The sequence below is a fragment of the Micromonospora sp. WMMB235 genome (assembly GCF_001855515.1).
Classification (GTDB): domain Bacteria; phylum Actinomycetota; class Actinomycetes; order Mycobacteriales; family Micromonosporaceae; genus Micromonospora; species Micromonospora aurantiaca.
In genome coordinates, this window is the sequence record NZ_MDRX01000001.1 from 2,661,504 (window position 1) to 2,776,495 (window position 114,992).

The window sequence follows — 114,992 nt, forward strand, 5'->3', positions numbered from 1 at the left end:
GCGCTGGTGCTGCTCTACGACGAGGACGAGGCGCAGTTCACCGTCGAGGTGGTCGACGGCGCCGACCCGGTCACCCGGGAACTGGTCGGCGCGGTGCTGCCGGCCGCCGAGACCAGCTTCGCCGCGTCCGTCACGCAGAGCCGCCACGACCAGGTCGAGGACCTCGCCGCCGCGGCGCCCTGGCCCCGGCCGGTGGTCGCCGGGCCCGCCGTGGTGTCCCCGCTCGCCGCCGCGGACACGCTGCACGGTGTCCTGGTGATCGGCTACCGGCCCGACCACGGGCCCGCCGCCGACGACGACCTCGCGCTGCTCGCCAGCTTCGCCGGGCAGGCCGCGCTCGCCATGGAACGCGCCCGCGGCCAGGAGGAGCGGGAACTGCTGGTGGTCCTGGAGGACCGCGAGCGCATCGCGCGTGACCTGCACGACGTGGTGATCCAGCGGCTGTTCGCCACCGGCCTGCAACTGCAGAGCGGCGCGATGAACGCCCGCCCCGAGGCCGCCAAGCGGATCAACCAGGCCGTCGACGACCTCGACGCCACCATCCGCGACATCCGCCGCACCATCTTCGAGCTGCGCACCCCGATGAGCGCGGCGCTGCGCACCGAGATCCGCGAGGCGATCGAGGTGGCCGCCGAGTCGCTCGGCTACCGCCCCGAGCTGGAACTGATCGGCCCGATCGACAGCGCCGTCCCGGACGACCTGCGCCCCGAACTCACCGCCGTGCTGCGCGAGGCGCTCTCCAACGCGGTACGCCACGCGCAGGCCGACCGGGTGTCGGTGCGCGTACGCGTCGACTCCGGCCGCGTCGAGATCACCGTCACCGACGACGGCGTCGGCTGCGACCCGGGGGCGGCCCGCAGCGGCCTGGTCAACCTGCGGGAACGGGCCGAGCGGCTGGGCGGCGAGTTCTCACTGCGCCGGGCCGAGCCGCGCGGCACCGAGGTGCGCTGGAGCGTCCCGCTCGACTGACAGCCGTCAGGTGTTCTTGCCGAGCAGGCGGGTGGCCAGCACCGCCGCCTGGGTACGCCGCTCCAGCCCGAGCTTGGCGAGCACGCTGGAGACGTAGTTCTTCACCGTCTTCTCGGCGAGGAACATCTTCCCGGCGATCTCCCGGTTGGTGAGCCCCTCCGCCACGTACTCCAGGATCCGCCGTTCCTGCTCGGTGAGCGACTTCAGCTCCCGCGGCTGCTCCACGCCGCTGCGGATGCGCTCCAGCACACGGGTGGTGATCGCCGGGTCGAGCAGCGACTGCCCGGCCGCGACCCGGCGGACCGCGTCCACCAGGTCGGTGCCGCGGATCTGCTTGAGCACGTACCCGGCGGCGCCCGCCATGATCGCCGCGAACAGCGCCTCGTCGTCCTCGTACGAGGTGAGGATCAGCCCCTTGATCGAGGAGTCCACCGCGCGGACGTCCCGGCACACGTCGATGCCGTTGCCGTCGGGCAGCCGGGCGTCGAGGATCGCCACGTCGGGGCGCAGCGCCGGGATGCGGCGCGCCGCCTCCTGGGCCAGGCCGGACTCGCCGACCACCTCGATGTCGCCGCTGCTCTGGAGCAGGTCGGCAAGGCCACGACGGACGACCTCGTGGTCGTCGAGCAGGAACACCCGGATCATCAGTCCTTTCTACCCGCTTTCCCGCCCTCGTAGCACGGGTCGAAAGTCCCGTCCTGCCCGCGCCGGCCGGGACCGACGGCCGGGCCCAGGTGGGGACCTCCGGCCCTGCTCACCGCGCCGCCCGCTGACGCACCGTAGTGGTGTACCCGGCCGGGGAAGCCGGCGCCGCACGAGAGGGAGCACCACCATGACGACCGAATACACCGGCGAGCAGCTGCGGGCCGCGGTCGCCGACGCGGTCCGGGCGCCGTCGCTGCACAACACCCAGCCGTGGCGGTTCCGGCTCGTCGACGGCGGCATCGAGGTGTCCGTCGACCCGCTGCGCGGCCTGCCCGCCACCGACCCGTCCGGCTGGGGCGCACGGATCGCCGCCGGGGCGGCCCTGTTCAACCTGCGGCTGGCGCTCGCCGTGGCGGGCACCCCGGCCACTGTGCGGCTGCGCCCGTACCCCGCCGACCCGGACGTCGTGGCCCGGCTGGTGCCGGACGTGCCGCGCCGTCCCACCCCGGTCGAGCAGAGCCTGTACGGGGCGATCGGCCACCGGTTCAGCAACCGCGCGCCGTTCTGGCCCGACCCGGTGCCGGCCGAGGCCCGCTGGCGGCTCGGCGAGGCGGCCCGCGCCGAACAGTGCTGGCTGGAACTCGTGATCGGTACCAGCGCCGTCAACGCGGTCGCCGAGGTCGCCCGCAGCGCCCACCGCGTGCTGGAACGCGACCCCGCGTACGTGGCCGAACGGGCCGAGTGGATCCGCTCCGAGCCGGCCCCGGACGGCGTGCCCTCCGGCGCCGGCGGACCGCAGAGCGAACCGCAGGACCTGCTGCCCCAGCGCGGCTTCGGCGGACGCAACCGCGCCCCCGGCCGCGACTTCGAGCCGGAGCCGCTGGTCGCGGTGCTCGGCTCGGCCGGCAACACCTCGGCCGACCAGATCCTGGCCGGGCAGGCGCTGCAACGCGTACTGCTCACCGCCACCGACGCCGGGCTGAGCGTGTCGATGCTGTCCCAGCCGATCGAGGTGCCCGCCGCACGCGAGGCGCTGCGGATGTCGCTGGGCCGGTTCGGCACCCCGCAGATGGTGATGCGGATCGGGTACGGCCAGCCGGGCCGCGCCACCCCGCGTCGCCCGGTCGAGGAGGTCCTCGACCTGCCGGTCGTGCCGGCCTGACCCGTACCCTCCGCAGGTCAGGCCGGGAGCGCGGCCCTGCCTCTCGGGGTCAGGCCGGGAGCGCGGCCAGCAGGGCGGCCTCCCGCTCCGGCGCCAGGCCGACCGGTGCGCGCGCCGGCCGCCCCGCCCGGTCCGGCACGCGCCCCACCTCGCGCAGCCACCGCCAGGTGTCGGCGACCGTCTCGGTCACCGGCCGGCAGACCAGCCCCGCCGCGTACGCGCGTTCCACGTCCCGCTCCTGCAACCACCGGTACTCGTGCCCGCGCGGAATCCACACCGGCAGGTCGTTCCACGGCTCCACCCCGGCGGCCAGGATCGGCTCCGGCGCCGTCCACCGCAGCGTCGCGTCCGACCCGGTCACCGCCACCGCCGCGTCGAGCAGGTCACCCATCGTCGCGTGCCCGGTGCGACCCACCACGTTGTACGCCCCGCCGACGCCCTCGGCGCCCCGGTCCAGCACCCAGGTCGCCAGGTCCCGGACGTCCACGTACTGGATGGGCAGGTCACGCGGCCCCGGCGCCAGCACGTCCCCGCCCCGGGCGACCCGGTTCAGCCACCACGGCAGCCGCCCGATGTCCTCCCCCGGCCCCAGGATCAGCCCGGCGCGCGCCAGCAGCGCCCGGTCGCCGAACACCCGCGTCGCGGCGAGTTCCCCGCCGGCCTTGTTCGCCGGGTAGTCACCGTCGTCTCCGTCCGCGTCGGCCGGCACTGTGGGCGCCTCCTCGCCGCTGCCGGGCGCGACGGGTGGCGCGTACACCGATCCGCTGGACACGTAGACGTAGTGCGGCACCGCGTCGGCGAGCGCCAGCGCGGCGTCCCGTACCGCGCGGGGCGCGCCGTCCCAGGTGTCCACCACCAGATCCCACTCGCCGCCGGTGAGCGCGGCCAGCCCGTCCGGCGCGGTCCGGTCGCCCCGCAACCGGTGTACGCCGTCCGGCACCCGCCCGTGCACACCCCGGTTGAACACGGTCACCTGCCAGTCGCGGCGTACCGCCTCGGCCACGACCGCACCGCCGACAAAGCCCGTACCACCGAGCATCAGGAGTCGCATGCGTCCCAGCCTGCCGCCGGGCGGCCGGTATGACGTGCCCTGTTCACGGTCAGCGGATCTGCCAACGGCAGAACCCGGCTCCCCCGTCGCTCGCCCACCGCCGTCCCCCGTGTCGCCCACCCTGCCCCGCTCCCCGACCGCGCCCCACCGCCGCGAGTCCTCGCGCCCCCGCCCACTGCCGTCGATCTTGGAGTTGTGGCACCCCGAATTGCCCTTTTGGTGCAGGTTCGCGAGGTGCCACAACTCCAAGATCGACGAACTCACCCCAGACCGCAGCGGATCCTCGCCGCGTCGTTGGCCGGGATCGTCACCGTCGCCCGGCCGCCGGAGACGGCCCCGCGCCGAACCCGCTACCACCCCCGGATCACTCGCGATCTTGCACTTGGGTACCCCGCATAGCGCGCGAACGGGACACGCGAAGGGCTCAAACTGCAAGATCGCCGGATGGCCCGGCAGTGCGCCGACTCCCCGCCCGCGATCCGCCCCGCCCCGCCCCGAGGGCGTCGATCATGAAGTTGACGGTGTTCGGCGCCCGTTTTGTCGCCGCCAACCTCATGGTCAACCCGGTCTGGGTCGGTGCGTGGGGAGGGCTTGCGGGGGTGATCAAGGAGTTTGTGTCGTCGTTGGCGCAGAAGGCTGCCGCAAAGTCCTTGATCACGGGTGGCGGGGCGCGGTGCTGGGGGCCGGGCTTGGGGTTTGGGGTGGGTGTCTGGTTCGGGGGTGGTGGGCGGCACTCTGGGGGTGGAATCGACGGCGGGTCGGTGGCGTTGTAACCGGGTGAACGACCGAGTAAGGGCTCGCCTTTTGAGTGAGGCGGTATCCGTGAAGGTCCGGGAATCATCCCGGGCTGCCGGTCGTTGGACATGGTTCCGGCGCCGCGACGTGGCACCCCTGCCCCGCGAGCAGCCGGATCCCCCCCGAGACTTTTTGAGCGCCTGACGGTGCCACGTGCCTTCCCCCGGGTGCGTCGACCCCCGAATGGAGCCCCCATCATGAACACGATCCTGCGCAAGAGCATTCTGGGTGTTGCTGGTCTGGCTTTCACCGGTGGCGTGTTCGCCGGTCCGGTGGCTGCGCACGCGGCGGACACCACCCACACCAAGCCGGTTGCGGTGACGGTGCAGGGTGACAAGCTGATCCCGCATGGTGTGCAGGGTGAGCAGTCGCGTATCGACCTGAACGACGAGCAGACTGCCAATGTGAAGGCGATCATTGCGGCGACGAAGAAGGCCGGTATGGACGAGCGTGCCGCTGTTGTGTCGATCGCGCCGGCGTTGCAGGAGTCGAAGCTGGAGAACCTCGGCCACCTGGGTGACCGTAACGATCATGACTCGCAGGGCCTGTTCCAGCAGCGCCCGTCCAGTGGTTGGGGCACGGTGGAGCAGATCACCGACCCGGAGTACTCCACGACGGCGTTCCTAAAGGGTCTGAAGCAGGTCGACGGCTGGCAGGACATGCCGCTGACCAAGGCCGCCCAGACCGTCCAGGTGTCGGCCTACCCGGACCACTACGCCCAGTGGGAGCAGCAGGCCGCCGACCTCGTCGCCCAGCACTGGAACAGCTAAGACGAACAAGTACGACCAAGCTGAAGGCCGGCACCCCGAACCAACGGGGTGCCGGCCTTTTCGCGTACCCGATGGGTCAGGCCGGGGGCAGGACGAACGTCCACGTGGTGGTGGTCGTGCTGGCCGCGGCGCCCGTGGCGGTGAGTCCGCCGTAGCTGCCGGTCGGCACGCTGCTCGCCGAGTCGGCGAGCAGGCCGGTCACCCGGCCGCCGCCGGTCTGCGAGGTGTTGCTGCGCACCGCCACGCCGGACGGCGGGGTGAGCGCGGTGGAGGTGCTGTCGCCGTGCAGCCAGTACGACACGGCCCAGCTCTGCGCGGCGGTCACCGGCGCGTAGGGGGTGATCCGGGTGGCGGTGCTCGCCGGGTCGGTGGCCCTGGCGAAGACCGGCCCTCCCGGTGCCACCCCCCGGTACGCGGCCAGCACCAGGTTGCCCTTAGCCTGGCTGTCCAGTGTCACCCGGACCGCAGTGCCGGCGTCACCCGCGCTCGCGGTCTTCCACCAGGCGGTGGTGGTGGCGAAGCCACCGTCGAGGCGGTCGAGCCTGGTCCAGCCGGTCACCCCGGTCGGCTCACCGGTGCCGGTGTGCGTGTTCTGGCTGAGCACGAGCAGCAGCATGTCACCGGCCTGCACGCCCGCCGGGACGGTGACCGTGTGACTGGTCCAGTTGGCGTTCGCGGTGGCCTGGCCGACGAACGAGATCCGCTCCGGTACGGGCGCCACCGTCACGTCGACTGTCGCGGTGCCGGTGGCGCCCCGGTCGTCGGTGACGGTGAGCGTGACCGGGTAGGTGCCGGCAGCCGCGTACGTGTGCGACGTGGTCGGTACGGAGGCGGTGCCCGTGGTGTCACCGTCACCGAAGGCCCAGCTGTGGTCCTGGATCGCGCCGTCGGCGTCGGTGGAGGCCGCGCCGGAGAACGTGCACACCAGCCCGGAGCAGGTGGGTGTCAGCGCTGCCACCGGCGCCTGGTTGGCCGGGCCGCCCGATCCCTTCAGGATCTTCACGTAGTCGATGTCGCCGGCGAAGTAGTCGCAGGTGACCTTCGTACCGTCGCACTGGCTCTTGCCACCCACGGACAGCGGCCAGGTGTTGGCGATGGTGCCGGTCGGCCCGTTGAGGCGGCTGGTCCGCACGCCGTCGACGTACATCTCCACGTACGCGGAGGTGCGGTTGCAGGTGACCGTGTGCCACTGGCCGTCGGAGATCGGCACGTCCGTGTAGCCGGTACGGGAGGCGCCGTCCGCGCCCCGGAACAGGCACTTCGGCTTACCGTTCGGGGCCTCGAACTTCCAGTAGCCGCCGGCCGTGTTGCCCTGTCCCTTCTGGAGGATGTTCCCGAAGGAGTACGTGGTCCGGTAGCGGATGGTCACCGAGAAGTCCCCGGCGTCCGGGTTGAAGTCGGTGCTGTGCGGCACCAGGTCGACGTGGCCCGGGACGTACTCCTTGTCGGTGGGCAGGTGGGTGGCGAAGCGGTGGCCGGTCGCCCCGGCGTAGAGCGCGCCGGTGACCACCTCGCCGCCGATCGTGCCGTGGCGGCCGTTGCCGCTGTAGTCGGTCAGCACCGTCGACGATGTCGGCTCGTCCATGCTGAAGAACGCCACCGTCCGTGTCGCGGTGGCCTGCGCGGGCGCGGCCGAGACCGTCACCCCGGCAGCCGCGACGACAGTCGCCACCCCAAACCGGGCGGCCGTCCGCCGCCACCGTCCCCGCTCGATCATGTGCATGTGACCGCCTCCCTGCGTATCGGGCATCACAGTGACACGCGTGGTGGCAACGGCTGAATAACCCGCACGGTGGAGCCGGGTGACCGATGTGGCCGGTACGAACCGTCCGAGGGGATACGTCCGCCGATCGACCGGCGGCACCGGCGGGCGGGGAGGGTGACTCTCGGTGGGCGATACTGGGTTTGAACCAGTGACCTCTTCCGTGTCAAGGAAGCGCGCTCCCACTGCGCCAATCGCCCGGGCAATCGCGAGCGGACGACGGGATTCGAACCCGCGACCCTCACCTTGGCAAGGTGATGCGCTACCAGCTGCGCTACGTCCGCGTGCCGCCGGTTCGCGCCGGCGACGGGGTGAACTCTACCCGATGCCAAGATCGCCGTGCGGCAGACCCCCGCCGCGCCCGGTGGCCGTGTGGTTGCGCTGCTCGCCGCCGGGGTACTGAGGCCGGTGACAGCACAACCATCCCCCGAAGGAGGCTGTCGTGGGTATCGGTACGAGCATTTTCCTGATCGCGGTCGGCGCGATCCTCACGTTCGCGCTCAACGCCAGCGTCGGCGGGGTCGACCTCGACGTCGTCGGCTGGATCCTGATGGCGGCCGGCGTCCTCGGCCTCATCATGACCACGCTGGTCTGGGGCCGCCGTCGCCAGGTGGTCACGACCACCGCCGAGCAGCCGGTGGAGTACCGCCGGGTCGAGGAGCGCCGGGACGTCGCCCCGCCGATGTGACAGTGACCGGGGCCGACGGAGCTGATCGGTCCCGGATCGGGCCGGCCGGATCACTCGATCCGGCCGGCCCGCTCTGCCAGGGCCGCCCGCGGTCGGTGGCGGCGCGCGGAGTGCCGTCCGGGTCAGCTCCGCATCAGCTCGTTCAACGCGTCGAAGTCGAGCCCGCCGGCGAGCGCGTCGTACGTCCCGGCGCCGAGCACCTCCGCCGCCGCCCGCTGGGCCACCGCGTACGCGGCCTCGGCCACCGCCGGTCCGATGCTCACCCGGGCCACGCCGAGCCGCGCCAGTTCGGCGACCGGCGGCGCGCCCGGCCCGGCCAGCACGTTCAGCGGCGCCGGGATCGCCGCCGCCAGCGCGGCCACCGTCTCCGGTTCCACGGTTCCGGGTACGAAGATCCCGTCCGCGCCGGCCGCCAGGTACGCCTCGGCGCGCGCGACAGTCTCGGGTACGCCACCGGCCCGGCGCAGACAGGTGTCCACCCGCGCGTTGACGTACAGCGGGATGCCGGCGCGGTCGGCGGCGGCCCGGATCGCGGCGAGCCGGGCGACCTGCTCGTCGACCGGGCGCAGCGGTCCCCCGCCGTCGTGCCGGGAGTCCTCCACGTTGACACCGACGGCCCCGGCGGCGAGCACCGCGGTGACCGTCTCGGCGACCTCGGCGGGGCTGTCGCCGTACCCGGATTCGATGTCGGCGGTGACCGGCACGCGGACCGCGTCTGCCACCCGGCGGATCACGTCGACGGCGGTGTCCCGGGCGAGCGCGTCGCCGTCCGGGGCGCCGCGGCTCCACGCGACCCCGGCGCTCGTGGTCGCGACCGCGCGGGCGCCGGCTGCGGCGACGATCCGGGCGCTCAGCGCGTCCCAGGCGTTGACCAGGATCAGTGGCTCACCGGGCAGGTGCAGGGCACGGAACTGCCGGGCTCGGGTCTGCTGATCGTCCACCGGGCCAGTCTGGGTGGGGCGATCCGGCCGCGGCAATGGCCAGCGGCGCGGCACTGGACTGATCGATGACAACGAGAAAGGCCGTGCCGAGTGATCGGCACGGCCTTTCCGCTGGTGGGCGATACTGGGTTTGAACCAGTGACCTCTTCCGTGTCAAGGAAGCGCGCTCCCACTGCGCCAATCGCCCTCGTCTACTGCGAGGTGGAGACGGGATTTGAACCCGTGTACACGGCTTTGCAGGCCGTTGCCTCGCCTCTCGGCCACTCCACCGAGGTTGCCCCCGAACTGCGTGGCGGCATCTCCGAGCGGACGACGGGATTCGAACCCGCGACCCTCACCTTGGCAAGGTGATGCGCTACCAGCTGCGCTACGTCCGCACGCCCCCGGTGTTATCCGGTGACGGATGAGAACTTTAGCCGAGCCCGGGAACGGTTGCCAACTCGGGGGCCCTTCCGGCGCGTCCGGATGTTGCCGGCGCCTCGTGGCGCGGGCTTCCTAGGAGCCTGGGTGGCTGCCGTCGAAGGCCCGTGGGCAGGGCCGCGACCTGCGGAATCCGCTCGGCGAGTCGAGTGTCCGGCATCCGACTGTCCCGCCGCCGACCGGCCGCTTCGGTAACTCCCTGTGGTCAGACGGATGGGTTACCGTAACGCCGTGACGAGACGAGCCGCCGAGATCCGCCTGGACGCGCTGCTGCGTACGGCCTGCGAGGTGATCGCGGAACGAGGGCTCGCCAACACCCGCACCGCGGACGTGGCCGAGGCCGCCGGGGTCAGCCAGGCGCTCGTCTTCTACCACTTCGCGACCAAGGACCGGCTGCTCGCGCAGGCCTTCGCGTACGCGGTCGAGCAGGACCTGGCCCGTCTCGACGCGGTGCTGCGCTCCTCCGCCCCGCCGCTGGCGAAGCTGCGCCGGATGCTGCGCCTCTACGCGCCGACCGGCCGGGCCACCTCCTGGTCCATGTGGATCGACGGCTGGGCGGAGTCGCTGCGTACGCCGGAGCTGGAGAAGCTCTCCCGCCGCCTCGACCTGCGGTGGCGGCAGGACCTGGCCGCGGTGATCAGCGACGGGGTCGCCGAAGGCACGTTCGACTGCCCCGACCCGGCCGGCGCGGCCTGGCGGATCAGTGCGGTGATGGACGGGCTGGCGGTCCAGCTCGCGGTGCACGAGCGGGTGATCACCCGCCGGCAGATCGCCGAGTGGATCCGCCTGGTGGCCGCCCGGGAGCTGGGCCTGGAGCCCAGCCAGCTCGACTGACCCCTCCCGCCGGCGGGTCAGTGCCAGCGGGGGCGGGGGCGTTCGAAGGGGGGCGGGAGCGTCTCCGGTTCGGTCTGCGCGGACGGGCGCAGCAGGCGGCGCATCCGCAGCAGCAGCCCGGCGCCGAGGAACAGCAGCAACCCGCCGAGCAGGAACGCGGCCTGCACCAGGCCGAATCCGCCGCTGTCCGCCACCGGCCGCCCGGCCACGCCACCGGGCGCCGGCGGTTCCACCACCGCGGCGTCGGTCGGCTCGTCAGTCGGCTCCTCGTCGGGCGCCTCGGAGGACGGCTCGTCGCTCGGTGTGGGCTCCGCGCTGGTCGGCGAGGGCGTCGGCTCGGCCGCCTCCTCCCCCACCACCTCACGGGAGGCGGTCCGCCGGGCCAGCAGCCGCAACTGCGGGTCGTACGCCTCGGCGGCGAAACTCACCCGGCCACGCCCGACGTCCTCGGCGAACGCCACCCGGTAGCGGGCGGTCACGGTACGGCCGGGACAGAGCACACCCGGGTCCAGCTGCCGGTCGGTGAGCCGGGCGGTGTCTCCCTCGGTGCGGATCTCCAGCGGGAACGATCCGCTGTCCTCCACCCGGTCCACCTTGAGCTGGTCCAGCCGCAGGCCCTGCACCCGCACCAGCATCGACCAGCGCACCTTGACACAGCCGCCCCCGTCGGAGCGGGACACCACGGCGGACAACGTCTCCACCCGGTTCCCGGCGGTGAACTCGTCCGGCAGGCCGCTCAACTCCGTGGAGAAGGCCGCCGCCGCCCGCGCCGGCAGGGCTCCGCCGTACCCGGTCCCGGCCACGAAGGTCAGTACCAGTCCGATCCGCAGCGCGTGCCGCCAGCCGCTCACCACGCCTCCTCACCCTCGGTCGTGTCCACAGGCAACGCTAGGAGCGCGCCGGGCACGCCGGTAGACGGGCGTGTTCGCATCCAACGCCACAACACGGGGGTCATTTCACCGAGCGTGGTGAACCGGTCACGACCTCGCCGCGACACGCCCGGGATCGGTTCCGGAACCCGGGTGGGACACAATTCTCCGATGTCCGAGCTGTCCGCCGCGTTCGTCCGGCTGCACGCCCGCCTCGCCCCCGTGGCGTTCGTACCCGAGGTGCTGCTGCACCAGGCCGACGAGCCGATCGGCCTGTGGGAGCTGACCGAGGGCGAGTTCCGCAGCTCCCAGCCGCCGCCGTTCTGGGCGTTCGCCTGGGCCGGCGGGCAGGGCCTGGCCCGTTACGTCACCGACCACCCCGACGTGGTCGCCGGCCGCCGGGTGCTCGACCTGGCCTCCGGCTCCGGCCTGGTCGCCGTCGCCGCCGCCCGCGCCGGCGCCGCCGCCGTCCGGGCGGTCGAGGTGGACGAGCGGGCCGTGGCCGCCGTCGCGCTCAATGCCGAGGCCAACGGGGTACGCGTCGACGCCGAACTCGGCGACATCCTCGACTCCGACGCGGGCGACGCCGAGGTGGTGCTGGCCGGGGACGTCTTCTACAGCGAGGCGATGGCCCGCCGGATGCTGCGCTTCCTGCTCCGGGCCGCCCGTTCCGGCGCCCGGGTGCTGGTGGGCGATCCGGGCCGGGCGTTCCTGCCCCGCGAGCGCTTCCACGAGCTGGCCGCGTACGACGTGCCGGTGTCGGAGGCGCTGGAGAGCGTACGGGTGAAGCACACCACCGTCTGGGAGCTGGACCCGAACCCGCCCGGCGCCCGCCGCTAGCGTTACCGCGTGCTGTTCCAGGGCTGGGGGGAGTCCGTCGACGGGCCGTGGCCCGACGCGGCCACCGTTGTCGACCACGTCGGCGTGCCGCACCTGGTGGTGACCCGGCACGCGCTCGTACGCAGGCTGCTCACCGACCCGGTGACGTTCCGGCCGGACAACGCGCTCGACGCGGTCACCCCGATCCCGGTGGCCGCGCTGCGGGTACTCGCCGGGCACCGGTTCCGGCTGCCGCCGACGCTGGCGAACAACGGCGGCGCGAGCCACCCGGAGATCCGCGGCATCGTGGCCGACGCGCTGCACCCGCACCGGGTGGACGCCCAGCGCCGGTGGCTGACCGGGCTGGTCCGGGAGCGGGTGGCGGGCCTGGCGGCGGCGCTGGACGCGGGCCGCCCGGTCGACCTGTACGCGGGTCTCGCCGCCGACCTGCCGCTGCTGGTGCTGGCCCGGCTGGTCGAGCTGCCGGACGCCCCGGTCGGCGCGGTGAAGGACTTCGCCCGGGCCGCGCTGGAGCTGTTCTGGGCGCCGCTTGACGAGTCCCGGCAGCTGGCGCTCGCCGCCGAGGTGGGCCGGTTCCACACCGTGCTGCGGGAGTTCGCCGCCACCGGGGGCGGGCTCGCCGCGCGGCTCCGCGAGGCGGGGCACTCCCCCGACGTGGTCGTCGGGGCGCTGTTCTTCCTGCTGGTCGCCGGCCAGGAGACCACCTCGCAGTTCCTCACCCTGCTGCTGCACCGGCTGTCCGGCGAACCGGCGGTACGGGCCGGGCTGCGCGCCGGTGAGATCGGCGCGGACGACGTGGTCGAGGAGGGGCTGCGGCTGGAGCCGCCGATCGTCACCTGGCGGCGGGTGGCGGCAGTCGACACCACGCTCGGCGAGGTGCCCGTACCGGCGGGCACCAGCATCGTGGCGTGGCTGGCCCGCGCCGGCCGCGACCCGGCCGTGGTGGACGCGCCGGGCGAGTTCCGCCCCGGGCAGCCCGGCTCGCGGCGGCACCTGGCGTTCGGCGCCGGGCCGCACCGCTGCGTCGGCGCTCAGCTGGCCCGGATGGAGGCCGCGGTGGTGGTCGCCGAGGCCGCCACGCTGCTCGACGACGTGACGGTCGTCCGTCCACCGTGGTGCCCGGACAACCTCACCTTCCGGATGCCGGACGCGTTCGTGGTCCGCCGCGCCTGAGCCCTGCGGGTGTTAACAGGGGGCCCTTCCTCTACCGGAGGCGTTAAGAAGGGGCCCTTCCTTACTCCTCGGCCCAGGCCCGCCAGTCGTCGAGCACGCCGTACAGGGCGGGGGTGAGCCAGCCGGGCGCGGACCGGCGGAACACGCCCGGGTCCATCCCGCCCGCGCCGGCCGGTACCGCGCCGAGCAGGTTCGGCAGCAACTCGGACAGGTTGAGCCAGTGCACCAGTTCCGGTTCGGTCGGCCAGGCCCCGATCACCACGCCGGCCGGGACGGCCCGCCGCTCCAGCGCCTCCAGCGTCAGCGCGGTGTGGTTGAGCGTGCCGAGCCCGGCCCGCGCCACCACCACCGCGGGCGCGCCGAGCGACACCGCCAGATCGGCCACCGTCCACGGCTCGCCGGACGGGCGCAACCCCATCGGTACGAGCAGCCCGCCCGCGCCCTCGACGAGCACCAGATCGTGCTTGTCCGCCTCCTCGCGGATCGCGTCGACCGCGTTGTACAGCTCCAGCGGCGGCAGCTCCGCCACCCGGGCCGCGGCCAGCGGGGCCAGCGGATCGGGGTAGCTCGCCAGCGTCCGGCCGGTCAGCGGGGCGGCCAGCCGGGTCACCGAGTCGACGTCGCCGGGCTCTCCCGTCGCCGTACCCGTCTGGCCGGGCTTGACCACCGCGACCCGCAGGCCGGCCGCCTGCGCGGCGGCGGCGACGGCGGCGGTCACCACTGTCTTGCCGACCTCGGTGTCGGTGCCGGTCACCAGCACCGGCCCGGTCCAGGCGTCGCCGAGGCTCATGGCGCACACTCCACGATCACGTCCAGGGCCCGGTCGAAGCCGGCCCGGTCCACCCCGGCGCTGACGGTGAGCCGCAGCCGGGAGCGGCTGTCCGGCGTGGACGGGGGACGGAAGCAGCCGACCGCCACACCGTGTTCCCGGCAGGCGGCGGCCCAGGCGGTCGCCTCCTGCGGGCCGGGCGCGGTCACCGAGATCACGGCGCCGTCCGGGGCGGACACGGCCAGCCCGGCCGCGCCGAGCCGGCGCACCGCCGCGGCGACCCGGTCGGCCAGCTCGGCGCGCAGCGCGTCGCCGTCGCGGGCCAGGCGCACCGCGGCGCGGACCCCGGCCACCACCGCGGGCGGCGGCGCGGTGTCGAAGATGAACGTGCGGCCGGTCTCCACCAGGTGGCGGACGAACTCGGCCGGCCCGGCGACCACGCCGCCGGCCCCGCCGAGCGCCTTGGACAGCGTCGCGGTGACCACCACGTCGGGCGCGCCGGCGAGCCCGGCGGCGGCGACCCCGCCGGCTCCGGCCGGGCCGGTGACGCCGAGCGCGTGCGCGTCGTCGACGAGCAGCAGCGCGCCGTGGCGGCGGGCCACCGCGTGCAGCTCCGCGAGCGGGGCGAGGTCGCCGTCGACGGAGAAGACCGACTCGGTCACCACCACCGCCGGGCGGCCCGGCGCGGCGGCGAGCGCCGCGGCCACCGCTGCGACGTCGGCGTGCGGCGTCACGAGCGTCTCGGCGCCGGAGATCCGGCAGCCGTCGATCAGCGAGGCGTGGTTGTGGGCGTCGGAGACGAGCAGCGTCCGCGGCTGGGTCAGTCCCCGGACGGCGGCGAGGTTGGCCAGGTATCCGGAGGAGAACACCAGCGCCCGGTCGACGCCGAGCCAGCCGGCCAGGTCGTCCTCCAGCGCGTGGTGCGCGTCGGTGGACCCGCGCACCAGACGCGACCCGGTGGCGCCCAGCCCGTACGCGGACAGGGCCTCTGCTGCGGCGGCGGTGACCTCCGGGTGGGTGGCCAGGCCGAGGTAGTCGTTTCCGGCCAGGTCGACCACGGCGTCGTCGGCGGCGCGGGGGCGCAGCGTGCGGGTCAGCCCCGCCCGGGCCCGCAGCTCGGCGCGGCGGTCCAGGGCCGCCAGCCAGTCCGCCACCGTGCCGTCCCCTCCCGCCGACTTCACGCCCCACGCCGGGCGCTTCCGCGGGGCGAAGTTACCACCCGCCCCGGCGGCCCCGGCGTGGCGCGGTCCCGGCTCGCCGGAGGGCCGGCGGCGGTGTTTCCCGCGTTCACGGTGGCCTGTTAGGTTACGAGCCATGCCAGAGATCCTCGACCAGGCCCGGGAGCGGGTGCTGGGCAACGGCGTCGGCCTCGACGAGGCCGGTGTCCTCGCGGTGCTGAACCTTCCCGACGAGCACCTGCCCGCCGCGCTCCAGCTCGCCCACGAGGTCCGGATGCGCTGGTGCGGTCCGGAGGTCGAGGTCGAGGGCATCGTCTCGCTGAAGACCGGCGGCTGCCCGGAGGACTGCCACTTCTGCTCGCAGTCCGGTCTGTTCACCTCGCCGGTGCGCTCGGTCTGGCTGGACATCCCGGCGCTGGTCGAGGCCGCGAAGCAGACCGCCGCGACCGGGGCGACCGAGTTCTGCATCGTGGCCGCCGTGCGCGGCCCGGACGCCCGGCTGATGAAGCAGATGCGCGAGGGCGTCGCCGCCATCCGCGCCGCTGTCGACATCCAGGTCGCCGCCTCGCTCGGCATGCTCACCAAGGAGCAGGTCGACGAGCTGGTCGAGATGGGCGTGCACCGCTACAACCACAACCTGGAGACCTGCCGCTCCTACTTCCCGAACGTGGTCACCACGCACTCGTGGGAGGAGCGCTGGGAGACGCTGCGGATGGTCCGCGAGTCCGGCATGGAGGTCTGCTGCGGCGGCATCCTCGGCCTCGGCGAGACGGTCGAGCAGCGGGCCGAGTTCGCCGCGCAGCTCGCCGAGCTGGACCCGCACGAGGTGCCGCTGAACTTCCTCAACCCGCGCCCCGGCACGCCGCTGGGTGACCGCCCGGTGGTGGAGGGCAAGGACGCGCTGCGCGCCATCGCCGCGTTCCGGCTGGCCATGCCGCGCACCATCCTGCGGTACGCGGGCGGCCGCGAGCTGACCCTCGGTGACCTCGGCACCCGCGACGGTCTGCTGGGCGGCATCAACGCGGTGATCGTCGGCAACTACCTGACCACGCTGGGGCGGCCCGCCACGGCCGACCTGAAGCTGCTGGAAGACCTGAAGATGCCGGTGAAGGCGCTCTCGGCGACCCTGTGAGGCAGCGGTGACCGAATCCTCCCCCGCCACGGCGGCTCCCGCCGCGCTCTGGTGCGACAGGTGCGGCGAGTCGGTGGCGGCCGGGCCGCACCCGGCGTGCGAGGCGGCCCGCGCGTGGGAGCCGCCGCGCTGGTGCGCGTCCTGCCGGCGGCGGATGAAGGTGCAGGTCGTACCGTCCGGCTGGTCGGCGGTCTGCGTCGAGCACGGCGAGCGGCGGGGCTGAGGCGTGCTGCGCGGGCGGGCGGTGACGCTGCGGCCGGTGACCGACGCCGACGTGCCCGCCCTGGCCGCGATCCGGGCCACCCCCGAGGTGCGCCGCTGGTGGCGCGGCGGTGACGACCTGGCCGCGTCGGTCCGGGCGGACCTGGCCGACGACTCGGTGACGATCTACGCCGTCGAGCACGACGGCAAGCTGGTCGGCGCGATCCAGTGGTACGCCGAGACCGACCCGGACTACCGCCACGCCAGCCTGGACGTCTTCCTCGACCCGGCGGTACGCGGCTCGGGGCTGGGCGGCGACGCGATCCGCACGCTGGTCCGGCACCTGATCGACGAGTACGGCCACCACCGGTTCACCATCGACCCGGCGGCGGCGAACACGGCGGCGATCCGGGCGTACGCGAAGGTGGGGTTCCGTCCGGTGGGCATCATGCGCCGCTACGAGCGCGGCGCGGACGGGCGCTGGCACGACGCGCTGCTGATGGACCTGCTCGCCGAGGACCTGGCCGGCTGAGTCAGCCGGCCCAGAGCAGGTGCCCGTCGGGCAGCCGGCGGGCGCCCTCGGCGGGCCGGTGCGGGCTGAGCCGGCCGTCCGGCATGAGGTGCGACACCGGCACTCCGCGGCCGAGCACGGCGACGTCGGCGATCAGCCGCCGGTGGCAGCGCCACCAGACGCTCTCGCTGCACATCACGGCTGTGGTCTCCCGGGCGGCGTCGGCCAGCACCTCGTCGAGTGCCGCGTCGAAGTCGGGCGTGCGGGTGTACGCGGCGTACGCCCGGAAGGCCGCGACCGTCCACCACGTGTCCGGTTCCGGCTCGCCGGCGCGGACGTGCCGGCGGCCGCCGAGGCGCGGTTCCCAGCGGTAGCCGATGCCCCGTTCGGGCAGCCAGTGCTCCAGGGCCTCGCGGCGGACGTCCGGGTTGGTCCGGCTGGCCGGGTAGCGGCGCACGTCCACGATCAGGGTGACAGCCGCGCCGGCCAGCAGGTCCCCGAGCTGGTCCCGGTGGGCGGCCCCGTGCCCGACGGTCAGCAGCATGCGCTCCACCGACTCAGCTTGCCCCGGGTCGGCGCCGTCCGCCCGCCGGCCGGGCCGGCCCACCGGAAAGGGCGTGCCCGGCACCGCACGGGTGCCGGGCACGCCTTCCTCGTACGGTGTGGCGCCTAGCGCTGGAGGGTCAGCACACCCGGCCGCCACGGCAGCAGGTTGTAGTCGCCTCCCGCACTGGGGTTCTTGCCCTGGTACAGGAACTGGAGGTTGCAGGCGTCGACGGTCTTGGTCTGGTCGGGGTTGGTGCGGACCAGGTCACCGTGGCTGATGTCGTTGGTCCACGTCGCGCCGCTGTTGGCCTTGCCGGCGAAGGGGTTGCTCTCGCTGGCGGCCTGCGGGGTCCACGAGCCGCTCAGGCTGTTGGACGTGAACGACCGGAAGTAGCGTCCCTGGCTCCCGATCGCCTCGACGATCATGAGGTACTGGTTCTGGCCCGCCACCTTGTAGACCTCGACGCCCTCGAACAGGTTGTTCGTCGAGTCGGTCATGATCGTCGTGTAGTTCGAGCCGAAGCTGCCCGGGAAGTTCCCCAGCGGCATGCTCGACCGGTAGATCTTGCCGTTGTCACCGGCGAAGAACAGGTACATGTTCTGGTCGTCGCCGATGAGCGTCTGGTCGATGACGCCGTACGGGGCGTCGGGCAGGGTGGCGGTGGAGAGCGTCTGCGCCGAGGACCAGCCGTTGGCGTTCGTCGGGTCGCTCGACGTCTTGTAGCTGAACGAGGTCGGTCCCCACTGGTACGCCAGCACCCAGATGTTCTTCGGGGCGAAGTACAGCAGGGTGGGCGCCACGGTGCCCTGGCTCATTCCGTTCTGGCCGGCCGAGGCCATGTCGGACCAGTTCGTGAACGGGGTGAAGTTCATCGAGCTGTACTGGCCGCTGCTGTTGACGTACGACCCGTAGACCAGGTGCTTGCCGTTGTAGACGACGTTCGTGAAGTCCTTGAGCGAGACCCAGCCGTTCTGCGGGTTGGCCAGCGCGCCGGTCGACGACCACCGGTACGTCGACGGGAGCGCGCAGCCGCCCGGCGGCGGCGTCGTGGTCGGCGGCGGCGTGGTCGGGGGCGGCGTGGTGCCACCGAAGTCGGTCCGCCACTGCTGGTTGGTCTGCCCGTGGCAGTCGTACAGCTGGATCTGCTGGCCGTTGCCGGTGCCCCAGACGTCCAGGCAGCGCCCGGACTGCACGCCGCTGATGGTGCCGTTGGAGTTGATGTTCCACTGCTGGTTCGACTGGCCGTTGCAGTCCCAGATGATGATCCCGGTGCCGTTGCCGGTGGCCGCGCCGTTCGCGTCGAGGCACTTGGTGCCGTAGACCATCAGCTGCTTGTTCGACGTGTACGTCCACTGCTGGTTCGACTGACCGTTGCAGTCCCAGAGCTGGACCCGGGTGCCGTTGGTCTGGGTGGCGTTCGGTACGTCGACGCACCGGCCCGACTGCGCTCCGACGATCCGGCCGGCGCCACCGCTGGGCGGCGGTGCCGTGGTCGGGGTCGTGGTCGGCCCGGAGCTCGGGGCGGCCGCGTTGAGGGCGTTGAGGACCGAGGTGTACGCGGCCTTCTTGTTGCCTCCGCCGTCGAACAGCAGCGGGTTCTCGCCTGAGCGCCACGAGTCGCTGTCGCGGACGCCCCAGACGGTGATGCCGATGCAGCGCGGCACGTTCATGCACGCCTGGGTCAGACCCGCGTACTGGCTGGTCGACGAGTTGGTGACGTCGACCTCGGTCAGCGCCACGTCGACGCCGAGGGCGGCGAAGCTGGACAGCGTGGTCTGGAAGTTGCCCGGCAGCGAGCTGCCGCCGGTGAAGTGGGTCTGCAACCCGACGCAGTCGATCGGCACACCGCGGGACTTGAAGTCCCGGATCATGTTGTAGACGCCCTGCGTCTTGCCGTACGACCAGTTCTCGATGTTGTAGTCGTTGTAGCAGAGCTTCACCGACGGATCCGCCGCCCGAGCGGTACGGAACGCCACCTCGATCCAGTCGTTGCCGGTGCCCTGCAGGTTCGACTGACGGCGGCTGCCGTCCTCGTTGAACGCCTCGTTCACCACGTCCCACGCGGCGAGCTTGCCCCGGTAGTGGCCCATCACGCCGTTGATGTGGTCGATCATCGCCTGACGCAGGTTGCTGCCGCTCAGGCTCTGCATCCAGCCCGGCTGCTGCGCGTGCCACGCCAGGGTGTGGCCACGGACCTTCAAGCCGCGCTGGGTCGCCCAGTTGTAGATCTGGTCACCGGAGTTGAAGTTGAACTGGCCCCGCTGGGGCTGGGTCGCGTCCGGCTTCATCTCGTTCTCGGCCGTGATCATGTTGAATTCGCGTCCGGCGATCGTGCTGTACGTCGAGTCGCCGAGCCGGCCCGCCGCGATGGCGGTGCCGAAGTACCGGCCCGACTGCGCGGCGGCGGCGCCCAGCGTGGACGCGGCGGCGTTCGCCGACGGCATCATCACCGCGACGGCTGCCACCGTCACGGCGCTGACCGCGCCGGCGAGCAGCGCCCGGACGGCCGGTGATCGCCGTCGCCGACTCCCGCCGCGATGAACGGATGGGCTCATTGCCATCTTGGCCTCCTTACTGGCCAACACCCAGGCCGTCGGGGCGGAACGACTGGACGTCTCGATTGGGGTATCTAGCTCCGTCGATGCTTTCATCGCGCATCGGCGGGGACAATGGTGTTTCGGAAAAGTTTCGGAACGTTTTTGGTGGCGCGAGGCGCGACGTGGCGTGGCCGGTCACCCGGGGTGCGGTACCGGCCACGCCACGCCGCCTCGGCGGTCAGGAGACGGTGCAGGCGGAGCCGTTCAGCGTGAACGCGGTGGGCCTCGGGTTGGCGCCGGTGTGGGTGCCGTTGAAGCCGAAGCTCGTCGACGCGCCCGGCGCCAGCGTCCCGTTGTAGGACAGGTTCGACGCGGTCACCGCCGTGCCGGTCTGCGTCACGTTCGCCGACCAGGCCTGCCCGACCTTCTGGCCGCTGTTGCCGAACGTGAACGCCAGCGTCCAGCCGTTGATCGCCGTGGTGCCGGTGTTGGCGACAGTGATGTTCGCGGTGAACCCGGTGTCCCAGGTGTTCGCCGTCCAGGTCACCGCGCAGGAGCCGCCGGCGGGCGGGGCCGTGGTGGTCACCGTGACGCCGGGCGACGCGGGCGAGACGTTGCCGGCCGCGTCCACCGCCACCACTGTGAACGTGTACGTGGTGGAGGCGGTCAGCCCGGTCACCGCCAGGGTGGTGCCGGTGGCGGAGCCGACCAGGACGTTCCCGCCGCGGTAGACGCGGTACCCGGTGACGCCCACCGCGTCGGTGGACGGGCCCCAGGTCAGCGTCAGGCCGGTCGGGCCGACCGCGGAGGCGGTGGGCGTGCCCGGCGCGGTCGGTGGTGTGGTGTCCGGCGCCGGGCCGGCCGGCGTGGTGACGCTGACGGCAGCCGACGACGCGGACCGGTTGCCGGCGCCGTCGAGCGCCCGCACTGTGAACTGGTACGTCCGCTCCGGCGCCAGCCCGGTCACCGCGAGCGTGTTGGTGGTGGCGGTCCGCAGCACCAGCGCGTCGCTTCCGGTCTGCGACTGGGTGATCTCGTACCCGGCCAGGCCGCTGCCGCCGGTGTCGGTGGACGCGGCCCAGGTCAGCGTGAGCCCGCTCGACGTGACGGCGGACGCCACAGGCGTGCCGGGCACTGTGGGCGCGGTGGTGTCAGGGGTGACCGGGCCGGGCTCCTCGCCCCAGACGCGGACGCCGCCGGAGTAGAGCGGCACCTTCCGGTTCGGCCCCGCGGTGGCCTGGTAGGACGGGTCGTTCGCCGGATCCCAGGTGCCGCCCTCCGGCACCCCGATCTTGAACTGGACCTCCATCCGGTGCTGCGACTGCCCGGCCGGCGCGATGGTGTAGCCGGTGCAGTCGACCTCGACGTACCAGATGTCACCGGAGAACTGCTTCGCCGTCGACGGCGACGGGCAGCCCTGGGTGTAGCCGGGCGTGACGGTGACCGGTCCGGTGCCGTCGGGCCGGAAGAAGTACCGGAACTTTCCGGTCGTCAGCGCCCGGGCCGGGAACGCCGACTTGTTGTAGATGATCGCCTTGAGCCCGGTGGCGCGCGGCTCGGCCTGCATCACTGTGGTCTCCACTGTCATCTCGTCCATGTCGGGCGTCTCGGCGGACGGGAAACCGGCGCGCGGGCTGCCGCCGTACTCGTTCGTGAGCCGGGCAAGCGCGGAGGTGAAGCCGGCGTTGTAGTCGGTGGCGACCTCGTTCATCACGTAGTCCGACCGACTGTCGGTGTACGCGTCGTTGGCCGAGGACGGGCCGCCGACCAGCGCGCCGTAGAGCACGTGCCGGGTCTCGGTGGGCACGGTCTGGCTGTCCCACCAGGAGCCGTGCGCGGTGCGGTGGTGCGGGTTGCGCGGCGAGTTGGTGCCGAAGCCGATCTGGTAGCTGGAGTTGCGCGGGTTGTCGCCGAGCGCGTAGTTGATCTGCCGGACCGCGAAGTCGTGGTAGCGCGCCTTACGGGTGGCGTCCGTGGTCCTGTCGCTGTAGACGAGCGCGGCGAACGCGGTGTTGGAGGCATACCGCAGCGCGCCCCACGAGTCGAGCACCGCCATCCCGCCGGGCGAGTACGGCACCCGCTGACCGTTGACGCCCACCGTCCAGTAGTCCAGCCACCGGTTGGCGTCGTCGACGTACTTCTGCTTGCCGGTGAGGTTCGCCAGCAGCACGTACGCGCCGAACTGCTTGTTGTCCCAGGCGATGGTCCACTTGTAGGAGCGGGTGGTGGACTGCGGCTCGGTGCCGAGCTTGTCGTACTCGCTCTCGGCCTTGGTCAGGTAGGCGGCGTCGCCGGTGGCCCGGTACAGCCAGATCGCGCCCCACACCAGTTCGTCCTGGTAGCCGCTCCACGACTTGTAGAAGCTCGTCGCGTCGGTGATGCACTCGTGGTAGTTCTTCCGCACGGTGTCGGCGAACGTGTAGAGCTGCTTGGCGTGGCCGAGCAGCTTGTCCGCGTAGGCCGCGTCGGTGGACCGGAACACCATGGACGAGGCGGCCATCGCGGCCGCCGTCTCCCCCGCCAGGTCCGCGCCGCCACAGCTCGCGTCGATCTTGTACGCGGGCCGCGCCATCGGCATCACCTCGGCCGGACCCCACCACTTGTGGTCGTCGTCGCCCTTGCCGACCTGTCCGTAGAGGACGTTCGCGGCGGGGTGCGCCTTGACGAAGTAGTCGTTGACGAAGCGCAGGTTGTTCAGCAGGTGGGTGAGCTGGCCGGAGGCGGCGTACCCGTCGCGGTACTCGACCGCGCCCCACGCCAGCATGGTGGCGCTGAACGCCATCGGGAAGCCGAACTTCACGTGGTCGCCGGCGTCGTACCAGCCGCCGGTGAGGTCGACGCCGACGTCGGCGCCGTCGGTGAGCGCCGAGTCGCCGCGCCAGGACACCCGGTTCCAGGAGGGCTTGCGGCCCGACTGCTGCGCCTCGTAGAAGAACAGCGACTTCTGCAACGCCTCGGCGTAGTTGAACGCGGGCGCGGCCTGTGCGGCGGAGGCGGACGCGGGTGGCGGGGCGGCGACGGCCGTGGCCAGGCCGACGGCCAGCGCGGCGCCGGCGGCGAACAGCCGGCGGAGCCGGGACCGGCCTCCCGGCGGCGGAATCGGACGGGGCATGGCGAGCTCCTGTGGCTGGCGCCGGGCGGCAGCCGGAGCGGGGACGGTATCGCAGGGCTCCGGCTGCCGCGTGGCGGTGGTGGTGGGGTGTCCCTGAGAGGTTCGGGAGCGCTCCCATGGACAATCGACAATGTAATGCGCCGTTCATCACAGGGGAAGAGCGCGCTGATCCGGGCCGCTCGGGCGTACTCACGGGTAACCATCGGGAGCTGGATCACACCATCGATGCTTGTCGATATATAGCGTGTTCGGATCCAGCTCAGCGGCATCGTCACGGTGGTGAATGCAGCCGCCGGGGCGTCGTCGGCGGCGCGGCCGTCCTGGCATACGAGCGTACGGTTGCCCGGCCGCTCCGGCCCGCGGGACAGTACGCCTCACCTGCGGTGCCATCGACGCCGCCGCTCCCCGGACGACACTGAGGAGATCGCGATGGCTCTACGACTCGCCGAGGGCACCTCCTGGTCCGACACCCTCGCCCGGGCGGTGGCCGCCACGCCCGAGGCGTTCGGCACCGGCCCCGACGGCACCACGACGCTGCACAACCTCGTCCAGGGCGACTGGCGCGCGCTCGGCACGCCCACCGCCGTACGGACCCCGGTGGACAACACGGTGCTGGTGAACCTCGCCCGGCTCGACGCCGAGACGGCCCGCGCCGCCGTCGCCCACGCCGCCGACGCGCACCGGGAGTGGGCACAGACCCCGCTGGCCGAGCGCGTCGCCCGGGTCACCGACGCCCTCGACGCGCTCACCGCACACCGCGACCTGCTCGCCCTGCTGCTGGTCTGGGAGATCGGCAAGCCGTGGCGCCTGGCCTGCGCCGACGTGGACCGCGCGCTGGACGGCGTGCGCTGGTACGCGCAGGAGATCGAGCGGATGCTCGCCGACGGGCGGGAGCCGCTGCCCGGCCCGGTCAGCAACATCGCCTCCTGGAACTACCCGATGAGCGTGCTCGTGCACGCCGAGCTGGTGCAGCTGCTCGCCGGCAACGCGGTGATCGCCAAGACCCCGTCGCAGGGCGGCGCGGTCTGCCTCACCGTCGCGCACGCGCTGATGCGCCGCGCCGGGCTGCCCGCCACGCTGCTGTCCGGCAGCGGCGAGGAACTGTCCGAGGTGCTCGTCCGCGCACCGGAGATCGGCGCGGTGGCGTTCGTCGGCGGGCGCTCCAACGGCGGCAAGGTCGCCGCCGCGCTGCTCGACTGCGACAAGCGGCACTTCATCGAGCAGGAGGGCCTCAACGCCTGGGGCATCTGGGACTTCTCCCAGTGGGACTCGCTCGCCGCCCACCTGCGCAAGGGCTTCGAGTACGGCAAGCAGCGCTGCACCGCGTACCCCCGGTTCGTGGTCCAGCGCGACCTGGTCGACGAGTTCCTCGACATGTACCTGCCTGTGGTCCGCTCGATCCGGTTCGGGCACCCGCTCGCCGTCGGCGACGACTGGTCGGCCGGCGACCCGCTGCCCGAGCTGGACTTCGGGCCGCTGATCAGCGGGGCGAAGGCCGACGAGCTGCGGCGCAAGGTCGACGAGGCGGTACGCGGCGGCGCCGTGCCGCTGCACCGCGGCAAGCTGGACGGCGCGCCGTTCCTGGACGGGCAGGACACGTCCGCGTACGTCGCACCGGCCGTGCTGCTGGCCCCGCCCGGCCGGTCCCGCCTCATGCACGCCGAGCCGTTCGGCCCGGTCGACACCATCGTCGTGGTGGACACCACCGACGAGCTGCTGGCCCAGATGAACGCCTCCAACGGCGCGCTCGTCGCGTCTCTCGCCTGCGACGACGAGGAACTCGCCGGCAAGCTAACGGTGGACCTCCAGGCGTTCAAGGTGGGCATCAACAAGCCGCGGTCCCGGGGCGACCGGGACGAGCCGTTCGGCGGCCGGGGCGCGTCCTGGAAGGGCGCGTTCGTCGGCGGCGACCTGCTCGTGCAGGCGGTCACAGTCGGTGGTGACGGCCGGCTCTACGGCAACTTCCCCGACTACAACAGCTACCCGGCCACCTGATCGCACACAGACGGGCGGGGCCCCCGCATCGGGAGCCCCGCCGTGTCACCGTCCCCCGTATCGGAGGCCGGCCCGGGTGGCGCGTGACCGCGCCGGTTCCGGCCGTCGGGCCGTACCCCTCGGGTGTGCCGCGCCGTTGCGGCGCACCTCCGGGATCCGGCCGGCGGCCGTCAGCTCAACTCGACCGCTGTGCCGGCACCGTCACCCCGGCCCGCGCGGCCGGCTCGGCCGGCGGCCGTGCGGCCAGCGGCAGCGTCGCGGTCAGCACGCCGCCGTCGCGTTCCATCGCCACCGGCCGGTCCAGCCGGCGCAGCGTCCGCAGCATCGGCGTGTTCTCGGACTGCACGTGCAGCAGCACGGCGGCGTATCCGGCCCGGTCGGCGTGGCCCACCAGGCGGCGCAGCAGCGCCGAGCCGAGGCCCCGGCGCTGCCAGTCGTCGCGGACCAGCAGCGCCGCCTCGGCCTCGTCGCCCTCGCCGAGCAGGTTCGCCATCGCCACGACCGGCTCCGCCGCCCCGCCGGAGCCCGCCGTGGCGAGCAGTGTCACGCCCCGCGCCGGTTCCAGCAGCCGGCGCAGCCGGGCCGGCGACGGGTCCGCCGCCCCGCTCAGGTAGCGCCGCTGCCGGCTGCGGGCCGAGCAGGCGGCGTGCAGGTCGCGTACGCCGGGGACGTCCTCGGCGGTCGCGGCCCGCACCGACACCTCGCCGCCGTCCGGCAGCACCAGCGTGATCCGGTCGGCGTCCCGCCGGGCCAGCGTCGCCGCCAGCTCGACCAGGGCCTGCGCGCGGGCGTACTCGGCCGGGGTGAAGCTGGGCTCCCGGCGGTGCAGTTCGTGGGCGCCGCCGGCCGGGTCGGCGAGCACCATCGTGGTGCCGCCCACCCCGCCCGGCGCGGTGGCAGGCGTCGGACGCCAGGTCACCGAGTCGGCGCCGAGCAGCGTGCGCAGCACCTCGCCGGTCGCCTCCGGGTCTCGCACCAGCCGCCCGGCGAGCCCGAGCAGCCGGGTCGGCTCGTCGGCCAGCCCGCGCGCCCCGCTGCGCGCGATCCAGCAGTCCCGGCCCCGGCCCCGCTCCACGGCGGCCCGCAGCTCCGCCTCGGTCACCTGCTCGGGCGCGTCGACCAGGAAGTCGTCGACCGCGCCGGCCTCGGTGGTGTGCACCTGCACGCTGAGGATGTTGACCCCGCGCAACGCGAGGCTCGCCGTGAGCACCGACAGGTAACCCGGCCGGTCGTCCACCGTGGCTCGGATCCGCCAGAGCGCCATGGTTGTCTCCCTTCCTCGGCACCGACCATGCCGTGCGCCTGTTGCGGGCCCGTTGCCCCCGGGTGACGCGGGTCGTCCGGTCAGGTGACGGTGGTCACGGGTGGCGGGCCGACCAGGTCCAGCCGGTCGCCGAGGATCACCGCGCCGGCGCGGACGAGCTGGGCGAGCCGGTCCACCTCGGTGGAGTGGAACCCGGCGGCGGCGAGCGGTTCGCTGTGGTCACGGGCGACCACGAGCACCAGCCCGGCCCGGCCGAACGGCGCCACCGCGTAGTGGTGCCCGTCCGGGTTGGTCATGGCGCGCGCCCGCAGCGGGGTCACCTCCGGCAGCCGCGGCGGCACCGGCGCCCGCCAGCTCGCGTGCCCGATCGCGGCGACGCCGGCCTCGCCGCTGCGCGAGGCCCAGTCCAGGGGTACGACGGCGACCACCGCCCAGTCCGCGGCGAGCAGCCCCGGCACCGCGTCGACGAGCGTGGCCACCCCGTCGACCGGGTTCGCCGCCACCTGGGCGAGCAGTTCGGCGTCCTGCCCGGTGGTGGTGGGCGCGCCGATTGCCCGCCACACGCCGTCCACCCGGACGCCGGGGATCGCGGCCAGCCCGGCGAGCATCCGCTCCACCCGCGCCGCACCCGGCCAGACCACCGTGAAGTCGTCCACCGCCCGGCCGCCGAGCCGTTCCAGCACCACCACCTGCACGATGTCCGCGCCGGAGACGCCGAGTGTCCGGGCCACCTGGCCGAGCGTGCCCGGACGGTCCGGCAGGGTCACCCGAACTCTCAGCAGCATGTCTGATCCCCTCCGCTCGGCGGGCCGGCCGAGCGGCCGGCAGGCTGGGGCCCAGCCTGCCGGTTGACCATTTCGCCCCTGTTGCAAGGGCATGTCCCGCCGGGAAAACCCGACCTTGACAACAAAGCTGAGCTGCCATCAACTAATCGGATGACCGATCCGGCCGCCGATGTCGCCGCGCCCTCGACCGGTCCGGCCCCACGCGGGCTCGACCTCGACCGGCTCGCCGCCCACCTGGCCGTCCACCGGCCGGACCTGAGCGGGCCGCTGTCGGCGCGGCTGATCGCCGGCGGCAAGTCCAACCTCACCTACCTGCTGCGCGCCGGCGACCGCGAGGTGGTGCTGCGCCGGCCGCCCCTGGGGCACGTGCTGGCCACCGCGCACGACATGGCCCGGGAGCACCGGGTGATCTCGGCGCTCGCGCCGACCGGCGTACCGGTGCCGGAGGCGCTGCTGCTGTGCGCCGACGAGAGCGTCATCGGCGCGCCGTTCTACCTGATGGCGAAGGTCGACGGCGAGGTCTACCGGCGGCGCGAGCAGACCGACGCGCTCACCGCCGCCCAGCGGCGTGACCTCGCCATGGCGATGATGGACACGCTCGCCACGCTGCACCGGGTCGAGCCGGCCGAGGTGGGGCTGGCCGACTTCGGCCGCCCGGAGGGTTACCTGGCCCGGCAGGTGCGCCGCTGGGCCGGCCAGCTCGACCGGTCCCGCAGCCGGCCGCTGCCCGGCATCGACGAGCTGCGCGACGCGCTGGCCGCCAGCGTGCCCGAGGGCGCGAACGCGGGCCGGATCGTGCACGGCGACTACCGGCTGGACAACCTGCTCGCCACCGTCGACCCGGTGGCGGTGCGGGCGGTGCTCGACTGGGAGATGGCCACGCTCGGCGACCCGCTGGCCGACCTCGGGCTGCTGCTGACGTACTGGGACGTGCTCGGCGACAGCGACCACGGCGAGGGCAACCCGGTGGCCGACGGCATCGGGCCGCGCGCCGGCTTCCCGACCGGCGCCGAGCTGATCGAGCGGTACGCCGGGCGCAGCGACGTCGACGTCGGCCCGCTGCACTGGCACGTGGCACTCGGCTGTTTCAAGCTCGCGGTGATCTGCGAGGGCATCCACTACCGGCACACGCTCGGCCAGACGCTGGGCGAGGGCTTCGACCGGATCGGCGACATGGTGGCGCCGCTCGTGGCACACGGACTGCACGCGGTGAGGGAGAGCTAGATGGAGTTCGCGTACGACGACCGGACGGTCGAGCTGCGGCAGCGGCTGGAGGCGTTCCTCACCGAGTGCGTGTACCCGGCCGAGCCGGTGCACCACGAGCAGGTGGCCGCCGCCGGCGACCCGTGGGCCCGCCCGCCGGTGATGGAGGAACTCAAAGCCGAGGCGCGGGCGCGCGGGCTGTGGAACCTGTTCCTGCCCGACGCCCGCTACGGCGCCGGGCTGACCAACCTCCAGTACGCGCCGCTGGCCGAGCTGACCGGCCGCAGCCCGCACCTGGCCCCGGAGGCGCTCAACTGCGCCGCGCCGGACACCGGCAACATGGAACTGCTGGCCGAGTTCGGCTCCGAGGAGCAGCGCAAGCAGTGGCTCATGCCGCTGCTCGCCGGTGAGATCCGGTCCGCGTTCTGCATGACCGAGCCGGAGGTGGCGTCCTCCGACGCGACGAACATCGCCACCCGGATCACCCGCGACGGCGACCACTACGTGATCAACGGCCGCAAGTGGTGGTCGTCCGGGGCGATGGACCCGCGCTGCGAGATCTTCATCGTGATGGGCAAGACCGACCCGGACGCCGACCGGCACCGCCAGCAGAGCATGATCCTGGTCCCCCGGGACACCCCCGGCGTGACCGTTCGGCGCGGGATGCGGGTCTTCGGCTACAGCGACGCCCCGCACGGCGGGCACGCCGAGATCGACTTCACCGACGTCCGGGTGCCGGTGGACAACCTGGTCGGCGAGGAGGGCACCGGGTTCGCCATCGCCCAGGCCCGGCTCGGCCCCGGCCGGATCCACCACTGCATGCGCCTGATCGGCATGGCCGAGCGGGCCCTGGAGCTGCTCTGCCGGCGCGTGCTCGACCGGATCGCGTTCGGCCGCCCGCTCGCCGAGCAGGGCGTGGTCCGCGAGTGGATCGCCGAGTCGCGGGTCCGGATCGAGCAGGCCCGCCTGCTGGTGCTCAAGACCGCGTGGCTGATGGACACCGTCGGCAACAAGGGCGCGCACAGCGAGATCCAGGCCATCAAGATCGCCACGCCGCTGATGGCCGAGTGGGTGATCGACAAGGCCATCCAGGCGTACGGCGGGGCCGGGGTCAGCCAGGACACCCCGCTGGCCGAGCTGTGGGCGCAGGCCCGCACGTTGCGCCTGGCCGACGGCCCGGACGAGGTCCACCGCGCGTCGCTGGCCCGCCGCGAACTGCGCCGCTGGTCCTGACCGCTCCCCCGTCGCCGGGGTGGGTCAGCCGGAGGCCCGGTGGATCAGCTCGGTGTCCAGCAGCACGTGCGGGGAGGGGACCTCCTCGCCCCGGATGCGGGACACCAGCAGCCGGGCCATCTGCCGGCCCATCTCCTCCACCGGCTGGAACACGGTGGTCAGCGGCGGCTCGGCCTGACGCGCGATCGGGGCGTCGTCGAAGCCGATCACCGCCACGTCCTCGGGCACCCGGCGGCCGGCCTCGCGCAACGCGCGCAGCGCGCCGAACGCCATCAGGTCGGAGGCCACGAACACGGCGTCCAGCTCCGGGCAGACGTCGAGCAGCCGGCGCATGGCCGCGGTGCCGCTGCCCTCGCTGAAGTCCCCGTACGCGATCAGGCCCGGGTCGACCCGGCCGCCGGCCGCGCGCACGGCCTCCTGGTAGCCGGAGAGCCGGGCCAGGCCGGCGCCCATGTCCTGCGGGCCCGCGATGGTCGCGACCCGCCGGCGGCCCTGGCGGAACAGGTGCTCCACCGCCTGCCGCGCGCCGCCGACGTTGTCCATGTCGACGAACCACGCCGGCTGCGCGTTCGGGTGCAGCATCCGCGCCGGACGGCCGCCGAGCACCGTCGGCAGGCCGCGCTCCTCCAGCAGCGTGGGCAGCGGGTCGGCGTCGTGCAGCGACAGCAGGAGTACGCCGTCCACGTGCTGGTTGGTCAGGTGGTGCTCGACCCGTTCCCGCTCGATCGGCGACTGCACCATGGCCAGCCAGAGCTGCATCGGCGTCTCCACCAGCCCGGAGCTGACGCCCCGGACGATGGCCGCGAAGAACGGCTCGGTGAAGACCCGCTCCCCCGACTCGGACACGACCAGTGCGACCGAGTCGGTCCGCTGGGTGACCAGCGCACGGGCGGCACGGTTCGGCACGTACCCCAGTTCGGCGATGGCCTGCTGGACGGCGGCCCGGGCCTCCGGACTGACCTGCGGCGAGCCGTTGACCACGCGGGAGACCGTGCCGCGCCCGACGCCGGCGCGGGCCGCGACCGCGTCGAGGGTCGGACGCCCGAGCGAGCGGGTGCGCTGCGTTGTCATCGTTGTGCTCCTCCGACGGTCGGGCGGACCCGGCACCGATTGAGGCGTCGGCGCCGGGCCGCCCGTTACTGGCTGGCCCAGCTTATTGTGCGGGCAGTCCGTTGCGTCGGATCACGTCGGCGTACCACCTGGCGCTGGACTTCGCGATCCGGGCCTGGCTGTCGTAGTCGACATAGACCATGCCGAACCGCTTCGTGTAACCCCAGGCCCACTCGAAGTTGTCCAGGAGCGACCAGGCGAAGTAGCCCTTGAGCGGCACGCCGGCCTCGATCGCGGCGTGCGCCGCGCGCAGGTGCGCGGCGAAGTAGGCCAGCCGGTCCGGGTCGTCCACCCGGCCGTCGACCAGCTCGTCGACGAACGCCGAGCCGTTCTCGGTGACGTAGAGCGGCAGGTCGGTGTACTCCCGGTGGACCCGCTCCAGCGTCTCCACCAGGCCCGGGGCGTCGATCTCCCAGTCCATGTCCGTCACCGGGACACCCCGGGTGACGAACCGGACGTCCTCGCTGCCCGGCCAGCAGGACGGCGCCCGCCAGTAGGGCTCCGGCTCCGCGCCCTCGACCGGCGCGGCCACCACGTGCCGGCTGTAGTAGTTGACCCCGACCATGTCCAGCGGCGTGGAGATGGTCGCCAGGTCACCGTCGCGCACGTGCCCCATGTCGGTGACCTGACGCAGGTCCGCGACGAGGTCCGCCGGGTACGACCCGCGCAGCACCGGGTCCAGGAAGAACCGGTTCGCCAGCGCGTCGATCCGGCGGGCCGCGTCGGCGTCCGCCGCCGACCCGCTCGCCGGGGTCACCGGGTACAGGTTGACGGTGATGCCGAGCTGCGCGTCCGGGCGGACCGCGCGTACCGCCTGCACGGCCAGGCCGTGACCGAGCATCAGGTGGTGCCCGGCCCGGACCGCGTCCGCGCCGTCCCTGCGGCCCGGCGCGTGCACGCCGGAGCCGTAGCCGAGGAACGCCGAGCACCACGGCTCGTTCAGCGTGGTGAAGTACTTCACCCGGTCACCGAGCGCCTCGGCGACCAGGTGGGCGTACTCGGCGAAGCGGGCCGCGGTGTCCCGGGCCGGCCAGCCGCCCGCGTCCTCCAGCGGCTGCGGCATGTCCCAGTGGTAGAGCGTCAGCCACGGCTCGATGCCGTGGCCGAGCAGCTCATCGACCAGCCGGCGGTAGAAGTCCATGCCCTCCTGGTTGACCCCGCCGGTGCCGCCCGGCTGCACCCGCGGCCAGCTCACCGAGAAGCGGTACGACCGCAGGCCCAGGTCGGCCATCAGCCGCACGTCGTCAGGCATCCGGTGGTAGTGGTCACACGCCACGTCGCCGGTGTGCCCGGCCACCGTCCGGCCCTCGGTGTGGCTGAAGGTGTCCCAGATCGACGGGGTACGGCCGCCCTCCGTCGCCCCGCCCTCGATCTGGTACGCGGCGGTCGCCGCGCCCCAGAGGAAGTCGGACGGGAAGGTGAGGGCCGGACCGGCGTCGAGGACGCCGACGGCGGGCGGGCTTGCTGGGTTGCTCACGACTTGACGGCGCCTTCCATGATGCCGCCGATGATCTGGCGGCCGAACAGAACGAACACGACGAACAGGGGCAGGGTCGCGATCAACGTACCGGCGAAGATCTGCGAGTTGTCGGCGAAGTAGGCGGTGTTGAGGCTGCGCAGCGAGATCTGGACGGTCGGGTTGGACGGGTCCGCCAGCACCACGAACGGCCAGAAGAACTGGTTCCACTGCTCCATGAAGGTCAGCAGGCCCAGCACCGCGGCGGCCGGACGCAGCGCGGGTGCCACCACGTGCCAGTACACCCGCCAGGTCGAGCAGCCGTCCACCCGGGCGGCCTCGATCAACTCGTTCGGTACCGCCTGCTCGGCGTACTGGCGCATCATGAAGATGCCGAAACCGCCGATCAGGAACGGGACGGTCACCGACGGCATGGTGTTCAGCCAGTCGAGCTTGGCCATCAGGATGTAGAGCGGCAGCACGCCGAGCTGGATCGGCACCATCATCGAGGTGAGGATGATCAGCAGCAGCGCGTTCTTGCCCCGGAAGCGGAGCTTGGCGAACGCGAAGCCGGCCAGCGAGCCGAAGAACACGGTCGCGACGGTGATCGTCCCGGAGACCAGGAACGAGTTCATCAGGCCCTTGACGATGTTGGCGTCGCTGTTGGCGAGCACCCGCTCGATGTTCTCGCCGAGCTTGCCGCCGGGCAGGAACGGCGGCGGCCAGGAGTTGGCCGCGTCGTTCGTCCGGCTGGCGATCACGATCATCCAGTAGAACGGGAACAGGGACAGCAGCACGCCGAAGATCAGGCCGATCATGGTGAGCGGGCTGGCCTTCCAGAGCCGCTCGGCCCGGTGGGCGGTCTTGACCGGCGGACTCTGCCGGGTGGGCGGGCGGACGGCGGTGGTCGTCATCTCGTCACCTCACTTGTCGGAGCTGATGCGGCGGGCGAGCAGGTAGTTGATCGCCGACATCAACGCGATGAGCACGAAGAGCACGAGCGCGACCGCCCCGGCGTAGCCCCACCGGAAGCGCTGGTTCATCACGTCGAGCAGGTACATCGTGATGGTCTGGAACTGGCCCTCCGAACCACCGGAGAGACCGCCCGAGCCGCTGGTGAACAGCAAGGGCTCGGTGAACAACTGGAGGCCGCCGATGGTGGAGATGATCAGCGTGAAGATGATCGTGGGGCGCAGCTGCGGGACCGTGATGGACCAGAACTGGCGCCGCCGGGAGGCGCCGTCCAGCGCCGCGGCCTCGTACATGTCCTTGCTGATCGACTGCATGGCGGCCAGGTAGATCAGCGCGTTGTAGCCGACCCAGCGCCAGTCGACCATGGTGGAGATGGCGAACCAGGAGGCGAAGCGGTTCGCCCGCCAGTCGATCGGGTCCAGGCCGACGCTGTCGAGCAGCCAGTTGACCAGACCGAAGTCCTTGGCGTAGATCATCGAGAAGATCAGCGCGACCACAGCGGTCGAGGTGATGATCGGCATCGCGATGGCCATCCGGAAGAACGTCTGCGCGCGCAGCTTCCGGTTCAGCGCGTTGGCGAGCATCAGTGCCAGCAGCAGCTGGGGCACTGTGGAGAGCAGGAACATGCCGAACGTGTTGACCACCGCGTTCCAGAACTGCGGATCCTCGGTGATCAGTTCGACGAAGTTGTCCATCCCGACGAAGGAGATCGTCGAGTTCAGCGGCGACCGGTCGGTCAGCGCGATCCAGACCGTGTACGCGATCGGGTACACGCCGAACACGGCGAAGATCACGAAGAACGGCAGGACGTACAGGTACGGCGAGTACTTCAGGTCCAGCCGGGTCATCGAGGCGGCGCGGCGGCGTGTGTGCCGTGCGGCGCGGGGCGCGCCGGGCTCGGGCGGCGCCGCGGCGTGCAGGTCGAGGCTCATGGGGAGTCCTTCTCCTCGGCCGGCGTCACCCGCCACACGGGCGACGCCGGACTCTGCGGGCACCGCGGGTGGCGCCGGCAGCCAGGGCTGCCGACGCCACCCGCGGGCGGCTCAACCGGTCACTTACCGGCGGCCGCACCGTTCTTCAGGGCCGCCTGCCACTGCTCGTCGGCCGACTTGCCCTGCTCCACGGCGCGCAGCGTGTTCTCCACGGCGGTGCGGACCGCGTTGTTCTTCGGGCCGAGGTAGACCGGCTTCAGGTCGGTGGCGCCGGCGGCGAAGATCTTGCCGACCGGGGCCTTGCTGAAGTAGTCGTTGGTCGAGTCGGCCACGGCCGGGTCGGTGAGCGCCTGCGGGTTCGAGGGCAGGTTGCCGACCGCCTTGTACGCGCCGATCTGGCCCTTGGCGCTGGTCAGGAACTTGGCCAGCTCCGCGGCCTCCTTCTGGTGCTTGCTCGACTTCGGCACGCCGAGGAAGGAGCCGCCCCAGTTGCCACCGGCGCCCGGCGCCTTGGCGATGTCCCACTTGCCGGCCGCCGCGTCACCGGCCTGGCCCTTGATGACACCGGTCATCCAGGCGGGGCAGGCGATGGTGGCGAAGGTGCCGTTCTTGAAGCCGGCGTTCCACTCGTTGGAGAACGACTGGAGGTTGTTGGACAGGCCGGCGGCGATCATCTTGGTGGTGAGCTGGTACGCGGCCTGCACGTCCGGGTTCTGGTCGATGACCAGCTTGTTGCTCTTGTCGTAGTAGGTGTAGCCGGTGCCCTGGCCCGCGATCTGCATCAGCACGACGTTGTAGAAGTTGGTCGCCGAGTCGACGAACTTGTGCTTCTTGTCGGCGGCGGCGAACTTCTGGCCGGTGGCGATGAACTCGTCCCAGGTCGGCCAGAGCGCGCCGACCTGCTCGCGGTCGGTGGGCAGCCCGGCGGCCTTGAACAGGTCGCTGCGGTAGCACAGCGCCATCGAGCCGACGTCGGTGCCGAGGCCCAGCACCTTGCCGTCGGGGGTGGTGCCCTGCTCCCACTTCCACGGCAGGAAGTTGCCCTTGAGGTCGTTCGCGCCGTGGTCGGCGAGGTTCACGAACTTGTCGGCCTGGGCGTAGAACTGGACGATCGTGCCCTCTTCCAGGGCCACCACGTCGCCGGCACCCGAGCCCGCGGTGATCTGCTGCGTCAGACGGGTGTTGTAGTCACCGAGGCCGAGGCCCTTGCCCCGCTCCTGGATCTTGACGTTCGGGTGCTCCGCTTCGTACTGCTTGTACAGCTCTTCGTAGCCGAAGCCCTGGTCGCCGAAGACGTCGACGACCAGGGTGACCGGGCCGCCGCCGCTGCCGCTGTCGCCGCTGTCCGAGTCATCGCCGCAGGCGGCGGTGGTGCCGAGCACGACGACGGACGCGAGCGCGATGGCCGCGAACCGCCGACGACGGATTGGGACGCTCATCCGAGACCCCTCTTTCGGTGGTGAGGCGATATCTGCTGTGTGGTGGGGGGTGCGTTTCGCGCGGGCCGGAGCGGGCAGGAGGGAGATCCGCACCACTCTCGGGAGCGCTCCCATGAGGTTGCCGGGAGGTGACAGGGGTGTCAATAGACCGTTGGGAGCGTTCCCATTTCGTTACCGCGTCGGCGCGCGGCCCCTGCGCGGGGGCCGCGCGGTCAGCGGTGCGGCGGTGGTGCCGCGGGTCGCGCGACCGGTGACGCGGCAGGTGCGCGCGGTCGGTGGCCCGGCTGGTCGCGCGGTCGGTGACGCGGCAGGTGCGCGCGGTCGGCGGCCCGGCTGGTCGCGCGGTCGGTGACGCGGCAGGTGCGCGCGGTCGGCGGTGCAGTTGGCCGCGCGGTCGGCGGCGCGAGGGATCGGGTCAGCAGCAGCGGCGCAGCAGGACGGTGGCGCGGTCCGGGTCGAACACGGCCGGATCGAACGCCGGGCCGGCCCACTCCCGCATGGTCGGATGCTCCGGATGCGCGGGATCGGCGAGCGCGGCCAGCAGGACCGCGTACCCGCCCGGACCGCCCACGTCCTCCGGTGGGCAGGCCCGCTCCCCGTCCAGGCACAGCGGGTAGCGCTCGTCCGGGTCGGCGGCGCAGCAGTCCTCCACCACCAGGTCGTGCTCCCACCAGTCACCGAAGTCGTACGTGTAGCGGAACCGGTCGCCCTTGCCCACGAGCGCGTCCAGCCGGACGTCCAACTCGTCGCGCAGCGCCAGTTCGCCGTCCGGGTCGGGCTCGCCGTACTGCCGGCCGTCCACGTCGAACGAGTGCAGGTGGCAGTCGCGCCAGCCCATCGCGTGCTGGATCACCCGGTGCAGCCGGTCCAGCGTGTAGCCGCCGGGCACCAGCACCCGCCGCCACACCGGCGGCCGGACGCCGGCCAGCGACACCATGAGCTGGAAGATCTGACGCGACACGACGTCCCATCCTTCCTGGGCATAGGCTGCCTGCATGATCTGCCGAGCCTGCCGGGAACGGCGGCACGACGACTGTCCTGGCCGGAAGTGGTGCGACTGCCAGCACCGTACCCCCGAACCCACCCCTCCGGTCACCGGTCCGGCCGGCGAATGACCGTCGGAACCCCGATCGAACGGATCTGGCCCGCACCCGTCACCGGTGCGCTCACCGATCCGCAGCTCACCGCGCTCTACGGCCGGACGGCCGGCCCGCACCTGCGGGTCAACTTCGTCGCCAGCGCCGACGGCGCGGTCACTCTGGACGGATACTCGGCCGGGCTCTCCGGCGAGCCGGACAAGCGGGTCTTCGGCCTGCTGCGGATGCTCTGCGACGGTCTCGTGGTGGCCGCCGGCACACTGCGGCACGAGGGCTACCGGGCGGTCCGGCTGAGCCCGGAACGCCGGGCCTGGCGCCGCGAGCAGGGGCTGGCCGAGTACCCCACGCTGGTGGTCGTCTCCGGTTCGCTCGACCTCGACCCGGCGCAGGCCGCGTTCGCAGACGCCCCGGTCCGGCCGATCGTGCTCACCCACGCCGACGCCGTACCGCCGCCCGGGCTGGCCGACGTCGCCGACGTGATCCGCTGCGGCACCGACACGGCCGACGACGCTGAGCAGGCCGACGGCACCGGGCAGCCTGGTGGCGCCGGTCAGCCCGACGACGGTGCCGGACGGGTCGACAGCAGCGGCCCGACCGACGGGGCCGGGCGGATCGGCGGCGCCGGTCAGTCCGACGGCAGCGGCCCGACCGACGGCTCCGGGCGGACCGGTGGCACCGGTCAGTCCGACGGCAGCGGCCCGACCGACGGCTCCGGGCGGACCGGTGGCACCGGTCAGTCCGACGGCAGCGGCCCGACCGACGGCTCCGGGCGGACCGGTGGCACCGGTCAGTCCGACGGCAGCGGCCCGACCGACGGCTCCGGGCGGACCGGTGGCACCGGGCGGATTCGCGGCGCCGGGCAGGTCGATCTCGTCGCCGGCCTGGCCGAGTTGCGTCGGCGCGGGCTCGGCCAACTGCTCTGCGAGGGCGGCCCGCACCTGTTCGGCGCGCTCACCGCCGCCGACCTGGTCGACGAACTGTGCCTGACCGTGGCGCCGCTGCTCGCCGGCGCCGGGCCGGGCCGGATCACCGCCGGGGACGCCAGCGTCCCGCGTCACCTGCCGCTGCGGCACGTGCTGGCCGCCGCCGACGGCGTGCTGATGCTGCGCTACGCCCGCGACCCCGCCGAGACCCCGCCCGCCGGCGCCGCCCCCGCCGCCTGACCCACTGCGGCTCGCGGCACGCCCCACAACCCCCGACGCGCACCACGCGCTGGCGCCGCCCTCGCCGCCTGACCCGCACGCGGCACGCGGCACGCGGCACGCGGCACGCGGCACGCGGCACGCGGCACGCGGCACGCGGCACGCGGCACGCGGCACGCGGCACGCGGCACGCGGCACGCGGCACGCGGCACGCGGCACGCGGCACGCGGCACGCGGCACGCGGCACGCGGCACGCGGCACGCGGCACGCGGCACGCGGCACGCGAGATCTTGGTATCAAACGGCCCCTAGAGGGGCCCTTTCGTACCAAGATCTCCGCGTCGTCCTGACACGTGGGACACGACTCCCGCGGCTCGGGACGCGCAAACCGGAAACGGCGAGTTCGGGGTGGGCAGGCGACGGGTGGAACGCCATGGGTGTCATCGGCCTGCGGAGGCACCCGTGGTGTTCCACCGAGCGGCCGGGCCGGGCCGGACAGCACCGCGCCGCACCGCACCGCGCCGGGCCGCGCCGCACCGGGCCAGGCCGCGCCGCACCGGGCCAGGCCGCACCGGGCCGGGCCGCATCTCGGCCACCCGACGGCACCGCTGGCGGTCATCGAGCGGGCCGCCCGGGAGCCTGCGGCGCCGGCGCGGCAGACGGCCCCGCAGCGGCGGGCGGCGCGGCAGGCTGCGGGCGGGGCGGCCCGACGGGCGGCGGAGGGGCGGCCTGACGGGCGGCGGAGGGGCGGCCTGACGGGCGGCGGGGCGGCGCGGCGGGCGGCGGAGGGGTGAACGTGGAGGAAACGCACGCATCGTGATCGGGCGGATTCGGGTGGCTACCGTTCGGCGCACCGGTGACGTGGCGTCCGCCGCGTCGCGTGGCAACCTGTCGCATCCCTCGGGCAGGATGCACGACGTGCACCGCCAACGGTACGACCAGCCGACCGGAGACCGCCGATGACCGACGATCAGCTCGACGGGCCCGGCGAGGGTGTCGGCCGGGTGCTCGGCACCGCCGACGCCACCCCGCTCACCTTCTGGACCGCCGTCGCGCCGGGCAGCTACCTGCAACTCGACGACGTGGTGGTGACCCGTCGCGACCTGCCCGACCGTGAGCCGGTGACGATCGCCGGGGTGGTGACCCAGGTGCGCGCCCGGCACGAGGGGGCGCAGTTCGACTCCGACGTCTTCGCCATCGCCGACGGCACGCTGCCGGCGCAGGTGCAGGAGGCGGCCGAGGTGACCACCACGCGGGTCGACCCGGAGTTCTACGTGCCGCCCACGCCGGGCGCGGTGGTGCACCGGGCCGAGGGTGACGCGCGGGCGCGGGCGCTGCACTTCGACCGGATGGAACGGCGGATCCCGATGGGGATGGGCCGCGACGGCGTGCCGGTCTACCTCAACGCCGACTTCCTCGACGGCACCCGGGGCGCGCACGTGTCGATCTCCGGCATCTCCGGTGTCGCCACCAAGACGAGCTTCGCCACGTTCCTGCTCTACTCGGTGTTCCGCTCCGGCGTGCTGGGCGGCGACGCCGTGAACGCCAAGGCGCTGATCTTCAACGTGAAGGGCGAGGACCTGCTCTTCCTCGACCACCCGAACAGCCGGCTCGACGACCCGACCCGGGCGGCGTACGCGAAGCTGGGCCTGGACGCCGGCGCGTTCCCGGACGTGCGGGTGTACGCCCCGCCGCGGGTCGGGGACTCCTCCGGCACGCCGGATGTGAGCAGCCGGCTCACCGGGGTGGACAGCTTCTACTGGACGCTGACCGAGTTCTGCGCCGACCGGCTCCTGCCGTACGTGTTCGCCGACGCGGACGACGAGCGCCAGCAGTACACGATGGTGGTCCACTCGGTCGCCGCGCACCTGGCCCGCTACGCCCAGCCGGCCGACGGCGGAGTGAGCATCGACGGGGTGCGGCTCGGCTCGTACGCGGATCTGGTCGACCACGTGGTCGAGCAGCTCAACGACGACGAGACGCGCGGCGAGTGGGCGGGCAGCGCGGTCGGGCTGGGCACCGTCAACGCGTTCGCCCGCCGGCTCATCGGCAGCAAGAAGGACCTGGGCCGGCTGATCCGGGGCGACCTGGCGACCCGTCGCCCGCACTCGATCAACACGGCGGAGAGCGCCCAGGTCACTGTGGTCGACCTGCACAACCTGCCGGATCGCGCGCAGCGGTTCGTGGTCGGCGTGACGCTCAAGAGCGAGTTCGAGCGCAAGGAGAAGGCCGGCACCGCCAAGCCGCTGCTGTTCGTCGTGCTCGACGAGCTGAACAAGTACGCGCCACGGGAGGGCTCGTCGCCGATCAAGGAGGTGCTGCTCGACATCGCCGAGCGGGGCCGCTCACTGGGCGTGATCCTGGTCGGCGCGCAGCAGACCGCCAGCGAGGTGGAACGGCGGATCGTCACCAACTCGGCGATCCGGGTGGTGGGCCGGCTCGACCCGGCCGAGGCGTCCCGCCCGGAGTACGGCTTCCTGCCGCCCGCCCAGCGGCAGCGGGCGCTGCTGGCCAAGCCGGGCACGATGTTCGTCAACCAGCCGGACATCCCGGTGCCGCTCTGCCTGGAGTTCCCGTTCCCGGCGTGGGCCACCCGGGTCTCGGAGGCGGGCCGCGCGCCCTCGGAGACGCTACGGTCGATCACGCAGGCCGCCGATCCGTTCGCGGTGGTCGGCTCCGGCTCCTCCGACGACGACATCCCGTTCTAGGCGGCACCCAGATGAAGATCCTGCACACCTCGGACTGGCACGTCGGCAAGGTCCTCAAGGGGCAGTCCCGGGCCGAGGAGCACAAGCAGGTCCTCGCCCAGGTCATCGACATCGCCCAGCGTGAGCGGCCCGACCTGGTGATCGTCGCCGGTGACCTGTACGACACCGCCGCGCCGACCCCGGAGGCGACCCGGCTGGTGACGCGGGCGCTGACCGCGCTGCGGCGAACCGGGGCCGACGTGGTGGCGATCGGCGGCAACCACGACAACGGCGCGGCGCTGGACGCGCTGCGGCCGTGGGCCGAGGCCGCCGGGATCACGCTGCGCGGCAGCGTCCGGGAGAACCCGGACGAGCACGTCGTCGACGGGGTCACCGCCGGCGGGGAGCGCTGGCGCCTCGCCGCGCTGCCGTTCCTGTCCCAGCGGTACGCGGTGCGCGCGGTGGAGATGTACACGCTCACCCCGGCCGAGGCCAACCAGACGTACGCCGACCACCTGGGGCGGGTGCTGGACCGCCTCGCCGAGGGGTTCACCGAGCCGGACCGCGTGCACCTGGTCACGGCGCACCTGACTGTGGTCGGGGCGAGCACCGGCGGCGGCGAGCGGGACGCGCACACGGTGCTCGGATACGCGGTTCCGGCGACAGTCTTCCCCGGCAACGCGCACTACGTGGCGCTGGGTCACCTGCACCGCTCGCAGCGGGTCATCGGCCCGTGCCCGATCCGCTACAGCGGCAGCCCGCTCGCCGTCGACTTCGGCGAGCAGGAGAACGTCGGCTCGGTGACGATTGTGGAGGTGACAGCCACCACCGCCGCCCGTATCCGCGAGGTGCCGGTGCCGGGCGCGGTGCCGCTGCGCACGGTACGCGGCACGCTCGCGCAGCTCGCCGAGATCGAGGCGCCGGAGGGCTGGCTGCGCGTCTACGTCCGGGAGCAGCCCCGGGCCGGGCTGCGCGAGGAGGTGCAGGAGCTGCTGCCCCGGGCGCTGGAGATCCGGATCGATCCGGAGCTGGTGCCCGCTCCGGGCAGCGGGACACGGACGGCTCAGCGGGCCGGCCGGTCGCCGGGCGAGTTGTTCGGCGACTACCTGGACAGCCGCGGGCACGCCGACGAGGGTGTCCGGGAACTCTTCGACGAGCTGCTCGAGGAGGTGGAGCACTGATGCGGCCGATGCGGCTGGACATGGCCGGGTTCACGGTGTTCCGCGACGAGACGACTGTCGACTTCACCGACGCGGACTTCTTCGCGCTAATCGGGCCGACCGGTTCGGGCAAGTCGACGGTGCTCGACGCGATCTGCTTCGCGCTCTACGGCACGGTGCCGCGCTGGGGCGGCGCCCGGGGGCTGGCGAACGCGCTGGCGCCGTCGGCGACCGAGGCGCGGGTCCGGCTGGTCTTCGAGTCCGCCGGGGACCGCTACGTGGCGACCCGGGTGGTGCGCCGCGACGGCCGGGGCACTGTGAAGACGGCGAACGCCGGTCTCCAGCTCATGCCGCCGGGGTTCGACGTCACCAAGCTCGACACCGGGCTCAGCCCGGACGATCTGGGCGAGGTGGTGGCGGGCACCCCGGCCGAGATGGAGCAGGCGGTGCTGGACGCGGTGGGGCTGCCGTACGAGCAGTTCACCTCGTGCGTGGTGCTGCCGCAGGGGCAGTTCGCCGACTTCCTGCACGCCAAGCCGGCCACCCGTCAGCAGATCCTGGTGAACCTGCTCGGGCTGGGCGTCTACGAGTCGGTGCAGAAGAAGGCGGTCGAGCGGGCCGGGCAGGCCGAGGCGAAGCTGGAGACGGTCGACAAGATGCTCGGCGGGCTCGCCGACGTCGACGACGAGAGTCTGGCCGCCGCCCGGGAGCGGGTGGACGCGATGCGGGAACTGGCCGCAGCGGTCGCTGCCGCCGTACCCGAATGGGAGCGGGCCCGGGCGACGGCGGGTGAGCGGGCCGCGGCGCTTGCCGCCCTCGACGCCGAGCTGGGTGTGCTGGCCGGGGTGCGGCCGCCGGACGGCACCGCCGAGCTGGCGCGGGCGGTGACGCAGGCCCGGGTCGCCGCCGACGAGGCGGCGGCCGCGGTCGGGCTGGCCGAGGAGCGCGAGGAGAAGCTGCGCGGGGAGCTGGCCGCCGCCGGTGACGAGAGCGCGATGCGGCTGCACCTGAAGGCGTACGCGGACCGGGACCGGCTGACCGCGGAGGCGGCGACGGTCCGCGCGGCGGTGGACGCGGCGCGGACCGAACACGAGGCGGCGGTGGAGGCGCTGGCGGCGGCGCGGGCGGACGCGCAGCGGGCCGAGACGGAGCTGGAGTCGGCGTTCCGCGCGCACGAGGACGCGAAGGCCGCCGACCAGGCGGTGGCGCTGCGGGCGCACCTGGTCGGCGGCGCGCCGTGCCCGGTGTGCGAGCAGACCGTCACCACGGTGCCGGCGGTGCCGAAGGGTTCGGCGGTGAGCCGGGCGATCGAGGCGGGCAAGGCCGCGCGCGCGGCGAGCGAGGCGGCCAAGCGGGTCGTGCAGGAACGCGACACCGCGGCCCGTGACTCCGACCGGGTGCTGCTGCGCGCCCGGACCCAGCACGACCAGCTCGGCGCGCGCCTGGCCGAGCTGGACGAGCAGCTCACGGACGCGCCCGCGCCGGAGCGGCTGCGCGAGTCGCTGGCCGAGCACGCACGGCTGCGGACGGCGCTGGAGGAGGCGGCCGGCGCGGTGCGGGCCGGCCGGGAGGCGGCCCGGCGGGCGCGGGGCGCACTCGACGCCGCGCAGGAGCGGCTGCGCCGGGCCTGGCGTGACTTCGACGCGGTACGCGACGGGCTGGCCCGGTTCGGGCCGCCGGCCGCCGACCGGGACGACGTGGCGGCGGCGTGGGCGGCGCTGGCCGGCTGGGCGGGCGAGCAGGCGCAGGCGCGACGCGCGGACCGGGACGGGCTGGCCGACTCGGTGGAGGCGGCGCAGCGGGCCGCGGCTGAGGTCGCCGACGGGATCGCCGCGTTGTTCACCGCGGCGGGGCTGGACGCGCCGCAGGACGCGCCGCGCGACGTGGCGGTGGCGGTGGAGCGGGCCGAGGCGGAGTTGCGCCGGCTCGACGAGCGCCGCGAGCAGGCCGCCGGGCTGCGGGAGCAGCGGGCCGGGCACGAGCACGAGGCCCGGGTGGCGCGGGCGCTCGCCTCGCACCTGCGGGCCAACAACTTCGAGCGCTGGCTGCTCACCGAGGCGCTGGACCTGCTGGTCGACGGCGCGTCGGGGATCCTGCGGGAGCTGTCCGGCGGGCAGTACGACCTGGTGCACGACAAGGGTGAGTTCTTCGTGGTCGACCACCACGACGCGGGGCTGCGGCGCGGGGTGCGCACGCTGTCCGGCGGGGAGACGTTCCAGGCGTCGCTGGCGTTGGCGCTGGCGCTGTCCGAGCAGCTCGCCGGCATGTCCACCACCGCCGCGAGCCTGGAGTCGATCGTCCTGGACGAGGGTTTCGGCACGCTCGACGCGGCGACGCTGGACACGGTCGCGGCGACGCTGGAGAACCTGGCCGCCCGGGGCGACCGGATGGTCGGCGTGGTCACCCACGTGCCGGCGCTGGCCGAGCGCATCCCGGTCCGGTTCGAGGTCCGCAAGGACGCGCGGACGGCCCGGGTGGAACGGACCGGCCTGTGACCGGCACGGGCCGGCGGAGCGCCGCGTGACCGGGCCGTCGCCGGCGTTCTTCGTCGACGCCTGGGATCCGTCGTACGGCGCGTCGTTCGAGGCGGCGGGCGGGTCCGGGCCGGCCGCGCCGAGCAGCGCGCAGGTCGACGCCGACGTCGAACTGCCGGCCACCGACTGGCGGGCGATCGGCCCGCGCGCGGGCGTGCGGGCGCCGGACGTGGTGCTGCTCGTCGACGGGGTACGCCGGATCGACGCCAGCGTCTGGACGGCCGAGGAGGACGGCGGTTCGTTCCCCGGCATCGCCGCCTCGTACGCGGCCGGTGTGGTCCGCTGCGACCTCGACCGGGGCGCCGCCGAGATGGCCGGTTCCCGGGTGGGCCGTGGCCTGTTCACGGCGAGCCCGTCGGCGCAGGACGTGGTCGCCGGGACGGTCCGCTACCCGGTGCACCGGGTCAGCGGCACCGGTGAGCTGAGCAAGCTGCCCGCGGCGGTGCAGGCGCCGCTGACCGCGCTGGAGGTGGCCGTCTCCGACGCGGTACGCACCGACGGCGACCTGCTGGTGGTGGACGGCCCGCTGCGCAGCCGGCGGAACCTGCCGCGCACGCTCGGGTACATCAAGACGCAGCACAGCCAGTACCTGGACGCCCGGCTCACCGCTGTGGTGACCGGGCTGGCGCCGGGTGAGCGCTGCCCGGTGTTCCGGCTGGGCACGGCGTGGGGCGGCTGGTCGTGGTATCTGCGGCTGCCGGTGCGCGCGGGCGCGCCCTGGGCGGGCATCGTGCGGGTGGAGTGCTCGGCCGACCTGACCGTGCCGGAGGCGATCGCGCTGGCCGACCTGTCGCTGGTGACGCTGCCCCGGTTCGCCTCCACCCCGTACAAGGATCCGCGCGCCCCGCAGAACCTGGTGCCGATCGCCGGGCTGGAACGCCGGCTGCGGGGCATGCTCGGCGACGCGCGGCTGCTGCACCGGGTGCTCACCGCCGCGGCGCGCGGGATGCGGCGCTGATGGGCCGGCGACGCGACTCCGACCGGGTGACGGCCGACGTCGACACCGGCCGGGCCGAGCTGGTGCCGGACGCCGACCGTCCGGGCTCCTGGACGCTGCTGCTCGACGGCGCGCCGCAGTCGCATGTGGACCTCGACGATCCTTCGCACCTGGAGTTCGAGTACGTCCGGCGGCTGGCCTCCGCGCTGGACCTGGTGGCGCCGGCCGGGACGCCGCTGCGGGTGCTGCACCTGGGTGGCGGCGCGCTGACCCTGCCCCGCTACGTGCAGACCACCCGGCCCGGTTCGACGCAGCGGGTGTCCGAGGTGGACGGCGCGCTCGTCGAGCTGGTCCGCCGCGAGCTGCCCTGGCCGTCGGATCCGCGCCTGAAGGTCCGGGTGGCCGACGCGCGGGCGACGCTGACGTCGAGCCGGGACGGCGCGTACGACGTGATCGTGGCCGACGTGTTCGCCGGCGCCCGTACCCCCGCGCATCTGACCTCGGTGGAGTACGCCGCCGAGGTGGCCCGGGTGCTCGCGCCCGGCGGCAGCTACCTGGCGAACGTGGCCGACGGCCCGCCGCTGCGGCACGCCCGCGCCCAGGTCGCGACGGTGCGTACCGTGCTGCCCCGGGCCTGCCTGGTCGGCGACGCGGCGGTGCTGCGCGGCCGGCGCTACGGCAACCTGGTGCTGGTGGCGTCCCGGGTGGAGCCGCCGGTTCCGGAGCTGACCCGGCGGGCGGCGGGTGACTGGTTCCCCGGCCGGGTGCTGGCCGGTGCCGAGCTGGACCGGTTCACCGGCGGCGCGGCGGTGGTCCACGACGCGGACGCCGTCGACTCCACTCCCCCACCGCCGGGAATTTTTTCGGTCAAACGTTGATCCGATCGGCTGATCGCTGCGTATCCCCGGGCGGCCATGCCCGTGGGGGGCCGGCTGATGTCATTGGACAGCGGAGGTCTGCATGCATGCGGTGGCGGCCGGCTGGCACGGCGAGGTGGCGCGGCCCGAGTGGATGTTCGCCCGGGCACAACCACACTCGCGCGCCTCGCGTTCGGGCCGGGGGGTCGACGCCCGGTCCACCGATCGCCAGAATGACCCGGTGCCGCCGCGACCCGCTCCCGGACGCCACCAGGCGACCTCCGCCGAGGCCAGCCACTCCGACCAGTTGATCCGCCTGCTGTACGCCGAGCACGCCGGCCCGCTGCTGATGTTCGTGATGCGGCTGACCGGCGGGGACCGGCAGCGCGCCGAGGACATCGTGCAGGAGACGCTGCTGCGGGCCTGGCGCAACGCGCACCGGCTCGGCGTGCAGGGCCAGGGCTCGCTGCGCCCCTGGCTCGTCACCGTGGCCCGGCGGATCGCCATCGACGAGCACCGCAGTGAGCAGGCCCGCCCACCCGAGACTTACGACCGGGATCTGACCATGTTCGCCGAGTCGGACAGCACCGACCGGGTGCTGCGCACGATGACCGTAGCGGACGCGCTGCGTACGCTGAGCCAGTCGCACCGGGAGATCCTGGTGGCGACCTACTTCCGGGGGCGCACCGTGCCGGAGGCGGCCGAGGAGCTGGGGCTCCCGCTCGGTACCGCCAAGTCACGGGTCTACTACGCGCTGCGCGCGTTGCGCACGGCTCTGCAGGAGAGGGGGGTGACCGAATGAGCCGGGCCGATCACATGGACGTCGCCGCGTACGCGCTCGGCGTACTGGACGCGCAGGACGCGGAGCGGTTCGAGGAGCACCTGGCCACCTGCTGGGCCTGCGCGGCGGAACTGGAGACGATGGTCCCGGTGGTGGGACTGCTCTCCGGCATCGACGGCGAGGCGATGGCCGCGCTGGAGCAGACGCACACCGATCCGGCGCTGCTGGACCGGACACTGATGGCGGTACGGCGGGACCGCCGTCGTACCCGGGTGCGGCAGTTGCTGGCGACGGCGGCGGCCGTGGTGGTGTTCGGCGGCGCGAGCGCGGCCGCGGCCGGGATGCTCGGCGACGATCCGGCGCCGCCGCAGGCCGGGCCGACGCAGGCCGCGCCGAGCGTGGCGCCGAGCGGCGAGCCGGGCAACCCGAACGACCCGGGCGTCGGCGGGAAAGAGGACATCGAGGGCGACCAGCACAACGCGACCGACCCGGGGACCGGCGTGCAGACCACGATGTGGCTGGCCCGCAAGGAGTACGGCACGCAGATCGCGGTGCAGCTCAGCCGTCTGCCGGGGCCGCGCACGTGCCGGCTGGTGGTGGTCCGCAAGAACGCCACGAGCGAGGTGATCTCCACCTGGTCGGTGCCGGTCGGCGGCTACGGGACGAACCAGAACCAGCTTCCGCTGGAGCTGAGCGCGTCCACCTCGGCCCCGGTGCGCGACATCGACAAGCTCCAGGTGCAGTCGGTCGACGCGAACGGCGTGGCGAGTCCGCTGGTGACGGTGGACGACATCTGATCTGGTGTGCCGACGGCGCCGGGTGGCTGAGCCACCCGGCGCCGTCGCGTCGTGCCCGGGCCGGCGGACCCCCTCGTGCTGACGCACGCATGCCGGCTTCCATCGGTTCAATCGGTCCACTGTGAAATGTGCCACCCTTGTGGGTTCAACCTTGACAGCGCTGTGCCCGTACTACTCGGCGAACTGCCAAGAACGAGGAGGGCACGTGGCACACCACAAGCGGACGACCGTCATCGTCGCGAGCGCGATGGTCGCACTTACGGCCTGCGCCCCAGCGGGCTACAACGGGGCGAACTCGGGCGCGGCCGAGCCGGTCGCCGTCGCCGCGGCCGAACCCACCGCGGCGGCCGAACCAGAGGCGTCGGCGGCTCCCGAGGAGGAGCCGGTCGCGGACAAGGCGCCCCCGGCCAACGTGAAGATCACCGACGAACTGGTCGGCAAGAAGCTGCCCCGGATGGGCCGCGTCGTCACCGACCAGGACGGCTGGGTGCTGTACCGGTTCGACAAGGACTCCGACGACCCGCCGCAGTCCAACTGCGTGGACAAGTGCGCCGAGGTGTGGCCGCCGTCGCTCACCGACGGCAACCCGCAGCTGCGCGGCGTCTCCGACGACAAGGTCGGCACCATCACCCGTCAGGACGGCACCCGGCAGCTCACCATCGGCGGCTGGCCGGTCTACCGCTACATCGGCGACAAGAAGCCCGGCCAGTGGAAGGGCCAGGGCGTCGGCGGCACCTGGTTCGTGGTCGACCCGAACGGCAAGAAGAACCTGACCTGCCTGCCGACCGGCACGCCCAAGGCGGTCGCGCCGCCCGCGGCGGGCAGCTCGGACAGCTCCGGCGGCGGCTCGGACTACTCGTACTGACACCGCAGGACACGGTGACCGGTCGCCGCCGGGGAGGGCGTGGCCGGTCACCGTCGCGAACCCCGGGAGGCGGGCCGCACCGGCATCGGCCCGCCTCCCGGCCAGGCGTGCCCGGCGTCACGGCCCGGTCGCGTGGCAGAGTGGCCTGGTGACCTCGCCCGACGCCCGCCGTACGCTGCGCCCGCCGGCCGGCTACCGGCTGGCCGCCTCGGTGCGGGCGCTCACGTTCAGCCCGTACGACCCGTGCGCGCGGATCGCCGCCGACACGTTCTGGTGGGCCACCCGCACCCCGGACGGCCCGGCCACGCTGGCGCTGCGCCCGTCCGCCGGCGACCTGCTGGCCGAGGGGTACGGCCCCGGCGCGGCCTGGGTGGTCGAGCGGGCCGACCGGATCGCCGGGCTCTGCGACGACCTGACCGGGTTCGCCGCGCTCGCCGGTACGCACCCGCTGGTGGCCCGCCTGGCCCACACGCACCACGGGCTGCGGATGCCCGCCACCGGCCAGATCTTCCCCCGGCTGCTGCGGGCGGTCTTCGAGCAGAAGGTCACCGGCAAGGAGGCGTACCGGGCGTACGCCGCCACAGTGCGGCACTTCCGGGAACCGGCGCCCGGCCCGCTGCAACCACTGCTGCTGCCGCCGGAGCCCGCCGCGGTGGCGGCCACGCCGTACTGGGTGTTCCACCCGTTCGGGGTCGAGCAGCGGCGCGCCGACACGCTGCGCCGCGCGGCGGCCGTCGCGGACCGGCTGGAACGCTGCGCCGACTCGGCGGAGGCCACCCTCCGGCTCACCGCCATCCCCGGCATCGGGCCGTGGACCGCCGCCGAGGTGGTGCGGATCGCGTACGGCGACGCGGACGCGGTGAGCGTCGGCGACTACCACGTGCCGAACACCGTGGCGTGGGCGCTGGCCGGTGAGGCGCGCGGCGACGACGCCCGGATGCTGGCGCTGCTGGAGCCGTTCCGGGGGCACCGCGGCCGGGTGTGCGTGCTGCTGGAGGCGGCAGGCGTCCAGGCCCCGAAGTACGGCCCGCGCGCCCCGATCCGCTCCTTCGCCCGCTACTGACCGGTCAGCGCCGCCGGCACAGCCGCCGCAGCGTCCGCCCCAGCCACCAGGCGTACGCCCGCTGGAAACCCGGCACGACCGGCCCGCCGGCCCGCACGTACCAGTGCGCCGGGCGGCTGAACGCGGTCACCTCGAACCAGACGCCGTCGGCGCCCCGGGTCACCAGGAACGCCTCCTCACCGACCTCCGGATGCCCGGGCAGCGTGCCGTAGCCGAACCCGGCCCGGTCCGGCTCCTCCACCGTCCAGACCACCTCGGTCGGGCCCCACAGCCGCACCGGGCCGACGCCCAGCCCCGGCGTGACCCGTACCCCGGGTGCCGCGCGCGGCGCGTCCGCGCGCATCACCACGCCGGCCGCGCGGTGCAGCCGCCAGCCCAGCACCGCGTCCGCCGCCAGCGGGAAACCGCCGTCCGGCAGCCGGACCCGGTGGCGCAGGTGGTGGTAACCGGCCGGCAGGGCGCCGTCGCGGGTCGCGCCCACCTCCGGGTACGTCAGCTCCGGCACGCCGGTCACCTCCACGCTCATGGGAACACCCCAGCCAGCGTACGGCCGCCCGGGAGCGCTGTGGTGAGCTGAGCCGGTGACCGACGTGACCATCGCCCCCGCCGGCCCCGCCGACGCCGGGGAGATCCTCACCGTGCAGCGTGCCGCGTACCTGGTGGAGGCGCAGCGCTACCGCGACGTGTTCCTGCCGCCGCTGACCGAGACGCTGGACGAGGTACGGGCGGCGCTGACCGGGCCGGACGTGGTGCTCGCCGCCCGGCGCGGCACCCGCCTGGTCGGCTCGGTACGCGCCCGCCTCGACGGCGACACCGCCCACGTGGGCCGTCTCTCGGTCGCCCCCGACCAGCAGGGCCGGGGCGTCGGCGGACGGCTGCTGGACGCCGTCGAGCACGCCTGCGCCGGCCGGGTGACCCGGTTCGCGCTGTTCACCGGCGCGGACAGCGCGGCGAACCTGTCCCTGTACGCGGGCCGCGGCTACCGGGTGGTGGCGCACCGGCCGGACGAGAACGGCAACCGCCTGGCCGTGCTGGAAAAGACGGTCCCTGAACCTCCGGACGGCGCCTGAGCGGGCGCTCCGGCCCCGGTCAGCGGGCCTCGCAGCAGCGCCCGAGGCCGTCCGCCTCGGTCAGTTCCGCGCACAACGGCGCCTGAGCCCGTCCGCCTCCTGCCGCAGGTAGCGGCGCATGGTGGAGCCGCCGAGCAACCCGACCAGCCAGGCCAGCGGACCGGTCTGCACCAGGATCAGCTCGGCCCGGGTCCGCCCGTCCTCCAGCGGGATCAGCCGGTGCTCACCCCGGGTGCGCACGCCGGGGCTCGCCGACTCCCAGGCGAACGAGTACGGCGGACAGATCTCCACGACCCGCCACACGGCCGGGCGCAGCCGGGGCTGCTCCAGCCGGGCCGTCGAGCCGAGGAGCAGCGGACCGGGCTCCAGCCGACGGGCGGCGGTGACCGACGGCGTCCACTCGGGCCAGCGCTCGACGTCGCTCTGCACCTCCCAGACCCGGTCGACGTCGGCGGCGATCTCGACGGACTCCGCGAACCGCATCGGCGTTCCTCCCCCGTGGACGGTCCGCTCAGGCTATGCCCGCCCTCCGCTCGCGCGCCGCCCCTCGCCCTCGACCCGCCCGCTCTCGTCGATCTTGGAGTTGTGGCGCCCAGGATGTCCGTTCGGCGACGTCTATGAGGTGCCACAACTCCAAGATCGGCGGTTCGCCCGGGCCGGAGATGCCCGGCCCCAGGGGTCACCCGGCGTTCCGCTGCTCGGTGCCGGCCGACAGGCGGTTCGCCCCGGCCGGGGTCAGGCGGCCTCGTGGAGATCGGCCAGGGAGACCGGGGCGTACCGCTTCAGCAGGCGTTCCAGCTCGGCGACCGAGCCGACCTCGCCGAGGACGTTCGCGCCGCCGCCGTGCTCCGGCGGGTAGCGGTGCGACAGCCGGTAGCGGTAGCGGCCGCGGACCAGCTCGACGCTGACCCGCCAGCGCCCGCAGCATTCGCAACTCCACTCCGGCACGCCGCGACGGTAGCTCTGACCTGCGGTTCCACCATTCGGGCGGCGGTGACGAACGCGGCCGGGACGGGACACGCCACCCGGCCACCGGCGGTGATCTGCCTCACCACTGTCGGTGGGGTCTGGTTGACTGGTCGCCGTGGACCTGCCGATCAACCCTCCGATCGAGCCGATGCTCGCCAAGAGCGTCGCCGAGCTGCCCACCGATGCCGGTCTGACCTACGAGCCGAAGTGGGACGGCTTCCGCTGCATCGTGTTCCGCGACGGCGACGAGGTCGAGCTGGCCAGCCGGGGCGGCAAGTCGATGACGCGCTACTTCCCCGAGGTGGTCGAGCAGGCCCGCCGGCAGCTCCCGGCCCGGTGCGCGGTCGACGGCGAGCTGATCGTGATCCGCCGGGACGGCCCGGGTGGGCAGCCTCGGCTCGACTTCGAGCTGCTGGCCCAGCGGATCCATCCGGCCGCCTCCCGGGTGAAGCTGCTGGCCGAGACCACCCCGGCCGACTTCGTCGCGTTCGACCTGCTGGCGATCGACGACGAGCTGCTCGTCGATCAGCCCTATCCCCGGCGGCGGGAGCGGCTGGAGCAGGCGCTGTCCGGGGTGCGCCCGCCGGTGCACGTGACGCAGGTGACCACCGACCCGGAGACGGCCCGCCGCTGGTTCGACGTGTTCGAGGGCGCCGGGCTGGACGGGCTGATCGTCAAGCCGGCCGACCTGCCGTACGAGCCGGGCAAGCGGCTCATGTTCAAGGTCAAGCACGCCCGCACGATGGACGCGGTGGTGGCCGGTTTCCGTTGGCACAAGTCCGGTCCGGTGGTCGGCTCGCTGCTGCTCGGCCTCTACGACGACGACGGCGTGCTGCACCACATCGGCGTCAGCTCCTCGTTCACCATGGCCCGCCGCAAGGAGCTGCTCGACGAGCTGGAGCCCTACCGCGACGTCGGCGGTGAGCACCCGTGGGTGCACGGCGACCACGAGCGGGGCCAGCGCATCCCGGGCGGGGTGAGCCGGTGGACCGGCGGCAAGAACCTGGAGTGGGAGCCGCTGCGTCCGGCACTGGTGGTCGAGGTGGCGTACGACGCGATGGAGGGCGACCGGCTGCGGCACACCGCCCGGTTCCTGCGCTGGCGACCCGACCGTGATCCCCGCTCCTGCGACTACGGTCAGCTCGACCGCCCGATCCGTTACGACGTCGACGAGGTGCTGCGCGGCGATCCGGCGGCGACGGTCGGTGACACCCGCGGCCGGGCGTAGCCTGACGGTCGACACGATCATGGAGGGCGCCCACGTGACCCGCTTCCCCGAACGGACCCGCCGGTTCCGGCCCGTCCTGGCCGCGTTCGTCGCGGCGGTGGTGCTCACCGCCGGCTGCACGCTGCCGGCGTTCGCCCCGCGCGCCGAGAGCGAGGGCGAGGCCGCCCCGCCAGGCACGGCGCCGGAGTGGCGGGCCTGCCCGGAGGTGCCCGACGAGCTGGTCGGCCGGGGCGCGGCGGACATGCGCTACGACTGCGCCCGGATCGCCGTGCCGCGCAACTGGGGCACCGGGGCCACCACCGGCGCGACCGCCGGGCCGGGCGCCGGTGAGACGTTCGAGATCGCGCTGATCCGGGCCCGCTCGACCAAGCAGCGCGACCGGATCGGCTCGCTTGTCATCAACCCGGGCGGTCCCGGCGCGTCCGGCGTCGACACCGCCGTCTACCTGTCATTCGGCCCGGCGTTCGGCGGCCTGCCGACGGCGATCACCGACCGGTTCGACATCGTCGGCTTCGACCCACGCGGGGTGGCCCGGTCCAGCCCGGTCAAATGCATCTCCGACGCCGACCTGGACGCCAGCTTCGGCTACGACCCCGACCCGGAGAGCCAGTCGTCGTTCGACGGCTTCGTCGGCCTCAACCGGCGGGTCGGCGAGCGCTGCGGCGCGAAGTACGGCGACCAGCTCCCGCTCTACGGCACCGAGCAGGCCGCGCGGGACATGGACGCGGTCCGCGCGGCGGTCGGCGACGACAAGCTCACCTACCTCGGCTACTCCTACGGCACGCTGCTCGGCGCCACCTACGCGCAGCTCTACCCGCAGCGCGTGCGCGCCCTGGTGCTCGACGGCGCGGTCGACCCGCAGCAGAAGCTGATCGCCGGGTCGGAGAGCCAGGCGAAGGGCTTCGAGCGGGCGTTCGACAACTTCACCAGGTGGTGCGCGGCGAACGCGGGCCGCTGCCCGATCGCCCCGGACGCCCGCGGTGCGGTCACCGACGCGATCGCCAAGGCGAAGACCTCTCCGGTACGCGCGCAGGACGGCCGCAAGGCCACCGCCGGCTGGGTCTTCTACGCGGTGATCTCGTCGCTCTACACCGAGCAGGGCTGGCAGGAGCTGGCCCGGGCGATCGACGACCTCCAGGGCGGCGACCCGGACGGCGTGTTCAAGCTGGCCGACGCGTACGCGGGCCGCGAGCCCGACGGGCACTACTCGAACCTGTTCGACGCCAACCTGGCTGTCAACTGCGCCGACGAGACCGAGAAGCCGTCGCGCGAGCAGGTCCGCTCGCTCCAGTCGCAGTGGCGGCAGAAGTATCCGCTGTTCGGTCCCGCCCTGGCGGTGGGGATGCTGGGCTGCGTGGAGTGGCCGGGCGAGCGGGATCCGTATCCGACCGGCCGGGCGAACGGCGCCCCGCCGATCCTGGTGGTCGGCACCACCGGTGACCCGGCCACGCCGTACGAGCAGACGCCCGCGCTCGCGTCGATGCTCGGCGTGGGACGGGTGCTGACCTGGGAGGGCGAGGGGCACACCGCCTACCCGCAGACCTCGTGCGTGACGTCTGCGGTCGACGCGTACCTGATCTCGCTCACCGTCCCCCGGGAGGGGCTGCGCTGCCCCGCCCGGTGACGGCGCGGCCGGCGGCCGGGGTGCGGACGCCGGCCGGGCCGCCGGTCAGCCGGCGGCCGGGGGCGTCCAGCCCTCCGCGATATGCCCGATGCGCACCCGCTGGGGGTGGTCGCCGACCGGGACGCTCGCGACCTTCTGCCCGGTGGCGAAGTTGATCGCGGTGACCTGGTCGGCGCCGGATTCGGAGATCACGCAGTCCCGGCCGTCCCCGCTGACGGTGGCCCAGTACGGCTTGCTCGCGGGCACCAGCGGTCCCTCGCGCAGCGTGGCCCGGTCCAGCACCGTGGCGTAGTCGTCCATGGTGCCCGCGACGCAGATCCGGGTGCCGTCGGGGCTCATCGACAGGCCGTGGTGCCGGGAGTCGTTGACCCAGGTGGTGCGGTCCTCGCTGGTGGCCGGGTTCTTCGGCAGCGTGGCGACGCGGGTGACCCGGTCGGTGGCCACGTCGTACTCGACGACGCCGTTGAAGAAGGACACCTGGAAGTAGAGCCGGCTGCCGTCCGGGGTGAAGACGGCGGGGCGGACCGCGTCGGAGAGGTCCCGGCGGCCGGCGGCGTCCAGCCGGTCCCGCATGTCGATCACCTTGACCACCTGGTACGTGCTGGTGTCGGCGACTGTGATCCGGCGGTCGCCCTTGGTCCAGTCGAGCCACGGCGCGTCCAGGTCGGTGTTGACCTCGCCGATGGACATGTTCCACAGCCGGGTGCCGCCGTCGGTGTAGATGTTCTCGTGCGGCTTGTCGCCGGCGCCGAACGAGCCGAGTTGCGCGCCGGTGCGGATGTCCAGCACGTGCACGGTGTTGGAGGTGGAGGCGGAGACCGCGACGCGGGTGCCGTCGGGCGACACGGCCATGTGGTCGGCGCGGTAGCCGGAGACCGGGAACCGCCAGCGCAGCGCGCCGGTGGCCAGGTCGATCGAGACGACGTCGGCGAAGCTGGGCCGGGACACCACGAGCGCGGTGCCGTCCGGCGTGGTGTACATGTCGTCGATGAGCTGGTCGTGGCCCTCCCCCGGGCCCTGCCGGATGCCGAGGAAGAACGCCAGCTTGATCGGGTTGAGGTAGATCTCGCGCAGCCGCGCGGCGCGGTCCGGGATCACGTTGATCCGGCCGAGCCTGGCGTAGTCGCCGCGGGACCGGATCACGTCGGCGGTGCCGTCCCAGTTGTTGCCGACGAACATCACCTCCTGGAGCGCTGCCGCGGCGGCGGCCGGCGCGGGCGCGGTCACCAGCGGCGCCGGCGCGACCAGGGCGAGCGCGGCCAGCACGGCCAGGCCGGCGCGGCGGCGGGTACGGGACGGGTGCTGTGGCACGGGTGTCATGGACGCCTCCTGGCAGCCGGTACGACATCGACGTTTCTCAGTGGCGCGAGCGGTGTTACCTTGCGGTAACAACCAGGAGAGCAACCGGCCGCCCGCCCGGGCTAGGGACCTGACGCCAACGCCCGCGCGGCCCGGTTGTGCCGCGTCGACAACCGGAGGGCGGCGGACGCCGATGACCCGGATCGGACAGGCCCCGACGTTCGGCGCGCTGCTGCGCGACCTGTCCGCCGATCCGGCCGCCGTCGACGAGGTGGCGCGGGCGGCCCGCGCGGACTCCCCCGAGGTGGCCCGGCTTCCGGCCGACGAGGTACGCCGCCAGGTCGTGCTGCTGCTGACCAGTGGCCTGGGTGCGCTGGAACGCCGCGAGGACCCGGCCGGACGCGATTTCGCCGAGGCCCGGCGGCTGGGCGCCGACCGGGCGGCGCAGGGCGTCTCGGTGGCCGGTCTGCTGCGCGGGGTGCAGGCCGGGCGGGACCGGGCGGTGGAGCTGGTGGTCCGGCACGGGCGGGCCGCCGGCATCCCGGACGAGGTGCTGCTGGAAGGGCTGCTCACCATCGGCCGGTACGCCGCGGCGGTGGAGCGGGCGGTGGTCGACGGGCACCGCGGCGCCGAACGGGAACTGGCACGTACCGGTGCGGCTGCCCGGGCTCACCTGCTGCGGCGGCTGCTGCGCGACGGTCCGGCGGGCCTGCAACCGGCCGAGCTGACCCGGTTCGGGCTGCGGCCAGACGGGCGCTACCACTGCCTGGTCGCCGCGCCGCCCGACCCGGTCCGGGCGTACGCACTGCACCGGCAGCTCACCGCGCGGGGCGGCCTGCTCGGCACGGTCGGGGACCGGCTGGCCGGGCTGCTGCCGCGACCGCCCGACGCCGCGCCGGCCGACATGCTGACGCTGGTGGCGCCGGCGCAGCCGCTGGCGCGGGCCCCGGACATGTACGCGCTCTGCCTGGCGGCGCTGGCCACGGCCGCCAATCGGCGGCTGCGCGGGCTGCGTCAGGTCACCGACCTGGCCGGGGAGACCGCGCTCGCCGCCCAGCCGCTGCTGGCCGAACTGCTGCGGGGCACGCTGCTCGGCGCGCTCGACCCGGCCGACGAGTTCCACCGGGAGCTGGCGGGCACCGCTCTCGCCTGGCTGCACCACGGCCAGCGCCTGGACCAGACGGCCGCCGAGCTGCACGTCCACCCGAACACGGTGCGCTACCGGCTGCGGCGGCTGCGGGAGCTGACCGGCGGGCCGCCGGTCGAGGAGGGCGCCCGGTGCACGGTGCCGGAGACCGTGCACTGGTGGTGGGCGCTGCGGAGCTGGCTGGACGACGGCTGACGCCGCCCGGGCCACACCGGCGCGCGGCGCTGTGCCAGGCTGGCCCGGTGACCGAGGTGATCTTCCGGGAGGCGGTCCGCGCCGACCTGCCCGCCGTGCTCGCGCTGCTCGCCGACGACGTGCTGGGCCGCACCCGCGACCTGCCCGAGGTGGACGAGGCGTACGAGCGTGCCTTCGCCGACCTCGACGCCGACCCGCGCAACCACCTGATCGTCGCCGACGACGGCGGGGAGCTGGTGGGCTGCTTCCAGCTCACGTACATCCCGGGGCTGGGCCGGCACGGCGCCGAACGCTGCCTGATCGAGTCGGTGCGGGTCCGCTCCGACCGGCGCGGCCACGGTCTGGGCCGGACGATGATGCGCTGGGCGATCGACAGGGCCCGGGAGCACGGCTGCGCGCTGGTGCAGCTCACCACCGACAAGCAGCGCGCCGACGCGCACCGGTTCTACCGCGACCTGGGCTTCGTGGCCAGCCACGAGGGCATGAAGCTGGCGCTCTGACCCGGCACCGGGCCGCCGCCCGGAGGCGCGCGGCCCGGCACCCGGATCAGTCCTCCGACACCAGCCGGCCGTCGCGCAGTGTGAGCGTACGGTCGGCCAGCTCGATCAGCGCCGGGTCGTGCGTGGCGACGAGCGCTGTCATGCCCCGGGCGTGCACCACCGCACGCAGCAGGTCCATGATCGACCGCCCGGTCTCGGAGTCGAGCTGACCGGTCGGCTCGTCGGCGATCAGCAGGTCCGGTTCGTTCGCCAGCGCCCGGGCCACCGCCACCCGCTGCTGCTGCCCGCCGGACAGCTCGTACGGGCGCTGCGCCGCGTGCCCGCCCAGCCCGACCAGCTCCAGCAGCACCGCGACCCGCTGCTCCCGCTCGGCCGCCGGCACCTTGGCCAGCCGCAGCGGCACCCCGACGTTCTCCGCCGCGGACAGGATCGGCACCAGGCCGAACGTCTGGAACACGAACCCGATGGTGCCCCGGCGCAACGACAGCAGCTCCCGCTCACCTGCGGCGGTGACGTCGTGCCCGGCCACCCGGATCCGCCCGGCGTCCGGCCGGTCCAGGCCGCCGACCAGGTTCAGCAGCGTGGTCTTGCCGGCGCCGGAGCGGCCCCGGACGGCGACCAGCTCGCCGCGTCCCGCCGTGAACGAGACGTCCCGCACGGCGTGCACCGCGTGCTCCCCCTTGCCGAAGGTGCGGCTCACCCCCTCGACCCGGACCACGTCGTCGACGGCCGTCCCCGGCTCCGCCGGCAGCACCACTGTCTGGTCGGTCATCACTCACTCTCCTCGCCGTGCGCCCGGTCGCCGGGGCGCACCTCGACGTGGTCGGGTTCCAGGTTGAGCCGGACCCGGTCGCGCAGGGACAGCGCCTCCACGAACTGCGCCGGCAGTTGCATCCGGCCGGTGCGGTCGAGCACCGCGTACTCCTCGCTGACCATCTCGGTGCCGCCGTCGGCGGTGACGCGCGCGGTCCGGCGTACCTCGGAGGCGGTCCGGCCGTCGCGGATCGCGACGGTACGGCGGACCTGGCCGGCCACGGCGTGGTCGTGGGTGACCACCACGATGGTGACCCCCAGTTCGGCGTTGATGGTGCGCAGCGCGGCGAAGACCTCGGCGCCGGTGGCCTCGTCCAGCTCACCGGTCGGCTCGTCGGCGAAGAGGATCTCCGGGTCGTTCGCCACCGCCACGGCGACGGCGCAGCGCTGCTGCTCGCCGCCGCTCATCTGGCCCGGCCGGCGGTCGGCGCAGTAGCCGACGCCCACCATGTCCAGCAGCTCACGGGCCCGTTCCCGCCGCTTGCGCCCTCCGCCGGCCCGGCCGGCCAGCTTCATCGGCAGTTCCACGTTCTCCAGCGCGGTCAGGTACGGCAGCAGGTTGCGGCCGGTCTGCTGCCAGATGAAACCGACCACGTCCCGCCGGTACGCGAGCCGCCGCTTGTTCGACAGCGACAGCAGGTCGTAGTCGGCGACCCGGGCGATGCCCGCGGTCGGGGTGTCCAGCCCGGACAGGATGTTCAGCAGCGTCGACTTGCCGGAACCGGACGCGCCGACGATCGCGACCAGTTCGCCCCGGTCGATGACCAGGTCGAGGCCCTGGAGCGCGACGACCTCGACGCCCTCGGTCTTGAAGATGCGCACCAGGCCGTCGCAGACGATGTGCCCGCGCAGCCGGTCGCGCCCGCCGGCCCGTTCGGCGGCGCGCTGGGCGGCGCGCTGTTGCAGCGACGCCAGATCCGGTACGGCCGACGACGGTTCGTCACGCGGCGTGAGACGCGCCGGGCCCGGGTGGCCGGAAGCGGTCGCGGTCATGTCAGCTCTCCTCTCCGAGCCGCAGCACCTCGCCGAGGCGCAACCGGCGGTTGTTCACGGCTTCCACGGTGATCGCGAAGCCGAGGGCCAGCATGGCCAGGACCGACACCCCGGCCACCAGGCCGGGTTCGAAACTCGGGCGCACGTCCACGCCCCCGGTGAAGGCGGGCAGCCCGAGCACCGGTGTGAGCAGCAGCGGCAGCAATGCGCCGACCACAGCGCCGGTGAGCACCGACACCAGCACCAGCGGCGTCAGCTCCACCATCAGCAGTCCGCGCCACTGGCGGCGGGACAGGCCCATCGTGCGCAGCCGGGACAGCACCTGCCCGCGCGAGCGGGCCCCGGCGAGCACGGCGAGCGCGAGCCCGAGCAGCCCCAGCGCGGCGCCGCCCCCGGCGCCGAGCACGAACCCGAACACCAGCAGGCCGTTCACGCCGGTGCCGCCCAGGTCGGCGCGCACTGCCGAACGGGTCGTCACCTCCGGCGCGCGGGCCTTGTCCCCGGCGTCGACCTCGCCGATGCGCAGGTAGCGCCGCTGCCCGTCGCTCGCGACCCGGTCCACCTCGGCCGCGTCCACGCCGGACCCGGCGAGCACGAAACCGGTCGGCGCGAGCTGGTGCGGGGCGTCGGCCGGCAACGCCGGCCACGGCAGCACCACGAACCGGCGTATGCCCTCGCCGACGAGCGCGAACTCGTCGACTGTGGCGGCGGTCCGCACCGGCAGCCGGTTGCCCTGCACGTCCAGCCAGGCGGGCCGCTCGCCCCGGGCGTCGGCGAGCCCGGCGTCGGCCAGTTCCCCGGCCACCGCCGGAGACACCAGCGCCGGCAGCGGCGTGCTCCCGTCGGTGCGGGCCCGCACCGGATCGGGCACGTCTACCGGTACGCCGGCCTCCCGTGCCACGTCGGCGAACCGCTCGCCGTCCACGAGCACCACGCGCAGCTCGGTGACCGGGGCGGGGCGTCCGGCGCGGTCGACGTACGGACGTTCGGCCGGCACTGTGAGCAGCGGCGCGACAGCGCGTACCCCGGGCAGCGCGGCCAGCTTCTCCGCGGTGTCCGGCGTGAAGCGCTCCCCGCGTACCAGCAGGTCACCGGGCACGGCCTGGGCGGCGGCGGTGTCCCGGCCGGTCTCGATGCCGGTCGCCACCACGCCGCAGAACGCGGCGGTGGCGACGGCCAGCACCACCACGACCAGCGGCCCGGTGCTCGCGGCCCGGCCCGCGCGGGCGGTGCCGAGGAACGCGACGCTGCCGCGCGCCCGGGCGGCGACGCGGCTGACCAGCCGCAACGGCCAGGGGTACGCGCGCAGCGCCAGCAGCGCCGCCGCGATCGCCAGCAGCACCGGCACGGAGACCAGCAGCGGGTCCACCGAACCGGCGGTGAGCCCGCGGCGGCGCAGCAGGAACGCGCCGAGCACGGCGAGCCCGAGCACTACCACCTCGACGGTGAGCCGGACGGCGGGTGACCGGCCGCCCAGGTCGGCACGTCCACCGGCCCGGCGGCCGACGGCGAGCGCGGCGAGCGGCGGCAGCAGCGTGGCCAGGAGCGCGGCGATCACCACCCAGCGCCACGACGCCCCGGTGCCGGGCAGCAGCCCGCCGAGCAGCCAGCCGATCCCGGCCGCGGCCGGCAGCACCAGCAGCGACTCGGCCAGGCCGCGGCGCAGGACCGCGCCGGTCGAGCCGCCGCGTGCCCGGATCAGGTGGAACTCGGCGCGGCGGCGGCGCGCGGCCAGCCGGGCGGCCAGCAGCGTCAGCCCGGCCAGCGTGGCGAGCAGCCCGGCCGCGATGACCGCGAGCAGGGTACGCGCGGCGGCGAGCGCGTCGGCGAAGCGCCGCAGCGGGATGTCCACGCCCTGGGTGAGGGTCATCTCGATCTGGGCGGGCCGGGCCCGGTCCAGCCCGTCGACGCCGGCGATCAGCGCGTCGAGGCGGCCCGGTTCGAGCCGGTCCGGGGCGATCCGGTACCGCCAGCCGAAGCTCACCGGCCAGCCGGTCGCGACGGCCTCGTCGACGCCGCCGTCGGCGGTGTAGGCGACGCCCACGAACGGGTCGCCGTCGCCCTCGGGCGGGGAGAGCTTGAGCATCGACGGCAGCGTGTCCCAGACACCGTCGGCCGGGTCGTTCGGCCGCCACACACCGACCAGGTGGACCGGGAGGGACTTGAGCACGTTGTCGTCCGGGTCGAGCATCAGGAGCAGGAACCGGTCGCCGGTCTTCACGCCGAGCGTGCCGGCGATCGTCTCGGCGAGCGTCACCTCGACCGTGCGGGCCGGGGCGACGGGGCGTTCCGGCCACCGCCCGTCGACCAGTGTGGCCGCCTCCTTGATGCCGGTACCGGCGCGCAGGTGCACGTCGATGAGCCCCTTCTCGGGGGCGAGCGTCGGGCCGCGCAGCCGTCCGGGCACGGTCTGGGCGACGTACCAGCGCTGGCCGATGGTGTCCCGGACCACGCCGGGCATCGCCTCCTCGATCCCCGCCAGCTCGGCCGCGTGACCGGTCACGGCGGTCCGGGTCGACGGCGGGAACGCGGTCGGCGCCGTGCTGTACGTGAGGTCGCGGCGGGCCACCGGCTGCCCTGCGACGTACTCGGTGAGCCCCTGCCCGGTCAGCCGGTCGGCGACCCGGGGCACGCCGGTGATCAGCAGGGCGGTCACCAGGGTCAGGACGGCAAGCAGCAGGAACTGCCCTCCGTATGCGCGTACCCGGCGCGCGGCACCAGGAAGGCTCATCGTTCTCCTCCGATCCGGAGCTGCGCGGCGGCGACCCGCTGGCGGATGCCTGTGGTGATGAGGGCGGCGAAGGCGAGCGCGGCGAGCAGCAGCCCGGCGGCTGTCGTCCCGATCGGCAGCCAGGGCACTGTGAAGGCCGCCTCGGGCACCGGCCGGCCGGCGGCCGGGGTGAGGATCACCAGCGGCACCATGGTGGCCGCCACGAGGGCGCCGACGAGCATCCCGACGCCGACGCCGATCGCGGCCAGGAACGTCTGTTCGGCGAGGTACGCGCGTGCCAGCAGCCGGGTGTTCGCGCCGAGCGTGTTGAACACGGCGAACTCGGTGAGCCGGCGCCGGGTGGTGGCCCAGACGTCGACCGCCAGACCGACCAGGGCGAGCAGCACCGAGCCGAGCGCGGCGGCCAGCAGCCCGGTGCGCGCGCCCTGCCAGTACGGATCCTCGGCGGCCTCCGCGGCCACCGCCCGCCGGTCGAGCAGCACCGTGCCGCCGGTCGAGGCGAGCGCGTCAGCGGCGGCGGTGTGCCCGCCGGGCGTGGTGCCCAGCCACCACTCGGCCACCGGCCGGACGCCGCCGCTGCGTTCGAGGAGTTGTGTGGTGGCGGTGGGCAGGTCCAGCAGCACCCCGTCGCCCCCGGTGCCGGGCACCGCGGCGACCTGGCCGACCACTGTGACCTCGACCGTCACCTCGGCGACCGACAGCTTGACGGTGTCGCCGGTCTTGAGGCTCATCGCGGCGGCCACGCCGGGGGTGACGAGCACCGGCACCGGACGGTCCGGCGCCTGCGGCACCAGCGCGAACCGGGACGAGGGCACCCGGGCGAACTGCAACAGCCCGGCCGGCACGTCGAAGCCCTGCGTCCCGTCGATCCGGGTCGGGCTCGCCTCGGCGGTGTCGCGCGGCCCGGAGCCCGGGTCGATCACCCGCCAGGACCCCTCCACCGGCAGCTTCAGGGCCGCCCCGGCGGCGTCGGTGAGCCGCAGCTCGTCCAGGAGCAGCCGGTACGAGCTGCCGGTGGCGTCACCGCCGTCGGCCTCGAAACCGGCCAGGCGCAGCGGGACGCCGCCGCTGTCCGGCAGCGGCACCGAGAAGCGCACCGGCTTGCCGTCGCCGTCCCCCTCGGCGAGCCGGACCCGCCAGGTGGCCCCGGCGTCGGTGGCGAACAACGCGGTGACAGCCACCCGGGGCCGCTCGTACATGCTCTCGACCGGGGTGCGCACGGTGCCGGACAGCGTCTTCGCCCCCTCGGGCAGGACGCCGCCGGCCGGCGCGGTCCGGCCGTTCGCGAGCCGGTCCAGCAGGGCGCCGGTGGACGCGTCACCGCCGGCGTCGTCGAGCCGGATCATCCCCTTCGCGGCGGCGGCGTCGAACGCCACCACTGTGGCCGGCCGGGCCTCACGGCCCAGGCGTACGTCGTCGCGCCAGGCCGGCAGCACCCGGTCCACGCCGGGCACGGCGGCCAGCTGGGCGGCCCGGTCCGCGGGGGCGGTGCCGTCCCGTTCGGTCAGCCGCAGGTCCGCGCCGACCGTGTGCTGTGCCTGGTCCCGCTGCGAGCGTTCCCAGGAGGCCACCAGCGACCAGGCGAGCGTGCTGCCGCCGACCGCGAGCGCGAGCAGCAGCACCGGCCCGGCGTGCGGGCGCCGGCCCGCCTGCCACATGCCGAACATGGTGGCGTTCCACGTCCGCCGGTCGACGAAGCGTTCCGCGAGCCGGGTGGTCGGCGGCAGCAGCCGCAGCGCGATCACCGCTCCGGCCAGCACGCCGATGGTGGGCGCGGCGGCCAGCAGCGGGTCGATGCCGAGGCTGCCGTTCGCGCCGGCGAGCGGCGAGGAGTACTGCCGCAACTGTGTCCAGGCGAGCACGGCGAGGGCCACCAGCGCGATGTCCACGCTCGCCCGCTGCACGGCCGCTCCCCGGGAGGGCCGCGACCGGGACGCCATGTCCGCGACGTACGTGCCCGCCCGGCGCATCGCCGGCAGCACCATGGCGAGCAGGCAGCCCACCGCCGCCCCGACCGCCACCACCCACACCCGGGCCAGATCGCCGTCGGCCAGCCCCAGGTCCGCGCCCAGGTAGTGGATCGCCTGCCCGGTCAGCGCCGGAGCCAGCAGCAGCGCCGGCGCCACCACGAGCGTCGCCTCGCGTACGGCCAGCCCGGCGATCTGCCCCCGGGCGGCGCCCCGGGCCCGCAGCAGTGCGGTCTGCGCCCGCCGGTCCTCGTTGAGCAGCGCGGCCACCAGCACCAGCGCGTACCCGCCGAGCACCACGATCAGCAGCAGCGGGGTGAGCAGTGCGGACCGGCCCACCAGGTCGGCCCGGCTGAGCCGGTCGACGAGCCGGTCCAGGTGGCTGACCTGCTGTGTCGAGGAGCCCAGGCCGGTGGCCTCGGGCAGCTTCCCGGTGATCTCGTCGAGCGCTGTGGTCACGGCGGGCAGCCGGGCCGGCTCGACCGCCACCAGGTCGGGGTCGACCACCCAGGCCGCCGAGGTGGAGCCCGGGAAGGTGCGGGCGAAGTCGGCCGGGTCGAGCGCGAACGGCCCGTACGAAGTGATCTCCGCGTCGCCCTGGCTCTCCCCCACCCCCGGGGCGAGACGCCAGTACGCCTCGGCGGCGTCCCGGGGCCGCCACGTGCCCACGACCACCACGGTGCCGGCGCGCTCCGCGCCCCGGTCGTACAGCGGCACCCGCTCCCCGACCTCCAGGCTCAGTTGCGCGGCCACCTTCTCCGGCAACGTCACCTGCAACGGGTTGCTGCCGGGCACCGGCCACGCCCCGGCGGCCAGCTCGGCGTGCGCGGGCAGGTCGTCGAGCGTGGCCAGGTTGGCGAACATCGGATCGTCGTCGGTACGGGCGGCGCCCACGTCACCGGTCAGCTCCCGCCCGGTCCCGGAGCGGCTCGCGGCCACTGTGACCGGGGCGCCGCCGAGCCCTTTCGCGAACTGTGCCCGTACCGCCCGGTCCCGCTCGGCGAACGCGGCGGCGTCGGCACCACCGGAGCCGCTGATCAGCAGGCTGCGTTCCTCGGCCGGTGCGGCGTCGAGCACCGCCCGGGCGCCCGCCTCGACGGCCCGGCGGTTGTAGTCGGAGAGCCCGGTGACCAACGCGACCGCGACGAGTGCCGCGACAGCGGCGGCGAGCAGCAGCCCACGGGCCTCTATCGCCCGCCTCCACACCAGCTTCATCCGACATCCTCTCCTGGCCCCGGCGGGCCGATGCCGAGAGAGAGCAGTGACGCCCACCAAAAGGTTCGCGCCCGTTACATGATCGTTATCGGCCTTCCCGCGCGGATATCCGGGGGAGGCAGCCGGCGGATGTGCCCACGACCGCCGGGAGCGCCCGCCCGACCGCGGTACCCGTCCGTTCGCCTGGATTGGACCGGGCTCGACGGGCTCCCCAGGAGGACAAGCTGACGACGCCCCGAGGGTTCATGACCGCCGCCCGTGACGACGTAGCACTCACGTTGGTACCGCCGGATATGCGGCACGAACTCCCGTGGGATCGCAGAGCATTGACGAGAAATCCTCAGCCTGAATGTCCCTAAGAAATCACAGACAGGGCTTTCAACAACTCGACCAACGGCCCGGCTGTCTGCCCCGTAAGGACCGCAAGGTCCTTTACCTTCTCACCGTACTTCTTAACTCTTTCCAGGAACTTGGGGCCGGATTCCTGGCTGTTAGCGAGCTCTTGCGCCTCTGCGGCAAGAGCGGCGATCGTCGCCGGATCCGCATCCGAGTGCGGGAGGTCGTCCGAAACCCCTCTGAGTGCCGCACGCAGGTTCGCTTCGATGTGCGTGGTGAGCTCGACGTGCTGCTGGACCGAGCTCACCATCTCGGTTGCATTGTTCACGACAACGCCACTTGATCCGAGGGCCCTGCGAACCGACGCGTAGAGCTCCTTTACTTCCGCCTCGAGGGACTGGATACGTTTACAGTTCGCCCTTTCTCTTTCCAGCCGACGTCGCAACTGGACACCCACAGCAAACCCAGCATTTAGGTACTTCTCCTGCAGACTCTTCGCCATGGGGAGATCGCTACGGAGAACTGCAGCGCTTGCTGATTCATAGAACCGCTGGGTAGAGCGTATAAGATCCTCGCACTCAGGCCAGTCCTCTCGCTCCAACGCCACCTCCACCAGCGCTTGATCACGGCGACTGCGCATCTCCAGCGCGTTTGAGCGAAAGACTGGAGCCCAAAGATTTGAGGATATATACTCAGCCAACGATGCAGACTCCTCGAACTGTAGAGCAGCTTCCTCGGCAACCCTGGCCGCAGCCTTGAAGTCGCTGGTCGACACCAATTGATTATACTGTGCCACAAGTCCCTGCGCCTTCAGGCTGTGCCACTGGAAGCGGAAGCCTCTGAGGGCGTTAATCCCGTGCTGGTCAGCACTGAACTCCTCTTCGTACTCCTCAATCAACATCTGCATTGCGAAGGAGGCCCGGTCGAAGCCGGCACGAGCGCCGGAAAAGTCGTGAACGGCGAGCCGGATGGCTGCCGCCATACCTTCCGCCTGCACCTGCGTTGCAGCGTTGGTGAAAGATATCAACGCGGCGGGAGTTTCCGAATTCCGCTGATGCTGGTTCAGCAAATAGACAGCTTCCTCCCCGCGACCGTCTCGAAGAAGAGTCAGAGCTTGGCCAATCAACTCAAGCCACTCAATCATCGACTTCTGCGCCACCGCGTATTTACGCAGGCTCCGCAGCCGAGGCGCCATGGGATGTTCTGCCAGATTTTCGACCTGCCCCAGCAGATTCAGGTAGGCAAGGCGAACCTTCTTTGCGTCCCGCAGTTGAGTAAGAGCGTCCGCGACGCGCAATTCTTGAAGCGCAAGAACGGCGATCTCCACAAGGCGGTCCTCGACGGCGTCGACCGACTGGTCGTATGCTTCGGTGAAGTCGAAGGTCGATGATGTTCTCGCCACTATCGAAAGCGCATGCGAAAAGGGATCCTCAAGTGTCGCGACTTCTTCACTCTCGACGCCGCCAGCAGCAAGCCCTTCTCCCGGTTCCGCTTCAGGCCCGGAACGCAAAGGTTCGCTCCCTTGCTTCCCGCCGCCCTCCTGGTGGGGCTTCGAAGTTTGCGTCATCCCACGATGATGACAGAAAGTCAATGCATGGTCACGAGGCGATTCGCGCGGGTTGACAACGCGGAGCGTAAGCGCTCATCACTGCAGGTCTTGTCGAGCCGAACAGTGCGATACCAGGACAGAATGGCATGGAGCCTCACTGTCGTGCGCGGGCAGCGGGGTGGGTGGTGCCGGTAGGCCGGCACCACCCACGGCGACAGATCAGCCCTGGTCGTTCAAGCAGTCCGCGCGAACCGCCCCGACGAATCGGGTCCACGCCGTCCGATCGAAGCTCAGCGCTGGCCCCTGCCGGTCCTTGGTGTCCCGCACCCCGACCGCGTCGGCGAAACCGGCCACCTCGACGCAATCACCTTCGCCGCCGGACCGGGACGACTTGCGCCACACTCCATCACGTCCCATCGGTCATCTCCTCAGCTATCGTCATCATCAGCTTGCGGGACTCACCAGCATCGAGCGCCCGCTCACCGAGCGAGCGCCAGCCGTCCTCGTAGGTCTGGATCTCGTGAACCTTGTCAAGGTATGCCGCGCCGCATGGACCGTCCATGTAGATGGTGGTCGGCTCCGGTTCCCGCACGTCGGTCGGGAAGTCGAGCATCGTGAACGTTCCAGCCGACGCCCAGCGGTAGAGACCAGCGCTGAGTGGGAGCACCCGGATACGGATGTTGTGCTGTTGGCTCGCCACCACCAGGGCATCGATTTGCCTACCCATCGCCGACAGATCGCGCAGCGGTCGACGTAGCACCGCCTCATTTAGGACCACGTCTAGGTAGGGAGCTCGCGGCACTGCACGGGCCAGCAGCCGTTGCCGCCGTAGCCGGACGTCCACCTTCGCTTGCCGCTCCGCGTCACTCAACTGCGGGTTGTCGGTAGCAATCACCTCGGTCATGTACTCGACGGTCTGCAGCAAGCCCGGTACCAAATTTGCCTCGTACTTGCGAATCTTCGTCGCGGCGGCTTCCAGGCCCACGTACAACTTGAACCAGTCTTTAATTGCCTCCCCGTAGCTGTGCCACCAACCGTGCGCCTTGGTTTCCCGGGCCAGAGAGCGCATGGTTTCGATGGTTTCTCGCGACGTGCCGTAAACGCGGCACATGGCTTCCACGTCATTCGGGTGCATCGGCACCTGACCCGTTTCGTAACGCCAGATCCGGGGCGCCGACCATTCGAGTTCCTTGGCCGCCGCGGTCACCGTGACGTGCGCGCCTTCGCGAAGTTCTCTCAGATATCTGCCGAGCTGCCTACGCGGGACGGTGCTTCCCGAGTCGTCCACGTCATCTCCTTTGGTGTTGTCGCGTAAGGCACCTCATCCCTTGGTCTGCATTCTGCCGCGAAAGATTGCCTCGGGCCAGAGGTGAATTGACCATTGTGGTGCCCGCCGGGGACGCGGCGGGTTCGCGGGGACGGATGCCTTTCCCCGAAACCTCATCCCGGCATCCGTCCCCGCACCTGGCGCCGATCCACAAAGGAGAGTCATGGACTCGATCGATCGCATCCTCGGCGACATTCCGCTTCCGCCCTACGTCACCGCCGAGGATGTCACCTTCGCGGTCCGGGCGATCACCGTGCACGCCCCCGAGCAGTGGCCCGAGGGACCGCGCTGCCGCAACGACCGGGCACCCCACCCGTGCCGGCTGCACCGCTGGGGCCGCCGGGTGCTCGACTTGCGCGGGCTCACCGACAGGCAGATCCATACGCTCGTCGCCGAGCAGACGGCACCCGTGCGGTGATCTACGTGACCGGGGAACGCCTGCTCCCGCACCACGTCCGCGCTGCCTTCTTCGACCGGCGCTGGCGCGGTCTCGACCCAGCCCAGGTACGCGACCACCTCGACCGGGCGGCCGACGAACTCGAACGTCTGAGCCGTGAGCTGGTCACCACGCGGACCGAGGCCGAGCGCGTCCGCCAGGCGCTGCGGCAGTGACAGTCCCAGCATCGCGCCTGCCGCCTCCGTGACCCGGACGCCCCGCCGGGCGGGTGGCCACGATGATCGAGCAACGCTGGATCATTCACCTGCCCACCACGCTGACCAGCGCCGACGAGGCAGCCGCCCTCGCGGTGACGCTGCGCGCGTCGCTCGGCCACGTCACGGTCATCGACTTCGGCGAGACCACGCTGAGCGAGGAGGACAGCCAGTTCGCGCGTACCCGGGTCTGGTGCGACGCCCGGCTCGACGGCGCCGGCCGGTGCGGCCACCGCAACGACCACGACGGTTCGTGCGGCGCGTGACCCGGCGCCCGCGCGCTGGGTCCGGCGGGAGGAGGGCCGCCGGTAGCATCCGGGGATGGGCAGGTTCCTTGCACTCTTCAACGGCGCCGCTGACGAGGCCGGCAAGGCCGACCTCACCGAACAGCAGCAGACCGACTTCATGAACGCCTGGGCGGCATGGGCGCAGGCCAACGAGAGCGCCCTCGTCGACCCCGGCGCTCCGCTGTATGGGAAGAAGCTGGTCACGACGCGGGGCGTCGAGGACATCACGGACAACCTGATCGCCTACGCGATCGTGGAGGCGTACTCGCACGACGAGGCGGTCCGGATCTTCTCCGGGCACCCGCACCTGGGGCTGTTCGCCGGGAACTCGATCGCCGTGCTGGAGTGTCCGCCTCCGCCCGTCTGACCGCTGCTGGGGGGGGCGTCAGAGGCGGGGGCGGTCGCGGTCCTTTGACGGCTGGACCCGCTTCGGCTCGCCGGGCATCTTCGGGTACTCCGGCGGGTACGGCATGTCGCCCAGGCCGTCCGCGGCGTCCCGCTCGGCCCACTCCAGCAGCGGCGTGATGTCCCACGGGGCGTCGTCGATGCCGGCGTGCGGGTCGCCGCGCTCGGCGAATCGGGCCGGCACCGTGCCCAGGTGGAAGTCGTCCGGGTCGACCTCGGGCAGCTCGTCCCAGTCGACGGGGGTGGAGACGGTGGCGCGGGCGTTGGCGCGCAGCGAGTACGCGCAGGCGATGGTGCGGTCCCGCGCCATCTGGTTGAAGTCGACGAAGACGCGCTCGCCGCGCTCCTCCTTCCACCAGGCGGTGGTGACCAGCTCGGGGCGGCGGCGTTCCAGCTCCCGGGCCAGCGCGATGGTGGCGCGGCGTACCTCCACGAACGTCCAGCGCGGCTGGATGCGCAGGTAGACGTGCACGCCCCGGCCGCCGGAGGTCTTCGGCCAGCCGGGCACGCCCAGCTCGTCGAGCAGACCGCGCAGCTCAGCGGCGGCGGTCACCGCGTCGGCGAAGTCGGTGCCGGGCTGCGGGTCGAGGTCGACGCGCAGCTCGTCGGGGCGGTCGGTGTCGGCGGCGCGCACCGGCCACGGGTGGAACACCACCGTGCCCATCTGCGCCGCCCAGGCCACGTGCGCCAGGTCGGCCGGGCACAGCTCGTCGGCCGGGCGGCCGCTGGGGAAGGCGATCCGCGCGGTGCTGACCCACGGGGGCACGCCCCGCTGCGGCACCCGCTTCTGGAAGAACATCTCCCCCTCGATGCCGTCGGGGAAGCGCTGGAGCGTGGTCGGCCGGTCGCGCAGGGCGCGCATGATCCCGTCGCCGACGGCCAGGTAGTAGCGGAAGACGTCGGCCTTGGTGAAGCCGCGCTGCGGGAAGATCACCCGATCGGGGCTGCTCAGCCGCACCGCGTGCCCGGCTACCTCGATCTCCTCGACCGCACCCTTGCCCGCCATCACGCGACCATATGCGATGCCACCGACACCCGACGTACCGTGGAACGGTGAGTCTTTCCGACAACGAACTGCCCCGTACCGAGGACGAATGGCGCGTGCGGCTGAGCCCCGAGGAGTTCCGGGTGCTCCGCGAGGCCGGCACCGAGGCGCCCTGGACCGGCGAGTACGTCGACACCAAGACCCCCGGCGTCTACCACTGCCGGGCCTGCGGGCTGGAACTGTTCCGCAGCCAGGACAAGTTCGACTCGCACTGCGGCTGGCCGAGCTTCGACGACGCCATCCCGGGCGCGGTCAAGGAGATCCCGGACAACACGCTCGGCATGCGGCGCGTGGAGATCCGCTGCGCGCGCTGCGACAGCCACCTCGGGCACGTCTTCGAGGGTGAGGGCTTCACCCCGAAGGACACCCGGCACTGCGTCAACTCGATCTCGGTGCGGCTGGAGCCCAGCGCCGGCTGACGGCGGCGTCAGAGCCGCAGCAGGCCGCCGGCCTCGTCCACCTGGTCGGCGGCCTCGTCGTCCAGCCACACCCCGCCGGTGGCCAGGTAGCGGAAGCGGTACTCCCCCGGCTTCAGCCGGACCGTCACGGTACGGGTGCCGTCACGGCGCGGCACCAGTTCGTGCCGGCCGGGCTCCCAGCCGTTGAAGCAGCCGACCACGCTCACCGTGCCGGCCGGGGTGTCCCGGGGCAGCGAGAACGTCACCCGGGTCTGGTTGCCGAAGAGCTTGTTGCGCTTGATCACGAATCCTCCGGGGATTTTCGGCGGTCACAGCAGTCAACGCGCGACACGCCGGGAGCGACTCGCCGTGGGGCCGGATCAGGTTCGCCGGTTCCGGTTGCTCGAAGGTGTCGTCTGCGCGACTCTCGGATGACAGGTCCGTTTTCGGGGGGTTTCGCATGGCTGCCTGCGAGGTTTGCGGCAACGACTACTGGATGGCGTTCGAGGTGCGCACCGTCGACGGGTCGCGGCACACGTTCGACTGTTTCGAGTGCGCGGTGCACAAGATGGCGCCGATCTGCGAGCACTGCCAGATCAAGATCGTCGGGCACGGCGTCGAGGTCTCCGGCCGCTTCTTCTGCTGCGCCCACTGCGCCCGCGCCGTCGAGGGCGAGCAGGGCGCCGAGGTACGCGACGCGGTCGGCGCCCGCCCCGCCTGACGCGGGCGCTCCCGGGGCGGCACCGGCGTCGATCTCCGTCTAGCATCCCTCCGGTGTCCCGACGGTTGATCATCGCGGTGGCCCTGGTCGCCGTCCTCGCCGGCTGCGGTTCCACCACCGAGCCCGCCACCGCCCCCGCGCCGGCCCTGGCCGCGCCCTCGCCCACCGACGGCGGGGCCGCCGCGGCGCTGCGCGACCGGTACGCCGCGACCGGCGACCTGGCCGGCCTGGCCGAGAAGCCCGAGCACGCCAGTGAGCGGCTCGACTCCGACGGTGTCGTCTGCGGTCGCCCGCTGCCCCTGCTCGACCGGCGGCTCGTCGCGTCCACCCGGGTCTTCGTCACGCCGGAGGGCACCCCGGCCGGCGAGTTCGTCGAGATCGCCCAGGAGACGGTGGTCTACCCGGACGAGGCGGCCGCCGCGGACGCGGTACGGCAGGTCTTCGGCCTGCTGGAGGCGTGCGAGCGCGACGAGGAGGAGGGCCAGGTGACCACCGGGCACACCGCGGGGGACCTGCCCGCCGGGCTGGGCGTGCCGGGCCGGGTGGTGTCGGCGACCATGACCGTGTCCGACGGCACGCGTTTCCCGCACCGCTACGGCTGCCTGCGCCACGGCCGGGTGACCCAGTGCGTCGCGGTCTGGACCCGCTCGGCGGCCGACACCGGCACCTGGTTCGAGCGCGCCGTCACCGCCACCGCCACCGGGCTGCGCACGTCGAAGGGCTGAGCAGCGCCGGCCCGGCCACGCCGAACCGCCGCGCGTTGAGCCGGCACACCGGGACCGCGCCGGCCCGGCGCGCCGAGCCGACGTGCCGCGCCAGGGGGAGCACGACCGGGCGGAGACGCGCCGCCTACCCTGGGCCGATGCCCGTCGAGTCCCACCTGGCAAGCTTCGCCGACCTGGACACCAGCACCTTCCACGACCTGCTCCGGCTGCGCATCGACGTGTTCGTGGTCGAGCAGTCCTGCCCGTACCCGGAACTGGACGGCCGGGACGTCGAACCCGGCACCCGCCACCTGTGGCTGAGCCGCGACGGCGCCGTGGTCGCGTACCTGCGGATCCTGGCCGACCCCGGCGGCGTGGCACGGATCGGGCGGGTGGTGGTGGCGCCGGTGGCCCGCGGCGCGGGCCTGGCCGGCGCGCTGATGACCGAGGCGCTCGCCGTGGTGGGTGACCGGCCGTGCGTGCTCGACGCGCAGACGCATCTGGTCGGCTTCTACGAAGGGCTCGGCTTCGAGGTCAGCGGCCCCGGCTACGTCGAGGACGGCATCCCGCACACTCCGATGCGCCGCGACCCAACTCATTGACGTTTGTCGCTTTCTGTGGCAGCGTGCGGGCGGAGCCGCCACGCGGGAGAGGGCAACTCCCGAGTCCGGGCGTCGTGCACCGACACCCTTCCCGGAGGCTTTCCATGTCCACTCCGTACCGCCGCCCGCTACCGCTCGCGGCGGCGATCCTCGGCGTCTGCGCGGTCGTCGCGGCGCTGCTCACCACCGCGTTCTCCGGCCCGGCCTCGGCGCACGGTTCGGTGGTCGACCCGGCGTCGCGCAGCTACAGCTGCTGGCAGCGTTGGGGCGGTGACTTCCAGAACCCGGCCATGGCCACCCAGGATCCGATGTGCTGGCAGGCGTGGCAGGCCGACCCGAACGCCATGTGGAACTGGAACGGCCTGTTCCGCGAGGGCGTGGCCGGCAACCACCAGGGCGCCATCCCGGACGGGCAGCTCTGCAGCGGCGGCCGCACCCAGAGCGGCCGGTACAACGCGCTCGACACGGTCGGCGCCTGGAAGACCGTGCCGGTGACCAACAACTTCCGGGTCAAGTTCTTCGACCAGGCCAGCCACGGTGCCGACTACATCCGGGTGTACGTGACCAAGCAGGGCTACAACGCGCTCACCTCGCCGCTGCGCTGGAGCGACCTGGAACTGGTCGGCCAGATCGGCAACACACCGGCCAGCCAGTGGACGCGTGAGGTGGACGGCGTGTCCATCCAGATCCCGGCAAACGCGCCGGGCCGCACCGGCCGGCACGTGGTCTACACGATCTGGCAGGCCAGCCACCTGGACCAGTCCTACTACCTGTGCAGCGACGTGGACTTCGGCGGGTCCGGCCCGACCACCCCGCCGACCAGCACGCCGCCCACCAGCACCCCGCCGACGAGCACGCCGCCCACCAGCACCCCGCCCACCAGCCCGCCGCCGACCACGCCGAACCCGGCCGGTGGCTGCACCGCGACGTACGCGATCACCGGTTCGTGGGGTGGCGGTTTCCAGGCCGACGTGAAGGTGACGAACGGCAGCGGTTCGCCGATCCGCGGCTGGTCGGTGAGCTGGAACTACCAGAACGGCCAGCAGGTCAACTCGGCGTGGAACGCCACTGTGACAACGAGCGGAACGCTCGTGACGGCACGCAACGTGGCCTACAACGGCTCGCTCGCGCCGGGTGCGAGCACCTCGTTCGGCTTCACCGGCTCGGCCGGTGCGACGAACCCGGTGCCCAGCATCGTGTCCTGCACGACGACCTCCTGACGACCGCCGTCCCGGTCGGGGCCCTGCTCGACACCGTCGCGGTGTTAAGCGGGGCCCCTTCCTCTACCGCAGGCGTTAAGAAGGTGCCCTTCCTTTCACACCAGGCAGTTGACGATGTCGGCGACCGAGCGGCGGCGGCCGGTGTAGAACGGGATCTCCTCCCGTACGTGCCGGCGGGCGCCGGAGGCGCGCAGGTCACGCATCAGGTCCACGATCCGGTGCAGCTCGTCGGCCTCGAACGCCAGCATCCACTCGTAGTCGCCGAGCGCGAACGAGGCGACCGTGTTGGCCCGCACGTCCGGGTAGCCCCGGGCCATCTTGCCGTGCTCGGCCAGCAGCTCGCGCCGCTCGGCGTCGGGCAGCAGGTACCACTCGTACGAGCGCACGAACGGGTAGACGCACAGGTAGGCGCGGGGCTCCTCGTCGTTCAGGAACGCCGGGATGTGGCTCTTGTTGAACTCGGCCGGGCGGTGCAGCGCCATCTGCGACCAGACCGGGGTGAGCGCCCGGCCCAGCGTGGTGCGGCGGAACCGCAGGTACGCGTCCTGGAGCGCGTCGCTGGACGACGAGTGCCACCAGATCATCAGGTCGGCGTCGGCGCGCAGCCCGGCCACGTCGTACGTGCCCCGGATCGTGACGTCCTTACCGGCCAGCTCGGTGAAGAGCGACTCGACCTCGTCGACGACGTTCTCCCGCAGCGACGGCAGCGGGCTGGTGGCCCGGTACACCGACCACATCGTGTAGCGGATGGTCTCGTTGAGCTCGCGCAGCCGCGCCGCGTTGGTCTGCTCGGTCATGCTGCCGATCCTTCCAGTGCCGTGATGATCTCTTCGGCCGCCGTCTCGCCGGAGCGGACGCACACCGGGATGCCGACGCCGTCGTAACCGGCCCCGGCCACTGCAAGCGTCGGGTGGGCGGCGCGCAGCGCCGTCCGGACCGCCGCCACCCGGGCGGTGTGCCCGGGCGTGTACTGGGGCAGCGCGCCACCCCACCGCTGCACGTGCCGGGCCGCCGGCGCCGGCAGCGGCGCGCCGAGCACCGCCGACAGCTCCCGGTGCGCCGTGTCGGCCAGGTCGTCGTCGGTGAGCTGCAGCGACGTCTCGTCGCCGTACCGGCCCACCGAGGCGCGCACCAGCGCCAGCCCGTCCGGCCGCCGCAGGTGCCCCCACTTGGTGGTGAAGAACGTGGACGCCTTGATCGTCAGCCCCTCACCGGCCGGCACCAGGAAGCCGGACAGCTCCGGCAGGGCCGGCCCCGGCAGCGCGAGGGTGATCAGGGCGACGCTCGCGTAGTCGAGCGCGCCCACCGTGCCGGCCGCCTCGGGCGCGGCGGCGGCGAGCAGCCGGGCGGCCGGGCGGGCCGGCACCGCGAGCAGCACCGCGTCCGCCTCGACGTGCTCGGCGTCGCGGGTCGGCCCGACTGTGAGCCGCCAGCCGTCCGGGGTGCGGCGCAACTCGCGTACCGCGGCGCCCCGGCGGATCGTCGCCCCGCTCGCCGTCGCCGCCGCCTCGACCAGCGTGCTCAGCCCACCGGCGAGCGTGCCGAAGACCGGTGCGCCGGGCGCGCGCGGCGCGGCGGCCTGCGCGGCGCGTACCGCACCGACCAGCGTGTGCTCGGCGCGTGCCGCGCGGGCCAGCGCCGGCATCGTGGTGACGAGCGACAGGTCGTCGGCCCGCCCGGCGTACACGCCGCCGAGCATCGGGTCGACCAGCCGCTCCACCACCGCGTCTCCGAGACGCTTGCGGACCAGCTCACCGACCGAGGTGTCCTCACCGTCGGCCAGCAGCGGGTGGCCCGCGTCGCGGTCGGCGTCCGCGGCCGGCGGCGCGACCGCCGCCACCTTGTCCAGATCCCCGGGTACGCCGACGAGCGTGCCGCCCGGGACCTGGCGCAACGTGCCGTCGACGAGCAGGGCCGCCTGCCCGACGGTCGGGTGCACGATCGACGCGTCCAGTCCGAGGCGGCGGGCCAGCGTCACCGCCGCCGACTCGCCACCGGCCGGGTCGCGCATCAGGAACGACTCCGCGCCGAACTCGACCGGCCCGCCGGCCAGCTCACCGGTGTGCAGCTTGCCGCCGAGGCGGCCGGACTGCTCGTACACGGTGATCTCGGTGCCCTCGGGGGCCCGGTCGCGCAACCGGACGGCGGCGGCCAGCCCGGTGATCCCGCCACCGACGATCGCCACCCGCCACGGTCGCACCACTGTCTCCTCCTAGCGCACCGGTCGCGCGGTCAGCTCGTGCACCAGCGCGACCACCCGGGTCAGCACCTCGGGGTCGGTCTCCGGCAGGACGCCGTGACCGAGGTTGAACACGTGGCCGGGAGCGGCCCGGCCCTGCTCGACGATGCGCCGCACCTCGGCCTCCACCACCGGCCATCCGGCGAGCAGCACCGTCGGGTCGAGGTTGCCCTGCACCGCCTTGTCCGGCCCGATCCGGCCGGTGGCGACGTCGAGCGGCGTCCGCCAGTCCACGCCCACCACGTCGGCGCCGGCCTCGCCCATCGCGCCGAGCAGCTCGCCGGTGCCCACCCCGAAGTGGATCCGCGGCACACCGGCGTCGGCGAGGCCGCCCAGCACGTACGTCGAGTGCGGCAACACGAAGCGGCGGTAGTCCGCCTCGGAGAGCGCGCCGGCCCACGAGTCGAACAGCTGCACCGCGGAGACCCCGGCGTCGATCTGCACCTGGAGGAACGCCAGCGTCACCTCGGCCAGCCGCGCGCACAGCGCGTGCCACAGCTCCGGGTCGCCGTACATCAGCGCCTTGGTCTTGGCGTGCGTACGCGACGGGCCGCCCTCGACCAGGTAACTGGCGAGCGTGAACGGGGCGCCGGCGAAGCCGATCAGAGGGGTGTCGCCCAGCTCGACGACGAGCCGGCGGACCGCCTCGTCCACGTACGACACGTCGTCGCGGCCGATCGGGGTGATCCGCTCGACGTCGGCGGCGGTACGGACCGGCTCGGCGACCACCGGACCGGTGCCGGGCACGATGTCCAGGTCGATGCCGGCCGCGGCGACCGGCACCACGATGTCGCTGAACAGGATCGCCGCGTCCACGCCGTGCCGGCGCACCGGCTGGAGCGTGATCTCGGTGACCAGGTCGGGCCGGCGGCAGGACTCCAGCATCGGCACGTTGGCCCGGATCTCCCGGTACTCCGGCAGCGACCGGCCGGCCTGGCGCATGAACCAGACCGGGGTGTGCGGGCCCGGCTCGCGCCGGCAGGCGCGGACGAAGGGCGAGTCGGCCGGCCCGCCGCGGCGGGGTTCTCCGTCTCGGGCGGCAGTGCCCGTGGTGTCGGTGGTCATCGCGGCAATCGTGCCACGCCCCCGGTGCGCGCCCGCGTTCACCGTCCGCATTTGTGACGTAGAAGGAAGGGCCCCCGCTTAACGCCTCCGGTAGCGGAAGGGCCCCTTCTTAACCGTCGATCACCCGGCGCGCCGTCGCGCGCCGCGCGGTGAGCGCGGCATAGGCTGCCCGCATGGCCCCCCCGATCGCGCTCCCGGAAACGTTCGCCCGCGCGGTCGCGGGGCTGCGATCGGCCACGCCCCGACCGGAGATCATCCTGGAGGAGGTCGGCGCGCCGCAGCGGCTGGCCCCGTACGCGTTCGCGCTCTCCGCCGCCGTGATGCGCGACGAGGACGAGGTGGCCACCGGCCGGCTGATCCTGCTGCACGACCCGGCCGGGCACGAGGCGTGGCAGGGCACGCTGCGGCTGGTCACGTACGTCACCGCCGAGCTGGAGGTCGACCTGGCCAGCGATCCGCTGCTGCCCGGTGTCGGCTGGACCTGGCTGACCGACGCGCTCGACGCGCAGGGCGCCGGGCACCGGGCGATCGGCGGCACAGTCACCCAGACGCTCTCCACCCGCTTCGGCGAGCTGGCCGGGCCGCCCGCCGCCGGTGACATCGAGATCCGCGCCTCCTGGACGCCGCTGCGCGCCGACCTGGGCCCGCACCTGCTCGGCTGGTGCACGCTGCTGGCCTCCACGGCCGGCCTGCCGCCGCCCGGCGTCACCGCGCTGCCCACCCGCCGCTCCGCCGGCGCCGCCTGACCGCACCCCGCCCGGAGACACGCGAAAGGCCGCCCCGGACGAACCGGGACGGCCTTCGGTGGACGCCGGTCAGAGGTAGTTCTCGGCCTCGTCGCAGATCTTGTCCAGGCCCTTGCTGGCCGCCTCGAAGGCGGCCCGGTCGCCGCGCGACGCCGCCGCCATGGCCGTGGTCAGCTTGTCCAGGCAGTTCGCGATGACCTTCTTCTGCCGGGCCTGCTCGTCCCGGTCGTTCTTGGTGCCGGTCAGGTCCTGCTGGGTGTCCGACAGCCGCTCCTGGACCGCCTTCAGCTCACCCTTGAGCTTCTCCATCTCCTGCTGGTTCGCCGAGATCGTGCCGTCCCGCTGGCTGACCGTCTGCCGGGACTTGTCCAGCTCGCCGTTCGTGGAGACGTACAGGAACGTCATCACGCCGCCGAAGACGAACAGCAGCGCGGCGACGAGGCCGAGCACCAGCGCCGCCCACTTCCTGCCGCCGCCGGTGGCCGGCGGGGCACCCGCCGGGCCGTACGGGCCGGGCGGCCCGGACATCGGCGGCGGCCCGAAGCCGGGGCCGGACACCGGCGGAGCCGACGCGGGCGGGACCGACATCGGCTGCGCGTAGCCGGGGGCGGAGACCGGCGGGACGGAGACCGGCGGCGCCGACATCGGCTGCGCCGGCGGGGGCACCGGGGCGGCGCCGGGCGCGTATCCCGGCTGTCCCGGCGTGGCGGGCTGGTATCCGCCGTACCCGGGGGCGCCGTCGGACACGGTGGGCTGGTGCAGCGTCGGCGCTGGCTGGTTCGGGTCGTACTGCTGGGGCGCGGGCCGGCTGCCGTACGGGTTGCCGTAGACCGTGCCCCCCGGCGCCGGGGGCGGGTTGTCGCCCCCGGCCGGTGGGTAGGACATGTCGTTCCTCCAGATGTGCTGGTCCCCCGCGGGGTGGCCCGATGGGCCGGGGTCGATGCGGTGCGGCCGGGCCGGTGCGGCCACCGGTCAGCAGAGCCGGAACCGGTCGCAGGCGGTCTTGATCGGCACCGCGAGCCCGATGCCCTCGGCGTTGCGGGCCTTGGCCGTGGCGATGCCGACGACCTCCTTCGAGCCGTTGATCACCGGGCCACCGGAGTTGCCCGGGTTGATCGGCGCGTCGAACTGGATCACCGGGCCGCCGCCGCGCTCGTCCTCGCGGAACGCGCTGACCACGCCCGTGGTGACGCTGTCCTGCAACCCGAGCGGCGCGCCGACCACGATGATCTGCTGGCCCGACCGCACCGGGTCGCGGGCCGCGACCAGCCCGGTGAACTTGGCGGTGGTCTGCAGCTGCGCCAGGTCCTTGTCCTTGTCGGTGGCGATGATGGTCGCCTCGAACCGCTGGTCCTTGCGCTCCAGGAACACCTTGCGCTCACCCGCGGTGAAGACCGACTCGACCACGTGGAAGTTCGTCAGCAGGGTGGTGCCGCCGCCGGACGGGGCCTTGCCGACGGCGAACGCCGTACCGGTGAACTGCCCGGCCCGCACCCGGAACACGCTCGGCAGCACCGCGCTGGCCACCGCCTCCGGGTTGAAGGCCGCGCCGGCCTTCTTCTCCAGGCTGCCGGCGCGCTGCTCCAGGCCGTCGAGCCGGCTGGCGTCCGTGCCCTGCCCCTCGGCCATCCGCTTGTCGGCGGCGGCGAGCCGGTCGTCGAGCCGGTAGATCTGGTACGCCTGCACGCCGGTGACCACCGTCAGCACGGCGGCAAGGGCCAGCGCCACCACCGCCACCCGGCTGCGCCGCGCCGGCTGCGCACCGAAGCCGGCCGGGCCGCCGACGAGGGCCGCCTGACCGGGGTACGCGGAACCGGGCTGGGACGGCGCCGACACCGGCTGCCCCGGGTAGGCGGGCGCGGACACCGGCTGGCCGGGGTACGACGGGCCGCTGCCGGACAGGCCCGGATACGACGGTGCGGCGGGCGCCCGGTCCGGGTACGACGACGAGCCCGGCCCGCCCGGATAGGACGGTGACGCGGAGACCGGCTGGCCCGGATAGGACGGTGACGCGGCCGGCTGGCCCGGGTACGCCGGGGCGGCGGACCGGGAGGTCTGCGCCGGTACGGCGCCGAAGGACGACGGCTGGCCCGGCGCGGAGCCGTAGGACGGCTGGGCCGGCGCGGAGCCGTAGGACGGCTGGGCCGGCGCGGAGCCGTAGGACGGCTGGGCCGGCGCGGAGCCGTAGGACGACCGGCCCGGCTCGGACGGCGTGGTGCCGTAGGACGGCTGGGCCGTGGCGGGCGGGGTCGCGACGCCGGACGAGGCCGCGTAGGGCGTCGGCTGCGGCGTGCCGGCCGGGTCCGGGAGACCCGGGTAGCCGGCGGGCGGCTGGACGGCGGCCCGCGCCGGGTAGCCGGGGGTGCCGGCCCACTCGGATCCACCGGGGAACGATCCCGGCACCGGGGCCGAACCGGCGGGCGGGGCGAAGCGCGGCGGCAGCGGCCCCGGCCGGTCGGCTGCCGTGTCGCCGCCGCCGTGCCCCGGCACGTCGTCGCCGGTTCCGTACCCGCCTGTCATGCTCGACCGTCCTCCCCGTCGGCTTCGCCGACGCCCCCCGACCCGCTGCGGCACCCGTACGCCGTTCGCGGCTCGATGGACCGTACCGGCGGGAACGGGCTTTGTCTTCCCCCTTGTCCGACCCTCTCACGGCCCCGCAACCCGCACCTTTCCGGTCACCTGACGGCCATCGCGCCGACACGCGCCGGACCGGCTGCGCACACCGGATCGTCCGGCCTACTAGGGTTGTCAGGTGACCGACGAACCACCCCTGCGCCGTCGGGCCGCCGAAAGCCGTACCGGGGAGGCGTCCGCCCAGCCGACGTCGGCCCTGCCGGAGCCGGCGGACGCGGGGTCCGAGACCGATCCGGGCGCGGCCGTCCCTCTGACCGCGCCGCGCGACGGCACGCCCGCCCCGGTGGCCACACCTGCCGAGTTGGACGAGGTCGTGGCCCGCTTCGCGGCCGGCACCGGCCCGGTGGCCCTCGATGCCGAACGCGCCTCCGGCTACCGCTACAGCCAGCGCGCCTACCTGGTGCAGCTGCGCCGCGGCGGCGCCGGCACCGCGCTCATCGACCCGCTGCCGTTGCCCGACCTGTCCGCCCTGGACGCGGTGATCGCCGAGACCGAGTGGGTGCTGCATGCGGCCAGCCAGGATCTCGCCTGCCTGGCCGAGGTGGGGCTGCGCCCGCGCCGGTTGTTCGACACCGAACTGGCCGCCCGGCTGGCCGGTTTCGAGCGGGTCGGCCTGGCCGCGCTGACCGAACAGCTGCTCGGGTTCAGCCTGGAGAAGCACCACTCCGCCGCCGACTGGTCGAGCCGGCCGCTGCCGGAGTCCTGGCTGACGTACGCGGCGCTCGACGTCGAACTGCTCGTCGACCTGCGCGACTCGCTGGACGAGGAGTTGCAGCGGCAGGGCAAGTCGGGCTGGGCGGCGGAGGAGTTCGACGCGCTGGTGCGCAACGGCGCCTCGCCGCGCGTCCGCGCCGAGCCGTGGCGGCGCACGTCCGGCATCCACCGGGTACGCGGCGCGCGGGCCCAGGCCCGGGTGCGTTCCCTCTGGTACGCGCGGGACCAGATCGCCTCCCGCCGGGACGCCGCGCCGGGCCGGGTACTGCCCGACTCGGCCATCGTGGCCGCCGCCGAGCTGGACCCGAAGGACGAGAAGACGCTGCTCACGCTCCCCGGGTTCGGTGGGCGGTCGGTGCGCCGGCTGGCGCGTACCTGGCTGGCGGCGCTGGACGACGCGCGCCAGTTGCCGGACGACGCGCTGCCGGTGAGCCCGGCGGTGGAGGGTCCGCCTCCGCCGCACCGGTGGGCCGAACGCGACCCGGTGGCGGCCGGGCGGCTGGCCCGGGCCCGGGAGGTGGTGGTCGGCACCGCCGGGGCGCACCGGCTGCCGGCGGAGAACCTGATCGCGCCGGACTCGATCCGCCGGCTGGCGTGGCAGCCGCCAGCGGAGATCACCGACGAGACGGTCGCGGAGACGCTGCGCGGGTTCGGTGCCCGGGAGTGGCAGATCGGGCTGCTCCTGCCCGCGCTGACGGAGGCGTTGCACACCCCGCAGCAGTGACGGCCGCGGCCGGGGTGTGAGGTGGGCCACGCGGGGTGTGGTGCCACGTCTGGTTACTGGCGAGTAGCATCCGGGGAAATGCCCGTGCCGAGGGAGGCTCCAAGTGCCCCGTGAAGTCCGGGATGTCGTCTTCGTCGACGGCGTCCGTACCCCGTTCGGCAAGGCGGGTGGGATGTACGCCAACACCCGCGCCGACGATCTGGTGATCCGCTGCATCCGCGAGCTGATGCGCCGCAACCCGCAACTTCCGCCGGAGAAGGTGGAGGAGGTGGCCATCGCCGCCACCACCCAGATCGGTGACCAGGGCCTGACCATCGGCCGCACCGCCGCCCTGCTGGCCGGCCTGCCCAAGACCGTGCCCGGCTTCGCCATCGACCGGATGTGCGCCGGCGCGATGACCGCCGTCACCACCGTGGCCAGCGGCATCGCCGTGGGCGCGTACGACGTGGCCATCGCCGGCGGCGTCGAGCACATGGGCCGCCACCCGATGGGCGAGGGCGTCGACCCCAACCCGCGCATCGTCGCGGAGAAGCTCGTCGACCCGTCCGCCCTGGTGATGGGCTCCACCGCGGAGAACCTGCACGACCGCGTCCCGCACATCACCAAGGAGCGCACCGACGCGTTCGCGCTGGCCTCGCAGCAGAAGACCGCGAAGGCGTACGCCAACGGCAAGCTCCAGGGCGACCTGGTGCCGGTGGCGGTCCGCGACCCGGAGGCGGGCTGGGGCCTGGCCACAGTGGACGAGGCGCCCCGCGACACCTCGATGGAGAAGCTGGCCGGCCTGAAGACCCCGTTCCGGCCGCACGGCAAGGTCACCGCCGGTAACGCGGCCGGCCTGAACGACGGCGCCACCGCCGCGCTGCTGGTGGCCGAGGACACCGCCCGCGAGCTGGGCCTGCCGGTCGGCATGCGTCTGGTGTCGTTCGGCTTCGTCGGCGTCGAGCCCGAGGTGATGGGCGTCGGCCCGATCCCGTCGACCGAGAAGGCGCTGCGCATCGCCGGCCTGAGCATCGACGACATCGGCCTGTTCGAGCTGAACGAGGCGTTCGCGGTGCAGGTGCTCGCCTTCCTCGACCACTTCGGCATCGCCGACGACGACCCGCGGGTCAACCCGTGGGGCGGCGCGATCGCCATCGGTCACCCGCTCGCGTCCTCCGGCGTCCGGCTGATGACCCAGCTCGCCCGCCAGTTCGCCGAGCACCCCGAGGTCCGCTACGGCCTCACCGCCATGTGCATCGGCATCGGCATGGGCGGCACCGTGATCTGGGAGAACCCGCACTGGGAGGGTGGAGACAAGTGAGCCTCGCCGCACCGAACGAGGTCGTCACCAAGGCGCTGCTGCGCCAGGTGGCCGTACCCGGGCTGGACCGGCCCGCCGCCCTCATCACCCTGGACAACGGCTTCGACCACACCAAGCCCAACACCTTCGGCCCGGCCGGCCTGACCAGCCTGGACGAGGCGATCACCGCCGCGCTGGCGGCGGAGCCGGCGTTCATCGCGGTCACCGGCAAGCCGTACATCTTCTGCGTGGGCGCGGACATCACCAGCCTGCCGGCCCTGGAGAACCGCGAGCAGGCGCTGGAGATCGGCCGGCTGGGCCACCGGGTCTTCGCCCGGCTCAAGGACAGCGGCGTCCCCACCTTCGCGTTCGTCAACGGCGCGGCGATGGGCGGCGGCCTGGAGCTGGCGCTGCACTGCCACTACCGGACGCTGTCGGCGGGCGCGGCGGCCCTGGCGCTGCCCGAGGTCTCGCTCGGCCTCATCCCCGGCTGGGGCGGTACGCAGCTGCTGCCGAACCTGATCGGCATTCCGGCCGCGACGCAGGTGATCATCCAGAACCCGCTGATGCAGAACAAGATGCTCAAGCCGAAGCAGGCTGCCGAGATGGGCATCGCGGACGTGCTGCTGGAGCCGGCCGACTTCCTGGAGCGGTCGCTGGAGTGGGCCGCCGGCGTGGTCCGGGGCGAGGTCACCGTGACCCGTCCCGAGGTCGACAAGGACATGTGGGCGGGCGTGCTCTACTTCGCCCGGCAGACCCTCGACCAGCGGCTGCACGGCGCGGTCCCGTCCGCGTACAAGGCGCTGGACCTGCTGGAGACGGCGAAGGACGCCGACTTCGCCACCGGCACCGCGGCGGAGGACGAGGCCCTCGCGGACCTGGTCTTCTCCGAGGAGCTGCGCAGCGGCCTGTACGCCTTCGACCTGGTGCAGCGGCGGGCCAAGCGCCCGGCCGGCGCGCCGGACAAGGGCCTGGCCCGTCCGGTCACCAAGGTGGGCATCGTCGGCGCCGGCTTGATGGCCAGCCAGCTCGCGCTGCTGTTCGCCCGGCGTCTTCAGGTGCCGGTCGTGATGACCGACCTGGATCAGTCCCGCGTGGACAAGGGCGTCGGCTACGTGCACACCCAGATCGAGAAGGCCGTCAGCAAGGGCCGGATGGACAAGGGCACCGCGGCCAAGCTGTACGGCCTGGTCAGCGGCTCGGTCGACAAGTCCGTCTTCGCCGACGCCGACTTCGTCATCGAGGCCGTGTTCGAGGACCTGGGCGTCAAGAAGCAGGTCTGGGCCGAGCTGGAGAAGATCGTCAAGCCGGAGGCGGTGCTCGCCACCAACACCAGCTCGCTGTCCATCACCGAGATGGCCGCCGAACTGGAGCACCCGGAGCGGGTGGTCGGCTTCCACTTCTTCAACCCGGTCGCGGTGCTGCCGCTGCTGGAGATCGTCCGCGGCGAGCGGACCGACGACGCCACGCTGGCCACCGCGTTCGCGGTCGGCAAGCAGCTCAGGAAGTCGTCGGTGCTGGTGAAGGACGCTCCGGCGTTCGTGGTGAACCGGCTGCTGACCCGCTTCCTCGGCACCGTGTTCGCCGCCGTCGACCAGGGCACCCCGCTGGACGTGGCGAACAGCGCGCTGGACCCGCTGGGTCTGCCGATGCGTCCGCTGGCGCTGCTCCAGCTCGTCGGGCCGGCCGTGGCGTACCACGTCGGCGGCACCCTGCACGAGGCGTTCCCGGACCGGTTCGGCGTCAGCGAGAACCTCAAGCGGATCGCCGACTCGGGCCAGCCGATCGTGGTCGACGACCAGATCAACGACGAGGTGGCGAAGCTGCTCGTGGTCGGCGACGAGCCGCTCACCGCCGAGCAGGTCCGGCAGAACGCGCTGGACGCGCTGGCGCAGGAGATCCGGCTCATGCTCGACGAGGGCGTCGTCGCCGAGGCGCAGGACATCGACCTGTGCATGATCCTCGGCGCCGGCTGGCCGTTCCACCTGGGCGGCGTCACGCCGTACCTGGACCGGACCGGCACCTCCGAGCGGGTGACCGGCAAGCGGTTCCTGCCGCACGGCGTGGCAAGCCTGCGCTGAGGCGACCGCAACGCATCGATCGCGGTGGTCGGGCTGTCCGTTCCGGACGGTCCGGCCACCGCGATCGGCGTCTGCGGCCCAGGTCACGGGTAGGTCGCGGTTTGGCGTCGCCGCCCTTGTGCGGACAGCGGGCTGTCGGTGGTGCTGGCTACCATCACGCGTCCAGTTTTCTCACAGGAGCTGCCTACATGTCCCAGCCGCCGTCCAGTCCCTACTCCGGCAACTACCCCTCCCCCCAGCAACAGCCCGGTGGCTACCAGCCGCCGCAGCAGCCGCAGTACGGCGGTGACTACCCGCAGGCTCCCCAGCAGCAGTACGGCGGCGACTACCCGCCGCAGCAGCCGCAGTACGGTGGCCAGCTCGGTGCGCCGGTCCCGCCGAAGAAGAAGTCCGGCGTCGGCAAGGTCCTGCTGATCGTCCTCGCGGTGGTCCTGGTGCTCTGCGTCGGCGGCGGTGTCGCCGCCTACTTCGCCACGAAGGACACCGTCAACGAGGTGGTCACCGCCACCAAGACGCGGGTGGTCGAGCCGCAGACGCTCGGCGGCCGGGCCAAGGTCACCGACCCCCAGCTGCAGACCGCCGCGGCGCAGATGAAGTCCGCGCTCAGCAAGGACGTGCCGGACGCGACCAGCACCGTCGGCGCCTTCTACGGCGACCCGGCCAAGAAGGACCTGGTCATGATCGTCGCGGTGTCCGGCGTGATGGCGGACCCGAAGAAGGAGCTGGCCGACGCCACCGCGGCGGTCACCCCGGACCTGGCCACCAAGGACTTCAAGACTGTCGACGCGGGCCCGCTGGGCGGCGACGCCAAGTGCTCCGACGGCAAGGCTTCGGACGTGCCGGTGGCCGTCTGCATCTGGGCCGACCGGGGCAGCCTCGGCATGGTGGTCGTCTACTTCAAGTCCGCGGCCGAGCTCCAGTCGGAGTTCGTGACGATGCGCGGCGAGATCGAAAAGCAGGACTGACACCCGTCACGCACCGGGCCCCCGCCGTGACGGCGGGGGCCCGGTGTCGTTTCCGGATCAGGCGGACGCGGCCCGCTCGGCAGGGCTCCGGCAGACGCAGAACTCGTTGCCCTCGGGGTCGGCGAGCACCACCCAGCCGGTTCCGTCCGGGCGGCGCCGGTCGGCCACCAGCGCGGCGCCGAGCTCGCGCAGCCGCGCCACCTCCTCGTCCCGGGTGCCCTCGGCCGGGTGCAGGTCGAGGTGGAACGCGCCCTTGCCGTGCCGCTCGTCCACCCGAACGAACAGCAGGTCGGGGCCGTGCCCGTCGGGTGCGGCGAGGACCGCCTCCGGGTCGCCCGGGTGGTCGTCGTCGGCGAGCCGGCGGTCGAGCACGCGTGCCCACCAGCCGGCCAGGGCGTACGGGTCGTCGGTTTCGACTGTCACGCAGTGGATCTGTGCACTCACTGTGCTTCCTCCTGTGGGGAGCGCGCCCCGGCGGAGTGGGAACGTCAGCGGGGAACGCGGGGCGCGGGACGGTTCACGAAGGACATCGACCACACCCCCTTCCACCTCTCGGGCTGACCGGTTGATCATTCCACTGCCCGCGCCGCGCACACAACCCCGCTCGTGCAAGGAAGGGCCCCTTGTTAACAGCGAGGTGTTAACAAGGGGCCCTTCCTCTACCGCAGGCGTTAAGAAGGGGCCCTTCCTTACGGGCCGACGAAGACCGCCTTCGCGCGCCAGTCGACGCCGTCGACCGCCGGGCCGCTGCGCACCGTGAACGTCCCCGACGGAGCGCCGTTCACCCAGTCGACGGCGGACAGGTCACCGGTGCTCCGGTTCACCTTGTAGAGCGTGGAGCCGGCCACGAAGACGGCGCCCGCGTCGGAGAACCCGCTCGCCCCGGCCACGGAGAACCGGTCGGCGCCGACCACGCCGCTGTCCGGCGTGAACCAGCGCCAGAACAGGCCGTTCTGCCCGGTCAGCGTGTAGTAGAGCCGACCGCCGGTGTAGAACATGCCGGTCACGTTCGGGATCTCGGCGTAGAAGCCGGTGGTCGCGCCGACGTACGTCTGCCCCTCCGGACCCGAGTTGGTCACCACGGTGTCCCAGTACGGGTCGTGGTACGGGTCCACCAGCTCGGGCGTGCCGAACGTGGTGCCGTCGAACGTACGCCGCCACAGCGCGCCGCCGGTGCCGTAGAACAGCGTCCCGCCGACCCAGAACGCGTTGCGCGTGGCGGACCACGCGGTCTCGTCCGGGTTCGCCACCGGAGCGGGCGCGCCGACGCCGGTCAGCCCGTCGTACGAGCGGACCTGCACCTCCTCACCGGTGCCGGCCGGCGGAGGCCCGGTCTTGACGATCTCGACGGCGTCGACGAGCGGGTTCTCCTTGACGTGGCGGAACTCGATGTCGACGGTGCCGTCGCTGGTCACCGTGAACTCCCGCATGGTGCCCACGTTGTGCCCGACGCTGGCGGACAGGTCCAGGTCGTCGAGGACGACCGCGCCGTCCAGCGCCACGTCGAAGACGCGCGTGTTGGGCGCGGAGGTGCCGTCGTACCGGTTGGCCAGGTAGAGCCGCACGTGCACCTCGGTGCCGGCGGGCACCGGGAACTGCCAGAGCATCTCCGCGCCGCCGGCCGGGTCGTACCGCTCGTCGCTGTAGAGCGCGGCCGGGGTGCCGGCCGGCACCGTCGCGTCCAGGCTGCCGACCGTGTTGAAGCTGGAGGTCGAGCTGCCGGTGTTGTGGTACGGGCTGGGGCTGGAGCCGGTGTCGGCCGCCCAGTCCGGTCCGCCGTCGGCGGCGGCGACCACCGGGCCGCCGGCGTTCACCCGGTACAGCACGTTGGTCGGCTTCGGCAGGCCGGCCTGGTACACGTTGCCGGGCAGCGTCGCCGTGGTGGTCGGGTGCGGTGCCTTGCCACCGGCGAGCGGGAAGAACGCGATCCGCTCCCGGCGGTACTGGAAGTTGCCGATCCAGAGTGTGTCGCCGCCGACCCAGAGGCCGCTCGGGGTCACGAGCATCTCGGAGGCGCCGATGCCGCGCGGGTGCCGGCCCGGGTTCCAGGACAGCGGCAGGCCATTGGCGGGGTCGAGCGCGGCGATGCTGGCCCGGCCGACCGCGCCGGCCCGGGCGTTGTCGGTTCCCGTGCTGTTGTTGAGCCAGCGGAGGTGGCCGCCGACGTAGACCGCCTGCTCGCTGATGCCGACGGACAGGAACGTGTCGCCGCCGCTGTAGTCGACCCAGGTCGGCTGGAGGCTGCTGCCGGTCGCGCCGGCCTCCCAGCGGGCCGCGGTGTCGCAGAGCGTCCCGCCGTACGGGGCGCCGGTGGTGACCACCACGAAGTAGCTGTTGTCCGGGGAGAACGCGACGTCGCGGACGTACGAGTCGAACGACTGCCACTTGCAGCGCGGCGTGTAGCGGGCCGTGTTCCAGTCCGCGACGGTGGCGGCGGTGGCACCCAGGTCGATCTTGACGATCTGGTCGTGCAGGACCCCGTCGGCCTTCTTGAAGTTGCCGATGACGACGAGCTGCGTGCCGTCCGGGGAGACGGCGAGCTTCTCCGCGCCCACGCCGGCCTTGGCGCCGCTGACGCCGTCCCAGTTGTGATTCTCGGTCAGCGCCGTGGTGAGGTAGCTGTCGACCGCGCCGGTGGTGGCGTTGAGCGACGCGAGCCCGCCGCGCGGGTTGGGGTTGCCGGCCGTGGTGAAGATGCCGCCGACCAGCAGCCGGTCGCCGACGAGCGCGATGTCCTTGATCAGACCGTTGAACGCCGGCGGCGTGAAGCTGGTGACGACCGCACCGGTGGCGACGTCGAGCAGGGCCACCTTGCGCCGGGTCACGCCGTTGACGGTGTTGAACTTGCCGGCGACGAAGACCGTGCCCGCTGTGGGACCGGCGACGACCGCCGTCACCTCGTTGTCGAGCGTGGGCGCGAACGCGGTGTCCACCTGCCCGGTGGCCTTGTCGAAGGCGAGCAGGTAGTCGCGGGGGATGTCGACGTCGGAGTTGCGGTTCTGCACCCGGGTGAAGGAGCCGCCCGCGATGATCTTCGTACCGGCGTCGTGGATCGCGTCGACCGAGCCGTCCTGGACGTCGGGCGAGGCGGTGGAGGGGACGGTGTGGACCACTTTGTCGTGGCCGGGCGCGGCGACGGCTGCCGCGGGCGTGGCCGGCGAGAGGCCGGCGACGGTGAGGGCGCCGGCGGTGAGGACCGCGAGAAGACGGCGGCGGCGCGGGGCCGAGGGGTGGGTCACGGGCAGCTCCGGTGGGTGAGCAGGGTGAGGCGTCGCTGCGCTTACTCTCCGTTGATCCCCGGCTCCGCGTCCAGCGGGAGCGGCGCATTCTGCCCGACCACCGTGCCGCCGGGGGCCGACCACCGTCGGGCCCGGCCGGGACAGCCGAGGCCGGCCGCACGAAAAGGTGAGGCCGCCTCACCGGCTGGACGGGCCGGGTCGGCGGTCAGGTGGCCGCCGCCGGGTCGGCCGACGGAAGCGTGACTGTCACCTCGAGGCCGCCGCCGGGCTGGGCGACCGCCTTCACCGTGCCGCCGTGCGCGTCGCTGACGGCCCGCACGATCGACAGGCCGAGACCGGAGCCGCGCGCGCCGGTGCGTTCCTGGCCTCCGCGCCGGAACGGCTCGAACAGCCCGGGTACGTCGGCCGGGGCGACCTCGAAGCCGGTGTTCCCCACGACCAGCCAGGACCGTTCCCCGTCGGTGCCGGTGCGTATCCAGATCCGGCCGTGCAGGTGGTTGTAGCGGACCGCGTTCTCCACCAGGTTGCCGGCGAGCCGGTCGAGCAGCCCGGGGTCGCCGACCACCGGCGCCGGGCGCAGCGAGGTGTGCACCTTCAGGCCGATGCGCTCCACCTCCCGGGAGACCGCTGACAGCGCGTTCGCGGTGCCGATGGCGAGGTCCGACTCGGCACGCCGGGCGAGCCGCCGGCCGGTCTGCGCCTCGCTGCGCGCCAGCACCAGCAGCGCGTCGACCAGGCCGTTGGCGCGTTCGGAGGCGTCGCGCACCACGCCGGCCATGCGGCGGTACTCGGCGAGGTCGGCGTCGTCGTCGCTGAGCGTCACGTCGATTTCGGTACGCATCACCGCCAGCGGCGTCCGCAGCTCGTGCGAGGCGTTCGCGACGAACCGTTTCTGCGCCTCGAAGGCACCGCTGATCCGGTCGAGCATGGCGTCGAACGTCTCGGCCAGCTCGGCCACCTCGTCGTCGGCGCCGGACCAGCCGATCCGCTCGTCGAGCGTGGCCTCACCGAGCCGGCGGGCGGTGGCGGTGACCTGGTGCAGCGGGCGCAGCGCCCGGCCGGCCACCAGGTACGCCCCGGCCACACCGACCACGCTGATCGCCACCAGCGCGAGCAGACCCTTGACCAGCAGTTCCTGTGACGCGGCGTCCACCAGTTGCCGCTGCCACTGCCCGGCGTCGAGCGTGCGCCCGTCGGTGAGCACCACAGTGGTGCCCGGTAGCAGCTCGTCGGTGGGGCGCAGCGCGTCGCGGACCAGCAGCCAGGCCAGCAGCACCAGGATCGCCCCCGCGCCGACCAGCAGCACGCCGTTGAGCAGGGTCAGCCGCAGCCGCAGCGTCGGCCGCACCCGGCGGGCGCTCCGCGCGCTCACTGCCGTACCCCGCCGATGCGGTAGCCCGCGCCCACGACGGTGTCGATGAGGGGCGGGTCGCCGAGCTTCTTGCGCAGTGTCATCACGGTGACGCGGACGATCGTGGTGAACGGGTCGGTGTTGGCGTCCCAGACCCGCTCCAGCAGCTCCTCGCTGGACACCACCGCGCCGCGCGCCTTGAGCAGCTCGGCGAGCACGCCGAACTCCTTGTTGGTGAGGTCGAGCGGCACGCCGCCCCGGCTCACCACCCGGCGGGCCGGGTCGAGCACCAGATCGGCCACCTCCAGCACCGGCGGCGCGGCCGGGGTGGCGCGGCGGCCGAGCGCCTGCACCCGGGCCACCAGCTCGTCGAACGCGAACGGCTTGGCCAGGTAGTCGTCGGCGCCGAGCTGCAACCCCTCGACCCGGTCGGCGACCGTGACGCTGGCGGTCAGCATCAGCACCCGGGTCAGCGCGCCGGAGGCGGCCAGGTCGGCGCAGATCCGGTCGCCGTGCACGCCGGGCAGGTCGCGGTCCAGGATCACCACGTCGTAGCGGGTGACGAACGCCGCCTCGTGCCCGGCGTCGCCGTCGTAGGCGACGTCGACAGCCATACCGCGCTTGCGCAGCCCGCGCGCGATCGCGTCGGCGAGGTTGCGCTCGTCCTCGACCACCAGTACCCGCATCCCGGCCTCCCACCTCGTGACCCCTGACAACCTAGTGCGGCAGGCAAAACCCGCCGCCGGAGGAGCCGACCCCCGAGACGCCCGCCGACGAGCGCACCGCCGGGGAGCGCGGGTGGTGCGCTCGGGCCACCTAGCCGCGCCTGGAGCCCTGAGTGGTGACTTTTCGTAACTTTGACGCCTCTTCACCAGCGCGTCACGCACCGTAGTGGCCGCTCACCCGGCCAAACCGGACAGCCGACGGGCCAGATCTCCTTGACCAGCCGAAACGGCGAAGCGGTCCCCGGCGGCGAAGATACCCCTCCGCGCCCTTTGCTCTGCAGCCTTATGCGCAGCGGTAGCCGTACGTCACGGATGCGTCGGTGGCTGCAGAGCAAAGGGCACGCGGGGGACCATGCCGCTGATGCGCTGCGGCTACGGTCGGTGACAGCACGGCGGGAGGGCCGGCCGCGTGCGGCGGCACGGGCCGCCGTTGCAGAAAACCTTCGGGTACGCGATGCTCGGCGGCGATGATCGACAAGCGCAGCAGGCACAGGTCACGGCCGCGCCGGGCGGGTTCCCGATGAGCGGCCGCGACATCGCGTACCGCCGGTTCCGCTTCCCGGCGGACCGGGACCGGGGTCGTGCGGACGGGCTGCGCGCCGGGCCGGACGGCCTGACGCTCGACGGCTCGGCCGGCCGGGTCACGCACACCGATCCGCACTCCGGGACCACGGCCGGGTACGCCGCCGGCACCTGGACCTCCCCCGTGACGGCCGTCGGCTTCACCGTCACCGAACTGGTGCCCTCGTGGACCGCCGACACCCCGCCCGGCTGCTGGCTGCGGGTCGAAATGCGCGGCTGGGCCGACGGCACGGCCGCCACCGGCTGGTACGAGCTGGGCCACTGGGCCGCCGACGACAGCGCCGTGCACCGCGCCTCAGTACCCGGGCAGGAGGACGACCGGGCGCGGGTCGCCGCCGACACGCTGCGGGTGACCGGCGCGACGGTGACCGGCTGGCAGGTCCGGGTGACCCTGCTCCGACGGCTCGACGCGGCCGCCGGCCCGGTGCTGCGCACCGTGGGCGTGGTCGCCTCGACCGACCCGCCCGGCGGCGCGGAGGCCGCCCCCGCGGAGGCCGGCGACGCGTGGGGGCGCGTGCTGGACGTGCCGCGCTACGCGCAGCGGCTGCACGCCGCCGGGGAGACCCGCTGGGGTGGCGGCGGCGACTCCTGGTGCAGCCCCACCTGCGTGTCGATGGTGCTCGACTTCTGGGGCACCGGACCCACAGCGGACCGGTACGCCTGGGTGGCGCCGCCCGGCCCGCGTCCGCAGGTGGTGCACGCCGCCCGGCACTGCTACGACCACGCCTTCGGCGGGCCGGGCAACTGGCCGTTCAACACGGCGTACGCGGCGACGCACGGGGTGGACGCCTTCGTCACCCGGCTGCGCTCGCTGGCCGAGGCGGAACGGTTCGTGGCCGCCGGCATCCCGCTGATCGTCTCGGCCGCGTTCACCGCCGGTCAGGTGCCCGGACTGGACTACGACACCCGGGGACACCTCATGGTGCTGGCCGGCTTCACCGCCGAGGGCGACCCGGTGCTCAACGACCCGTACGCCCCGGACGACGAGCGGGTCCGCCGCACCGTGCCGCGCGGGCCGTTCGAGAGCGCCTGGCAGGCGGGCAGCGGCGGGATCGCGTACGTGCTGCGGCCCGAGTCGACGCCGCTGCCGCCGCCTCCGGCGCAGGCCAACTGGTGATCAGCGGCCGACCGGCCAGATCGCCATGCCGCCGGTCGGTCGCAGGCACACCAGTTCCGTACCCGTGTCCGCGCACTCGGACCAGGCGCCGGGCAGGATCCCCCGGATCCGTACCTGCCCGGCCGCCACGTCGAGCGCGCCGACGAGCGTCCGGTCCTCGGTGAGCGTGCGCAGCCCTAGTAGCGGCCCGGACGGGAGGTCGTTGCCGGAGACGCGCCAGCGCCCGAGCCGGGCCAGCACGCGGCCGGTCGGCGGGTCGAGCGCCGACAGTTCCAGTTCCTCCCCGACCCCGCGCTCGGCGGCGATCAGCCGGTCGCCTACCGGGCCCATCCCCAGCCAGCGCTCGTCCGACCAGGCCGGACGGCCGGTGGCCGGGTCGAGGGCCTGCGCACCGCCCACCTGGTCGCGCAGGCACACCATCCCGGCGCAGTCGGCGAACCAGAGCCCGGCGCGGGAGCCGACCGGCAGGCTCCATCGCTCGTCGAGCCGGTCCAGCCCGTATCCGGTGACCGTGCCCCGGGCGTCCTCGACCAGCAGGAGGTCGGCCACCACCTGCGCGTACCGGTAGGCGGCGCGATCGGCTGCGGGCGCCACCCGCCCGGTGTGCGCGACCGCGCCGGAGTCCGCGTCGTACACGGTCACCCGGCCCTGCGCGGTGACCAGGACGAGCTGCGTCACCCCGTGGTCGTCGCGGCGGTATCCCACCTCCTGGCCCGGCACGGGCAGCGTCCACCGCACCTCGCCGGAGGCCGGGTCCACGGCCCGCACGGTGCCCGCACCTGGTGGGCGGGGGTTCTCCAGCAGCAGCCCGCCCGATGCGGTCCGGACCGGGTAGCCGGGATGCCGCCAGCGCAGCGTGCCGGTGGCCGGGTCGAGCATGGCCGACACGGAGTCGCCGTCCCCGGCCGGGCTGCTCGTCACCAGCAGTCCCCCGGCCACGGCGGTGAGGCCGAGCACGTGGTCGCCGTCGGTGAGCGCGAACCGCCACGCCGGTTCCCCACCGGGCAGCCGGTACGCGGCGACCACCCGCCCACCCCGCCCGATCGCGCCCGGGCCGTCGGCCACCACCACGCGGTCCGGCAGGAGCACGAACGCCGCGCCCTGGGGGGCGGGCACCCGGATCGGCTCGGGCCGTCGCGACGGCCCGGCGGCGGCTGTGACCACGAGCAGCACCAGACACCCGAGCACTGCCACCCGCGCCGTGCGGCCCGGCGGCCGGCGGGGCGGTGCGTCGGCCGGGTCGTCGGCGGACTCGCCGTGCCGCATCTCCCCCAGCTCGATCACCGGGCTCACGTCAGCCGCCGCACCATGTAGTCGCCGCCGGGCCGGCGGCAGACCAGAAGCGTCATGCCGGTGGTGCAGTCGGTGCCGGTGAGCGTGCCCCGGATCGTGGGCGGATCGCCGGACAGGCCCACCTCGGCCAGGAGCCGGCGGCCGCCGCCCAGCGGCCGTGTCGCCAGCAGCGGGCCGCCCGACTCGTGCTGCGGGACCAGTGTCCAGCCGCCCAGGTCGGCGATCAGCCGCCCGTCGTCCTGGTCGAGCACCGCCAGGCCGTCGTCGATGTCGGTGTCGGGGACGCCGACGAGCAGCCGGCCGCCACGCGCCGCCGCCACGCCCGCCCACCGGTCCACGCTCCAGCGCACGGCGCCGGTCGCCGGGTCGAGCGCGGTCATCCCGCCGGCCGGCCCGACGGCGCAGAGCAGGGCGCCGCAGCTCTCGACGTGGCCGACGAGTTTCCGCGCGACGGTCCAGCGCGGCCGGAGCGTGTCCAGGTCGTACGCCTCGATGGCCCCGTCGCCGTCGCGGAACTCCAGCAGCAGCCCGCGGGCGAGCTGCAACCGGCGCGGGCCGGGCCGTCGTACCGGGTCCAGATCGCGGGCCACCAGCCGCGCGCCGGTGCGCGCGTCCACGACCACCGTCTGCCCGGTCGCCGGGGACAACACCATGCGTACCGGCCCGGTCGGTTCGACGTCGAAACCCAGCGCGCCCGTCATCGGCGCCGTCCACACCGTACGGCCGTCGGCCGGGTCCACCTCCATGATCGACGTACTGGTGTCGGATGTGGCCGACTGCATCAGCAGCACCCGGCCCACAGCGAACGCGATTCCGGGCCGGCGCCAGACGTCCGCGCCGGTGGCCGCGTCGTACGTCACCGTCTGCCAGTCCGTGTCGTCGACGCTCCGGCCGGCCACGATCACCCGGCTGTCCTGCTCCCACACCGACACGACGGTGCCGGTGCCGGGCAGCGGGCTGCGCCACCGCTCCCGGTCGCCCCGGTACGCGACGACTTCCCGCCCGCCGCCGGCGCTCCCGCGGTCCGGCCGCACCACGTACACCACGTCGCCGGAGACGAACACGGCCGATCCCAGCCCGCCGGGCAGCGTCCACTCGACCGGGCCTCGCGGCGGCGTCGCGGCGGTGAGCGTGAGCAGCGCCACCAGCAGCACCACGAGAAGGCGGAACGGCCGTCCGACGGCACGCGGGGGGCGGGGCGCCGGGCCTGGCGGGGCGTCGTCGCGCAGCTCCCCCAGATCGATGACGGTCACGACCATCCTCTCCCGCGCGCCGAGCCGCCGCCCGACCGTGACCGGCCGTGTGACGAACCGCCTGTACGATGGCGCGTCGTGGCCGTGCCCGTGGTGGACCCCTCGTTGAACCCCTCGTCCGTCGAGGCGGACGCCGTCGTGGCCGACCCGCCACGCCGCGCCCGTCGCCGGCCGGCCCGCGCCGACGTGCTGGCCATCGGAGCCTATGTGCTCCTCGGCGTTCTCGTCTGCCTCAACTACTGGGGCGACGTCGAGCACCGGGTCTCCTCGCACCTGCCCACCGACCACAGCTGGTTCGAGTGGCTGTTCGCCCATGGCGCGTACTCGGTGCAGCACCTGGAGAACCCGCTGTTCACCACCCGGCAGAACGCGCCGGACGGGGTGAACATGATGGCGAACACCTCGCTGCTCGGGGTGACGCTGCCGCTGGCACCGCTGACGCTGCTGCTCGGCCCACAGGTGATGTACGCGCTCTACCTGGGCGCCGCGCTGTCCGCGACCGCCGCCACGTCGTACTGGGTGCTGTCCCGGCACCTGGTCCGTTCCCGGGCCGCGGCGTTCGTCGGCGGCGCGTTCCTCGGTTTCGCGCCGGGCATCGTGCACCACGCCAACGGCCAGCCCAACTTCGTGTCGAACTTCCTGCTGCCGCTGATCGTGGCCCGGGTGCTGCGGCTGGGCGAGCCGGGCCGCTGGCGGCGCAACGGGCTGGCGCTCGGGCTGCTGGTGGCGTACCAGATCTTCATCAACGAGGAGATGCTGCTGCTCACCGCGCTGGCCTGCCTGGTCGTCGTGGTGGCGTACGCGGTGCAGCGGCCCCGCGCGACCCGCGAGCGGGCCGGGTCGTTCGTGGCCGCGCTCGGTCTCGGCGGCGGCCTGGCGCTGCTGCTGACGGCGTACCCGATCTGGTTCCAGTTCAACGGCCCGCAGTCCTACCGCGGGTTGCAGGGCGGCGTCTTCCACAACTGGGGCGAGGACCTGGTCGCCTTCGTCACGTTCGCCCGGGACACGATCGCCGGTGACGAGGCGGTGGAGAAGACCATCGGGCTGACCGAGCAGAACACCTGGTTCGGCTGGCCGCTGGTGCTGGTGGCGGTGGCCGCGCTGGTGCTGCTGGTCCGCCGGTCGGTGCCGGCCCGGATCCTGGCCGTGCTGGTGGTGGTCTTCACGATCGCCTCGATCGGTCCGGTCGTGCGGTTCAACGGCGTGGAGACCGACATCGACGGGCCGTGGGCGTACGTGCCGGACGACCTGCCGCTCGTCGAGATGATGATGCCGACCCGGTTGAGCCTGGTCGTGGTGGCCGCCGTGGGCGTACTGCTCGCCCTGGCGTGGGACACGCTGGCCGGTGCCAGCCGCCCGCCGGTGCCCGCCCCCCGCTCCGGCGCCGACGACGGCGGGGACGACGACAGCGGGACGACCGCGCGCGACACGCGCCGCCGGGTGCTGCGCCTGGCCGGGTTCGTCGCCATCGCCGCCGCCGTGGTGCCGCTGATCCCGCGTCCGCTGCCGGCCGAGCGGATCGACCCGCCACCGCACTTCATCACCGCCGGCGGCTGGCGGCCGTACGTGCCGGAGGGCCGCACGCTCGTGCCGGTGCCGATCCCCAGCAACGTGCACGGTCTGCACACGCTGCGCTGGAGCGCGCTGACCGGCCAGGAGTTCCCGGTCCCGGGCGGCTACTTCATCGGCCCGAACGAGCGCGGCGAGGGCGTGTTCGGCGCCCCGAACCGCCCCACCAGCACGCTCATCTACTCCACCATGGACGCCAACGAGGTGCCGGAGATCACCGAGGAGAACCGCCGCCAGGCCGTGGACGACCTGCGCTTCTGGCGGGCGTCGGTGGTGGTGCTCGGGGCCGGCCCGCGCGAGGCGGTGCTGCGCGACCTGATGGCCGAGTTGCTCGGCCCGCCGCAGCGGGTCGACGACGTGTGGATCTGGGACGTCCGCGACCGGGTGTGACCCCGGTACCGGTCAGCCGACGAGCGGGCGGACGTCCCACAGGTACCCGCCGGGCACGTCCCGGCCGGGGCCGACCAGCGCGTCCACTGTGGCGCGGACCGGGTCGCCCGGTGACGAGTCGGCCTGCACGAGTGCCGCCGCCCGCCAGTGCCGCAGGTCGTCGACCGCCTGCCGGCGTTCCGTCTCGCCGACCGGCGGCACCCGGCCGGTCTCGGCGGCCCGGCGCAGCAGCAGCGACGTGGGCCGGTCCGGCGCGCCCCAGCGGGCCGCCGGGTCGGTGGCCGAGCGCGGGCCGATGAAGTAGCCGCCCGGCGCGTCGAACGCCAGCGCGGTGCGCGCCGACCAGAACATGGCGGGGCTGATTGCCGCCCCGGTCACCGGCGGCACCGGCACCAGCGTCCGGCCCGGTGGCACGTACTCCCGCCAGCCGCCGCCGGACACCACGGCCGGGACCGGCGGGACCGGCACCGCGCGGATCGGCGTCGGCGCCAGCGGCAGCAGCGCGGCGGCGACCGCGCCGGCCCACGGCGCCCAGGTGCGCACGCCGCCGCGCCGGACCCGGTCCAGCGCCAGCGCGAGCAGCACCCCGAGCACCGGTACGCAGACCAGCGCGAACCGCGCCGGCACCACCAGGTCCAGCAGCGGCACGCCGGCGAGCAGGCGGTACGGGCCGGGCAGCCCGGTGTCGTGCCGGTTCACCAGCACCGGGGAACCGAGCGACAGCAGCGCGAACAGCAGGCCGCACGCGGCGAGCGCGCGCACCAGCGGCCGCCGCCACAGCCGCACCACCACGAGTACGGCCAGCAGCGGCAGGAACGGCCCGAGGAACGAGTTCTGCTCGGTCGGGTTCGGTGACAGCAGCCCGGCCCGGTGGGCGTCCCCGGCGACGCTCTGCCGGGCGGTGGTGACGAAGGAGACCACGTCCAGCCGGTAGCCCTCGGTGTGGAACGGCATCCCCCGGTAGTGGCCCGGCCCGGCGAACTGGAACCACAGCGGGTACGCCAGCAGCACACCCGCCACCAGCGCGCCGACGCCCAGCCGCCGGGCCACCACGGGCGTCAGCCGGCGCGCGGCGGCCCGGTCGGCGAGGGCGTACGCCCCGGCGAACACCCCGGCGGCCAGCGCCAGGAAGACCAGCACCTCCTCGCCGAGGAACACCTGGTACGCGACTGCGAGCCCGAGCAGCACGCCGTCGCGCCGGACCCGGTCGGTGGCCGGGCGGAACACCAGCGCGAGGATCACCGGCACCAGGAACTGGGCGGCCATGTGCAGGTGCGCACCGGCCTGCGCCACCATGCCCGGGGCGAAGCCGCAGAACAGGCCGCCCACCGCGGCGGCGGCCCGGGAGCGGACCAGCCGGCGGGCGAGCAGCGCGTACCAGGCGGTGGCGGTGCCGGCGAGGCTGAGCGTCACGGCGACGAGGAAGGCCGCCTGGGAGCCGAAGACGACTGTGACCGGGGTGAGCGGCACGCCCAGCCCGAGCACCGACGTGTTCGCCATCAGGTTCACCCCGTCCGGGGCGTTCAGCGCGCCGCTCCACAGCGGGTTCTCGCCGCCGGTGACAGCGCGGGCGGCCCGGGCCAGCATCCACTCGAACAGCATCTGGTCGCCGGCCTGGTGGAACAGCCGTTCCGGCCGGCGCCACTGGCCGGTGGTGAGCAGCACGGCGAGACCGAGGTAGCCGGCCACCACCAGCACGTCGGCCGGGCGGGGCCGACGGCGGCGGGGCGCGGGGGCGGGGACCGCCGGTTCGGTCAGACGGACCGGCTGGTCAGTTTCCGCACGTCCCACAGCCACACGTCCAGCTCCTGCCGTCCGGGGCCGACCAGCTGCTCCACGGTGCGGCGCAGCGGCTCGGCGTTCTGCTCGTCGCGCGGCAGCACCACCACCGCCGCGTTCCAGTGCCGCAGCTCGTCCAGGTAGCGGCGCCGCTGGCGGTCGTCCAGCTTCGGCGTACGGCCGGTGGACGATACCTCCCGCAGCATCTCGCCGATGCCGCTGGGGCGGCCGCCGAAGCGCCCGGGGTCGCCTGTGACGCCGTTGCGCGGCGCGAGGAAGTAGCCGCCGGGGATCTTGAAGTCGAGGTTGGTGCTGGCCGCCCAGCGCATCGGGTCGGTGTTGCCCATCGCGGGCACCGGCACTGACACGAGCGTCTGGTCCGGCCCGACGTACTTGCGCCACCTGTCGGCGGTGATGAACTCCGGCACCGGCTCCCGGGTGGTGACCTGCAACGGCATCGGCGCGATCGGCAGCAGCGCGAGGACCAGGCCCGCGGCGGTGAGCTTGCGGGCGGTACGCCGGTCCACGCCGCGCAGCGCCCAGGCGCGACGGACCGCGTACGCGAGCAGGATCGCCACCGTCACGCCGGTGATCAGGCCGAAGCGGGTCGGCACCACGGCGTCGAGCAGCGGCAGCCGTACCAGCAGCTCCCACGGGCCGGTGGCGATCTCCCGGTCCCACCAGGAGATCCGCTCGCCGAGGGAGAGCACGGCGAAGAACAGCCCGGTGGCGGCGAGCGCGCGGACGATCACGTCCCGCCGCAGCCACACCACGATGCCCACGACCAGCAGCGACAGGCTCCAGCCGAAGAACGCGTTCTCCTCCGAGTAGTTCGGCGCGAGGTTGACGTTGGCGCGTTCGTTGCCACCGAACGTGGGCGAGCCGGGCGCGAAGAACGCGGCGATGTCGTTGCCGTAGTCGCGCACCGCGTCGCTGAGCCCGTGGTACGCCATCGGCCCGGCGAACTGCACCCACAGCGGGTACGCCAGCAGCGCCCCGGCCAGCGCCGCGCAGACCGCCAGCCCGGCGCCGAGCGGCCGCCACGCGGTCGTCCACCGCTCGCGCTGCTGCACCACCACGGCGATCAGGAACACGCCCAGGGCCAGCGCGGTGAAGAGGAGGATCTCCTCGTTGATGAACGCCTGCGCGGTGACCAGCAGCGCCAGCAGCACGCCGTCGCGGACCGGCCGGGCCGACCGGGTCAGCACCAGCACCCGCCACACGATGAACGGCAGCAGGAACTGGCTGATGATGTTCGGGTGCCAGTTGGCGTGCGACAGCATGGCCGGTGAGAACCCGCAGAACCAGGCCGCCACGGCGGCGGCCGGGCGGTGCCGGATCAGGTGCCGGGACAGCACCCGGTACCAGGCGGCGGCGGTGCCGGCCAGGCCGAGCGTGACCAGCGTGACGAAGGAGACCGCCGGTCCGAACAGGAGGGTCACCGGCACCATCGGGATGCCGAGCGCCAGGATGGCGGTGTTCGCCATCAGGTTGACGCCGTCGGGGTAGTTGAACTGCTCGGTGAAGAACGGGAACTCGCCGTGCAGCACCACCCGCACCGAGTGGGCGAGGAAGAACTGCACCTGCGCCGGGTCGCTGCTGTAGAGCGCGGCGACCCGTCCGGCCGGGTCGACCCAGATGCCGCTGGTGACCCAGATCGCGGCGAGCAGGAATCCGCCGTACACGGTGAGGTCGATCCGGTGGCGCGTCCACCGCCACCGGCGCGCGCGCCGCGCGCCCGGCGTGGCCGACGCCTCGGTTGTGGTCGGCGTGGTGGTCGCCGGCTCCGGCTCGGCGGTGATGGTGACCGACGGTGGGTCCAGGGTGACGGCGCGGTGGCCCGTCGGGGCGGCGGCGTCCGGCGTCGAGGCGCCGCGGGTCTCGGCAGGCGTCACAGTCGGCGGAGTCTACCGGAGCCGGATATTGGTACCCGAATCGCCCGTCACGTTCCGCAGTGGCCGATCGGCCGAAAGGGTGAGCCGGGCGCGGCCGGGTGACCGGTCGTCTCGTACCATGTGGGCTTCCGACCGACGACCGGCGAGGGGATCAGGGTGCTTTCAGCCCGCCGAGGCGCTACGACGGGCATCGCGCTGGCAGCTCTGCTGCTGGTCACGGCCGGTTGCGGTCCGGTCGCCGAACGGCGGCCGGCGGACCTGCGGGTCGGCTACGACAGCCTGGACGGCACCCTCGCGGTGTGGCCGCCGCGCGGCAGCCTGGCCCGCGACGCCGCGGCCACCGCCGCGATCACCACTGCGGTACGCGACTGGCGCTCCCCGGTGGACGACCGGGTGCACGTGCCCACGTCCGGCATCCTCTTCTCCGGTCAGGTCGCCGGGTCGGCGCTCGCGCTCGTCGCCGCCGACGTGCCCGGCGAGTCCGCCTCCTGGCTGCTGCAACTCGACCGGGACGGGCAGCGCTGGCGGGTCGTCCACGCCACCGAGTACACCGACCCCGGTTACCTGGTCTACTCCGACGTGCTGCCGGTGCGGGAGCCGTCCGGCCGCCGCTACCTCACCTCGGCCCGCGTCGAACGCCTGACCGGGCCCGACGGCAAGGTGCTCGGCACCACCGACGGCGTCACCGACCCGGTCGCCGTACCGGACTGCCGGGCCGTCGAAGTGACCGCGACGCTGCGGGCCACGCCGTCGCTGCCGCGCGGCCGGGCCGCGGACCGCGTCCTCGACCTGGGTACGGCCACCGAAGCGCCCCGCTACCCTCTGGTACGCGACGAGACGGGCGCCGGCAAGCGTGCGCTGACCGGATTGGACACCTGCGTGCTCGCCGGTGAGCGGGGCCCGTTCGGCAGCGTGCCGCGCCGCATCGGCGACCGCGAGGCACCCCGCTCCGCGCCCGAGTCCTGGCCGATGGCGAAGATCGCGACGCGTTCGCTCGGCTCGGTGGCTCTCGGCGAGGGCGAGCCGGGCGAGTTGGAGCAGCTCAGCTGGGAGACGCCGGCCGGGACGATGACGGCCGTGGTCTACCGGCCCGCCGACGGTGGCACTCCGGTGGTCTCCCCCGCCGACCGGTCCACCACGCTCCAGGCGTACCACCTGCCGATGCCGGGCCGGCCGCTGGCGGTGCTGTCGTGGCGTACCCGGGACGCCTCGTTCTCCGCCCCGCCCGGCACGACCCGCCTGGTCGACCGTCCCGGCCTGGTGGTCGTGGAGCACACCGACCAGAGGCAGACGTTCAGCCTGGCCGGCACCGAGAAGACCTGGTACCGCTCCCTCCCCACCCCCTGACCCCGCTTCCCTCTCTTCCCCTCCCCGCCCCGCCCGCGTTGGCCCGACCCCGTCGATCATGAAGTTGACGGCGACAAACCGGACACCCCGCACGGCCAACCTCATGATCATCCACCCTGCTCGGTGATCAAGGAGTTTGTGTCACCCGGGAGTTCCTCCACGCCCCCAAACTCCTTGGTCAACGGGGCGGGCCAGGGCGGGGGCAGGGGCAGGGCTGGCGCGACTCGGCGATCTTGCAGTTGGGGCCCCGTTGAACAGGGCATAACCGGCAATCTGGGGGCCGGAAGTGCAAGATCGACGGAATCGGGGCGGGTGTAGAAGGCTCGGGCCCGGGTGTTGCGCTCCCACACCTCCAGCACGCCCAGCGCCAGTCCATCGTCCTCGAGGTGCCCTACGAACAGCGCGTGCAGCGCACCACCCACGCCTCGTCCCCTTCTCCGGGTCGACGTGGATGGAGCTGCGCGGTCGTCCGCGGATCCAGGTCGGAGGAGTGCGGCGGCCCCAGGGCCAGCACGCCGGCCAGGGCACCGTCCACGATGGCGCAGCGCACCCGCTTGTGCGCCGAGGTGATCGCCGCCGCCCAGCCCCGCCTCGCGCACCTCCACGACCCCTCCCTCGACCCCAGACATCCGGCGATCTTGCGATTGCGGCCCTCCCTGATCGGGCGAAGCCGACATCAGGAGGGCCGCAAGTGCAAGATCGACGCGGAAACCAGGCGCGGAGGGCGCGGGTGGGGGGCAGGTCAGGTCAGCTCTGGGCTCGGGCTCCGTTTGTGGCCGGGTCGACCGGGGCGGCGTCCAGGCCGGAGATCCAGCCGGTGACGTCACGCGCCACATCCTGGGCGGTCAGCCGCAGGTCGGCCAGGATCTGCGCGCGGCTGCCGTGCGGGTGCCAGTCGGCCGCTACGCCGAGGTCCTTGACCGGTACGCGGACGTCGGCGTCGCGCATCGCCTGGGCCAGCGCCGAGCCGACGCCGCCGATGCGTACGCCGTCCTCCACGGTGACCACGAGCCGGTGCGCGGACGCCAGCTCGACCAGTTCGGCCGGCACCGGGCGCACCCAGCGCGGGTCGACCACTGTCACGCCGTATCCCTGCTCGGCGACCCGGGCGGCGACCTCCACGCCGAGGCCGGCGAACGAGCCGACCGCCACCAGCAGCACGTCGGTACGCGCCGACTCGGCCAGCACGTCGACCGGGCCGACCCGGCGTACGGCCGGCAGGTCGGCGGCGACGGTGCCGGTCGGGAAGCGCAGGATGGTCGGGCCGTCGTCCACGGCGACCGCCTCGCGCAGCTCCTCGCGCAGCGTGGCCGAGTCGCGGGGCGCGGCGATCCGCAGGCCGGGCACCACGCCGAAGACCGACATGTCCCAGATGCCGTAGTGGCTGGGCCCGTCCGGGCCGGTGATGCCGGCCCGGTCCAGCACGAACGTGACCGGCAGCTTGTGCATGGCCACGTCCAGCAGGACCTGGTCGAACGCGCGGTTGAGGAACGTGGCGTAGACCGCGACCACCGGGTGCAGCCCGCCCATGGCGAGGCCGGCGGCGGAGGTGGCCGCGTGCTGCTCGGCGATGCCCACGTCGTACACCCGCTCCGGGTACTTGCGGGCGAGCGTGGCGATGCCGGTGGGCTCGGCCATGGCGGCGGTGATGCCGACCACGTCGGGGCGCTCGTCGGCGATCGCGACCAGCTCGTCGGCGAAGACGTTCGTCCACTTCACCGACGGCACGGCGAGCAGCTTGCCGGTCTCGGCGTCGAACGCGCCGGGGCCGTGCAGGCAGTCGGCCTCGTCGTCCTCGGCGGGACGGTAGCCGTAGCCCTTGCGGGTGACCGCGTGCACGATCACCGGGCCGCCGAAGTTCTTCGCGGCGCGCAGCGCCGCCTCGACCGCCGGTACGTCGTGACCGTCGACCGGGCCGACGTACTTGATGCCGAGGTCCTCGAACATGGCCTGCGGGGCGACCGCGTCCTTGATGCCCTTCTTGACCGCGTGCAGCACCTCGTACATCGGCTTGCCGACGAACGGGGTGTTGCCCAGCGCGTCCTTGACCGTGTCGAGCACCTTCTCGTAGCCGGGGTTGAGCCGCAGCGACGACAGGTGGTCGGCGAGGCCACCGATGGTCGGCGAGTAGGACCGGCCGTTGTCGTTGACCACGATCACCAGCGGGTTGCCGGCGGTGGCGATGTTGTTCAGCGCCTCCCAGCACATGCCGCCGGTGAGCGCGCCGTCGCCGACCACTGCGACCACTGAGCGCTTCTCGCCACGCAGCGCGTACGCCTTGGCCAGGCCGTCGGCGTACGACAGGGCGGTGGAGGCGTGCGAGTTCTCGATCAGGTCGTGCTCGCTCTCCGCCTGGCTGGGGTAGCCGGAGAGGCCACCGCGCTGGCGGAGCTTGTCGAAGCCCTCCTGCCGGCCGGTGAGGATCTTGTGCACGTACGCCTGGTGGCCGGTGTCGAAGAGGAGCCGGTCACGCGGGGAGTCGAAGACCCGGTGCATCGCCAGGGTCAGCTCGACCACACCGAGGTTGGGGCCGACGTGGCCGCCGGTGCGGGAGACCTTGGCGATCAGGAAGTCACGGATCTCGGCGGCGAGGATGTCCAGCTGCTCGGCGGTCATCCGCTTCACGTCCTGCGGGCCGCGGACGGTGCCCAGCAGCCGACCGTGGTTGGCCGTGCCCTCTTCAACACTCATGACCGGAGAGTCTATCGGCCGCGGAACAGTCCGCAGCCTGGCCGTGCATCGACCCAGGTCAGGCGTCCACCACGAGCCGCCGGGGCGCGGGTGGGCGCGGCGCGGCGACGGACGGGCCCGCAGGGGTCCAGGAGCCGAGCACGGCGGCCCGGGACGCCCCGGTCACCGACGGCACCGCGCCTGGTAGCCCGTGCCAGGACAGCCAGCCCAGCAGCGCGAACGCGTACGCCTCCTTGGCCTGGGCCGGTACGCCCAGCTCGTCGGTGGTGCGCAGCCGCCAGCGTCCCGCGCCCAGGGCCGCCAGCCGCGCCCGGAGTGTGGGATTGCGCACTCCCCCGCCGGCGGCCACCACCTCGGTGACCCGGTGCCGGTCGCAGGCGTCGGCCACCGTGCGGGCGGTCAGCTCGGTGAGCGTGGCCAGCACGTCGTCGGCCGCCACCGGCTCACCCAGCCCGCTCAGCGCGGCGTCCAGGTAGCCGCCGTGGAACAGCTCCTTACCAGTCGACTTGGGCGGCGGCGCGGCGTAGTACGGCTCGGCGAGCAGCCGGGCCAGCAGCGCCGCGTGCACCCGGCCGGCGGCGGCGCGGACGCCGTCGACGTCGCAGGGCCGGTCCAGGAAGCGCCGGGCGGCGGCGTCCAGCAGCGCGTTGGCCGGGCCCACGTCGTACCCGAGAACCGGCGCGCCGGGCGCGACCACTGTGAGGTTCGCGATCCCGCCGAGGTTCAACGCGGCCCTGGCACCGGCCTCCGGGTCGAGCAGCAGCGCGTCGAACGCCGGGACCAGCGGCGCGCCCTGGCCGCCGGCCGCGACGTCCGCCGAGCGCAGGTCGTGCAGCACCGGTACGCCCACCCGGGCGGCCACCCGGGCCGGCGCGCCGAGCTGGAGCGTGCCGCGTACCCGGCCGTCCTCGACCCAGTGGAAGACCGTCTGCCCAGGCGACACCACCGCGTCGGCGGTGCCCCCGGCCAGTTCGACGCCGGCCGCCGCCGCCTCCGCGAACACCTCGCCGAGCCGGTTGTCCAGCCGGCAGACCGCCTCGATCGTGGTGGCCGCCGGGGGCAGCAGCGCGCCGATCTCGGCCCGCAGGTCGTCCGGGTACGCCAGCTCCCGGTGCCCGAGCGGCCGCAGCCGCAGCGTGTCGCCGTCGGCGGTGAACTCGGCCGCCACCACGTCCACGCCGTCGTAGGACGTGCCCGACATCAGCCCGACGATGCGCAAGGAAGGGCCCCTTCTTAACGGATCCGGTAGTGGAAGGGCCCCTTATTAACGCGATCAACGCGCGGAGCCGGGACAAGATCAATCCTGCGGGGGCAGGAACAGGCCCACCAGCTCCACGTGCTGGGTCATCGGGAACAGGTCGAAGCCGCGCAGCGCGGCCAGCCGCCACCCCGCCTCGGCGAACGTGCGCACGTCCCGGGCGAAGGCCGCCGGGTCGCAGGCCACGTAGGCGACGGCACGCGGCCGGGCGGCCACCACACCGCGGACCACCGGCGCGCCCGCTCCGGAGCGCGGCGGGTCGAGCACCACCAGGTCGACCGGGCCGGTGATCCGGCGCCGGGTCAGCGCCGCCTCCACCCGCGCGGCGACCACCTCGACGGCGCGCAGGTCGGCCAGGTTCTGCCGGGCCGCGGCCACCCCGTCCGGCGCCGACTCGACGAGCGTCACCCGGGCCACGTCGACCCGTTCCGCGAGCGCGGCGGCGAACAGGCCGGCCCCGCCGTACAGGTCCCAGGCCGTCTCACCGGGCCGCGGCTCGAGCAGGTCGAGGACCGCGCCGGTCAGCGCGTCCGCCGCGGCCGGGTGCACCTGCCAGAACCCGGAGGCGGGCAGCGTGAAGGAACGCCCGGCCGCCGTCTCCCGGACCCGCTCCGGCCCGCTCACGGCCGTCGGAACCCCATCGGTGTACGCGACCACGGCGACGTCCCCGCCGGTGCTGGCGACCGTCTCCACCGCGTCGGCGTCGGGCCAGCGGGCGCCGGTGGGCGGGAGCACCGGCAGTTCCTGGATCGCCGGGTGTGCGATCAGGCACCTGTCGATCGGCACCACCTCGTGCGAACGGTGCTTGAGCAGCCCGGCCCGCCCGGCCGCGTCGACCGCGTAGCGGACCCGGGAGCGCCAGCCCAGCGGCCCGCCGGGCAGCGCCTCGATGCGTACGCCGAGCGCGTCCACCTGCTCCGCGGTGAGGCCGCCCAGCCGGGTGAGCTGCTCGCGCACCACGGAGAGCTTCCAGTCGAGCTGGGCGGCCGGGGCGACGTGCTGGAGGTCGCAGCCGCCGCACCGGCCCGGACGGGCGTACGGGCACGGCGGGGTGACCCGGTCCGGCGAGGCGGTGAGGATCTCCACGGCATCGGCGCGGGCGAAGCCCCGGTGCAGTTCGGTCACCTCGGCCACCACCCGCTCACCGGGCAGCGCGTGCCGGACGAAGACCACCTGCCCGCCGACCCGGGCCACGCAGTGCCCGCCCGGCGCGACCGCGTCGACTGTCAGCTCGACCCGCTCGGCCTCCTCCAGCCCCGGCCGGTCCACCGACGCAGGGCCGGAGGGCGCAGCCGTCGGCGCGGAACCGGACCGCCCGGTCGCAGGACCGGAATGCTCGTCGCCGCTCACGGCCGCTCCTCGCGCTCGGTGCCGGGTGTGGACGCCACCGGCGGCGGCAGGGTGCTCTGCGGCGCCACCCGGGGGCCGCGCGCCGGGCCCCGGCTCAGCGTGGCGTCCAGCCGGTCCAGGTTCTTGCCGGCGGTGGACGCGAGCTGCCAGGGCACGCTGGTCACCATCACGCCCGGCTCGAACAGCAGCCGCCCCTTGAGCCGCAGCGCGCTCTGGTTGTGCAGCAGGTTCTCCCACCAGCGCCCCACCACGTACTCGGGAATGAAGACGGTGACCACGTCGCGCGGCGACTCCCGGCGCACCGATGCGACGAAGTTGAGGATCGGGCGGGTGATCTCCCGGTACGGGGAGTCGATCACGGTGAGCGGCACCGGCAGCTCGCGGCGCTCCCAGTCGGCCTGGAGGTCGCGGGTGTCCTGCTCGTCCACGTTCACGGTGACCGCGGTGAGCGTGTCCGGCCGGGTGGCCCGCGCGTACGCGACGGCCCGCAGCGTCGGCTTGTGCAGCTTGCTGACCAGCACAATGGCGTGGTTGCGGGCGGGCAGCACGCCCCGCTGCTCGGTCGGCTCCAGTTCCTCGGCGATCCGGTCGTAGTGCCGGCGGATGCCGAGCATCACCACGTACATCACCGCCATCGCGACGATCGCGATCCAGGCGCCGAGCAGGAACTTGGTGGCCAGCACGATGATCAGCACCACGCCGGTCATGACCATGCCGAACGTGTTGATCGCCCGGGAACGGAGCATGCGGCGGCGCGCCTCCGGGTCGCGCTCGCGGCGCAGGTGCCGGTTCCAGTGCCGGATCATGCCGGCCTGGGAGAGCGTGAACGAGACGAACACCCCGACGATGTAGAGCTGGATGAGCTTGGTGACCTCGGCCTGGAAACCGATGATCAGCACGATCGCGAAGACGGCCAGGAAGAGGATGCCGTTGGAGAACGCGAGCCGGTCGCCGCGGGTGTGCAGCTGGCGGGGCAGGTAGCGGTCCTGCGCGAGGATCGAGCCGAGCACCGGGAAGCCGTTGAAGGCGGTGTTGGCGGCCAGGAACAGGATCAGCGCGGTCATCCCGGCGACCACGTAGAGCAGCACCGAGCCACCGCCGAACACGGTCTCGCCGAGCTGGGTGGTGACAGTCTTCTGCACGTACCCGTCCGGGCCGGAGATGATCTGCGTGCGCGGGTCCTCGACGAACTGGAGGCCGGTGAGGCGGGCCAGCCAGATGATGCCGACGAGCATGGCCACCGCGATGCCGCCGAGCAACAGCAGCGTGGTCGCCGCGTTCTTCGACTTCGGGCTCTTGAACGCCGGTACGCCGTTGGAGATCGCCTCCACGCCGGTGAGCGCGGCGCAGCCCGAGGAGAACGTCCGTAGCAGCAGGAACACCAGCGCGAACCCGGTGACGCTGTGCTCGGCCTGGATCTCCAGGCCGGCGCTCGGCGCGCGCAGGTCGTCGCCGAGCACGAAGACGCGGATCAGCCCGGTCAGCAGCATGCCGCCGATCACGATCACGAAGCCGTACGTGGGGATGGCGAAGGCGGTGCCCGACTCACGCAGGCCGCGCAGGTTGATCGCGGTGAGCAGCACCACCGCGCTGACCGCGATGAGCACCTTGTGGGTGGCCACGAACGGCACCACCGAGCCGAGGTTCGCCACGCCGGAGGAGACCGAGACGGCGACCGTGAGCACGTAGTCGACGAGCAGCGCGCTCGCCACCGCGAGGCCGGCCTTGGGCCCGAGGTTGACAGTCGCCACCTCGTAGTCGCCACCGCCGGAGGGGTAGGCGTGCACGTTCTGCCGGTAGCTCGCCACCACCGTCAGCATGACCACGACGACCGCGAGCGCGACCCACGGCGAGAAGATGAACGCCGAGGCGCCGGCGATGGACAGCGTCAGGAGGATCTCGTCCGGGGCGTACGCCACGCTGGAGAGCGCGTCCGAGGCGAAGACCGGCAGCGCGATGCGCTTCGGCAGCAGGGTGTGCTGGAGGCGGTCGGACCGGAACGGTCGACCGAGGAGGAGTCGCTTCAGCAGCGAGGTGGGTCGGGCCACAACCGCCAAGCGTACGACCACCGGGTCCGGGGCGCTGGGGTGGTCGATCTCCCCCGCGTGCGGCCGCGCGGTACGGTTCGGTCCCCCGTCCGGCAGGGGGACGTGGCAGGCTCGCAGACGACGGGTCGGCGGGCGGCGCCGTGGGAGGAGCGGACACCGTGCATGTGGTGATCATGGGCTGCGGGCGGGTCGGGTCGACCCTGGCGCACAGCCTGGAGTCGCGTGGACACTCGGTGGCGGTGATCGACCAGGACGCGGACGCGTTCCGCCGTCTCGGGCCCGACTTCGCCGGCATCACCGTCACCGGGGCGGGCTTCGACGGCGAGGTGCTGCGTCAGGCCGGCATCGAACGGGCCGACGCGTTCGCGGCGGTGTCCAGCGGCGACAACTCCAACATCATCTCGGCCCGGCTGGCCCGGGAGACGTTCGGCGTGTCCCGGGTCGCGGCCCGCATCTACGACCAGCGCCGCGCCCAGGTCTACGAGCGGCTCGGCATCCCCACCGTGGCGACCGTCCGGTGGACCGCCGACCGGATGCTGCGCCACCTCGTCCCCGAGGGCAACGTGGAGATCTTCCGCGATCCGACGAGCACCGTCTCGATCATCGAGGTGCCGGTGCACAAGGACTGGATCGGCCGTCCGCTGCGGCAGCTGGAGCAGGCCGTCGGCGCCCGGGTGGCCTACCTGAACCGGTTCGGGATCGGCACGCTGCCCACCGCCTCCACCGTGATCCAGGAGGGCGACCAGGTCTACATGCTGGTGACCGACGACATCAACGGCCCGGTCACGTCGGTGGCGGCGGCGCCGCCGGAAGGGGGGCACTGAGCCATGCGGATCGCCATCGCCGGCGCCGGCAACGTGGGCCGCTCGATCGCCCAGGAGCTGATCGACAACGGCCATCAGGTGATGCTGATCGAGCGGCAGCCGAAGATGCTGCGGCCCGACCGGGTGCCGGCCGCGGACTGGGTGCTCGCCGACGCGTGCGAGCTGGCCAGCCTGGAGGAGGCCGACGTGGCCGGGTGCGACGTGGTGGTGGCCGCCACCGGCGACGACAAGGTCAACCTGGTGGTGTCCCTGCTGGCCAAGACCGAGTTCGCGGTGCCCCGCGTGGTGGCCCGGGTCAACCGGGCGGAGAACGAGTGGCTGTTCACCGAGCAGTGGGGCGTGGACGTCGCGGTGAGCAAGCCGCGGGTGATGGCGGCGCTGGTCGAGGAGGCGGTCACCGTCGGCGACCTGGTCCGGCTGATGACGTTCCGGCAGGGCGAGGCGAACCTGGTCGAGATCACGCTGCCGCCGACCGCGCCCTACGTGGGGCAGGCGATCCACGCGGTGCCGATCCCCCGGGACGCGGCGCTGGTGGCGATCGTGCGCGGCAAGCGGGTGCTGGTGCCGACCCCGGACGACCCGATCGAGGCCGGCGACGAGCTGGTGTTCGTCTGCACTGCGGCGGTGGAGGACGACGTGCGCGCGGTGATCCTCGGCCCGCCCAGCGCGGACCGGCACCGCGACCGTGCCTGAGGCGGCGGCGTCAGGAGCCTGGTAGCGGGGTGGGTGCGGTCTCCCGGGTGACCCGGCGCACCACCCACACCGTGATCAGCAGCAGCAGCGCGTACGGCGGGTAGCCCAGGGCGAGCCGGGCCACGCCGAGCGCGGTGTCCTGGTGGGCCAGGTAGAGCCCGGCCTGTACGCCGACCTTGGCCAGCCACACCACGCCCCACAGCACGGTGAGCTGGGTGAAGGTGCGTACCAGCTTGGGGTCGTCGCGCCACTCGGAGCGGCCCTTGGCGACCAGCACCGACCAGATCCAGCCGACCAGCGGCTGCCGGATCGCGGCCGACAGCAGCAGCGCCAGGCCGTACCCGATGCCGTAGAGGATGCCCGGCAGGTAGAAGTCGCGCTCGTCGCCGGTGCGCAGCGCCAGCAGCGCGCCGACGCCGACGCCGAACAGCCCGTTGACCGCGTGCCGCACCGGCTTGCGCTGGGCCAGCCGCAGCCCGGCGATCAGCAGCGCCACCGCCACCGAGGCGTACACGGCGGGGCGCAGCTCGCCGATCACGTTGGCGATCACGAAGACCACCACCGGGATGCTCGACTCGACCAGCCCGCGCCATCCGCCGAGCTGGTCGGCCATCTGCTCGGCGAGGCTGGGCAGCCGCTCCTCGTCCTGCGGGCCGAGACCCGACGGGGTGTGCTGCTGTCCGGTCGTCACTTCGGCGACTCCAGCTCGTAGTACGGGTTGTAGATCACCTTGCGGTCGTCGCGCACCGCCACCCGGCCGCGCGCGGTCAGGTGCCGGCCCGGCTCGATCCCGGCGATGTGCCGGCGGCCCAGCCAGACCAGCGTCACCACGTCGTTGCCGTCGTAGAGGTCGGCTTCCAGCGTGGGCAGGTTCGTGCGGGGCGTGTAGACGACGGTACGCAGCCGCCCGGCCACCGACACCACCTGACCCCTGTTGCACTGGTGGGCGGGCGTGCCGCCGGACTCGGCGCTCTCCCGGCGCAGCTCCTGCGCCTCGATCTCGGCCTCGCTCGCGGTGAGCCGGTGCAGGAGCCGCCGCAGCGACCCCCGGCTCTCGTCGGTCGTCATGACCTCCGCGTCACCCTCTCCACAGCGGGGCCCCGCGGGCGGCGGAACCGTCCCGCCAGCGTACGCGCAGTGGCCGCCCGGCGGGAGCGGCGTGGCGCGTACCGCCGGCCGGGACCGGACACGCCGCGGGCCCGGCGCCGGTACGACGCCGGGCCCGGGCACGTGTGGATCAGACCTCCTGCGAGTCGGCGGCCTGCTGCTCGGCGACCTCGCGGGGCAGCCGCAGCGGCAGCGGCTCGCGCACCGGCTTGGCCTCCTGGCCGCGGTCGACGACCAGGCCGTCCAGGCAGGCCGCGAGCGGGCCGGCGGCGGCCGGGTCGGTGGCGGCCGCGCCCTGGAAGACGCCGCGCACCATCCAGCGCGGGCCGTCGATGCCGACGAACCGCAGGTCGGTCGGCCCGTCCGGGGTACCCACCCGGGCGCGCAGCTCGGGCCCGTGCTCCCCCTCGACCTCCTGGGCGGTCGCGCCGTCGCTGACGAGCGACTGGCGGATCTCCTCGCGCACCTCGTCCCAGATGCCCTCGGAGCGGGGCGCGGCGAAGACGCCGAGCTGGAGCGCGTTCTGGCCGTGCACCAGCACGACCTGCTGGATCACGCCCTGCGGGTCGGCCTGGACCCGCACCTCGACGTCCGGCACCGCCGGGATCCGCAGGCTGCCCAGGTCGAGGCGAGGCGCCTCCGGGGCCTCGCTGACGTCGTACGGGCCGCGGTCCGGCGCCGACGGGGTCTCCTCGGCGTCGAGGACCCCATTGTCACGCGCCTCGTCGGCCCGCTTCCGGGAGAAGATCACTGCGCCCACCCTCCGCTGTTCACACTCACCCTGCCACCTCTTCGCTCTGCCCGCCGGACGGCGCCGGGACCAGCCCGGCGTGCCCGCCGGTGGACCCGTGCCCGCCCGTGCCACGCCGGGACTCGGGCAGCTCGGCCACCGGCCGGAACTCGGCCCGGGCGACCCGCTGGACCACGAGCTGCGCGATGCGGTCACCCCGGCTGATCTTGGCCGGCGTGTCCCGATCGTGGTTGATCAGGTTGACCAGGATCTCACCCCGGTAGCCGGCGTCGACCGTACCGGGCGCGTTGAGCACCGTCACGCCGAGTCTGGCCGCGAGTCCGGATCGGGGGTGCACCAGCCCGACGTAGCCGTCCGGCAGCGCCACCGCCACGCCCGTGGGCACCAGGGCCCGGCCGCCGGGGGGCAGCTCGACGTCCGCGGCGGCCACCAGGTCCGCACCGGCGTCGCCGGGATGGGCGTACGCCGGCAGTGGCAGCTCCGGGTCGAGCAGCCGCACGGGCACGGGTACGACGTCTGTCACGGTCATCCTCTTCCGTCCGGTCCTGCGGGGTGCCCCTGCCATCCTGCCGGTTGCCGGGCCGCTCGCGCGCCGTACCCTCGTCTGTGTGCGTCAGTCGTCATCTCCGGCCGCCCCGACGGCCACCGCCGCGCCGTACGCGGAGCGTCTCGGGCTGCCCTGGTGGGCCTGGCCGGCCGGGCTGGCCGCGGCCGGTCTGCTCGCGGTCGAGCTCTGGATGGGCGCGACCGGGGTGCGCGCCTGGCTGCCGTTCGTGCTGCTGATCCCCGCTGCGGTGGCCGCACTGTGGTGGCTGGGCCGGATCCGGGTCGAGGTGCGTGACGGCGAGCTGCGGGTCGACGACGCCCACCTGCCGGTGCGGTACGTCGCGGACGTGGTGCCGCTGGACGCGGCCGGCCGGCGCGAGGTGCTCGGCGTCGGCTCCGACCCGCTCGCCTTCGTGGTGCAGCGGCCGTGGATCGGTGGCGCGGTGCAGGTGGTGCTGGACGACCCGGCCGACCCGACGCCGTTCTGGGTGGTCAGCACGCGGCACCCGGTCCAGCTGGCGACCGCC

At 73.5% G+C, this 114,992-nt stretch carries 99 protein-coding genes, 5 tRNA genes and 2 pseudogenes (2 of these 106 cut by a window edge); 49 read left to right on the forward strand and 57 right to left on the reverse strand.

Annotated elements, in window-relative coordinates; all coding sequences use genetic code 11:
- Positions 1 to 969 carry the 3' portion of a GAF domain-containing sensor histidine kinase gene (locus BFV98_RS10900; RefSeq protein WP_176921766.1) on the forward strand. Its footprint begins 699 nt before the window's first position, so the window shows 969 of its 1,668 coding nt (coding positions 700-1,668); the start codon falls outside the window, past its left edge; its stop codon occupies positions 967 to 969.
- 6 nt (positions 970 to 975) lie between these two features.
- Here the strand turns inward: BFV98_RS10900 and BFV98_RS10905 are convergent, their stop codons facing one another.
- On the reverse strand, positions 976 to 1,614 hold the full coding sequence (locus tag BFV98_RS10905; RefSeq protein WP_013284884.1) for a response regulator transcription factor: 639 nt from the start codon (positions 1,612 to 1,614) through the stop codon (positions 976 to 978).
- 187 nt (positions 1,615 to 1,801) lie between these two features.
- Here BFV98_RS10905 and BFV98_RS10910 point away from each other — a divergent pair, with 187 nt between their 5' ends.
- Complete coding sequence (locus BFV98_RS10910) at positions 1,802 to 2,776, forward strand: nitroreductase (RefSeq protein ID WP_071096155.1); 975 nt, start codon at positions 1,802 to 1,804, stop codon at positions 2,774 to 2,776.
- 49 nt (positions 2,777 to 2,825) lie between these two features.
- Here BFV98_RS10910 and BFV98_RS10915 read toward each other — a convergent pair whose 3' ends face one another.
- Entirely contained in the window at positions 2,826 to 3,827 is a 1,002-nt protein-coding gene (locus tag BFV98_RS10915) for an NAD-dependent epimerase/dehydratase family protein (protein ID WP_071096157.1), read from the reverse strand.
- A gap of 992 nt (positions 3,828 to 4,819) precedes the next feature.
- Here BFV98_RS10915 and BFV98_RS10925 point away from each other — a divergent pair.
- Positions 4,820 to 5,392 (forward strand): hypothetical protein, encoded by a 573-nt coding sequence (locus tag BFV98_RS10925; RefSeq protein WP_071096161.1) that lies wholly within the window; start codon positions 4,820 to 4,822, stop codon positions 5,390 to 5,392.
- A gap of 76 nt (positions 5,393 to 5,468) precedes the next feature.
- Here BFV98_RS10925 and BFV98_RS10930 read toward each other — a convergent pair whose 3' ends face one another.
- The 3 genes from BFV98_RS10930 to BFV98_RS10940 form a co-directional block, all read right to left on the reverse strand.
- Complete coding sequence (locus BFV98_RS10930) at positions 5,469 to 7,115, reverse strand: PKD domain-containing protein (RefSeq protein ID WP_071096163.1); 1,647 nt, start codon at positions 7,113 to 7,115, stop codon at positions 5,469 to 5,471.
- Positions 7,116 to 7,282: 167 nt separating this feature from the next.
- Positions 7,283 to 7,354 (reverse strand) — tRNA-Val (locus BFV98_RS10935).
- Between the two features lie 11 nt (positions 7,355 to 7,365).
- Positions 7,366 to 7,438 (reverse strand) — tRNA-Gly (locus BFV98_RS10940).
- A gap of 158 nt (positions 7,439 to 7,596) precedes the next feature.
- Between BFV98_RS10940 and BFV98_RS10945 the strand changes: the two genes are divergently transcribed.
- Positions 7,597 to 7,842: a DUF6458 family protein gene (locus tag BFV98_RS10945; RefSeq protein WP_013284878.1), complete on the forward strand. Its 246-nt coding sequence runs from the start codon at positions 7,597 to 7,599 to the stop codon at positions 7,840 to 7,842.
- A gap of 122 nt (positions 7,843 to 7,964) precedes the next feature.
- Here the strand turns inward: BFV98_RS10945 and BFV98_RS10950 are convergent, their stop codons facing one another.
- The 4 genes from BFV98_RS10950 to BFV98_RS10965 form a co-directional block, all read right to left on the reverse strand.
- Positions 7,965 to 8,783: an isocitrate lyase/phosphoenolpyruvate mutase family protein gene (locus BFV98_RS10950; protein WP_013284877.1), complete on the reverse strand. Its 819-nt coding sequence runs from the start codon at positions 8,781 to 8,783 to the stop codon at positions 7,965 to 7,967.
- A 112-nt stretch (positions 8,784 to 8,895) separates the two neighbouring features.
- Positions 8,896 to 8,970: transfer RNA gene (locus BFV98_RS10955), tRNA-Val, on the reverse strand.
- A 12-nt stretch (positions 8,971 to 8,982) separates the two neighbouring features.
- Positions 8,983 to 9,053: transfer RNA gene (locus BFV98_RS10960), tRNA-Cys, on the reverse strand.
- Positions 9,054 to 9,087: 34 nt separating this feature from the next.
- Positions 9,088 to 9,160 (reverse strand) — tRNA-Gly (locus BFV98_RS10965).
- Between the two features lie 274 nt (positions 9,161 to 9,434).
- Here BFV98_RS10965 and BFV98_RS10970 point away from each other — a divergent pair.
- A complete protein-coding gene (locus tag BFV98_RS10970) occupies positions 9,435 to 10,037 on the forward strand; it encodes a TetR/AcrR family transcriptional regulator (protein WP_030275337.1) in 603 nt (200 codons plus the stop codon).
- A 17-nt stretch (positions 10,038 to 10,054) separates the two neighbouring features.
- On the opposite strand, the gene BFV98_RS10975 is transcribed toward BFV98_RS10970, so the two are convergent.
- Positions 10,055 to 10,888, reverse strand: coding sequence for a hypothetical protein (locus BFV98_RS10975; protein ID WP_071096165.1), 834 nt, complete (start codon positions 10,886 to 10,888; stop codon positions 10,055 to 10,057).
- Between the two features lie 189 nt (positions 10,889 to 11,077).
- Here BFV98_RS10975 and BFV98_RS10980 point away from each other — a divergent pair, with 189 nt between their 5' ends.
- Together BFV98_RS10980 and BFV98_RS10985 are read left to right on the forward strand one after the other, a co-directional pair.
- Positions 11,078 to 11,746: a methyltransferase gene (locus BFV98_RS10980; protein ID WP_013284874.1), complete on the forward strand. Its 669-nt coding sequence runs from the start codon at positions 11,078 to 11,080 to the stop codon at positions 11,744 to 11,746.
- 9 nt (positions 11,747 to 11,755) lie between these two features.
- A complete protein-coding gene (locus BFV98_RS10985; protein ID WP_071096167.1) occupies positions 11,756 to 12,919 on the forward strand; it encodes a cytochrome P450 in 1,164 nt (387 codons plus the stop codon).
- 61 nt (positions 12,920 to 12,980) lie between these two features.
- On the opposite strand, the gene bioD is transcribed toward BFV98_RS10985, so the two are convergent.
- Positions 12,981 to 13,709 (reverse strand): dethiobiotin synthase, encoded by a 729-nt coding sequence (gene bioD / locus BFV98_RS10990; RefSeq protein ID WP_013284872.1) that lies wholly within the window; start codon positions 13,707 to 13,709, stop codon positions 12,981 to 12,983.
- On the reverse strand, positions 13,706 to 14,842 hold the full coding sequence (locus BFV98_RS10995; RefSeq protein ID WP_013284871.1) for an 8-amino-7-oxononanoate synthase: 1,137 nt from the start codon (positions 14,840 to 14,842) through the stop codon (positions 13,706 to 13,708). The genes bioD and BFV98_RS10995 overlap by 4 nt, the downstream gene beginning before the upstream one ends.
- A 160-nt stretch (positions 14,843 to 15,002) precedes the next feature.
- Here BFV98_RS10995 and bioB point away from each other — a divergent pair, with 160 nt between their 5' ends.
- From bioB to BFV98_RS11010, 3 genes are read left to right on the forward strand one after another with little or no spacing between them, the layout of a single operon-like run.
- Positions 15,003 to 15,998 carry a biotin synthase BioB gene (gene bioB / locus BFV98_RS11000; RefSeq protein WP_013284870.1) on the forward strand — a complete coding sequence of 332 codons (996 nt, stop codon included), beginning with the start codon at positions 15,003 to 15,005 and terminating at the stop codon, positions 15,996 to 15,998.
- A 7-nt stretch (positions 15,999 to 16,005) separates the two neighbouring features.
- Entirely contained in the window at positions 16,006 to 16,221 is a 216-nt protein-coding gene (locus BFV98_RS11005) for a hypothetical protein (protein ID WP_013284869.1), read from the forward strand.
- Between the two features lie 3 nt (positions 16,222 to 16,224).
- On the forward strand, positions 16,225 to 16,731 hold the full coding sequence (locus tag BFV98_RS11010) for a GNAT family N-acetyltransferase (protein ID WP_013284868.1): 507 nt from the start codon (positions 16,225 to 16,227) through the stop codon (positions 16,729 to 16,731).
- 1 nt (position 16,732) lies between these two features.
- Here the strand turns inward: BFV98_RS11010 and BFV98_RS11015 are convergent, their stop codons facing one another.
- From BFV98_RS11015 to BFV98_RS11025, 3 genes are all read right to left on the reverse strand, one after another.
- Positions 16,733 to 17,356: a DUF488 family protein gene (locus BFV98_RS11015; RefSeq protein WP_013284867.1), complete on the reverse strand. Its 624-nt coding sequence runs from the start codon at positions 17,354 to 17,356 to the stop codon at positions 16,733 to 16,735.
- A 23-nt stretch (positions 17,357 to 17,379) separates the two neighbouring features.
- Positions 17,380 to 19,818: a non-reducing end alpha-L-arabinofuranosidase family hydrolase gene (locus tag BFV98_RS11020; RefSeq protein ID WP_071096169.1), complete on the reverse strand. Its 2,439-nt coding sequence runs from the start codon at positions 19,816 to 19,818 to the stop codon at positions 17,380 to 17,382.
- A 214-nt stretch (positions 19,819 to 20,032) separates the two neighbouring features.
- Positions 20,033 to 22,906: a glycoside hydrolase family 9 protein gene (locus BFV98_RS11025; protein WP_071096178.1), complete on the reverse strand. Its 2,874-nt coding sequence runs from the start codon at positions 22,904 to 22,906 to the stop codon at positions 20,033 to 20,035.
- Between the two features lie 429 nt (positions 22,907 to 23,335).
- On the opposite strand from BFV98_RS11025, the gene BFV98_RS11030 reads away from it, so the two are divergent.
- Positions 23,336 to 24,901, forward strand: coding sequence for an aldehyde dehydrogenase family protein (locus BFV98_RS11030; RefSeq protein WP_071096180.1), 1,566 nt, complete (start codon positions 23,336 to 23,338; stop codon positions 24,899 to 24,901).
- Positions 24,902 to 25,076: 175 nt separating this feature from the next.
- Here BFV98_RS11030 and BFV98_RS11035 read toward each other — a convergent pair whose 3' ends face one another.
- Both BFV98_RS11035 and BFV98_RS11040 read right to left on the reverse strand, forming a co-directional pair.
- A complete protein-coding gene (locus BFV98_RS11035; protein ID WP_013284863.1) occupies positions 25,077 to 26,165 on the reverse strand; it encodes a GNAT family N-acetyltransferase in 1,089 nt (362 codons plus the stop codon).
- An 80-nt stretch (positions 26,166 to 26,245) separates the two neighbouring features.
- Positions 26,246 to 26,950 carry an amino acid-binding protein gene (locus BFV98_RS11040; protein ID WP_013284862.1) on the reverse strand — a complete coding sequence of 235 codons (705 nt, stop codon included), beginning with the start codon at positions 26,948 to 26,950 and terminating at the stop codon, positions 26,246 to 26,248.
- A gap of 150 nt (positions 26,951 to 27,100) precedes the next feature.
- On the opposite strand from BFV98_RS11040, the gene BFV98_RS11045 reads away from it, so the two are divergent.
- Complete coding sequence (locus BFV98_RS11045; RefSeq protein WP_013284861.1) at positions 27,101 to 28,174, forward strand: phosphotransferase family protein; 1,074 nt, start codon at positions 27,101 to 27,103, stop codon at positions 28,172 to 28,174.
- Positions 28,175 to 29,386, forward strand: a complete 1,212-nt coding sequence (locus BFV98_RS11050; RefSeq protein WP_030274680.1) for an acyl-CoA dehydrogenase family protein — start codon at positions 28,175 to 28,177, stop codon at positions 29,384 to 29,386.
- A gap of 24 nt (positions 29,387 to 29,410) precedes the next feature.
- Here BFV98_RS11050 and BFV98_RS11055 read toward each other — a convergent pair whose 3' ends face one another.
- The 6 genes from BFV98_RS11055 to BFV98_RS11080 form a co-directional block, all read right to left on the reverse strand.
- The gene (locus tag BFV98_RS11055) at positions 29,411 to 30,457 is read right to left on the reverse strand and encodes a LacI family DNA-binding transcriptional regulator (protein WP_013284859.1); all 1,047 of its coding nucleotides are present in this window, start codon (positions 30,455 to 30,457) and stop codon (positions 29,411 to 29,413) included.
- 82 nt (positions 30,458 to 30,539) lie between these two features.
- The gene (locus BFV98_RS11060) at positions 30,540 to 31,973 is read right to left on the reverse strand and encodes a GH1 family beta-glucosidase (protein ID WP_071096186.1); all 1,434 of its coding nucleotides are present in this window, start codon (positions 31,971 to 31,973) and stop codon (positions 30,540 to 30,542) included.
- Positions 31,970 to 32,770 (reverse strand): carbohydrate ABC transporter permease, encoded by an 801-nt coding sequence (locus tag BFV98_RS11065; protein ID WP_030274682.1) that lies wholly within the window; start codon positions 32,768 to 32,770, stop codon positions 31,970 to 31,972. The genes BFV98_RS11060 and BFV98_RS11065 overlap by 4 nt, the downstream gene beginning before the upstream one ends.
- Positions 32,771 to 32,875: 105 nt before the next feature.
- Positions 32,876 to 33,856, reverse strand: a complete 981-nt coding sequence (locus BFV98_RS11070) for a carbohydrate ABC transporter permease (RefSeq protein ID WP_013284856.1) — start codon at positions 33,854 to 33,856, stop codon at positions 32,876 to 32,878.
- Positions 33,857 to 33,975: 119 nt separating this feature from the next.
- A complete protein-coding gene (locus tag BFV98_RS11075; protein ID WP_013284855.1) occupies positions 33,976 to 35,295 on the reverse strand; it encodes an ABC transporter substrate-binding protein in 1,320 nt (439 codons plus the stop codon).
- A 415-nt stretch (positions 35,296 to 35,710) separates the two neighbouring features.
- A complete protein-coding gene (locus tag BFV98_RS11080; RefSeq protein ID WP_041798869.1) occupies positions 35,711 to 36,256 on the reverse strand; it encodes a plasmid pRiA4b ORF-3 family protein in 546 nt (181 codons plus the stop codon).
- A gap of 150 nt (positions 36,257 to 36,406) precedes the next feature.
- Between BFV98_RS11080 and BFV98_RS32645 the strand changes: the two are divergent.
- From BFV98_RS32645 to BFV98_RS11130, 11 genes and pseudogenes are all read left to right on the forward strand, one after another.
- Positions 36,407 to 36,889: pseudogene (locus tag BFV98_RS32645) on the forward strand (dihydrofolate reductase family protein); the annotation flags it as partial.
- Between the two features lie 363 nt (positions 36,890 to 37,252).
- Positions 37,253 to 37,555: pseudogene (locus BFV98_RS32650) on the forward strand (dihydrofolate reductase family protein); the annotation flags it as partial.
- Positions 37,556 to 38,492: 937 nt separating this feature from the next.
- Positions 38,493 to 40,241: an ATP-binding protein gene (locus BFV98_RS11090; RefSeq protein WP_013284852.1), complete on the forward strand. Its 1,749-nt coding sequence runs from the start codon at positions 38,493 to 38,495 to the stop codon at positions 40,239 to 40,241.
- An 11-nt stretch (positions 40,242 to 40,252) separates the two neighbouring features.
- Entirely contained in the window at positions 40,253 to 41,401 is a 1,149-nt protein-coding gene (locus tag BFV98_RS11095) for an exonuclease SbcCD subunit D (RefSeq protein WP_030274687.1), read from the forward strand.
- Positions 41,401 to 43,875: an AAA family ATPase gene (locus BFV98_RS11100; RefSeq protein WP_071096191.1), complete on the forward strand. Its 2,475-nt coding sequence runs from the start codon at positions 41,401 to 41,403 to the stop codon at positions 43,873 to 43,875. Before BFV98_RS11095 ends, BFV98_RS11100 begins: the two co-directional genes overlap by 1 nt.
- A 25-nt stretch (positions 43,876 to 43,900) precedes the next feature.
- Complete coding sequence (locus BFV98_RS11105; protein ID WP_013284849.1) at positions 43,901 to 44,872, forward strand: hypothetical protein; 972 nt, start codon at positions 43,901 to 43,903, stop codon at positions 44,870 to 44,872.
- Entirely contained in the window at positions 44,872 to 45,729 is an 858-nt protein-coding gene (locus BFV98_RS11110) for a spermidine synthase (protein ID WP_071096193.1), read from the forward strand. The genes BFV98_RS11105 and BFV98_RS11110 overlap by 1 nt, the downstream gene beginning before the upstream one ends.
- A gap of 82 nt (positions 45,730 to 45,811) precedes the next feature.
- A complete protein-coding gene (locus BFV98_RS11115; RefSeq protein ID WP_013284847.1) occupies positions 45,812 to 46,510 on the forward strand; it encodes a sigma-70 family RNA polymerase sigma factor in 699 nt (232 codons plus the stop codon).
- Positions 46,507 to 47,286 (forward strand): anti-sigma factor, encoded by a 780-nt coding sequence (locus BFV98_RS11120; protein WP_013474543.1) that lies wholly within the window; start codon positions 46,507 to 46,509, stop codon positions 47,284 to 47,286. Before BFV98_RS11115 ends, BFV98_RS11120 begins: the two co-directional genes overlap by 4 nt.
- Positions 47,287 to 47,491: 205 nt before the next feature.
- A complete protein-coding gene (locus tag BFV98_RS11125) occupies positions 47,492 to 48,151 on the forward strand; it encodes a hypothetical protein (RefSeq protein WP_013474542.1) in 660 nt (219 codons plus the stop codon).
- A 148-nt stretch (positions 48,152 to 48,299) separates the two neighbouring features.
- Entirely contained in the window at positions 48,300 to 49,214 is a 915-nt protein-coding gene (locus BFV98_RS11130; RefSeq protein ID WP_071096195.1) for a DNA-3-methyladenine glycosylase, read from the forward strand.
- Positions 49,215 to 49,218: 4 nt separating this feature from the next.
- On the opposite strand, the gene BFV98_RS11135 is transcribed toward BFV98_RS11130, so the two are convergent.
- Positions 49,219 to 49,740, reverse strand: a complete 522-nt coding sequence (locus tag BFV98_RS11135; RefSeq protein WP_013474540.1) for a DUF1990 family protein — start codon at positions 49,738 to 49,740, stop codon at positions 49,219 to 49,221.
- 55 nt (positions 49,741 to 49,795) lie between these two features.
- Between BFV98_RS11135 and BFV98_RS11140 the strand changes: the two genes are divergently transcribed.
- Entirely contained in the window at positions 49,796 to 50,284 is a 489-nt protein-coding gene (locus BFV98_RS11140; protein ID WP_013284842.1) for a GNAT family N-acetyltransferase, read from the forward strand.
- A gap of 60 nt (positions 50,285 to 50,344) precedes the next feature.
- On the opposite strand, the gene BFV98_RS11145 is transcribed toward BFV98_RS11140, so the two are convergent.
- A complete protein-coding gene (locus BFV98_RS11145; RefSeq protein ID WP_013284841.1) occupies positions 50,345 to 50,767 on the reverse strand; it encodes an SRPBCC family protein in 423 nt (140 codons plus the stop codon).
- Between the two features lie 252 nt (positions 50,768 to 51,019).
- The gene (locus BFV98_RS11150; protein WP_071096197.1) at positions 51,020 to 51,232 is read right to left on the reverse strand and encodes a hypothetical protein; all 213 of its coding nucleotides are present in this window, start codon (positions 51,230 to 51,232) and stop codon (positions 51,020 to 51,022) included.
- 136 nt (positions 51,233 to 51,368) lie between these two features.
- On the opposite strand from BFV98_RS11150, the gene BFV98_RS11155 reads away from it, so the two are divergent.
- Both BFV98_RS11155 and BFV98_RS11160 read left to right on the forward strand, forming a co-directional pair.
- On the forward strand, positions 51,369 to 52,481 hold the full coding sequence (locus BFV98_RS11155) for an ATP-dependent DNA ligase (protein WP_071096199.1): 1,113 nt from the start codon (positions 51,369 to 51,371) through the stop codon (positions 52,479 to 52,481).
- A 19-nt stretch (positions 52,482 to 52,500) separates the two neighbouring features.
- A complete protein-coding gene (locus BFV98_RS11160; RefSeq protein ID WP_030274700.1) occupies positions 52,501 to 54,105 on the forward strand; it encodes an alpha/beta hydrolase in 1,605 nt (534 codons plus the stop codon).
- Positions 54,106 to 54,150: 45 nt separating this feature from the next.
- Here BFV98_RS11160 and BFV98_RS11165 read toward each other — a convergent pair whose 3' ends face one another.
- Positions 54,151 to 55,425: a YncE family protein gene (locus tag BFV98_RS11165; protein ID WP_013474537.1), complete on the reverse strand. Its 1,275-nt coding sequence runs from the start codon at positions 55,423 to 55,425 to the stop codon at positions 54,151 to 54,153.
- A gap of 172 nt (positions 55,426 to 55,597) precedes the next feature.
- On the opposite strand from BFV98_RS11165, the gene BFV98_RS11170 reads away from it, so the two are divergent.
- Positions 55,598 to 56,746, forward strand: a complete 1,149-nt coding sequence (locus BFV98_RS11170; RefSeq protein WP_030274702.1) for a helix-turn-helix domain-containing protein — start codon at positions 55,598 to 55,600, stop codon at positions 56,744 to 56,746.
- A gap of 47 nt (positions 56,747 to 56,793) precedes the next feature.
- Positions 56,794 to 57,246: a GNAT family N-acetyltransferase gene (locus BFV98_RS11175; RefSeq protein ID WP_071096201.1), complete on the forward strand. Its 453-nt coding sequence runs from the start codon at positions 56,794 to 56,796 to the stop codon at positions 57,244 to 57,246.
- 46 nt (positions 57,247 to 57,292) lie between these two features.
- Here BFV98_RS11175 and BFV98_RS11180 read toward each other — a convergent pair whose 3' ends face one another.
- The 7 genes from BFV98_RS11180 to BFV98_RS11210 form a co-directional block, all read right to left on the reverse strand.
- The gene (locus BFV98_RS11180; protein ID WP_047893123.1) at positions 57,293 to 58,018 is read right to left on the reverse strand and encodes an ABC transporter ATP-binding protein; all 726 of its coding nucleotides are present in this window, start codon (positions 58,016 to 58,018) and stop codon (positions 57,293 to 57,295) included.
- Entirely contained in the window at positions 58,018 to 59,052 is a 1,035-nt protein-coding gene (locus tag BFV98_RS11185; protein ID WP_013284833.1) for an ABC transporter ATP-binding protein, read from the reverse strand. The genes BFV98_RS11180 and BFV98_RS11185 overlap by 1 nt, the downstream gene beginning before the upstream one ends.
- Position 59,053: 1 nt before the next feature.
- Positions 59,054 to 61,783: an FtsX-like permease family protein gene (locus BFV98_RS11190; RefSeq protein WP_071096203.1), complete on the reverse strand. Its 2,730-nt coding sequence runs from the start codon at positions 61,781 to 61,783 to the stop codon at positions 59,054 to 59,056.
- Complete coding sequence (locus BFV98_RS11195; RefSeq protein ID WP_071096205.1) at positions 61,780 to 64,965, reverse strand: FtsX-like permease family protein; 3,186 nt, start codon at positions 64,963 to 64,965, stop codon at positions 61,780 to 61,782. The genes BFV98_RS11190 and BFV98_RS11195 overlap by 4 nt, the downstream gene beginning before the upstream one ends.
- 355 nt (positions 64,966 to 65,320) lie before the next feature.
- On the reverse strand, positions 65,321 to 66,868 hold the full coding sequence (locus BFV98_RS11200) for a hypothetical protein (protein WP_143025325.1): 1,548 nt from the start codon (positions 66,866 to 66,868) through the stop codon (positions 65,321 to 65,323).
- A gap of 201 nt (positions 66,869 to 67,069) precedes the next feature.
- Entirely contained in the window at positions 67,070 to 67,252 is a 183-nt protein-coding gene (locus BFV98_RS11205; protein ID WP_071096209.1) for a DUF397 domain-containing protein, read from the reverse strand.
- Between the two features lie 4 nt (positions 67,253 to 67,256).
- Positions 67,257 to 68,138, reverse strand: a complete 882-nt coding sequence (locus BFV98_RS11210; RefSeq protein WP_071096210.1) for a helix-turn-helix transcriptional regulator — start codon at positions 68,136 to 68,138, stop codon at positions 67,257 to 67,259.
- Positions 68,139 to 68,340: 202 nt separating this feature from the next.
- On the opposite strand from BFV98_RS11210, the gene BFV98_RS11215 reads away from it, so the two are divergent.
- The 4 genes from BFV98_RS11215 to BFV98_RS11230 all read left to right on the forward strand — a co-directional run bounded on the left by BFV98_RS11215 (position 68,341) and on the right by BFV98_RS11230 (position 69,482).
- Entirely contained in the window at positions 68,341 to 68,595 is a 255-nt protein-coding gene (locus BFV98_RS11215; RefSeq protein WP_018789000.1) for a hypothetical protein, read from the forward strand.
- On the forward strand, positions 68,592 to 68,789 hold the full coding sequence (locus BFV98_RS11220) for a DivIVA domain-containing protein (protein ID WP_071096212.1): 198 nt from the start codon (positions 68,592 to 68,594) through the stop codon (positions 68,787 to 68,789). Before BFV98_RS11215 ends, BFV98_RS11220 begins: the two co-directional genes overlap by 4 nt.
- A gap of 62 nt (positions 68,790 to 68,851) precedes the next feature.
- Positions 68,852 to 69,094 (forward strand): hypothetical protein, encoded by a 243-nt coding sequence (locus tag BFV98_RS11225; protein ID WP_071098832.1) that lies wholly within the window; start codon positions 68,852 to 68,854, stop codon positions 69,092 to 69,094.
- Between the two features lie 55 nt (positions 69,095 to 69,149).
- Positions 69,150 to 69,482 carry a hypothetical protein gene (locus BFV98_RS11230; RefSeq protein ID WP_013474531.1) on the forward strand — a complete coding sequence of 111 codons (333 nt, stop codon included), beginning with the start codon at positions 69,150 to 69,152 and terminating at the stop codon, positions 69,480 to 69,482.
- 18 nt (positions 69,483 to 69,500) lie between these two features.
- Here the strand turns inward: BFV98_RS11230 and ligD are convergent, their stop codons facing one another.
- Complete coding sequence (ligD, locus tag BFV98_RS11235; protein ID WP_071096214.1) at positions 69,501 to 70,526, reverse strand: non-homologous end-joining DNA ligase; 1,026 nt, start codon at positions 70,524 to 70,526, stop codon at positions 69,501 to 69,503.
- Between the two features lie 47 nt (positions 70,527 to 70,573).
- Between ligD and msrB the strand changes: the two genes are divergently transcribed.
- Positions 70,574 to 70,984 (forward strand): peptide-methionine (R)-S-oxide reductase MsrB, encoded by a 411-nt coding sequence (msrB, locus tag BFV98_RS11240; protein ID WP_013284828.1) that lies wholly within the window; start codon positions 70,574 to 70,576, stop codon positions 70,982 to 70,984.
- Between the two features lie 8 nt (positions 70,985 to 70,992).
- Here the strand turns inward: msrB and BFV98_RS11245 are convergent, their stop codons facing one another.
- Entirely contained in the window at positions 70,993 to 71,268 is a 276-nt protein-coding gene (locus BFV98_RS11245) for an isoamylase early set domain-containing protein (protein ID WP_013284827.1), read from the reverse strand.
- A gap of 155 nt (positions 71,269 to 71,423) precedes the next feature.
- Between BFV98_RS11245 and BFV98_RS11250 the strand changes: the two genes are divergently transcribed.
- The 4 genes from BFV98_RS11250 (at position 71,424) to BFV98_RS11265 (ending at position 74,210) form a co-directional block, all read left to right on the forward strand.
- On the forward strand, positions 71,424 to 71,684 hold the full coding sequence (locus tag BFV98_RS11250) for a hypothetical protein (protein WP_013284826.1): 261 nt from the start codon (positions 71,424 to 71,426) through the stop codon (positions 71,682 to 71,684).
- 53 nt (positions 71,685 to 71,737) lie between these two features.
- Positions 71,738 to 72,409: a hypothetical protein gene (locus BFV98_RS11255; protein WP_030274521.1), complete on the forward strand. Its 672-nt coding sequence runs from the start codon at positions 71,738 to 71,740 to the stop codon at positions 72,407 to 72,409.
- A 137-nt stretch (positions 72,410 to 72,546) separates the two neighbouring features.
- The gene (locus tag BFV98_RS11260) at positions 72,547 to 72,990 is read left to right on the forward strand and encodes a GNAT family N-acetyltransferase (RefSeq protein ID WP_071096216.1); all 444 of its coding nucleotides are present in this window, start codon (positions 72,547 to 72,549) and stop codon (positions 72,988 to 72,990) included.
- A 104-nt stretch (positions 72,991 to 73,094) separates the two neighbouring features.
- A complete protein-coding gene (locus tag BFV98_RS11265) occupies positions 73,095 to 74,210 on the forward strand; it encodes a lytic polysaccharide monooxygenase (RefSeq protein WP_071096217.1) in 1,116 nt (371 codons plus the stop codon).
- Positions 74,211 to 74,305: 95 nt separating this feature from the next.
- Here BFV98_RS11265 and hemQ read toward each other — a convergent pair whose 3' ends face one another.
- Genes hemQ through hemE form a run of 3 tightly spaced genes read right to left on the reverse strand, consistent with a single transcriptional unit; the run spans position 74,306 to position 77,514 of the window.
- The gene (gene hemQ, locus BFV98_RS11270; protein ID WP_013474527.1) at positions 74,306 to 75,007 is read right to left on the reverse strand and encodes a hydrogen peroxide-dependent heme synthase; all 702 of its coding nucleotides are present in this window, start codon (positions 75,005 to 75,007) and stop codon (positions 74,306 to 74,308) included.
- Positions 75,004 to 76,413, reverse strand: a complete 1,410-nt coding sequence (hemG, locus tag BFV98_RS11275) for a protoporphyrinogen oxidase (RefSeq protein ID WP_071096219.1) — start codon at positions 76,411 to 76,413, stop codon at positions 75,004 to 75,006. The genes hemQ and hemG overlap by 4 nt, the downstream gene beginning before the upstream one ends.
- 9 nt (positions 76,414 to 76,422) lie before the next feature.
- Positions 76,423 to 77,514 (reverse strand): uroporphyrinogen decarboxylase, encoded by a 1,092-nt coding sequence (gene hemE, locus BFV98_RS11280; protein ID WP_176921690.1) that lies wholly within the window; start codon positions 77,512 to 77,514, stop codon positions 76,423 to 76,425.
- A gap of 173 nt (positions 77,515 to 77,687) precedes the next feature.
- On the opposite strand from hemE, the gene BFV98_RS11285 reads away from it, so the two are divergent.
- Complete coding sequence (locus tag BFV98_RS11285; RefSeq protein WP_071096223.1) at positions 77,688 to 78,260, forward strand: DUF3000 domain-containing protein; 573 nt, start codon at positions 77,688 to 77,690, stop codon at positions 78,258 to 78,260.
- A gap of 69 nt (positions 78,261 to 78,329) precedes the next feature.
- Here BFV98_RS11285 and BFV98_RS11290 read toward each other — a convergent pair whose 3' ends face one another.
- Together BFV98_RS11290 and BFV98_RS11295 are read right to left on the reverse strand one after the other, a co-directional pair.
- Positions 78,330 to 79,145, reverse strand: coding sequence for a hypothetical protein (locus BFV98_RS11290; protein WP_071096225.1), 816 nt, complete (start codon positions 79,143 to 79,145; stop codon positions 78,330 to 78,332).
- Between the two features lie 87 nt (positions 79,146 to 79,232).
- Positions 79,233 to 80,780, reverse strand: a complete 1,548-nt coding sequence (locus BFV98_RS11295; protein ID WP_071096228.1) for a trypsin-like peptidase domain-containing protein — start codon at positions 80,778 to 80,780, stop codon at positions 79,233 to 79,235.
- 232 nt (positions 80,781 to 81,012) lie between these two features.
- Here BFV98_RS11295 and BFV98_RS11300 point away from each other — a divergent pair, with 232 nt between their 5' ends.
- From BFV98_RS11300 to BFV98_RS11315, 4 genes are all read left to right on the forward strand, one after another.
- Positions 81,013 to 82,332 (forward strand): ribonuclease D, encoded by a 1,320-nt coding sequence (locus BFV98_RS11300; protein ID WP_071096230.1) that lies wholly within the window; start codon positions 81,013 to 81,015, stop codon positions 82,330 to 82,332.
- Positions 82,333 to 82,435: 103 nt separating this feature from the next.
- Entirely contained in the window at positions 82,436 to 83,632 is a 1,197-nt protein-coding gene (locus BFV98_RS11305) for a thiolase family protein (RefSeq protein ID WP_013284815.1), read from the forward strand.
- Entirely contained in the window at positions 83,629 to 85,692 is a 2,064-nt protein-coding gene (locus BFV98_RS11310; RefSeq protein ID WP_071096232.1) for a 3-hydroxyacyl-CoA dehydrogenase NAD-binding domain-containing protein, read from the forward strand. Before BFV98_RS11305 ends, BFV98_RS11310 begins: the two co-directional genes overlap by 4 nt.
- 188 nt (positions 85,693 to 85,880) lie before the next feature.
- On the forward strand, positions 85,881 to 86,657 hold the full coding sequence (locus tag BFV98_RS11315) for a hypothetical protein (protein WP_071096234.1): 777 nt from the start codon (positions 85,881 to 85,883) through the stop codon (positions 86,655 to 86,657).
- Positions 86,658 to 86,714: 57 nt separating this feature from the next.
- On the opposite strand, the gene BFV98_RS11320 is transcribed toward BFV98_RS11315, so the two are convergent.
- The 4 genes from BFV98_RS11320 to BFV98_RS11335 form a co-directional block, all read right to left on the reverse strand.
- Entirely contained in the window at positions 86,715 to 87,101 is a 387-nt protein-coding gene (locus tag BFV98_RS11320; protein ID WP_013284812.1) for a VOC family protein, read from the reverse strand.
- Positions 87,102 to 87,346: 245 nt separating this feature from the next.
- A complete protein-coding gene (locus BFV98_RS11325) occupies positions 87,347 to 89,896 on the reverse strand; it encodes a malectin domain-containing carbohydrate-binding protein (RefSeq protein WP_013284811.1) in 2,550 nt (849 codons plus the stop codon).
- Positions 89,897 to 90,101: 205 nt separating this feature from the next.
- Positions 90,102 to 91,268, reverse strand: coding sequence for a sensor histidine kinase (locus BFV98_RS11330; RefSeq protein WP_369830064.1), 1,167 nt, complete (start codon positions 91,266 to 91,268; stop codon positions 90,102 to 90,104).
- Positions 91,265 to 91,933, reverse strand: a complete 669-nt coding sequence (locus BFV98_RS11335; RefSeq protein WP_013284809.1) for a response regulator transcription factor — start codon at positions 91,931 to 91,933, stop codon at positions 91,265 to 91,267. The genes BFV98_RS11330 and BFV98_RS11335 overlap by 4 nt, the downstream gene beginning before the upstream one ends.
- Positions 91,934 to 92,381: 448 nt before the next feature.
- On the opposite strand from BFV98_RS11335, the gene BFV98_RS11340 reads away from it, so the two are divergent.
- Entirely contained in the window at positions 92,382 to 93,671 is a 1,290-nt protein-coding gene (locus tag BFV98_RS11340; protein ID WP_071096236.1) for a peptidase C39 family protein, read from the forward strand.
- Here the strand turns inward: BFV98_RS11340 and BFV98_RS11345 are convergent, their stop codons facing one another.
- Together BFV98_RS11345 and BFV98_RS11350 are read right to left on the reverse strand one after the other, a co-directional pair.
- Positions 93,672 to 94,964 (reverse strand): PQQ-binding-like beta-propeller repeat protein, encoded by a 1,293-nt coding sequence (locus tag BFV98_RS11345; protein WP_071096238.1) that lies wholly within the window; start codon positions 94,962 to 94,964, stop codon positions 93,672 to 93,674.
- Positions 94,961 to 96,217, reverse strand: a complete 1,257-nt coding sequence (locus tag BFV98_RS11350; protein ID WP_071098834.1) for a PQQ-binding-like beta-propeller repeat protein — start codon at positions 96,215 to 96,217, stop codon at positions 94,961 to 94,963. Before BFV98_RS11350 ends, BFV98_RS11345 begins: the two co-directional genes overlap by 4 nt.
- Before the next feature lie 90 nt (positions 96,218 to 96,307).
- Here BFV98_RS11350 and BFV98_RS11355 point away from each other — a divergent pair, with 90 nt between their 5' ends.
- Complete coding sequence (locus tag BFV98_RS11355; protein WP_369830080.1) at positions 96,308 to 98,176, forward strand: hypothetical protein; 1,869 nt, start codon at positions 96,308 to 96,310, stop codon at positions 98,174 to 98,176.
- 12 nt (positions 98,177 to 98,188) lie between these two features.
- On the opposite strand, the gene BFV98_RS11360 is transcribed toward BFV98_RS11355, so the two are convergent.
- Both BFV98_RS11360 and BFV98_RS11365 read right to left on the reverse strand, forming a co-directional pair.
- Positions 98,189 to 99,973, reverse strand: coding sequence for a hypothetical protein (locus tag BFV98_RS11360; RefSeq protein ID WP_071096241.1), 1,785 nt, complete (start codon positions 99,971 to 99,973; stop codon positions 98,189 to 98,191).
- Positions 99,931 to 101,757, reverse strand: a complete 1,827-nt coding sequence (locus BFV98_RS11365) for a hypothetical protein (RefSeq protein WP_369830081.1) — start codon at positions 101,755 to 101,757, stop codon at positions 99,931 to 99,933. Before BFV98_RS11365 ends, BFV98_RS11360 begins: the two co-directional genes overlap by 43 nt.
- A 249-nt stretch (positions 101,758 to 102,006) precedes the next feature.
- Here BFV98_RS11365 and BFV98_RS11370 point away from each other — a divergent pair, with 249 nt between their 5' ends.
- Positions 102,007 to 103,197 carry a hypothetical protein gene (locus BFV98_RS11370; protein ID WP_071098836.1) on the forward strand — a complete coding sequence of 397 codons (1,191 nt, stop codon included), beginning with the start codon at positions 102,007 to 102,009 and terminating at the stop codon, positions 103,195 to 103,197.
- A 747-nt stretch (positions 103,198 to 103,944) separates the two neighbouring features.
- Here the strand turns inward: BFV98_RS11370 and dxs are convergent.
- The 4 genes from dxs to BFV98_RS11390 form a co-directional block, all read right to left on the reverse strand.
- On the reverse strand, positions 103,945 to 105,888 hold the full coding sequence (gene dxs / locus BFV98_RS11375; RefSeq protein WP_013474513.1) for a 1-deoxy-D-xylulose-5-phosphate synthase: 1,944 nt from the start codon (positions 105,886 to 105,888) through the stop codon (positions 103,945 to 103,947).
- Positions 105,889 to 105,946: 58 nt separating this feature from the next.
- A complete protein-coding gene (locus BFV98_RS11380) occupies positions 105,947 to 107,107 on the reverse strand; it encodes an anhydro-N-acetylmuramic acid kinase (protein ID WP_071096245.1) in 1,161 nt (386 codons plus the stop codon).
- A 78-nt stretch (positions 107,108 to 107,185) separates the two neighbouring features.
- Positions 107,186 to 108,415: a class I SAM-dependent RNA methyltransferase gene (locus BFV98_RS11385; protein ID WP_071096247.1), complete on the reverse strand. Its 1,230-nt coding sequence runs from the start codon at positions 108,413 to 108,415 to the stop codon at positions 107,186 to 107,188.
- Positions 108,416 to 108,492: 77 nt separating this feature from the next.
- Complete coding sequence (locus BFV98_RS11390; RefSeq protein WP_013474510.1) at positions 108,493 to 110,544, reverse strand: APC family permease; 2,052 nt, start codon at positions 110,542 to 110,544, stop codon at positions 108,493 to 108,495.
- A gap of 158 nt (positions 110,545 to 110,702) precedes the next feature.
- Here BFV98_RS11390 and BFV98_RS11395 point away from each other — a divergent pair, with 158 nt between their 5' ends.
- The gene (locus BFV98_RS11395; protein WP_013284798.1) at positions 110,703 to 111,368 is read left to right on the forward strand and encodes a TrkA family potassium uptake protein; all 666 of its coding nucleotides are present in this window, start codon (positions 110,703 to 110,705) and stop codon (positions 111,366 to 111,368) included.
- Between the two features lie 3 nt (positions 111,369 to 111,371).
- Entirely contained in the window at positions 111,372 to 112,061 is a 690-nt protein-coding gene (locus BFV98_RS11400; protein ID WP_013284797.1) for a TrkA family potassium uptake protein, read from the forward strand.
- Positions 112,062 to 112,071: 10 nt separating this feature from the next.
- Here BFV98_RS11400 and BFV98_RS11405 read toward each other — a convergent pair whose 3' ends face one another.
- The 4 genes from BFV98_RS11405 to dut all read right to left on the reverse strand — a co-directional run bounded on the left by BFV98_RS11405 (position 112,072) and on the right by dut (position 114,442).
- On the reverse strand, positions 112,072 to 112,752 hold the full coding sequence (locus tag BFV98_RS11405; protein ID WP_013284796.1) for a DUF3159 domain-containing protein: 681 nt from the start codon (positions 112,750 to 112,752) through the stop codon (positions 112,072 to 112,074).
- Positions 112,749 to 113,129 carry an OB-fold nucleic acid binding domain-containing protein gene (locus BFV98_RS11410; RefSeq protein WP_013284795.1) on the reverse strand — a complete coding sequence of 127 codons (381 nt, stop codon included), beginning with the start codon at positions 113,127 to 113,129 and terminating at the stop codon, positions 112,749 to 112,751. Before BFV98_RS11410 ends, BFV98_RS11405 begins: the two co-directional genes overlap by 4 nt.
- Positions 113,130 to 113,298: 169 nt before the next feature.
- A complete protein-coding gene (locus BFV98_RS11415; RefSeq protein WP_013284794.1) occupies positions 113,299 to 113,919 on the reverse strand; it encodes a DUF3710 domain-containing protein in 621 nt (206 codons plus the stop codon).
- A gap of 25 nt (positions 113,920 to 113,944) precedes the next feature.
- Positions 113,945 to 114,442, reverse strand: a complete 498-nt coding sequence (gene dut, locus BFV98_RS11420) for a dUTP diphosphatase (RefSeq protein ID WP_030274559.1) — start codon at positions 114,440 to 114,442, stop codon at positions 113,945 to 113,947.
- 85 nt (positions 114,443 to 114,527) lie between these two features.
- Here dut and BFV98_RS11425 point away from each other — a divergent pair, with 85 nt between their 5' ends.
- Positions 114,528 to 114,992 carry the 5' portion of a DUF3093 domain-containing protein gene (locus BFV98_RS11425; RefSeq protein WP_013284792.1) on the forward strand. Its footprint extends 27 nt past the window's final position, so 465 of the gene's 492 nt are visible here — the first part of the coding sequence; its start codon is at positions 114,528 to 114,530; its stop codon lies off the right edge, out of view.

Coding starts and splice junctions, on each gene's coding strand:
- bioB (WP_013284870.1), top strand. CDS start 15,003: ATGCCAGAGATCCTCGACCAGGCCCGGGAGCGGGTGCTGGGCAACGGC.
- BFV98_RS11030 (WP_071096180.1), top strand. CDS start 23,336: ATGGCTCTACGACTCGCCGAGGGCACCTCCTGGTCCGACACCCTCGCC.
- BFV98_RS11050 (WP_030274680.1), top strand. CDS start 28,175: ATGGAGTTCGCGTACGACGACCGGACGGTCGAGCTGCGGCAGCGGCTG.
- BFV98_RS11075 (WP_013284855.1), bottom strand. CDS start 35,295: ATGAGCGTCCCAATCCGTCGTCGGCGGTTCGCGGCCATCGCGCTCGCG.
- BFV98_RS11410 (WP_013284795.1), bottom strand. CDS start 113,129: ATGACGACCGACGAGAGCCGGGGGTCGCTGCGGCGGCTCCTGCACCGG.
- BFV98_RS11230 (WP_013474531.1), top strand. CDS start 69,150: ATGGGCAGGTTCCTTGCACTCTTCAACGGCGCCGCTGACGAGGCCGGC.
- BFV98_RS11065 (WP_030274682.1), bottom strand. CDS start 32,770: ATGATCGGCCTGATCTTCGGCGTGCTGCTGTCCCTGTTCCCGTTCTAC.
- BFV98_RS11045 (WP_013284861.1), top strand. CDS start 27,101: ATGACCGATCCGGCCGCCGATGTCGCCGCGCCCTCGACCGGTCCGGCC.
- BFV98_RS11225 (WP_071098832.1), top strand. CDS start 68,852: ATGATCGAGCAACGCTGGATCATTCACCTGCCCACCACGCTGACCAGC.
- BFV98_RS11070 (WP_013284856.1), bottom strand. CDS start 33,856: ATGAGCCTCGACCTGCACGCCGCGGCGCCGCCCGAGCCCGGCGCGCCC.
- BFV98_RS11090 (WP_013284852.1), top strand. CDS start 38,493: ATGACCGACGATCAGCTCGACGGGCCCGGCGAGGGTGTCGGCCGGGTG.
- hemQ (WP_013474527.1), bottom strand. CDS start 75,007: ATGACCGAGCAGACCAACGCGGCGCGGCTGCGCGAGCTCAACGAGACC.
- BFV98_RS11250 (WP_013284826.1), top strand. CDS start 71,424: ATGGCTGCCTGCGAGGTTTGCGGCAACGACTACTGGATGGCGTTCGAG.
- BFV98_RS11285 (WP_071096223.1), top strand. CDS start 77,688: ATGGCCCCCCCGATCGCGCTCCCGGAAACGTTCGCCCGCGCGGTCGCG.
- BFV98_RS11260 (WP_071096216.1), top strand. CDS start 72,547: ATGCCCGTCGAGTCCCACCTGGCAAGCTTCGCCGACCTGGACACCAGC.
- BFV98_RS11100 (WP_071096191.1), top strand. CDS start 41,401: ATGCGGCCGATGCGGCTGGACATGGCCGGGTTCACGGTGTTCCGCGAC.
- BFV98_RS11055 (WP_013284859.1), bottom strand. CDS start 30,457: ATGACAACGCAGCGCACCCGCTCGCTCGGGCGTCCGACCCTCGACGCG.
- BFV98_RS10930 (WP_071096163.1), bottom strand. CDS start 7,115: ATGCACATGATCGAGCGGGGACGGTGGCGGCGGACGGCCGCCCGGTTT.
- BFV98_RS10980 (WP_013284874.1), top strand. CDS start 11,078: ATGTCCGAGCTGTCCGCCGCGTTCGTCCGGCTGCACGCCCGCCTCGCC.
- BFV98_RS11400 (WP_013284797.1), top strand. CDS start 111,372: ATGCGGATCGCCATCGCCGGCGCCGGCAACGTGGGCCGCTCGATCGCC.
- bioD (WP_013284872.1), bottom strand. CDS start 13,709: ATGAGCCTCGGCGACGCCTGGACCGGGCCGGTGCTGGTGACCGGCACC.
- BFV98_RS11295 (WP_071096228.1), bottom strand. CDS start 80,780: ATGACAGGCGGGTACGGAACCGGCGACGACGTGCCGGGGCACGGCGGC.
- BFV98_RS10915 (WP_071096157.1), bottom strand. CDS start 3,827: ATGCGACTCCTGATGCTCGGTGGTACGGGCTTTGTCGGCGGTGCGGTC.
- BFV98_RS11290 (WP_071096225.1), bottom strand. CDS start 79,145: ATGTCCTACCCACCGGCCGGGGGCGACAACCCGCCCCCGGCGCCGGGG.
- BFV98_RS11215 (WP_018789000.1), top strand. CDS start 68,341: ATGGACTCGATCGATCGCATCCTCGGCGACATTCCGCTTCCGCCCTAC.
- BFV98_RS11095 (WP_030274687.1), top strand. CDS start 40,253: ATGAAGATCCTGCACACCTCGGACTGGCACGTCGGCAAGGTCCTCAAG.
- ligD (WP_071096214.1), bottom strand. CDS start 70,526: ATGGCGGGCAAGGGTGCGGTCGAGGAGATCGAGGTAGCCGGGCACGCG.
- BFV98_RS10905 (WP_013284884.1), bottom strand. CDS start 1,614: ATGATCCGGGTGTTCCTGCTCGACGACCACGAGGTCGTCCGTCGTGGC.
- BFV98_RS11195 (WP_071096205.1), bottom strand. CDS start 64,965: ATGAAGCTGGTGTGGAGGCGGGCGATAGAGGCCCGTGGGCTGCTGCTC.
- BFV98_RS11025 (WP_071096178.1), bottom strand. CDS start 22,906: ATGCCCCGTCCGATTCCGCCGCCGGGAGGCCGGTCCCGGCTCCGCCGG.
- BFV98_RS11190 (WP_071096203.1), bottom strand. CDS start 61,783: ATGAGCCTTCCTGGTGCCGCGCGCCGGGTACGCGCATACGGAGGGCAG.
- BFV98_RS11110 (WP_071096193.1), top strand. CDS start 44,872: ATGGGCCGGCGACGCGACTCCGACCGGGTGACGGCCGACGTCGACACC.
- BFV98_RS11040 (WP_013284862.1), bottom strand. CDS start 26,950: ATGCTGCTGAGAGTTCGGGTGACCCTGCCGGACCGTCCGGGCACGCTC.
- BFV98_RS11115 (WP_013284847.1), top strand. CDS start 45,812: ATGCATGCGGTGGCGGCCGGCTGGCACGGCGAGGTGGCGCGGCCCGAG.
- dxs (WP_013474513.1), bottom strand. CDS start 105,888: ATGAGTGTTGAAGAGGGCACGGCCAACCACGGTCGGCTGCTGGGCACC.
- BFV98_RS11265 (WP_071096217.1), top strand. CDS start 73,095: ATGTCCACTCCGTACCGCCGCCCGCTACCGCTCGCGGCGGCGATCCTC.
- BFV98_RS10910 (WP_071096155.1), top strand. CDS start 1,802: ATGACGACCGAATACACCGGCGAGCAGCTGCGGGCCGCGGTCGCCGAC.
- BFV98_RS11315 (WP_071096234.1), top strand. CDS start 85,881: ATGTCCCAGCCGCCGTCCAGTCCCTACTCCGGCAACTACCCCTCCCCC.
- BFV98_RS11145 (WP_013284841.1), bottom strand. CDS start 50,767: ATGCGGTTCGCGGAGTCCGTCGAGATCGCCGCCGACGTCGACCGGGTC.
- hemE (WP_176921690.1), bottom strand. CDS start 77,514: ATGACCACCGACACCACGGGCACTGCCGCCCGAGACGGAGAACCCCGC.
- BFV98_RS11020 (WP_071096169.1), bottom strand. CDS start 19,818: ATGGCAATGAGCCCATCCGTTCATCGCGGCGGGAGTCGGCGACGGCGA.
- BFV98_RS11185 (WP_013284833.1), bottom strand. CDS start 59,052: ATGACCGCGACCGCTTCCGGCCACCCGGGCCCGGCGCGTCTCACGCCG.
- BFV98_RS11035 (WP_013284863.1), bottom strand. CDS start 26,165: ATGGCGCTCTGGCGGATCCGAGCCACGGTGGACGACCGGCCGGGTTAC.
- BFV98_RS11120 (WP_013474543.1), top strand. CDS start 46,507: ATGAGCCGGGCCGATCACATGGACGTCGCCGCGTACGCGCTCGGCGTA.
- BFV98_RS11135 (WP_013474540.1), bottom strand. CDS start 49,740: ATGAGCGTGGAGGTGACCGGCGTGCCGGAGCTGACGTACCCGGAGGTG.
- BFV98_RS11180 (WP_047893123.1), bottom strand. CDS start 58,018: ATGACCGACCAGACAGTGGTGCTGCCGGCGGAGCCGGGGACGGCCGTC.
- BFV98_RS10925 (WP_071096161.1), top strand. CDS start 4,820: ATGAACACGATCCTGCGCAAGAGCATTCTGGGTGTTGCTGGTCTGGCT.
- BFV98_RS11160 (WP_030274700.1), top strand. CDS start 52,501: ATGGAGGGCGCCCACGTGACCCGCTTCCCCGAACGGACCCGCCGGTTC.
- BFV98_RS11335 (WP_013284809.1), bottom strand. CDS start 91,933: ATGCGGGTACTGGTGGTCGAGGACGAGCGCAACCTCGCCGACGCGATC.
- BFV98_RS11165 (WP_013474537.1), bottom strand. CDS start 55,425: ATGACACCCGTGCCACAGCACCCGTCCCGTACCCGCCGCCGCGCCGGC.
- BFV98_RS11200 (WP_143025325.1), bottom strand. CDS start 66,868: ATGACGCAAACTTCGAAGCCCCACCAGGAGGGCGGCGGGAAGCAAGGG.
- BFV98_RS11170 (WP_030274702.1), top strand. CDS start 55,598: ATGACCCGGATCGGACAGGCCCCGACGTTCGGCGCGCTGCTGCGCGAC.